The organism is Aquimarina macrocephali (assembly GCF_051627225.1).
GTDB lineage: Bacteria > Bacteroidota > Bacteroidia > Flavobacteriales > Flavobacteriaceae > Aquimarina > Aquimarina macrocephali.
This window is the reverse complement of sequence record NZ_CP151795.1, coordinates 3057027-3172369: the sequence shown is the minus strand read 5'-3', so window position 1 is coordinate 3172369 and position 115343 is coordinate 3057027. Positions and strand designations below refer to the sequence as shown.

The following is a 115343-nucleotide window of genomic DNA, read 5'->3' as shown; positions in this document are numbered from 1 at the left end:
TACATTTTACTAATCAATTGTAATTGATTATTTATCTACAAAAATAGTTCTCGCCGCAATCTATAGAATAGGATAAAATTATAATTTAACAGTACTTACATAAAGTTATATCTAAGATGAATAACCTGATATGCTTTTTCTAAAATCTGTTGTCACTTACTCAATTTTTGTTTAGATAGATACTCCCAAAGTATTATACAAGCCAGCTGTCGCCATAAGTCGTTTAATGAGCAAAGTATTTTCTTTTAATTGTACATCAATTAATTTTTGTTCTCGCGAGTTTATAATAAACAATGAGCTTTCTCCTAAAAAGAATTTACGTTCTTCTGCATTAACCAATGCTTTATAATCTGTGACTATGTTTCTTACTAATTGATTTTGTTTAGTAAGCGAATTAATCTCGGCATATACAGCATCAATTTTATTTTGAAGAGTAATCGTTGTCGATACACGTTCAAGATTGGCATCTTGTAATTTCAAATTAGCCAACCGTAAATCTCCTCTTGCTTTGCGCAAAAATAATGGAAAACTAAAATTAACAAATGCTTTATAATTCTCTGTATTAAAAGTACGTGCCTGATCTATTTTTGATGTTAAGAAATTGTACTGAACACTTATTTTAGGCAATAATTTATTTAGTTTTAAGGAACGCTCTACTGTGAGCCCATTAATTTTGGCATCAAGGCTTAATAATTTAGGATGATTACGAAGTAATCTCGAAGTATCTGTGATGCCTTCTAATAAAAGTGAAGCTTCTAAAGTATTTAGTTTTGGCAATACGGGAACCACTTCTTCCCGAATCTCCATTGGTATATCATTTAACCACAAATAATTGCTAACTATTAGAGCAGCTTTTCTTCTTTTTAAAGAAGCTGCTTCTAGATTAAGTTGCCTGTTTTGTGATGCAATTCTGGCTTCAGTAATGTCAATAGCTGCTTTTTCACCTATTTCAACACTACGTTCTATGGCAATAAGACGCACATTTGCATTTTTAAGAAAAGTTGTATAAATAAGCTCTTCATTAGTAGCTTTTAACCACTCTAAATATGCTACACTAGCTTCGAACAATAGCGTATTAACAAGTAAATCTCTATCTGCTTTGGCCTGCTCTCTAAAAAAACGCGCTTTTTTAAGTGAGGCCATACGTTCGTTGATCAAAAAACCTTGGGCTAGTGAAAATGAGACACCTGCACTATACAATCCACCATCAGGAACAGTGTGATCAGGATTCAGAAATTCACCCGTATTCTCTTCAAAATTTGCTTTGAACTCAACGCCATACCAAGTAGGTATTTTAAAGGTAGCATTTAGTTGATCGTAATATTCTGTGTTTTTAAATTTCTTTCGATCATAATCTACTTCAATTTTCGGATCAAATCCACCACGTGCTTTTAACAAATTTGCTTCGCCTACACTCAATGCAAGTTCGGCTTGTTTCATTAATGGGTGGTACTTTTTTACATAACCCAAATACTCTTCAAAAGAAAGTGCATTCTCTAATGAAACGGGCATGGTTTGGGCTGTTACTATTTCAGAATAAACAAAAACAAAAAGCAGCAATGTATATTTTAAAAGTGTCTTCATTTACTTCTTATCTTTTTTAACTTGTCCATCTTCTGGAGTGTAATAATTAGGAGGAAAACCATTAAGTTGTCGCCATAATTCGTACCAAATAGAGACATCTTCTAATAAAGCAATGGTGTATGCTCCTGAGCCTACACGAACATTTTCGGGCCATGAATTTTCCGTATCATCCGGGGCTATGAGGATTCTAAATTTTCCATTAACGCTTATAAAGGTTTCTATCGCAACAATTTTTCCTGCATAGGTTCCATAAGATGCATTGGGCCAACCGCTAAAAAAAATAGCAGGCCATCCATCAAACTGGACACGAACACTTTCACCTATATGCATTAACGGTAAATCGATAGGGTTTACAAAAGTTTCTACGGCAAGGTCATAGTTTGCCGGCATTATACCTACCAATTTTTCTCCTTCTTTAAACGTTTCACCTATACCTCCTTTTATAGCTTTATTTATATAACCATTCTGTGGAGCAGTGATATAATACATCTCATTACGTATTTTATAACTAGAGGATTGGTTGTCTAGTTTTGATACCTGCGCTTCTGCTTCGAATTGATTTGACTCGGCTGTAAAACGTTCACTTCTTGACTTTGCAATTTTGTTAGAATACTCTGCCGTTATACGGCTTATTTCTAGTTGTGCATTCATAACTGAATTCTGACTCGCAAGTAGTTTATTTTCTTGTGATATGAGTTTTGCTTGGGTTTCTTGTAATTTCAAGTGCTTTTTTTCTACATCCGTTACAGCCTTAAGGCCTTCGTTTTGAAGCGTTACTGTACGATCATACTGTTTTTGAGCAATATCAAGATTAGTCTTTGCTGCCTGAAAATCAATACTATCACTCTTTACTTTAAAGTGCGTTTGTTTTAATTTATTTCTAGCTTGAGAAAGTTTTAATGTGCGTTCGTTCATTAAGGCCCTCACCTGCCCTTTTAGTGTTTTAACTTTCTCTTGGTATGAAACGACCGAACGGCTTTTTGCTTCGCGTTGCTGATTAGTGCGCTCTACTAAACGAGGATCTTGATACTCAGTTTTAATTTCAGAAATAAAGAGAATGGTATCACCTTTGGTAACATAATCACCTTCTTTTACGTGCCATTTTTCAATACGACCAGGAATAGGTGATTGTATGGTTTGAGGCCGCTGATCAGGTGTAAGTGTTGTAACATAACCATTACCACTCACGTTTTGAGTCCAGGGTAGAAAAAGCACAATGATTAGTATAAGTGCAAATGCCCCTAAAAAGCGATTAAAGTACTTATTATGTCTTGGGGCAAAAGCTTTCGCAAAAGCGGTATATCCTTTTAATGACACTTTCTTATTTAATTGATTATAAGAGATATTAAGCATTGTTCTTATTTTTTGAGGTTATTTTTCCTTCTGAAATTTTAATCGTCTGATTACAATGAGTTTTCCAGTAATCATTTCGACTAGAAACAACTAATATCCAAGGTCTTTCTGGCCCGGTCAAATATTTGATTATTTGTTCTGTTTCTTCCTTTTCAAAATGCTCTAAAGGATCTTTAAGTAATAGTAATTTGGGGTTATGTATAATGGCTCTGGCCAAAACAATGCGCTTAGAAACTGTAAATGGTATTTGTTGCCCTTCAGGATATAGTATTGTGTTTATCCCATTTGGTTGTTGCTTAATGAACGTAAGTAAACCAAGTTCTTTAAGCACTGTATGTAAATGTTCTTGAGATACATCTTTTCTCCCAAATGTTATGTTTTCGAGTATAGTACCTTCAAATGGTAACTGTGAAGGAATTACCTGTCCTACATGTGAACGATATTTATTAGGCCAAACTCCTTTTATAGAGACATCATTCACATATAAAGAACCCTTGGATGGTGTTAAAAGTCCAGATAATATTTTTAATAACGTTGTTTTACCAGAACCAGAAGCACCTTCAAAAAGTATTCTATCCTTGTGCTCTATATTAAAATTAATATTGCTTAAAACTTCTTGACCTCCTGGTGTGATATATTTTAAATCATCGAGTTCTATATGTAATTCATGATTATTTATAAATGGGTCTTCACCGTCTTGAACTTCTAATTTTTTATCTACCACCTGCCCTATTTTTTCGAGTGATGTCAATACATCATAGAAAGGTTCTAACCCTTTTATCAATTTTTCTACAGAACTGAGCACTAGTAATATGATGATTTCGGCAGCTACAAACTGTCCTATATTCATTTGCTGGTTAAGTACTAATAAACCACCTATACTTAAAAGTCCTGCGGTCACTAATACCTTAAAACTTATAAGCTGAATAAACTGGGTTATCAAGACTTTAAAGTGATTTTCTCTTGCTTCTAGGTAGTTTGTTGTGAGATCATCGTTTCGTTTCATAGCCAGACTGGTTGTACCAGATAGTTTAAAACTAATAAGGGAACGTGATATTTCTTGTATCCAATGTGCTACCTTGTATTTACTTTTAGATTCGACAAGACTGGTTTCTAGACCTTTCTTTGCAGTGAACTTAAATACAATGTAAATGAGCAATACTAGCAAGAAACCATAAATGATAAAGAATGGATGATAGAACGAGAGCAACATTAAACCAAATATGATTTGTAAGACTGCAGCTGGAAAATCAATCAATATTTTGGATAACCCTTTTTGAATGGTTAGTACATCAAAAAAACGATTTGCTAACTCTGGTGGATAATAATTACTCAATTCTTCTATTTTGATTTTAGGGAATCTGTATGCAAATTCAAAAGAGGCTCTGGTAAAAATCTTTTGTTGCATATTTTCTAGAATGCGTATTTGCATCAATTGTAAAATTCCTTGAAATGCTACTCCCATTGTTACGAGAACCACAAGTACAATCCAGGAGGTAGACACCTGCGCTCCCTGAATAAGATTTATGATGGCTTGTATTCCTAATGGTAAGGTTAGAGCTACTAGACCAGCAAAAATAGCATAGTAAAAAATCTGACGAATATCTTTTTTGTCGAGTTCAAGAAGGCTTAAAAACCTCTTCCAGGGTGATATTATATTTTCCATTTAACTTATAATTTGGGTGTTAATGGTTTGGGATCAATATGTATTAATCCTTACTTTTTTATGTAATTTGAATGAAATGTTTCCTTAAGAATTAGGAAAGACATATGAAATAACTGAGGTCTTTTTTATGCCACATCAGGTGGTGGAATAAGGATTTCTATATAAAAACTACCATACATGTTTTGAGATGAATAGGTAGAAAGTCCTATGTCATATTTCAAAGAATGATTATGTACACTTAAAATCTGTAATTCGTTTTTCCCATCTTCCTGTTGCTCTTCTTTTTCTACATTTTCTTCGTCATCTACTTGAACTAATCCATAAGAAGAATCTGTAAAAAAACTTATGGTTTGAGCTAGAGGTTGAATAACTATAGCAAACAATACTACCAATATTGGGAGGCTTTTAAAAAACATTAGTATGTTCTTCCTATACAAATTCATTTTATAATTTTTAGTATGAGATCTTGGTAAAACGAACAATGATATTTTAATTATTTTAAAACAAAGATATAATAGTAATACTATTAAATAAAAAAGTTTAACTATAATTTATAATAGTTAAACTATTATTTATTGAATTATTCTCCTAGTTGATCATCAAAAAATATCTTCACAATTTTCTTGCTAAAATTCATCTTTTAAGCTCATAGCCATATACTTATAAATTGGAGAATAAAACAATCTAATTGGGAACGTATAGAAATTTGGCAGTATCAAAAGCTCTCTTTTTACGTGTTAAGAACCTAATTCTTAAAGAGTTTACAACATTTGATTGATCAAATAAAGCAGTTTATGGTTTTGATGATTTACACTAAAACTTTGTAGGCCCTGTAGAACAGAAGAAAGTCATTTTTTAACATTATTTTAAATGCAACAACATTGCATCTGACATGTGTATCCTATATATTGCAACAATGTTGCAACAAAGGGCGAGCCGAAAACCTTAAAAAACAGAGTAGGTATAATCTTAATTTATTGTAATCATGCAAATTAAAAAAGAAGCGCTAATCTCTCAGATTCTAGCCGAAAAATCAGCTAATCCAGTTGGAGGTACACATTGTAGTAACTGTGGACATTGTTCATCTACATTGTAGATATCTATTGCGGTAGTATGATAAATCGTACTACCGTTTTTCAATAAGATTTAAGCATGAAAAGGTTAGACAAAAAACAATTAGAAAATATTCTTCAGTTTAAAAATGAAGACATTATTTCGAGGTTTAATGATATGTATCAGATAGAAACCGAAGAAGTAAATGATATTTTTAACGAAACACTCAAGTTTTTATTCATAAGTCAGATTCCAGGAGTTTTTATACCAGATGATCTTTTAATTATCGACGAAATGTGGCATAATATGATTCTTTTTACTCCTCAATATCACGAGTTTAGTAAGGAATACTTTAACACAACTTACTTTCATCATGTTCCTGCTTCAAAAAAGGAAAAAGAAGATCGTACAAGAAATATGATGAAAGACCCAGAAAAAGCTAAAAAAGAGTATTTGCAAAAGTTAGAGTTTTTACTATCTGTAACCTATGATTATTTAGGAGAAAAAACGGTTGAAAAATGGTTTAGGAAGTATGCAAACCAATATAGTAAAGAACAACTTAAAGTGTTAAGAAAATAGCCATGAGTATTTTTCCAAAAAGAGCTATCCCTGGTAAGACTGTTACTATTCACTGGAACTTTAATATCTCTGCCTTAAAAAATGTACATGTGTTTCCTTGGGTTAGAATAGGTATCAAAGACCCTAACGGAAATGTTACTATGCTTTTTGAAGAACATGTTTTGGGATTACCAAACCCCATAAACGATGTAACACAAGAGAAAGAACAATCACTTAAATACTTAAATAAAAATGTTCCATTACTGTTATTAGCAGATTATTTGAGTGGAGCTTGTAAAAGAGAACAATTAATACAAATACTCAAGAATATTCAATCCGGAAGACACTATTATTTTACATATACCATTCCTAAAAATGCACCTTTAGGCAAATACACACTTATTTCAGAAGTACACAGTTCTGGAGAAATAAAGTATTCTAAAACGGCAGTTGATGATTTCTTTTTTGTTGAAAGAATAACACTGAACAATATTGTAGAAGGAGAAAAAAAGAACGCTGTAGTTATAAATCATTCACCAGAGAAAACTCCTATAAAAATCGTTGAATGTTACCAAAACAAGCAAGGAGAATTAAAAACTAAAGTACGTGTTTTTGAAATTGAGCCTCTTCAGAAAACAACAATAAAACTTTCTTCAAATAAAGAATTCTTATTATACAATGAAGAAAGAGAAGTACTCCCTCTAACTACCTCATCATCCTATTTATTAAGAAATCAGCAGGTACTCGAAATTCATAAAAAAGATGAAAAAACCTATTTGCTAAAGAAAGATAAAGATGAAGCCTATCAATTAACTACTGAAACAAAACAACTGTGGGAAAAATCAAATGGTTTATTTCATAAAGATGAAATGTCAGAGATAGAAAAAGCAATTTTTAAAGAAATGAGTTCAGAAGAGTTGATTCAGGAAATCAATTTATAGCAAATCATGCTCTATCCTTATTGAAAAATCGAAAATATAATCAAATACAAAAAATAGTTTACTCCTTATATATGCAATATATCTCATATTTTATATTTGTTTTTTTATTAATCCCGCAAGTTTCTTTAAGTCAAGAAGGAGTAATTTCTGGTACCGTAACCAACGAAAAAGGAACCCCTTTATCTGGTGCCCATATATATATTTCTGAAACAAACAAAAGTACGGTAACCGATAATTCTGGGGTTTTTAGAATAGAGCACTTAACATTCTCAGACCATCAAATTGTAATTTCACATATAGGATATCAAACACAGCAAAAAACGATAACACTACTTAAAAATCAACCCGAAATAAAAATAACAATTCGCCTTGATAAACAACTTGATGAATTAAGTGAAGTAACAGTATTGAGTACATCTGAAGCAACAAAAATTAGAAATAGTACAACAACAGTATCTGTTATAGAAGCCAAAAAACTTAATAACAGATCTGTCACTACATCTGATCTTTTAAGTACAGTCCCCGGAGTACAAATAAGACAAAGCGGAGGAGTTGGAAATGCTACAGAAATCTCTATTCAAGGATTAAGTGGCAGGCAAATAAAACTATTTGTAAATGGGGTTCCCATGGATTTTTTACTACCCGTAGAAGAGTTAGGAATAGGTCCTTCTCTGGCTATGCTTCCTGTTAATCTTATTAAACGAATGGAAGTATATAAAGGAGCCGTTCCTGTGAGTATGGGAGCAGATGCACTAGGAGGTGCTATTAACATAGTGACAAGAAAAGAAAAGTTTGATTTTCTTGAAGTATCAGCAGCATACAGCTCATTTAATACATATAAGACTACAGTAAATGCAAGAAAAGTAATGCCCTCTGGGCTAACAGCTGGATTGACAGGCTTTTACACCTATTCAGACAATAATTACACATTACATGATGTAAACCTTATTAATGAACAAGGTAATCCAGAATCAATTTCTGCAAAGAAGTTTCATGATGCCTTTAGAAGTTATATGATTAAGGGAGATATAGGGTTAATAGATAAACCTTGGGCGGATCAAATAACTCTTAATTTTTCTTATGCAAATCTATATGATGAGATTCAACATAATTTCGAAATGAGGCAACCGTATGGGGAAGCACTTAACAAAGTATCTGCACATAATACTGCATTACAATATGAAAAAAAAGACCTCTTAAGGAACCTTGATGCCAATTTATACATAGGATATAATAGAATCATTACCGATTTTAACGACACAACACTTAATATCTATAATTGGAGAGGAGAAGTTATTGGACAGAGAACATCTGGAGGTGAGATTACACCTTCTCAAAATAAATTAAAACTTAACGGAGATAATATTTCAGGAAGAATTAACCTTAACTATAACGCTAATACTACCACCCGATTTCTCTTTAACGGTGTGACTTCTTTCTTTAAAAGATCAGGAGAAGATCCGGTTGCAGCCGCATTTTATGGGCAAGACTACTATAAAAACCCTGTACATATCTATAAAGCTACTAGCGGTATAGGTGTAGAAAAAAACTTTCTCGATAAAAAAATAACAAGCCATAGCGCTATAAAATTATATCACTATACCGCAAAAGGTTTTGAAATTAACAATAATGAAGTCGATGAGATAGAACAGCAAAAGACAGAATTTGGAGCAAGCCAATCTTTTTCCTGGAAATTTGGTCACAACGTATTAAGTAAATTATCATATGAATATGCCACAAGATTACCCGACAGAATTGAAACTTTAGGAGATTTTAGTATTGCTGTAGCAGCCAATCCCAATTTAAAACCCGAAAGAAGTCATAATATTAATCTTGGTGGGAATCTTAAAAAAGAAACATGGAGCATAGAAGCCAATGGCTTTTTTAGGGAAATAGAAAATATTATTATACTTCAAGCGGTTCCTCCTCCCGTTTTGAGTACTTACCAAAATTTACTAAAAACGAGAATTCTAGGAATCGAAGGTGAAGTTAGTATACAACCATTATCCTGGATAAACATTACACTAAATGGTACTTATCAGGATTTGAGAAACAGATCCAAAAAAGAAAATTCGGGAGTATCTAATGATCGCTATTTTGGAGCTCGCCTACCTAACAAACCATATCTATTCGGAAACGGAGAAATTCAAATCACTAAAAACAGTTTTATTAAGAATAATGACCGCTTACAATTCTGGTGGTCCACCCGATATGTAGAAGAATTTTTTCGATACTGGGAGGTCGATGGACGAAAAGAAGACAAACTGGTCATCCCAACTCAATGGCTTCATAATATAGGAATTGCATATACAGGAAGGCATAAGCAATATACTATAACTCTCGAAACTCACAACATATTTGATCAACAGGCCTATGATAATTTTGGAGTTCAAAAACCAGGAAGATCATGGCATCTTAAATTAAAAACCTCACTATTTAAATCATAATACAAAAACTAGAGTAATGAAAACGAACACATTAAAAAAAGCAGCACACATACTTTTTACAGGATTTATTTTTACAACAATAAGTATACTATCAGGATGTAAAAGCGACGATAATTCTATTCCTCCAGAAGAGACGACAGTAAAAATAAATCATGGATTGGCTATAGTATCAGGTGCAGGAGATGTAAAGACCACATTCATACAAGGTCTTACAAACCTAAATAACTCTTCTATAGACAATAGCAGTAGTACAGAAGTAGGCCAATTCTCTTCTATATACTCTGATGGAAAATCAATGTTTACGGCAGGTTTTGGTGCTCCAGCAACTATGAAAAAATTTGTGTTTGATAAAACGGGGAAAGCTATTTTAGATCAAGAAATAATAATTCCAGGATCTAATTCTTTTTCTTCTCTCGAGATTCTTAATGAAACTACTGGCTATGCAACAGTTGGAGGCGGAATATCCAAGGTTATTCAATTTAACCCAACTACTATGAGAATTACGGGAGAAATAAATCTAAAAGATGCTGGCGATGGTCTTTTTTACTCTGATATGATTATAAGAGACACCTATCTATTTATCACTCTTAATGATTTTGGAGGATCAGGTATTGCCAAGATTGCCGTAGTAGATTTAAACACAAACTCCTTAAGCAAAATTATAACAGATGATCGTACAGCCACACTTTTCAATACGCTTACTTCTGAAATTATGACAGCAGACGCTCAAGGAGATATTTACATCCAAGCTTCAGGGTTGTTTAGTGATAAACCAAGCGGTGTTCTTAGAATCAAAGCAGGAGAAACAGAATTTGATAAAGATTACTTTTTTGATCTGAAAGCTGCCACTGGTAAAACATGTTTTGGGTTATATCATTTTGGTAACGGAGTGGCATGTACTACTATTTCTGAAAATGATGACAATTTTTTTGGTACAGACGGAGCCAATCCAGCTTTTAGGTATCGTAAAATTAATCTTTCCAACACTACCGATTTAGGAGATTTAGAAGCCTCTTTGCCTAATACTTTTGCAGCATCTCGTACATCATTTATGAAACAAGTTTCCGAAGAAGAAGTTCTTTTTGCCATTGCGGGTACAGAAGAAGATGCTTTATACAGTTTTGAAATTAGCTCTGGTACCGTTTCGAGAAAAATGAAAAGTAATAGTGGCTATATAACGGGATTGATCTCATTAAAATAATATAAAAATGCTTGAAGCAGTTGATTTAACAAAAAAATTTGGAGATTTCATCGCTCTAAAATCTTTAAATCTTACCATAAAAGAAGGTGAAATTTTTTGCCTGTTGGGAGCAAATGGAGCAGGAAAATCTACTACCATTAATTTATTTTTAAATTTTATAGATGCCACTCATGGCAAAGCAATGATCAATAATATGGATGTCTCCAAGCATAAGGAAACCAAACAACTACTATCCTATATTCCTGAAAACCTAATGCTATACAAAAACCTTAGCGGGCTAGAAAATTTGCGCTTTTTTTGTGGATTAGGAGGAGGAAATCAAAGCAAAGGTGAGCTGGAAGAACTATTAGAACAATCAGGTTTACAAATAGATTTTATACACAAAAGGGTAAGTAGTTATTCGAAAGGAATGCGTCAAAAGGTAGGTATTGCTTTGGCAAGAGCACGAGGAGCAAAAGTATTATTGCTGGATGAACCTACGTCTGGACTTGATCCCAAAGCCAGTAACGAGTTTTCTGAATTGCTATTGAACATGAAAGAAAAAGGAGTTACTACATTAATGGCAACACATGACCTTTTTAGAGCAAAAGACACTGGTACACATATTGGCATTATGAAAGAAGGTATGTTATTAGAAAAATTTGAATCTAAAGATGTTAGTTTCCAGGATCTTGAAAAATTGTACTTAAAACATATGCACAATTAAAATGAAGAATCCAGTATTCCTGATTGCTAAAAAAGAAATACAAATTGCATTACGGCAGAAATTGATCGCAGCTCTGGCAATTGTCATCATGGGATTGCTTAGTGTAGCCTTATATGCAGGATATATAGCATACACACAACAACAAACCGTAGTAGAAAATGCACAAGAAAAAAGCAGAAAAGAATGGTTAGAACAAGGGGACAAACATCCGCACATAGCCGCACACTATGGGACTTTTGTATTTAAACCAAAAACCATTTTAAGCCTATTTGATTTTGGGCTGGATACTTTTACAGGGACTTCGGTATATCTGGAGGCGCATTATCAGCATGAGTTTATGTTTCGTCCGGCACAAGATCACAGCAGTATGATTCGGTTTGGAGAACTTAGTGCTTCATTGGTATTACAAGTACTAATTCCTTTGCTCATTATATTTTTGGCATTTCCTGCATTTACAGAAGAAAGAGAAAACGGAACTCTTAAGTTATTGGTAAGTCAGGGAGTTTCTTACACTCCAATTATTTGGGGGAAAATACTAGCATATTTAAGTATTCTTTTTGCTATAGTATTCCCATTTTTTGCCTTAGCGATTATTCTATCTACGGGAATAACAACTTCGGACAGTATTCCCGATCCCTGGCTACGTGTACTGTTTTTGATACTTATATATGCATTGTACTTGCTGATTTTTGTTTCTTTTTCAGTATGGGTTTCTATTCAATCATCAACGGGGAGAAATGCATTACTTACTTTACTAACCTGCTGGATTCTTTTTACCATTATTATCCCAAAAACAACGGCTAATTTAGGAGAAAGTCTCTACCCTCTACCCTCTATGAAAATTTATAGAGAAGCTATCCAAAAAGATATTAGAAATGGTTTAGACGGTAAAACTCCAAAAACTACTCGAGAGGAGCAATTAAAAAAGAAATATCTCCAGGAGTATAAAGTAGATTCAATTCACAAATTACCATTAAATTTTGAAGGAATACGTATGCAAGTGGGAGAGGATTATGGAAACAAGGTATATGATATACATTGGAAAAGATTAATAAAAATTTTCGATAAACAAAACCGTATCAGCAGTCTATCAAGTTTTATCACTCCATATTTGTCTATACGTAATGTATCTATGGGGCTTACAGCCACAGATCTCCATACTTCTATTCATTTTCAGAAAACAACAGAAAAGTACCGCAGAGAATTAATCCGGAAAATGAATCATGATATGGCTCAAAACTCCAGGTATGGAGAGTTTTATGAATATAAAGCAAGTAAAAATTTATGGAAAACAGTCAACGGTTTTCGTTATAAAACAATGCCAGTGTATAAGATACTACTACTATATCGAATAGAACTACTGTCATTATGTTGTTGGGCAATTCTCATTTTTTTCCTTCTAGGATATTCATCCCGTAAAATCAAACCAGTATTATGAATAGAGTAACCATAACATTATTACGTTTTGAGTGGGTTTCTTTTACTCGAAATATTTTCCAAATAGTAATGCTGGGGTGCACTTTTTTATTAGGGCTTTATGCAATCTATTATGGGCAATCAGAGATTAAGGTACAGCGAGAAACTATTAAAGATGTTATAGAAATTGAAAAAACAGAATTTCATCAATATCAGGCAAGTTTTAAAGAAGAGTTGGCTTCTGTAACACAAAAAAAGAAACTAACAATTGCATCCGATCCAGCTTACGCATGGCATAGACATGGATACCATGCCATTTTACATCCGCATGATTATGCTGCTTTAGCAATTGGACAATGTGATTTACATCCATTTTATTATCGTCTTACAGGAATGAGTTTACACTATCAGCTCTTTGAAAATGAGATAGCAAATCCCGTAAAGCTATATGTTGGTAATTTTGATTTGTCATTTGTTCTAATTTACCTCTTTCCGCTATTAATTATAGCCTTTTCTTATGACTTATATTCAGGAGAAAAAGAAAGTGGAGTATTACCTTTATTACATATTCAAACAGTAAGTATTAGAAAAATCATTATAATACGATTAGTTTTTTATTTCTGTCTCATCACGGGATTAGCGCTACTCATTTCTTTTATTGGACTTACTACTTCGGGTAATATTATGATTTCAGAAAATAGATTGGCAACTCTTTTTTGGTTACTGGGAGTCATTGTCTATTCTGCATTCTGGTTTGCGATATTGTTTTGTATCGTAAGTTTTAAAATGAATTCATCCTTTACTGCTATAAGTGCGGCTGGAGTATGGCTACTATTCCTTATCATAATACCTGCGGTACTCAATGTTTGGATAACTGCTAAATACCCTACAAACAGTACATCACTTGCAGAAATCACCCGTAGAACAAGCCTGGAAAATGAGGAAGATGAAAATGAAGCAAAAGAAGTCATCACCGAATTTTTGGCACATAACCCACATCTTAAGGATTCTGATAGTCTAATGCATAATAATACACTGGCAAAAGCATATGCCGCATTAACATCACTAAAAGATATGCATAGCAAAGAGGATGTAGATCACTATAACAATCAAATATATCAAAGAAATCAATGGACCTCGGATTTACATTGGATAAATCCCGCGGTAAATATGCAAGGAGTATTTATTCACATTGCCAAAACAGATCTTAATACCTTTCACCAGTTTCATACTTCTATTGAGTTATTTCATCGCAATATTTCAGATTTCTATTTCCAGAAACTATTTTGGGATAAACCTATACAACCTGAAGATTATTCTCGATTACCATCTTTTACCATACAAAGAGATGAGGTAAAATGGAGCACTCTTATTTTATTAGGAATAGCAAAGGTTAGTATCGCAATGATTTTGTTTTTTGTGATAGGCTTTATAATAATGAAAAAAAAGAGAATATGAGAAATTCACTTTGTGTCATAGTAATTATTATGCAACATATGATCGGTATTGCACAACATACAAATCAAAATTTTCCACCCCCTAGTGACCCTCCCGAAGTTTTTGCAAAACGTGTTAAGGGTTCCATAAAAATCGATGGGAAACTAAATGAGTCTGATTGGCAGGAAGCTCCTGTTACTAAAGATTTTTTTAGAATGGAACCCCGACAGGGAGGAGCTTATACTTATAAAACCGAAGTACGTGTTTTATTTGATGAGAAACAGTTATACGTAGGAGTGTTTTGTGAAGATTCATTAGGAAAAAAAGGAGTTCGTGTACAAGATTTAAGAAGAGATTTTAGTGATGGTGAAAATGATATTTTTAGCATACAATTAGATCCTCAAAATCTCAAACAATACTGTGTTTCTTTTCAGACAACTCCGTATGGTAATCAACGAGATTTACAGAATTTTAATGATAATAGTACCGATAATGACTGGAATGCACTTTGGTCTGTACGTACTCATAGAACCGATATAGGGTATTATGCAGAGTTTGCGATACCTTTTACTTCTATTCGATATGATACACAAAAAAAAGAAGAAGATATTACCTGGGGAATTACGTTTAGCAGATTAGCAAGAAGAGACTATGAACGAACCGTTTTCCCTGCTATTCCTCAATCTTTTTCTCCCTACAGAATGACATATGCCGCACAATTAAAAGGATTAGAACTTCCCAATTCGGGTGTTAATCTTCGCGTAGAACCTTATTCGTTATATCAATATACTACTACCAATAACAAAGGAGAGAAAAACTCTGAAGGTAAAATAAAATTTGGAGGTGATGCAAAATGGGCTATAAGTTCACGATCTGTTTTGGATGTAACTGTTAATACCGATTTTGCTCAAGCAGATGTAGATAGAGCTGTTAATAATCTTGGTCGGTTTAATATTTTTTTCCCAGAGCGAAGGCAATTTTTTTTAGAAAATTCGGGAATCTGGGCTGGAGCTTCCAGTAATTTAATTCGTCCTTTTTTTAGTAGAAAAATAGGGCTCGAAGGGAAATTTAATGCCATTCCCGCTCCAATCGATGTTGGAACACGTTTTACAGATAGAAATGATAAGCGCACTCTGGCTGGATTATATATTCATCAAAGAAAAACGGATAATACCCCCAACGCAAATTTCGGGGTATTTCGGTATCTACAGAATTATGGAAAAGAAAATAATGTGGGCGTTATGATCAATCATCGTTTAGATGAAAATAGCAAAGCATTAGGTACAGATGAGAATAACAATACAACTGCAACGGTTGATGGTCTGATACGAATAAAAAACAAATGGACAATTTCTTATCTCGTTTCGTCTTCATATGATGATAAAGCAAGTAAATGGGGACAAGCAGGAAGCGTTTTTTCAGGATATCGAAGCAATAAGATGTACTGGGGGTGGTCTACAGATTTTGTTAGCAAAGATTATAATCCCGGAACAGGTTTTGTTTTTCAGAATGATGTGATAAAGCATAATCCAGGTGGGTATTTTATTGTTAGGCCAAAAAAACTTCCTTGGATTCGTCGTTGGGACCCTGGTTTTTTTGCCAGTTATTATCATGATTTTCAAAATCCTGAAAAGTTTCAACAGGCAAGCTTGTATCTTTTTCCTGTATACATCTTTTTTAAAGATAACAGTTTTGTAGAATACTCTGTTACACCTTCCTGGCAAAATATAAATTTTGATTTTAATCCTTTAGGAATATCAATTGAAGAAAAAAGATATTTCTATACTCGACAGTTTGTACGATACAACTCTGATAGATCAAGAAAATTATCTGCTTCTTTCAAATACGAATGGGGAGGTTTCTATAATGGCCATAGAAATACAATTACGGCTGGTATGCGATATGCTCCTTTACCACATATTGCCTTAACCGCAGATTATGAGCATAATAATCTTAGGAAGATAGGTCTACAAAAAGAAAGTTTAGAAACCGATTTATATTCTGCCAGCCTTCGTCTTGCACTCTCCCCCCGAATGCAATTATCTACCTTTTATCAGTATAATTCATTTAATAAGCAAGGAAGATGGAATGCAAGATTTAGCTGGGAATACATGCCTTTATCTTTTATTTATCTGGTGTTTAACGATTCTCAAATAAAATCATCTCTAGACCCCATACAGAGAAATCAACAGTTCATTAGTAAAATTACTTTTTTGAAACAATTTTAAATGTGAAAAAACAGCCGGATATATTAAAAGATAATCTCTGGAAATTAATGATTAAACTTTCTTTACCAGGTATATTAGGAATGATGGTTATCTCTATCAATTCTCTGGTAGATGCTGTATATGTGAGTCATTTCATAGGAACAGAAGCATTTGCAGGGATTTCTTTATTATTTCCTCTCACCTTGGTTATTACCAGTGTTACTGTTTTTATTGCCGCTGGGTCGTCTTCAGTTTTGAGCAGAGCTATTGGTGCCAGTGATACAGAAAAACAACAAAAAGTAATTCCAAATATGATTGCGCTTTCTCTTATTAGTTCGCTGATATTAATGATTGTAGGGATACTTTTTTCTGAAGAATTGGTAACTTTTATGGGAGCTACCGGCGCTATGCTAGAGTATGGTATCTCATATTTTAAAATATCTATTCTTGGGGCTTTTTTTAGTATTTATGGTCTTTCTGCCAATGGACTGATTAGATCCGAAGGTAAGATTAAACAAGCAATGACATTTACTGTACTATCTGTACTACTAAACATCGCATTAACCCCTCTATTTATTCACACTTTTTCTATGGATATTGCTGGTGCCGCCTGGAGTAGTATCATATCCATGTTCATATATGCGATAGCAACTTCGCTTTATTTTGTTAATGGAAAAGCATCTTTTAGTACAGGGAAATTTAGTATCAAAATTGAAAAAAATATCATAAAAGATGTGATTAACGTAGGTACATCTGCTTTTGTTATGCAATTGTCTAATGTTATAAAACAGTTTTTTTTATTTAGAACTTTAGCATGGTATGGTACTCCTCATGATATTGCTTTTTTTAGTGCTGCATTTAGATTATTTTCATTTTTGGCAATACCTGTATTAGGTTTATTACAACCAATGCAACCCATAATAGGAATCAACTATGGAGCATCTAATATATCAAGATGTATAGAAGCGATAAAGATATTTAGAATAGGAGGTGTTTCCTTTATACTTATGTTTATGATTCCTGTATTGATTTTTCCTGAATATTGTATTCGATTGATGCTTCCGGATATGGTTTTAGATACACAAGAAATTTTTAATCTAAGAAGTATTTTGGCCGTATTATTTCTATTACCTATTGCCTCAAGTAGTATTATTTTTTTTCAAGCCATAGGAAAAGGAAAACTTGCCAGTATATTTCCGATAAGCCGACAAATCGTTCTGTTTCTACCACTAATCTGGTTTTTTCCTAAAATTTTTGGTATTAATGGAATATATTATACTCTTATTATAGAAAATATAATCTATGCATTACTATTATGGGTAGTATCTTCGATTGAACTTAAAAAACTGTTGAGTTCAACTTCTGAAAAAATTGTGTTTCAGAAATAGTGAATTCAAATGGTAAATGGTATAGCTTACTTTTTTTGAGCTACTATATGGAATACATGCCAATATTTTTCTTTTCCAGATATTGTTTTGCCTTGCTTTTCTATTTCATTATAATATTCAATATCAAAACGGTTAAACAATTCTGTTATCTGTTTTTGAGTATGAAAGGTCATTTCGAGATTAGAATTCCAAGAATCATTAATGCCAAAAAAATGCCCACTGAAAATTCCTTTTTTAGTTATTGAAGAAGTAATGATATTCCACAATTTGTCAAAATGATCAGGGTGACAAAATGGTAAACTAAAAGTAGCATTAATGAGTTGACAATTAGGAAGCTCTTCTATATTTTCAAAAGAATTTAAACTAAGTTGAAGTTGTTCCTGATATGTATCCGGAGTATTTTCTTTAATTCTCGACAAAGCTTCATTTTGTTTATCAACTGCAAGTACGTTCCACTTATCTTGAAGAAGAGCAAAAGTATCTACACCATTCCCACAACCCAAATCAATGGCTAGTTTATCTTGTTGACTAATTTGTACTTTTCGAGAAAGAGCTATCGCATTACACAAAGTAGCCGCAGGAGGGTGTTTTTTCTGATCAAAATAATGGTAATGAGTGTTCCAAGAATTATTCATTCATTATTTTTTAGTTGGAGAGACATGCATTACAAATACCATTAATCGTATAGTTTATTTTTTGTGCTAAGAATTTTTCCAAAACTTCAATTTTTGGAATTTTAATATCTTCCAGACAATATGTATGTGAACATTTCTCACAGATAAGATGAACATGTTCATCTGTATGTACTTCTTCGGGGCATTCATGACTACATAACGCATATCTAATACCATGACTATCTTCTGAAGCTTTATGTAATATTCCATGCTCTTCAAAAGAATTTAAAGTTCGATATATTGTTACCCGATCATGACTTATCTTCATATGAGAAATTATTTCTTTTGCAGATAATGCATAATTATAATTCAGAAATATTTTGAGCATTTCTATTCGAACAGAAGTCTTTTTTAAAGTATGTGACTTAAGTAACTCTTCTATATATTTTTGTGTATTCATGAATAATTAAAATTCCAATAGACTAAAAAAATAAAGAATATAATATTCTATTATTCCTTAGTCCTTTTTTTGTTTTTATCCCTATTTCAAATATACTTATTTTATAAAAAACAGTATACTAAAACCTTGATATTAACAAATTTATTGCAGTTTGAATTTGCTACAAAATAGCCCCCCAATACAAATATAATAGCCAATACTATTGCGACACACAGACTAGGGTTTACATTAGGTTCTACTAATTTTATTGTAGCTAGACACACCTGCACAGCTAGAACAGCAAATATTTGGTGAGTAAGGATTAAAAATTGTTAAAAATAAAGATCCTGCTTTTATGTTATTTTTCTATGCTTTAGAAGAAAACATCAATCTAATCATAAGATTATCAGCTACAGTAAAAAACTCCTCCTTTTACATAATCTCAAAATTCAATTCATAAGTAATGATAATTCATGAATTTCGATTTTATTAAAGAAAGCTGTCTCATTGAGGAGTGGACAGCTTTCTTAATAACTATTTGAGATGAGTATTTGATGGGATTATTTGATCAAATAGTTATAAATGGACTTACCTTTATCTAGTTGCATTCTATATATATAAATACCACTACTTAACGAAGTACCATCATATTTAACAATGTGATTTCCTGCTGGTAGAACTTTGTCAATTACTACATCGATCTCTGCTCCCTTTAAGGAAAATAATTTCAAAGTTACATGAGTTCTTTCTTCTAGATCAAATGCATAATCTATATTATTTGTAAAAGGATTTGGATATGCTTTTACATCAATACCGCTTAATGGTTCTATAGTATTAAGTGCTCTATTTGCAAAAATTCCATAAACTTCAAATTCATATAATGAATATCCATAGGTAGTTCCTCTAGCTGTTCCATACATCCTAATATATCTTCCTGTTCCTGAGATATTTAAGTCATCTACTACTCCATCACCACTCGATGTAGAATATATAGACGTCCATGCTGAGGCGTCATTTGAAACTTCAATGCGATAAACTTTAGCATAGGCTGCTTCCCAATGTAGAACTACACGCTCAATATTGGCAATTGCCCCCAAATCAATAGAAACCCACTGTGGATCAACCTTTTCTAATGAAGCCCAACGTGTAGTATTGCTACCATCAACTGCAAAAGAAGCTGGAAAACTTGATGTTTCTAAAGATGAGGCACTAGTTGTTTTATTAAGAGCTATATTCTCTAAAGGTGGGATTCCACTAGGTGGAGTAGCTGCATTAACAGTATTTGAATACGAGGAATTACCAGTCTTATTCTCGGCTCTTACTCTATAATAGTAAGTTGTATTAGCCATAAGGCCTACATTTGAGTATGAAGTTGCATTTATAGTAGTCGTAGCAACAGATGCCCAACCGCTAGTGCCATTTGCAGAGCGTTCAATTCTAAATGAATCTTCATTGTTAGCATTATCAGTCCAACTTAAATCAATCTGGTTTTTTGAAGCTGCGGTAGCTGATAAAGAACTTGGTGCTTCAGGACCAGTTCCTTCCCCAATAGTACCATAAACTTCAAATTCATATAATGAATACCCATAGGCAGTTCCTCTTGCTGTGCCGTACATTCTGATATATCGTCCTGTTCCAGAAATATTCAAACCGTCTATCTTACCATTCCCAGTCGATGTAGAATATATAGATGTCCATGCTATACCATCGTTTGAAACTTCAATACGATAGGCTTTTGCATAGGCGGTTTCCCAATTTAGAACTACCCGATCAATATTGACTGCTCCTCCTAGGTCAATAGAAATCCATTGAGGATCAACCTTTTCTTTAGAAGCCCAACGTGTCGTATCTTTGCCATCAACTGCAAAAGAAGCTGGAAAACTTGATGTTTCTAAAGATGACGCAGTGGCTGTTTTACCAAGAGCTATATTTCCTGCTGTGGTCGTTACATTAACTGTATTAGAATAGGCAGAGTTTCCTATAGTATTTTCGGCTCTTACTCTATAGTAATAGGTAGTATTAGATGTGAGGCCTGTATCAGCATATGAACTTGTATTTATAGTAGTGGTCCCAACAGATGTCCAACCACTAGTGCCATTTGCAGAACGTTCTATTCTAAATAAGTCTTCATTATTAGCATTATCAGTCCAACCCAAATCAATCTGAGTACTTATAGTAGTAGTAGTTATAACTAGACTGGTTGGTGCTTCAGGAGCAGTACCATCGCTAAGAGTAGTTGCATTAGCGATATTAGAATATTCAGAACTTCCTCCAGTATTCTTGGCCTTTACCCTGTAATAATAGGTGGTGTTTGCAGTTAAACCAGCATCTAAATAGTTGGTCATATTTGCTGAAACATTTGCTATCGAAACCCAACCACTAGTACTATCTGCAGAGCGCTCCACCTCAAATTCATCTTCATTGCTGGAATTATCTGCCCATGTGATATTAATCTGATTATTAGAATTAGACGTTGCTGATAAACTACCTGGTGCTACAGGTGCATCAATAGTCTCTATTTGGCTATTATTAGGTGGGTCATAATTGTTTGACACATCAGTTAATGCTACCGGGTCGCGCACCCAATCAAGGATTTGCTTGGTACTAACAATTCTAACTTCTGGAAAGGTTAAGGCATAGTTCAAAAAGTCTTCAATAACTTTTCTTCTTTCTGCTGGTGTTATTTGATTGGCCGCAACAAAAGTAGAATTATCTGCATAGATTTCGGTATGCCCTCCAAATATCATTGGAGACCTGTTTCCTTTCATTCGCAAATCAAGTGTATGCTTTAAAGCTCGCAAAAACTGGTCAGCCTTCCAGCCATTTTTCAATAATGTATAGTCCGTGGATGAATATCTCACACCATCAGTATCTATAAGGCCATGTTTGGGCATTCTCCATATCCCAGGATGACTATTAATAGAGCTTTTTCCTGGTAGACCATTATCCAAGGTATAAGGCCAGTAATAATCCTTCCCATCACCTACTGTATGTTCTGTACTGCCACTGTAACCACTGCAGTCATACATTATCCCAAGCTTTTTTATTACTTTATAAGTATTGTTATTAAATTCATAACGTGGCGCTCTAAATCCAAATAATCGGGTAAGACCAACACCTTGTTCTGGGTAAGGTTTCTTAAAATCTTCAGTACAATTATTGATTTCCTCAAACCACTGAGTTTCTGTCATGGTCTTACCATTTAAATTCTTCAAATGTGTACGAGTGTGATTTCCTACTTCATGTTTTTCCATCATCGCTCTTCTCAAAGCTTTACGTGACAAACTGGGGTCTTCTCCCCATGATCCATTGACAATAGGGTTTGAGGTGCTTAGAAAAGTATTCCAGGCAGGTTCACCATCATAGGTTCTTTTATTACCAACTCCTTCAGGGTTCTTTTTTGTTTTAAGAAAATCAAGTATCCATTTCATCCCTCCTGGTTTGTAGAAATCACCATATCCTGAAATTGCGTTATCATCCCAACCTATAGATACAAACATAGGAACATCTGATACAGCTAAGTTATCTGGGGGATTAACTGATGGCGCAACATTATCGGTATAATCGTATGGTGGCGGTATAGATGTTTCGCTTTTAGTTGTGGCATTAGCGGTATTAGAATATGAAGAATTTCCTCCAGAATTTTCAGCTCTTGTCCTGTAATAATATGTTGTATTTGGTGTAAGACCTGTATCAAAATATGAAGTTACATTTGCAGTAGTTGTAGCAATAGAGACCCAGCCACTAGCGCCATCTGCAGAACGTTCTATACTAAATAAACTCTCATTATCCGAATTGTCTAACCAGCTTAAGTTAATCTTACTATTAGAGTTGGTCGTTGCAGATAGACTACTAGGAGAAGCAGGAGGACTTACTGGGTCAATGATAAAATCATCGGCAGGATTTAATATTTTGTCTTTTATCCATGCTCCGGCTTCTTTTAGATTAGCATCTGTCCAATTTCCGCTTGCGCATGTTCCTTGGTTCCATACTGCACCAGTGCGAAAATCATCAGAATAATTCCAATTTGTCCAACTGATCTTTTTTCTACGTAATAAATCCAGATATTTCTGGGTCATAACAAAATCATTTGGGCCTTCACCAGCATAATTTTGTGTACCAAATTCTGTCACAAATATTGGTAACCTGTCTGATGCCCAATCAAGTTCATTATAATATAGATCTTGATGTGATGCAGCATAAAAATGGAAGGTGTACATGATATTTGGGAAATTTAAAGGATTATCTACAATATCCTTAGCACTTTTCCCGTCTGATATACCAAGGGAAGCCCAACCATGTGTTCCTATTAATATTGGTGCATCTGCATCAATGGCACGAATTACAGGAATAATGGTATCCCCATAATTTTTAATCTTTGACCACGGAACTCCTCCATTTTGTTCACTTCCCGATTTGTTTGGTTCATTACATATATCATAAATGATATTATTGTAGTCTTTGAATTGAGTAGCAATGTCTGTAAAAAAAGTCTTTGCTTTTTCGGTGTTGAAATTTGGATCACCTGGAGTTAACTGGTGCCAATCTACCAGAGCATACATCCCTCGATCAGTCGCCATATTAATCATCTTTGCAACTTTGGCAGTAAAACCAGCAGGATCTGTTTCATACCCTCCCTCTTGAACATAAAGAGAAATACGAAGAATATCAGCATCCCAATCATTTGCTAAAACATCTAAAGAAGAGTCGGTAACACATTTTCCATACCATTGGATACCATGTGTACTCATTCCTCTTAATTGAATTGGGTGGCCATACTGGTTACATAATTTCAAGCCTTTAACTTGTAGTTGGCCGTTAGTTGATACTGCATCATTTGTTATCGTTTGTGTATACCCATTCCCAAAAAAGAATAATAGCAACACCATTGACAAAAAAACTTTTGAAAATAATTTTTTCATGGTTAAAAATTTTGGTTAAAAGATTAATTTTTATCTACAAGCAAACTGTTCGCGAATTTTATTTTTATAAACCAGTTCGTCTTATAGTAAAACCAAAGCAACCAAATTTTAGTTTTTACCATGTTCAATACTATCCAAATAATGTTTGATTTTGTCCAATATGCTTTTAAACCAATAGTATGTGATCAAGTGGAGAAGTTGTTGAAGCTATTTTACATCGAATCTTTTATTCAGATTTGCCATTAATTTATCACCAACACTTAAAACCCTTAACATCGGTTAGGGAAAAACTTTGCTTTCTTTAATTATTGCACTATTTATTAGCAACAAATGATTAAAAATCTAAGTTATTCTTTAAAATTATTACCTTTCAATTTCACGATATTGAGTAGGTGTACAGTTTTTCATTTCCTTAAAAACTGTGCTAAAATATCGTTGGTTATCAAAACCAACCTTAGTGGCTATCTCGTTTACAGGGAGGCTTGTGTTTTTTAATAGTTCGGCAGCAAAATCAACTCTGATGAGTTTAATAAATTCATTAACACCCAAATCAGATATAGTTTTCATTTTTGCATAAAATGCAGATCTACTCATTGCAAACTCAGCATTTAACATATTTACATTAAAATTAGAATCATCGAGATTGTTTTCTATTATAGTAATAACCCTTTTAAGAAAAATCTCATCGGTATTGTTATAGGTTATCAATGCTGGAACAATTTTTTGTTTTACTCTTACTAATTCTTTTTGATGGCTTCGATTTTCGATAATATTCACTAATCGAACGCACAATAAATCCAAACTAAAAGGTTTTGACAAATAAGCATCTGCTCCTCCTTTGTATCCTAATAATCGACTCTCCTCATCACTCTTGGCCGTTAGTAATATAACTACTAAGTGACTCACACGAACATCATTTTTGATTTTTTCACATAATTGAAAACCATTCATTTTTGGCATCATTATATCAGAAATAATAATATCAGGAAAATGAGACAAAATCAAATGCCATGCTTCTTCTCCATTAGTAGCTTCAACAATCTTACAATGCTGCCCAAGTCCTTTAACAATAAAGGTTCTCAAGTCAATATCATCTTCAACAACCAAAACAACTTTATCTTTCAACAATTCAAAATCATTATTCTGCACAAATTCATTTTTATCAAAATATGCCTCGTCATATACTAATGTATTATTCTTTTCTGGTTCCAAATTATTTGTACAAGGCAAGTAAAAACTAAACTCGGCTCCACCTTCAGGTCTATTATTCACCCAAATTTCACCGTGTTGGAACTCCACTAGTTTACGAACAAATGTTAATCCAATTCCCGAACCTCCTAAATGATTACTTCCTTGAAAAAAACGATCAAAGATTATTTCCTTTTCTTCTTCTAAAACCCCCGGCCCTTCATCTGCTATGACAAATTCAATTTTATCAACTTTTTTTGTATAGCTTAAAAACACTTGTCCATTCTGAGGAGAATACTTAATGGCATTGATTAATAAATTGCTAAGAATTTTATCCAATTTATCTTCATCGAATGCTACAACTTCTTCTTTTTCTGATAATTCGACAACAAGGGTTATTCCTTTAGTTTCAAATTCCAATTCAAACTGTTTTAAATATTGATTTAACCAATTATTTAAATGCAAAACATCCAATTGAATCTCTCCTGTTCCTACTTCAAACTTTCGAATATCCACAACCTGCTCTACTAAACGTATCATTTTAAGAGTTGCTCCATGCATTACTTTTATATTCCGAAACACCTCTTCTCTTGTAAAAAAATCTTGACCTAACAAACGATTTAACGGACCATATACCAGACTTAGAGGAGTTCTTAATTCATGTGAAATATTAGTAAAAAATTCTTGTTTTCTTTTGTAAAGCAATTTCTCTTGTTCTTTTCGTTCTCTTTCAATAAATAATTCTGCTTTTAGTTTTTCTTGCTTTTTAAAATCTAATGACATCTGAATAAAAATAAATAATGTAAGAGAAATGACACCTCCAATAAACCACCAACGTTTCCACCAAGGTAATGGGACAAAAAGTGATATTGATGTATATTCTTTAGGCCAACTTCCATCTGTAAGATTGCACCATATTTTTATTTCATAAGTTCCATTCGGGATATGAGTAAAATAAACTTGTGGATTAGTGGTTTCTATGACATTATTTAAATATCCATCAAATTGGATTCTATATATTCTGTTACGAAAAATATCCTTTTCGTTTACTACCAAATTGAAACGTAAACTTGAATTATTCCAAACTAATTTAATTTCATTGTTTAGTAGATTTCCCTCTTGATTTTCTGTTTTTCGAGCACCATCAGTAATTATATCAACAATAGAAACTACAGGAGCAGTTAATGATTGATTAGTATCTTGATTAGCATTAATTTTCACTAATCCATCTGCAGCACCAAAATATACATCTCCATTCCTACATTTTAATACTGAACCATTCATATATTCATGGATACGAACTCCCTTAAATCTTCCGTAAAGTTGATAGCTTCCATCAGAAAGATAATAACGATAAAGTCCATTATTGGTTCCCAGCCATAAACTGTTGTCTACTCCTTCTGTGACACTATGTACAGCGGAGAAAAATTTGTTTTTATTATAATGAATTTGTTTTTTTTTCTTGTCATAACAGAAGAGTCCTATTGAAGAAGCCATCCATATGCTATCCCTTATCTTAATCATCGAGTAAATAGAATTATTATACCTTTCACAATTCCATTTCTCATTAGATAATGAAAAAACATTACTAACCGATTTTTTTGAAGTATTTATTAGATATGCTCCACCCACTCCACCCGCAATAAACTCTTCATTATTGATTTCTTGTAGAATGTTCATCGTTATGGGCTGTTCTATGTTCCACCCATTACTCTTCGCTAATATATCTATTGTACCATCATTAGTTCTTAGTTCGACTTTTTCCCTACCAAAATTCCAGATATTACCATATTTGTCATCAAAAAGATATGTAGGAACATAAGAATCTGACTCACTCCATTTTTTTAACCAGGAGTTGTTCTCTTCCTTTTCAAATGTATTTCGTTTTATATCAAATATTCTAATTTTATCATGATAAAAGCTCACTAAAAGTTTATTCTCTCCATACCCACAGATCGAAACAATTTTTCCTTCTCGAAATTCTTGTATATGTTCAAATGTATTAGACTTTGGATCAAACATATTTAGTCCTCCCCCATCGGTTCCTATCCATATTTTATCATCATTACCTTCGAATAATGTCAAGACAGTTGGGTTAGACAATCCAAAATGATTACCAAAAGGGACTTCAGCAAAAGATTGAGCAGCTACTTCATTGATCCAGATCAAACCAGTACGAACTGTTCCTACAAAAAGATTTCCAAAATGATCAAAATATAAATCGGTAATGGAATTACTGGGTAAAGAGAGTGATGAATTTTCAACTCTTTTTTGATGCTGTAATTTCTGAATCTTCCTTGTTATTTGATCAAATATTATTATCCCTCCTCCATCGGTTGCGATGTATACTTCACTTCCTTTTTCAACAAGATCCGTTACAAAACGGTACTGAGAGTTTATCAACTGATTTATGGTCTCATCAAAAACCTCTTCTCCATTTTTTTTAAAAAGTTTTATCCCGTTTTTATTAGTAACAACCCACAATATTCCTTTTTTGTCGACCAAAACATCATAAACACCATCAATTTCTTTATCACCAATTTGAGTTATATCGGTCGATGTCTTATTATATATCCATAGCCCATTCCTAGTTGAGCCAATAACAAAGTTTTCATTATCGAAACTAGCCAGTTTAAGAATAGAATTATCCGGGCCTTTTCCGTTAAAAAGTCTTACATCAAACTCATTAGTTTTATAGTTAAAGAATGCTAACCCTGTAGAAAACCCAAAGACAAGCTGATTATTCTCCTTACTAAAAGAATGTACTCCCGCAGAATTTTCATCAAATACAATAGTTGAAAATGAATCTTCTTCTCTATTATAACGCGCTAATCCTCGTCGTGTGCCGATCCAGAGATTTAAGGAATCATCCTCAATGATGAAATTAATATGATTGTTTGGTATGGATTTATCACTTTCGTCATCGTATAAGAACTTTTGCATATAAAAACCATCATACTTATGCAGTCCTCCAACGGTTCCAATCCATAAATGACCTAAACGATCACGACAGATAGAACGTATATTGTTACTAGCCAGGCCATCTTTAACTGTAATTTGCTCAATACTATACTTCTTATTAGCTAGAGCATTATCTATACAGCAAAGCAGTATTAGAACAATAACTATTTTGGTATACAATTTTCCCATAGATTTTAATTTCAGATTCAACTTTAAATCTAGATTGGAATTCCTATCATTTTTAAGGTAACCTTAAAAAGTCTTTAAGTCTCTTGTTTTAATTGATTAAACTTTAACTACTAGCCTTCCCAAAGCAAAATGTATTCTACTCTTTGTTACACCAAACTTCAATATATTAAAATACAGCTAATTCTATTTGATTTTTGTTTGTAAATTGATTTATTCTCTTTTAGGGAGAACTTCGTCTTTTGACAATACCATAAATAGTTTTTGAGAGCTTATCTTTTTAAAGGCATTGGCCAAGGTGCTTTTAACACCTGCCGTTTGCTTGTCGGAATCCATTCCACCAATAAAAGTACTTGCCATACTCTTAGATGTTATATTGGAATTCAAAAAAGAAATCAACCTTTTGGTAGTTAAAGATTGAAAAATAGCAATCAAAAGTTTCAACAAGATTTGCTGTAAAACTTGATTATTTGTTTAAATTTATCAGTTATTAGTTATTTGATTATCAAATAATTATGTTAAAAAAAACAATCATTAACACCGCTTTATCGTGTTAGCCTCTTGCTTTTTCTATTACATTTGCAAAAGCAAATTCTATAGGAAAACTATTTCAAAATCTACCTTTAATAATATTTTTGTAATATAGGGGCTTAGGAAATGAAACAAACAAAATCTATATTTAGCGCTACGAAAGGAAGATATTTTCTTTATATCTTTTTTGTACTATTTTTATTTACCTTTTTTAGTGCATTTTCTCAGAAAAAAAAGAATTCTAACCTAAAATTTACACCAAAAGAAATTTGGGAAGCTGGGGTACCCTATATTGAAAACTACACTTCTGCCGATTATAAAAACAGTCCTTGGAACTTTAAAATTATTGAAGGAAACAATGGGTTTATGTACATAGGAAATGGCGAAGGAATTCTTGAATATGACGGTAATTCTTGGGATTTCATACCTACAGAGCATAAAAATTGGATTATGACTTTCTCAAAAACAGATAATGAAAAAATATTTGTAGGTGGAAATCAAGAATTAGGATACTTAGAACCAGACAAGTTGGGCGAAATGAAATTTCATTCTCTTAGAGATTCTTTAGAGACTAACTATAAAGATTTTGGAAATATTTGGTCAACTGTTACTATTGGGGATAATGCCTATTTTTCATCCCCTAAATATCTTTTTAAATGGGATGGCAAAAAGTTCACAACATGGAAAGCAAAGAAAGAATTTGGTGAAATTTTTAAGGTGAATGGTTCATTATATTTAAATGACCAAAGTGTAGGATTACAAAAACTTATTGATGATTCGCTAAAGGTAGTTTCGGGATCAGAAATTTTAATAAGCAATGATGATAAACAACCAGAAAGAATCCGGGAAATGCTCCCCTATAAAAGTAATCAAATATTAATTATTCATTCCCATCAAGGATTACTATTATACAATGGAGAAAGGTTTGAGAAATTCAACCAAAAAAGCAATGCTATTTTATTAAAAAGTAATGTGTACGCAGGGGTAGCTTTATCTAACGGAGATTACGCTCTTGCAACACTTATCTTTGGAGTATATATAATCGATGGAAAAACAGGTGAGATAAAAAAAAGGCTTGGAAAAAAACATGGTTTGACCAGTAATGAACTCTATGCGATTTATGAAGATAGTAATGGGGCCATTTGGGTGTGTGGTGGTGAAGGTATTTCTAAAATAGAATGGGCATCTCCTTTTAGAATATTTAATGATTTAAGCGGATTAAATGAAATTGTGACATCAGTATGTTATCAATCAGGGAAGTTATTGGTTGAAAGTAATGGTATATACTATCTAACAAAGAGTGATTTATACACAGAAGAAAAGGGCCTTGTTTTTAAAAAAACAGAAGGTCTCAGAGCTGGCAGGCTTGTAGATATTATTTCTACCAAAAAAGGGATATTTGCCCGCAATGAAAGTCAAGTTTATGAAATTAGTGATATTTATGCTACACAACTGATAGCAGAAAAGGGTTCTAATTTTTCTTCCTTTATAAGATCAGATATATATGATTCCAAATTTTATTTTGCTACTAATGAGAAAGAGCTATTTGATTTTACTCTTGTAGATAATAAATGGATTACAAGACATCTTCTTCAAGCAGATGGTGTTATAACTAGTATAGTAGAGGGGTCTATGGGAAATCTATGGCTTGCTGTCCAGGAAAAAGGGTTGTATTTTGGAAAATATATATCTGAGAATTCTGGTGGACAAACCAAATTCCTGATTAAAAAATATGATACCTTATCTGGACTTCCTTCAATGTCAAACAATTCTATTACCCAATTCCAAAATAAACTTGTCGTATCAACTGAGGATGGATATTATAAATTTAATCAAATTGACCAAACTTTTGAAAAGTACAGCTTATGGTCAGGTCAGTACAACAAATCTAATAAAGATTTTGGTTATGAATTTATAGATAGTAAAGGCGGCTTATGGCATACAACTATAACAGATGATGAGAATAAAGTATTTAAGGTTTCTAAAAATAAACTATCAGAAATTTCAGAATACAAACTATTTTCCGATTTTAGACTAGATTACCTTGAAGTAATGGATGAGATAGCTCTTTTTGTTACAACGAATGGTATTCTTATGTATAATGAAAATGAGGCTAGATCTTTAAATAGAAACCTATCTACTAAACTAAGAAAAGTTTGGGTTAATAACGATTCATTAATCTATTCAGGTGCTAGTAAACATAAACAAACAAAAGATCGTTTTGAAATTCCCTTTAAAAATAACACATTAAAATTTGAATATACACTTCCCTTTTATACCAAATCAGAAAAAAACGTATATCAATATTTTTTAGAAGGTTTTGAAGATGGTTGGTCTTCTTGGTCTACTGAGACTAAAAAAGACTATACTAACATGCCTGAGGGTAATTATACTTTTAAAGTACGCTCAAAAAACATTTACGATGAAATTGGCAGTGAAGACCTATATTCTTTTACCATTTTACCACCTTGGCAAAGAACGTGGTGGGCATATTTAATTTATGGTATGGCAGCTATTACTTTTATGGTTTTGTTTTCTAAATGGAGATCTCAGGAATTAAAGAGAAAAAATGTAGCTTTAGAAGGAGTGGTTAAAGAACGAACTCTGGAAATAAGTTACAAAAATGAGTTACTAGGTGCGCAAACCGAGAAACTTATAGAAATGGGTAAAGCCAAAACAAAGTTATACTCTAATATTACGCATGAATTTAGAACACCACTTACCGTAATACTTGGTATGGCAGATTCGCTAGAATTAAATGTTGAAAACAAAAGTTTTGAAGGTGCAGGAAAATCCTTAGAAATGATTCATCGTAATGGTAAAAATTTGTTGCATTTGATTAATGAGATGTTAGATCTAGCTAAGTCTGAAAGTGGAAATATGGAGTTACAATTAATCCAAACCGATGTGGTTCCCTTAGTAAAATATCTCGGTGAAAGTTTTCATTCGCTAGCAGAAGAAAATCAAATAAATCTAACAATTTATTCAGAAATAGATGAATTAATAATGGATTTAGATCTTACTAAATTAACGTCTATTCTATCCAATGTTTTATCCAATGCAATAAAATTTACAGCTCCTTTTGGTAAAATAATTGTGCACATTAATCAGGTAGTACAAGAAGAAGGGGAATATTTATTGATAAAAGTAAAGGATAATGGTAAAGGTATTGCAGAAGAAGAACTACCTAATGTTTTTAATAGATTCTATCAAACAGATGTACCTGTCTCTACACAAAATAGAGGGACTGGTATTGGTTTAGCTTTAGCCAAAGAACTCATTGAATTAATGAATGGAACCATAAGTGTTAAAAGCAAGCTTGAAAAAGGGAGCGAATTTAGTATTGAGATTCCTGTTACAAGAAACGCTCCTACTTCGAAAGATGTCCCAACTCCTATTAAACCATATATTTCTGATTCAGATCCTATGTTTGAAGACATAGATCAAGTACAGATTGATGATCCTGAATTACCTATAGTACTCATTATAGAGGATAATGTAGATGTTGCGCATTATTTAAAAATATGTCTTAAAGAAACGTATACAACCATACATGCCATAGATGGTATTCAAGGTATAGAATTGGCATTAGAAAGAGTACCCGATGTCATTATTTGCGATGTAATGATGCCCGGTAAAGATGGATTTGAAGTATGTGCCACCTTGAAATCTGATGAACGCACAGATCATATCCCCATTATAATTCTAACTGCCAAAGTAACCGAAGAAGATAGAATTACAGGCTTGTCTCATGGAGCAGATGCCTACTTGCCAAAACCTTTTAATAAAAAAGAACTATTTGTGAGATTAGATCAACTTGTTTTATTGAGAAAAAAACTAATAGAGAAAATCCAAAATAATGGTTTTTATCAATTTTTGAACAAAAGCCCTGAAAAGCCGGAAGCAAAGTTTCTTCAAAAAACGATGGCAATAATTCATAAGGAAATGGATAATTCTAATTTTGGTTCGGGTGAACTTGCAAAAAAAATGTATTTAAGCGAATCTCAGGTCTATAGAAAATTAAAAGCCATTACAGACAAGTCTACTGCAGTTTTCATCAGGTCAATACGTCTTCAAAAAGCTAAAGAATTAATAACAACTACAGATAAAACGATATCCGAAATTGCATATGAAGTAGGATTTAATGATCCTTCATGGTTTAGTCGTGCATTTAAAGAAGAGTTTGGCCTCTCTCCTAGCGACATTAGCAAATAATTGATTATCAACTCTTAGTATCCAATTTTATAATATTCTTGCAATAATAGTACTAGCGTTTTTTTTGTTATGCATGAATACTTCAAGGAAACGAAATAATAGTACAAGCCATGTAGAGAGTTAGGCTGTTATTTTGACCCTAAATAAAAATGGGGTCATGAAAACTATAAATTCATCTAAAAAAAACGTTTCTAAAATAAGTTCAATTATTCTTTTGTTAACCATCTTCTTTATCACCGGATGTAGTAAAGATGATGAGCCAGCACCTGTCGAAATTGTAAAAAGCAATGCTAAACAAATTACAAGTTTTAAGTTTTTGTCTGCTAACAATTCGGTATTGTCGATAGATGTAACAGCAAATATAGATGCAACAGCCAAAACCATTGTTGCTACATTACCTGTTGATACTCCTTTAACAGGATTAATACCCACAATTGATGTATCTGCAAAGGCTAGTTTTAATCCTACGGGATCGCAAGATTTCACCAATCCTTTAATTTTTACTGTTGTTGCAGAGGATAGATCAACAACGAACTACTCGGTAACCATCACTCGAGAATTGAGTGAAAAGGGAGTCTTACAGCTCATCCTAGATGTCAATCCTGATAACACTTTAGGCTGGGATCTGCAAAACACTACCGACTTAGATAGTTTAAACGGGGTAACTCTGAACACTCAAGGTAACATTAGTGAATTAAACCTGCCGAATAAAAACCTGAACGAATTACCCGCAGAAATTGGGCAATTAACGAGTTTAGAAATTTTGTTACTAGGGGAGAACAACCTTAGTACCCTTCCAAAAGAAATTGGTTTATTATCTAGTTTGAAAATATTGCGTCTATCAGTAAATCAATTGACTACTCTACCTAATGAAATATCACAGTTAACAGATTTAGAAGAATTATACTTAAATAGTAACCAATTTACAATCCTACCATCAGAAATAGAAGCATTGACAAAGCTTATCATTTTGTCAATAAACAGCAACCAGCTTAGTTCAATACCAAAAGGAATTGGAGCGCTGAGTAGTCTAATTGATTTGAATTTAAATAGAAACCAGCTTGAGGATATTCCATCAGAGATTGGTCAATTGACCAATCTTGAGCATTTGATTCTAAAAAATAATCGACTAACGACTTTACCTCAAGAGATAGGTTTATTAACGAACTTAAGTGTTCTTAATTTAAGTGATAATCAACTTAATTCTATTCCGATTGAATTAGGTTTTCTTATCAATCTAAACTTCTTAGACATTACAAACAACAATTTAACAGCCATTCCTCGATGTCTTCGTTTTTTGGAGTTATTTACCGCACCAAGCATGGATTTCTTGCATGATCTTGTTACGTTTCAATCTACTTCTCAAAAAGATGCACTTATTAGTATCTATAGTGCCAATCCCGGTAATGCTTTAGAATGGGGGGTTGATAATTTTCCTGATGTTGATTTTAATGCAAATGGTAACCCAACAGGTTTGCGTTTAAATAACAAAAACCTTGCCCGATTACCTGATTTTATAGGTGTACTCACTTCATTGGATATTATAATAGTAAATAATAATAGTATAGAAGATATTCCAACATCTTTGGGAGATGTAAATACGTTAGTGGCTCTAGAATTTGGGAATAATAAATTGGCGACAGTGCCATCAGAGCTAGGTCAATTAAGCAATCTGCAACTATTAAATTTAACCAACAACCCGTTAATAAACATACCTACAGAAGTCTGTGATCTGCAAACGTCGAACGGGGGAATGCTTACTATACTCACTGATCCTGGAGAAGAATGTAACTAGTGAAAAAACGAGGTCATTCACTCTTTAATGTAAAAATCATGAAAACATATATACATAATAATCTATACATAATCGTTTATCTCTTAATCATTTTTTGTGTTATAAGTTGTAGTAAAGATGACGAGCCAGTACCTGCTGAAATTGTAAAAAGCAATACTAAACAAATTACAAATTTTAAGTTTTTGTCTACCAACAATACGGTATTATCGACAGATGTAACAGCAAGCATAGATACCATAACCAAAACTATTACTGCTACGTTACCAAGTGATATTCCTTTATCGGCATTAACACCTACAATTGATGTATCTGCAAAAGCTAGTGTTAGTCCCACAGGAGTGCAAGATTTTACGAATCCTGTGACCTATACCGTTAGTGCAGAAGATGGGAGTACAAATAGTTTTGAGGTAACTCTCATTAGTAATAGTAGTGCTAAACAAATTACAAGTTTTGTATTTCTGCTTACCAATAATCCCATCAATGTAAATGTTGTAGCGACTATAGATGAAGATAACAAAACCATAACAGCAGCTATGCCTATAGGCACAGATATTACCGGATTATTACCAGAAATTAAAACATCGGCTCTAACCACTATAACCCCTGATACAGCAAAGAATTTTACAAATCCTGTAGAATACAAAGTAACTGCCGAAGATGGTAGTGAAGTAATATATACAGTAACTATTAACGTATTATTAAGTCAACGACAAATTTTACAAGCCATTTTGGATGCCAATCCCCAAAATTATTTGGGTTGGGATCTAGAAAATACACCAAACTTAAATGATCTAAGTAGAGTCACAACAAATTCCAGTGGTAGTATCACTGATTTACTTCTTGGTTTTGGCAACATCACCATAATCCCATCTGTAATAGGGCAGCTCACAAGTATAAGAAGATTGATTTTAGTTCAAAATCGTATTGCAGAATTACCGCCAGAAATTGGGCTTCTGAAACAATTAACGACCCTAAACCTTAGTAAGAATCCTATACGTGTTCTTCCCTCAGAAATAGGACAACTGATTAAACTAGAAGAAGTGGAATGTGAGCAAACTGGTTTAAACAGTATACCAGTAGAAATTGGTTTGTTGACGAATTTGAAAAAGCTAAGCTTAAATTCCAACAGATTAACTTCTATACCAGCAGAGATAGGACAATTAAGTAGTTTAGAAGTTTTATCTTTCAATGATAATAAACTTACTTCTATACCTTTAGAAATAGGGCAGCTAAACAAGCTAAGTTCTTTAAAATTATATGGTAACCAACTTACCGCTATCCCTTCTGAAATAGGAGCATTAACGAATTTAGGGGAGTTATTTTTGCAGAACAACCAACTAACCTCTGTACCAGCTGAAATAGGGTTTCTGAATGTCCTATCTTTTTTAGATATCCAAAATAATAATTTAACAACTATTCCCCAGTCTATTTATAATCGTATTTCTGTTATGGATTTATACCTAGATGTGGGTGTTGTACCAGAAACTGCTTCCCAAAAAGATGCACTCATTAGTATCTATAGTGCTAACCCAGGTAACACCTTGGGATGGGGTGTAGATAATTTTCCAGAGGTTGGTTTTGATGCCAATGGTAATCCAAAAACTATTACAATCAACAACAAAAACATCACCAGAATCCCTGATAATATAGATCAACTAACAGGATTAGAAAGCTTAAATGTAAACAGTAATAATCTGGAGACCATTCCTTCATCAATAGGTAATATGAACACTTTGGTTGTTTTAACACTAGCTAATAATCAATTAAGCACCGTACCATCAGAGTTAGGTCAGTTAACAGGTCTAGGACTATTAAGCTTAATGAATAATCCAATATCTAGTATACCTACAGAAGTCTGTGATCTACAAACATCAAACGGAGGTATACTTACCATAATCTCTGATGCCGGGGAAGGTTGTAATTAATAAAAAAGTTGTCATTCACTCTTAATATAAAAATCATGAAAACATATATCCATAATAATCTATACATAATCGTTTATCTCTTAATCATTTTTTGTGTTATAAGTTGTAGTAAAGATGACGAGCCAGCATCTGTCGAAATTGTAAAAAGCAATTCTAAACAAATTACAAATTTTAAGTTTTTGTCTGCCAACAACACGATATTATCAACAGATGTAACAGCAAATATAGATACCATAGCCAAAACTATTACTGCTACATTACCTGTTGATACTCCTTTAACAACATTAACACCTACAATTGATGTATCTGCAAAGGCTAGTTTTAATCCTACAGGAGAGCAAGATTTTACTAATCCCGTGACCTATACCGTTAGTGCAGAAGATGGGAGTACAAACAGTTTTGAGGTAACTCTTGTTAGTAATAGCAGTGCTAAACAAATTACAAGTTTTGTATTTCTAGTGGCAGATAATACTATTGTCGTCGATGTTACGGCTATTATAGATGAAGAAAACAAAACCATAAAGGCTACAGTGCCTATGGGAACTACAGTTATAGATTTATCCCCAACAATTGAAATATCTGACAAGGCAACAATAAATCCAATTATTTCTCAGGATTTTACTACTCCAGTAGTCTATACAGTAACCGCAGAAGACGGTAGTGAAGTTGTGTATACTGTTTCTGTTAAAGTCCCATCAACTCAAAAAGATGCATTGCAAGCTATTTTGGATGACAATCCAGAAAACACCTTGGATTGGGATTTAGCAATTACACCAGATTCAGATTTAGGAAGCCTGAACGGGGTTGATACAGATGTAAATGGCAATATAACTGGTTTGTTCATTGGCTTCAAAAACATTAGTGAATTACCCTCAGAAATTGTTTTGCTATCGCATTTAGAACTGTTTGTATTAGACGGTAACCCAATTATAATACTACCTTCAGAAATTGGGCAACTCACTACTTTAATAGGAATATCTTTAAAAGGTAACCAGCTTACTTCGTTACCCAAAGAAATAGGATTTCTATCTAATTTAGAAAGTTTACAAATTATAGATAACCCACTTACTACCATACCTCCCGAGATAGGGTTGCTTCTTAACTTATCACGGTTAGATTTGATAAATAACCAAATAACTTCTTTACCACCCGAAATAGGATTCTTAATAAACCTAAGTGCTTTATTTATTAATGAAAGTAACTTGACCACAATACCTTCATCTTTCTCTTTTTTATTGACATTAAATAATGCATTAGTTGTAGGTCCTTTGCCTCCTTCTAGCACGATCTCCCCAAAAGACGCACTTATTAGTATCTATAGTGCCAACCCTGGTAATACCTTGGGATGGAGTGTAGATAATTATCCAGAGGTTGGTTTTGATACCAATGGTAATCCAAAAACTATTACAATCAACAACAAAAACATCACCAAAATCCCTGATAATATAGATCAACAACTAACAGGATTAGAAACCTTAAATGTAAACAATAATAATCTGGAGGCTATTCCTTCATCAATAGGTAACATTAACACTTTGGTAGTTTTAACACTAGCTAATAATCAATTAAGCACCGTACCATCAGAGTTAGGTCAGTTAACAAGTCTAGGACTATTAAGTTTAACGAATAATCCAATATCTAGTATACCTGCAGAAGTCTGTGATCTGCAAACGTCAAACGGAGGCATACTTACCATACTCTCTGATCCTGGAGAAGGATGTAACTAGCTTTTAGGATATGAACTTATAATTCATAAATACTGCTAATAATCGCACAAATAGTACAAGTCATTTTTAAGGTATTAGACTAAACTTGTTATGCAATTATAATTAGATAGGATAAACAAAACCGTATAGCGTATTCCTCGGTATTGATAAGGGTATTCAAAATGAATTCACGTGCTAACTAAATTAATTTTATGGACATACTCAATCAGATATTAAACATTAATCCCAACTATATTGTTATTGGATTACTTGTGATTTTCTTTTCACTAGAACAAATCCTGAAATCTCCGTTTCGATTTAAAAATCGAATAGAACATCTTTTTCAAAACATTCTGTTTCAAATTACCCTTATCATCCTAAATATATTCTTTGTTACTTTTCAGGTCTATTGTATCGATTGGTTAAACAATAATGAAATAGGCCTTTTATATTTAATAGAGTTACCATTTTGGGGTAAACTTTTTATTGCAGTTGCGTTATATGACGTAACAGCCTATTGGATACATAGGGCAACACATAGCATCCCTTTGTTATGGAGATTTCATAGGGTACATCATAGTGATACATCTATGGACTCCTCAACAGTATTTAGATTTCATCCGATCGAATTAATACTTGTTTTTGGAGTTGGTAATATGATTACTGCTGCAATTTTTGGTACAGATGTATTCGCTATGGCACTATACTATTTAATTCTCTACATATTTTTCTTTTTTGAACATTCAAATCTTAATTACCCTGATTGGTTAAACACTACAGTAGGGTTCGTTTTTGTAACCCCCGATCAACACAGAGTTCATCATCAGCAAGATCAATATTATACAGACTCTAATTATGCAGATATTTTTATCATCTGGGACCGGTTATTTGGAACCTTTAAAAAATTATCATTAAAAGAAATGAAATATGGACTGAAAGAATTCGAAGAAGAAAGAAAGCAACAATTTTTATTCTTAATGAAAAGCCCCTTTGTAAAAATTAAAAGAAGCGTATCTAGTCAAAAAAAAACGTAACGGAACAATCAAACTTTAATTAATCTTTAAAATGAAAAAATTACTTATCATCTTATATGGGGGTGCATCCTACCTGGTTTTTTTAATTGCCTTTATATACGCAATTGGTTTTGTAGGCAATTTAGTTGTTCCCAAATCAATTGATTCTGGTATTGAAGCACCCACGACAATATCAGTTCTCATAAATCTGGGACTATTAAGTTTATTTGCTGTTCAACATAGTATAATGGCTCGCCCCGTCTTTAAAAAGTGGTTTGCCAATTATATTAATCCAGCTATAGAACGAAGTACATATGTTTTACTTTCTAGTCTTTTACTGCTGTTAATATATTGGAAATGGCAACCGATAACCACTGTCGTTTGGGAAGCAGAAAATATGATATCCACTATATTAACCGTTATTTTCTTTTTGGGTTGGTCAATTGTATTTCTTTCTACTTTCATGATCAGTCATTTTGAACTTTTTGGACTCACCCAGATTTATGAAAACTTTAAAGACAAAGAATTGAGTTATCCTAAATTTCAAGTAAACCTGTTTTATAAAATTGTTAGGCATCCCATAATGCTTGGATTTGTTATCGCTTTTTGGGCTTCCCCAACAATGACCCTAGGTCATCTATTATTTACTGTGGTTACAACGGTTTACATTTTTGTAGCTGTAAAATTTTTGGAAGAAAGAGATTTGAAAAAAATAATAGGAAAAGATTATGAAGAATATCAAAAAAAGGTTCCGATGATTATACCTTTTACACAAAAAAAAAAGAAGTTAAAAACAGAAAACTAATTATCTACTTCATCAGTAGCTATTTTTTTTTTATAAATCAGGCAGTTGTTCTATTTATTAGAAGAACTATAAAATAGATAAATAGCTATAGTGTTTTATCAATAATTCAAACAAACTAACATCAAAATATGAAAACGCTAAAAATCTTTTTGCTCACTTTAAGTTTTACCGCTCTTATATGCAGTTTAGGATGTAAAAATAAAATCAAGAAATTAAATCCAGCATTAGCTTCTATTGATCTTAAAAGAGGAGAACTTTTATTATGTAATACAGAGCAGTTTGGAGAGTTAAAATTCTCACTGTCTTGCAACTATGAAACCAGAGTTACTTTTGACTTGGCTGTTGCTCTGTTACATTCTTTTCAATACGCTGAAGCAGAAAAAGCATTTGTAAAGGTGCTTGATGAGGATCCAAACTGTCCTATGGCCTATTGGGGTGTTGCTATGAGCATATATCATGCTGCCTGGTTTCCACCTACAAAAGAAGATTTAATTAAAGGTTCAAAAATATTGAAAATAGCAAATGACTTATCAATGGATGATAAGCAAAGAGATTACATAAATGCCATTGGTGCTTTTTATGCCGACTGGGAAATTTCAGACCATAAAATAAGAGCAAAAAGATTTGAGAAAAAAATGGAACAGATATATACAAAGTACCCTAATGATATAGAAGCTGCTATTTTTTATACTTTGGCTTTATATTCTACCAGAGACAGAGTTGCAAAAGGTTATGAAAATGAGCGTAAAGCAGGAGAAATTCTTGAATCCCTTTTTACTACCAACCCAAATCACCCGGGTATCGCTCACTATATTATTCACAATTATGACAATCCTGTTTTAGCTTCTAAAGGGTTAGAAACGGCAAGACGCTATGCCAAAATAGCTCCTTCTTCTTCTCACGCCCAACATATGCCATCACATATCTTTACAAGATTAGGTATCTGGGAGGAGTCTATCGAATCTAACTTATTATCAGCAAGTAGTTCAAGATGTTACACCGAGGCCGCGGCATTAGATGGTGCCTATTTTGAAGAATTACATGCTACAGATTATTTGGTTTATGCTTATCTTCAAAAGGGAGATAATGAAAATGCAAAAAAACAATACAATCTAATTAAAGAGTTAACATCTTTTTATCCTACTAATATTACGGCAGCTATCTATCCTATAACTGCCATACCAGCACGACTAGCTCTTGAAAACAGAAATTGGGAACAGGCTGCCAATTTAGAATTACGAGAAATAGACTTGAAATGGGAACAATTTCCATGGCAAAAAGCAATACACCATTTTGCGAAAGGTCTGGGAGCATCACATACAAAGGATTTTGCTTCTGCTGAATACGAAATTGAAATCCTAAAAGAGCTACACCAAGATTTAATAGCACTAAACGACCGTACAAAGTCTATTCAAATTAAACAAGTAGAAATTCAAATCAAGACTTTACAGGCATGGCTGAATTTTATAAAAAATGACATAAAAAAAGGGCTTCAATTAATGCAAGAAGCAGTTGATATAGAAAGAAATACAAGTAAACACCCAGTTACCCCTGGTGATGTGCTTCCTGCTATAGAATTATTAGGAGATATGTACTTAGAAATAGGTAAAAACGAAGAAGCATTACTCGCTTATGAACTTAATTTAAAAGAACACCCAAATCGATTAAATGGTATTTATGGAGCCGCTATTGCTGCTAAAAAAATCGGTAATCATGAAAAAGCCTTCAAGTATTTTGAAAATGTACTAAAACTTACCGAGAACTCTAATAGTGACAGGCCAGAAGTAAAGGAAGCAAAAGTCTTTGTAAGAGAGAATAATCAATCTATACAATGATAAAACAGAATATTTTAAATAGAAAAACATTCGTGTTTTTCGTGATCGTAACGGCATTTACATATGGATGTAAGCAAGCATCAAAAAAGGAACTACCGATATATAACCCAGCAGACTTTAACCCTAAACTGGTAGATAAAGGTCTACAGGCTAAAGATCGTGATCATAAAGTGATCAATTTCTCCTTGATAAATCAAAATGGAGATACGATAACCCAAAAAGATTACAAAAGTAAAATATATGTAGTAGATTTTTTCTTTACCAAATGCCCAAGTATCTGTCCTATTATGACCAACAATATGGCAAAACTACAACACGTATTTAAAGACGACCCCCAAATAAAATTGTTGTCAATTTCTGTTACCCCAGAAATTGACAGTATCTCTATATTAAAAACGTATGCCACTAAAAATAAAGTTATTGATTCTAAATGGAATATTACCACCGGTAACAAAAAACACATTTATAATTTGGCACGTAAAAGCTACTTTGCGGTGGTAAATGAAGGTGATGGGGGACTACAAGACTTTATTCATACTCCAAATTTTGTATTAATAGATAAGAAAAAACAAATAAGAGGGATCTATGACGGAACCAATGATAAAGAGATAGAACGTCTTATGGATGATATAGGAGTTTTGAAAAATGACTAACGATATTATCAAATATGTTTCTACGTTTGGATAATATTTAAAGCCTAATAGACCATAAATAAAGTATTATATTAAAAATAAAAAACCGTCCAAAATCAAATTTTTAGACGGTTTTATTGTGACCTCAGAGGGATTAACTATCGTTGATCCCGTTAAGCTCTCCTTTGCAAATAGAAAACCACGAGCTATCGCTCTAGTTCTTTATTTTCTTCCGAAACCTCAAAGTTTTTAGATTTGTGTTTCTCCAAAAAACAAAGAACCACGCCATTGGCGTGGTTTTCTGCTTGTAGTGACCCCGGAGGGATTCAAACCCCCAACCCTCAGAGCCGAAATCTGATGCGCTATTCAGTTGCGCCACGAGGCCATTTTCTTATATTAAGATAATTTACTTTTTACTATTGTAGAAATCGTTTTTCCATCTGCTTTTCCTGTTAATGCAGCATTTGCCATCCCCATTACTTTACCCATATCTTTCATTCCCTCTGCACCAGTCTTAGCAATAATATCTACTACTATTTTTTCAATCTCTGCTTCACCTAATTGTTCTGGTAAAAATTTCTCAATCACTTTTGCTTGCGCCAGTTCGGGTTCTGCCAGATCATTACGTCCTTGTTCTGTAAAAATTGCAGCACTATCTTTACGTTGCTTAACCTGTTTTTGCAATAATTTTAATTCCTGATCTTCGGTGAGTTCTTCTTTTGCTCCACTCTCTGTCTGAGCTAATAAAATAGCTGATTTCACAGCACGCAATGATGTCAATGCATTAGTATCTTTAGCTTTCATAGCCTCTTTCATTGCAGTCATTACTTTTTGCTCTAAACTCATGATAATTGATTTTTTATCTTTGGATTGCGAAGATAAAAAATAAACCGATAATCTACTCCTAGATTATCGGTTTAGTTTAAATACTATTTCTATTTATAAATTCTGGCCAATTCTATACTGAACTCTTTGACATGCTCAGAGCAAGTGTAGACGAAATGCTAGAATTACATGTTTATATTCTATACAATACTATTGTTTTAATTATTATAGAAATTAGTCAACATTATCATGTAAAAAAGAATTGTTTTTGCGCAATTGTATATCATCATTACTATCGGTTCCTAAAGAAGTTCTTGATAATCCAGAATCATCTGGTTTAGTATCTACATCTATTCCTGCTCTTTTATAGGCTGGTTCTTTTTCTATATCATCAATTTTAGAAGAGCTATTTCTAAACTTATAATTAAATTCTTTCATCTTAGCTCTACGTTCTGCTGCTCTGGCTTTTAAGGTCTCAGAAATAGGTTGATTAACAGGATCTACATCTTCTGCTTTTTCTGTTTCTGGAGATGGATCTACAATTTTCTTTTCTAAAATGATCTCTTCATCTTCTTCTTCCATAACTTCTGCTGGTTGTGCTTCAGTTAATCGCTTTTCTTCTTCCATATAATCCTCTAAGCTATACTTACGTACTCCTTCAGATGCAGTTTCTCCAACAGGAACCACTTCTATTGCGTCATTAACTTCTAAATCGAGAATATCATCACTTAGGTCAAAAACAATAGGTTGTTCTTCTTCCTCTTCTATTTTTTGTTCATTAGAAATAGCATTTGGCGTCGGTACAGATTCTTCTTCGTTTCCTCCTACAGGCATATCAAATGCTAATGCAAATTGATCTTCTTTCTCTTCTTCAGCATTTACTTCTTTTTCATCATTAACTTCTATTTGTTTAATAATATCCTGCGCATTAATAATCACAAAATCATTATCTGAAGAAAACGCATCTACTACTTCGTAGGATACATCAATATTTTTTAGCAGATCTGTTGTAGGTATCAATATGGAATCTTCATCTACTTCTTCATCTTCAATTAATTCGTGCTTTATAATTGATGGTTCTTCTACTTCCTTTTTCTTTGGTAAAGGAGAACGCATAGGAGTAACATTACCTGTAGACTTAGGAGATAAGTCTTGTATTGCCGAACGTTGTTCGTCCTCTAGAGTATGAATTATTTTCTTAGTTTCAGTATTAACAATTTCGTCTTGTTGCTCTACATCAAATCCAGTAGCAATAACTGTTACAGAGATTGCATCTTCTAGAGATTCATCTTCACCAACTCCCATAATGATATTAGCTCCATGACCGGCTTCTTGTTGTATATGATCATTAATTTCACCAATCTCATCAATAGTAATCTCTTCTTTACCAGATACAATTAGTAGGAGTACATTTTTAGCACCGGTAATTTTATTATCATTAAGCAAAGGAGAATCTAATGCTTTAACAATAGCATCATGAGCACGTTTATTACCTGAGGCATTAGCAGACCCCATAATAGCTGTACCACTATTGCTTAGTACTGTTTTTGCATCTCGTAAATCTATATTTTGCGTATAGTGATGTGTAATAACTTCTGCTATACCTCGAGATGCGGTGGCAAGAACTTCATCTGCCTTAGAAAAGCCAGCTTTAAATCCTAAATTACCATAAACTTCTCTTAGCTTATTATTATTAATAACAACTAAAGAATCTACATGAGCGCGAAGTTTTTCTACTCCCAATTGCGCTTGTTCATTACGCATACGACCTTCGAACTGAAAAGGAATTGTAACAATCCCAACAGTTAAAATATCCAACTCTTTTGCCATTTTGGCAATAATAGGAGCAGCTCCAGTACCGGTTCCTCCACCCATACCAGCCGTGATAAAGATCATTTTGGTATTGGTATCCAACATTGTTTTTATCTCCTCATAGCTTTCTACCGCAGATTGCTCACCCACTTCTGGGTTTGCTCCTGCACCCAACCCTTCGGTTAGTGAAACTCCTAACTGTATTTTATTAGGAATTGGGCTGTTTTCTAATGCTTGAGCATCTGTATTACAAATGACAAAATCAACTCCTTTAATTCCTTGCTGGAACATGTGATTAATGGCATTGCTACCTCCTCCTCCTACTCCAATAACTTTAATTACATTAGATTGATTTTTTGGTAAATCAAACGAAATGTTTTCGAACTCCTCATTTTTACTCATAATTGCTAATTTTCTGGTTCTCCTACTGTATCTTTATATGTTTTGACTGTTCAAAAAAAGTGAACATTACTTAATCTTCTAACTATTCTGCATTGTCTAAGAATTCTTTGAATTTCTCTGTCCACTTCTCTAGAATATTCTTCCTCGGTTTTAGATCAACTCTTGGATCTTCTTCTTCAATAGTGATATCATCATCTATAGCTGCTGTTTCAGGTTGTCGTTTTGATTGAACGCTCGCAACAGGTTCTTTTTTACTTATTTTCTTTTGTTTCTTAATATGTATTAATCCATCCATTACTAATCCTACAGCAGTAGCATACATAGGACTCGTAGTTTCTGAATCGCTATTCCCTGCGAGGTGTTCATTAGGATATCCTATTCGTGTATCCATACCTGTAATATATTCTACAAGCTGCTTAAGGTGATTAAGCTGTGATCCTCCTCCTGTTAATACAATTCCCGCAATTAATTTCTTCTTAGGGGATTCATGTCCATAATTTTTGATCTCTAAAAAGACCTGTTCTACAATTTCGACTACTCGTGCATGAATAATCTTAGAAAGATTTTTTAAAGTGATCTCTTTGGGCTCTCTTCCTCTTAGTCCGGGAATTGAAACAATCTCATTATCCTTATTTTCTCCAGGCCAAGCAGATCCAAATTTTATTTTTAGTAATTCTGCTTGTTTTTCGATGATTGAGCATCCTTCTTTGATATCTTCTGTTATCACATTACCTCCAAAAGGTATTACTGCTGTATGACGAATAATCCCATCTTTAAAAATGGCTAAATCTGTTGTACCTCCTCCTATATCGATTAGTGCAACTCCTGCTTCTTTTTCTTCCTGACTTAGCACCGCATTAGCCGACGCTAATGGTTCTAAAGTCACATCTGATAATTCTAATCCTGCACTTTTTACACATCGCCCTATATTACGAATAGAAGTCACTTGCCCTACTACTACATGAAAATTAGCCTCTAATCTTCCTCCATACATTCCCACCGGTTCTTTTATTTCGGCTTGACCATCTACTTTATATTCTTGAGGCAGTACATGTAAAATCTCCTCACCAGGTAACATCACTAATTTATGCACCTGATTGCATAATTTGTCTATATCATCTTCATCTATTACAGCATCTGCATTAGGTCTAGTGATATAATCGCTATGTTGTAAACTACGAATGTGCTGACCTGCAATACCAACCGTTACATCATTAATTTTTAATCCTGAAACACTTTCTGCTTCCTGAATTGCTTGTTGTATTGATTGAATTGTTTGTGTTATGTTATTAACCACACCACGGTGTACGCCCAAACTTTTGGATTTGCCAATTCCCAATACCTCCATCTTTCCGTACTCATTATATTTCCCTACCATGGCAACAATCTTAGTTGTTCCTATGTCTAGTCCTACCGCTATTTCATTTACTTCTCTTTCCATATTGGTATTATTTTATTGTACACACCACTTGATTACTAAATTGCAAACTGACTTTTTTATATTTTTCAAGACTTTTATCTCTTAGTGCTTTTTGATAAAATGCCTTAAAGTTCCTTATCTTATTATCTAAATTTTCTATTTTCCCAAAAACCAATTTAAAAGAGTACACTCGTAACTCTAGTTCATAATTCCCTTCGACATTAAGGTAAATCCCTACAACATGTTTTTTCAAAAATTCATCTTCCTGAATTTTTTTTAATAAAGGAAAAATCTGAATAACTTCTCGCTCTGATACATTATGTACTATTGGCACATGAGCCGAATAACTATCAGACAAAGGCATCGTATTTCCCGTAACATCAACATAAAAAGGAGTAACCGCATTAACCCTAGCAATTGGGGTGCGTTGCTTGATTCTCGCCCTAAGTTCTCCATTTACAGTAAGATACACATCAGAATGTTCAATCATTTTATGCGCATCGAGCTTTTGTTCTACAGTATTCAAAACTAAAATTTCTTTACCCACGTTCGTAACTCTGTCCTGATTTTGTATTAACAATTTATTAACCGTTATTTCATTTACATAAGGATCTTGTTCTTCAACAAATTCTATAAGCACTTCATTAATCTTTCGTTGCTCATTACGTTTACTGGCAAAAGCAAAAAGAACTACCATTAAAATAAGCAGACCACTAAATTTTAAATATGTCAAAATCCTTCTTTTCATACTAACAAAGCTTCCTTTATACGATATACTTCTTCTCCAATATCTCCTGCTCCAATAGTTAATACTACCTCGGCATTACTACCTACTATTGCTTCAATTAAATTATCTTTTTGTATTAGTTTTTTATCTTTTGTATCTATCATATTTAATAACCAATCCGAGGTCACACCTTCTATAGGTAATTCTCTTGCCGGATAGATATCCAAAAGCAGTAATTGATCAAACTGGCTAAGACTCTGCGCAAAATCTGAAGCAAAATCTCTGGTTCTACTATATAAATGTGGTTGAAAAACAGCTAGTATTTTCTTATTAGGGTGCATCTCTCTTACTGCTTGATGCAGCGCATTAATCTCTGTGGGATGATGTGCATAATCATCTACATACACCAAGTCATCTGTTTTAATCTGGTAACTAAATCTTCTTTGTACACCTTTAAAAGAAAATAAAGCCTTTGCCAAAGGTCCGGTCGGGGAGCCGTAAAGCATCGCTATAGCAAAGGCTGTAATAGCATTTAACAAGTTGTGTCTACCTGGCAGGTTTAAATGCAAATCTTTAATACGTTTATATGGTGTTTTTAAATCAAAAACATATGTTCCATTATCTATTTTTATATTTTGAACACAATAATCTGAATCATCTTCGATTCCAAAAGTAATACCCGAAAGGGGCAATCCATTACGAACCAAAAGATGATCCTTTGCTCTTGAAGAAAATTCGATAAAAGATTCTTCTAATGCATTGGCCTTTTCATAAATATCCAAATGATCTGCATCCATCGAAGTAATCGCAGCTATATTCGGATATAGTTGCAAAAATGATCTATCAAATTCATCAGCCTCTACTACAACTACTTCATTTCCTTCTAATACTAAGTTAGAATTATAATTTTCGCTTATCCCTCCTAAAAAAGCGGTCACCTTTGCTCCACTTTCTTTAAGTAAATGTGCAAGAATTGCAGTCGTCGTCGTCTTGCCGTGCGTTCCTGCCACTGCAAGTGTATATGTATCTTTTGTAATAATACCTAAAACTTCTGCCCTCTTCTTGATCAAAAATCCATTGTTCTGTACATACACATACTCCTTATGATTTTTTGGGATAGCAGGAGTATATACGATTAGCGTATTCTCAATATTCAAAAATGCCTTAGGGATATGATCAACGCTATCTTCAAAATGAATCGGAATTTCTAATGCTATTAGATCAGAAGTAATTTGACTAGGAGTCTTATCATACCCAGCTACATTTTTACCTAGGAATTTAAAATATCGGGCAAGAGCACTCATACCGATACCACCGATACCGATAAAATATATATTCTGTATGTTCTCTAAACCTTTGTTCATTATATACTTCTAATTTCTTACTGCTCTATTTTGTATTAATTTTTCAATCTCATCTACTATATCCGAAGTAGCATTGGGTAATGCCATTTTTTTTATTCCTTCGGAAAGTTTAATTTGCACATCTTCAGAATCCAATAATTCTGAAATTGTATCCTGAAACTTGTTATCTAATTCACTTTCCTTTAACATTACAGCCCCATCTTTATCTACAATTGCCTTTGCATTTTTGGTTTGATGGTCTTCGGCTACATTTGGCGAAGGGATAAACAATGTTGGTTTAGCAGCAATACATAGTTCTGAAACTGAACTTGCACCTGCTCTTGATATAATAATATCTGCAGCCGCATATGCCAAATCCATGGTATCCAAAAACTCATGTACTTGCACATCCTTTTGATCCGTATATCCTTTATAATCTGAATAATATAACTTACCACATTGCCAGAGTAACTGCACCTCTTTTCCTGCAAAAAAACCAAGTTCTTTTTCGATTAATTGATTAACTCTTCTTGCCCCAAGACTCCCGCCAATAATCAAAACCGTTTTCTTTTCTGGATCAAGGGCATATTTTGTAATTGCCTGATCTCTTTTTTCTTCAGTTTTTAGTAAATCCTGACGAACAGGATTTCCTGTTTTTATGATTTTACTTTTCGGAAAAAACTTTTCCATATTATCATAAGCAACACAAATCTTATGCGCTCCTTTTGACAACCATTTATTGGTAATTCCCGGAAAAGAATTTTGTTCCTGAAGCACCGTTGGAATCTTTCTCGAATTTGCCATTTTTAATAATGGCCCACTTGCAAATCCTCCAGTTCCTATAACCACATCAGGATTAAACCTTTTTATAATTTTTCTGGATTTCCATAGACTACTTAACAGCTTTATTGGAAACAATAAATTACTCAATGTTAGCTTTCTTTGAATACCACTAATCCACAATCCTACAATTTCATATCCAGCTTGTGGCACTTTTTGCATCTCCATACGATCCTTTGCTCCTACAAACAAAATAGAAGCATCTGGATATCTATCACTTATTTCATTAGCAATAGCTATTGCAGGATAGATATGTCCTCCTGTGCCGCCTCCTGATAATATGACTCTCAGCTTTTTGCTCATAAAACTTCACTCAAAACCTCTAAAGGGTTCTCTTCTTTTTCTTTTATTCGTTCTTCTTCTATACTAGTTTCTCTTTTACTACTTACACTTAACACAATACCAATTGCCAGGCAGGTCATCCAAATTGATGTTCCACCACTACTAATAAGCGGAAGTGTTTGCCCTGTTACCGGAAATAATTCTACAGCAACCGCCATATTTATCAATGCCTGAAAAACAATAGGCAACCCAACACCCATAACTAAAAGCTTACCAAAAATATCTGCACTTTTATGTGCTACAATCACTAACCTTAGCAATAACAATATGTACAATAACATTAGAAAAACTCCTCCAACAAAACCCCATTCTTCAATAATAATTGCATAAATAAAATCTGATGATGACTGTGGTAAAAAGTTTCTCTGTACACTTTTGCCGGGACCTGTACCAATAACTCCTCCTCTGGCAATTGCAATTTTTGCGCGTTCTATCTGATAATCTTCCTGAGTATCCTTATTATCTGTAAAGTTTTCTATTCTACTCACCCAAGTATCTACCCTATTTGGGAAAACTCCTGGAAATGCTTTTGCGAACAAAATGAAAAAGGTAAGTATCAAAAGTCCGGATCCTAAGATCACTGTGATATATTTTAATGGATATCCACCTAAAAACACCAAAACAATAACCATAGAAAATATAATCGCCGCAGTAGAAAAATTAGCAGGTAAAATCAACATTAATACCAAAAACACAGGTAACCATAATGGCAACAATGTTTCTTTAAAAGTAACAGCTTTATCTTTAATTTTTGAAAGGTATCTAGCAACATAAGCCATTAAAACAACTGCCGCCAGAGTAGAAGGTTGAAAACCTACACCAACAAATGGCAAACGAATCCATCTACTTGCGTTCGTCCCTCCACCTGTTGTATTCTGTGCCAATGTGATTAATAATAATACAATCACCATTGGTATCATAATAATAGAAAGTCCCTTAAAATAATGGTGAGGTATCTTATGCACACCATACATTATCAAAAAGCCTAAAACGAGATGTGCAAAATGTTTAACCAAAAAACTAAAAGTATCTCCATCACCCCCATACAAATATGCTAAATTACTACTAGCACTATATACAGGTAGGAACGAAAACAATGCCAACAAAGCTGCTACCGCCCAGATCGCCTTATCCCCTTTTATATTTGCTAATACTTTAGTCATTCTTACTATTAATTTTTTGTGTTTTTTTATTACAATTCTCTTACTGCTTCTTTAAATTGTCTTCCTCTTTCTTCGTAGTTTTTAAATAAATCAAAGCTTGCACATGCTGGAGATAACAACACATTTTCATTTCTCTCCGCTATTTTATACGCCATATTTACAGCTTCTTTCATTGACTGTGTTTCTATAATATTATCAACACAATTTCCAAATGCATTAATAATCTTAGAGTTGTCTACTCCTAAGCAAACAATAGCTTTTACTTTTTCATTAACCAGTGAATACAATTCTGTATAGTCATTTCCTTTGTCTACCCCACCAACAATCCAAACAGTTGCAGATTTCATAGCATCCAAAGCATAAAATGTAGCATTTACATTTGTCGCCTTAGAATCATTGATATATTGTACATTATTAATTTTTAATACATTTTCTAGCCTATGCTCTACTCCATGAAAGTTTTCCAGGCATTCTCTAATGGTAGCTTTCCTAATTTTTAACAATTGCGACACTGTAGCGGCGGCCATAGCGTTTTTTACATTGTGATTTCCTTTTAATGCTAAATTTGTTGTTGGCATGATTACTTTGTTGTTATCTATTATTATTGTTATGTTTTCTTCTTCTAAATACGCTCCATTCTCTACCTTTTTGGTTAATGAAAAAGGCAACAATCTTGAACGAACGGGGTGTTGTTTTAAATATTCTGTTATTACTGTATCGTCTGCATCATAAATGAAATAATCATTTTCATTTTGATTCATTGCAATTCTGAATTTTGACGCTATATAGTTCTCAAACTGGTATTCATATCGATCCAAATGATCCGGAGTAATATTAGTAAGAACAGCAATATGGGGAGCAAAATCCTTTATCCCATCTAACTGAAAACTACTTAGTTCAAGCACATAAAAAGGAGCATCCTTTTCTGCTACTTGTTTTGCAAAACTATCTCCTATATTACCAGCCATATTAACTTCTAAACCACCATGCTGAAGCACATAATGTGTAAGCATTGTAGTTGTAGTTTTTCCATTACTCCCGGTAATACCAACAATCTGAGCGGCTGTGTATTTTGCAGCGAATTCTATCTCAGACACCACAGGAATTCCTTTTTTGAGCAGCTTCACTATTAATGCTACTTTATCAGGGATCCCCGGGCTTTTCATAACGACATCTGCATTCAGAATTTTAATTTCTGTATGCTGTTGTTCTTCCCATTCGATTTCAAAATTTCTAAGAACTTCTTTATATTGATCTGTAATTATTCCTTTATCTGAAACAAAAACATCGAATCCTTCTTTTTTACCCAGAATAGCTGTTCCTACTCCACTCTCTCCTCCTCCTAACACTACTAGCCTTTTCATGTTATCGCACTTTAAGCGTAATCACTGCTATGATTGCCATAAAAATGCCGACAATCCAGAATCTTGTAACAATCTTACTTTCATGTATTCCTTTTTTTTGATAGTGATGATGTAATGGAGACATTAGAAATATTCTTCTTCCTTCTCCATGTCTCTTTTTGGTATATTTAAACCAACTTACCTGCATCATTACTGATACGGTTTCAATAAAAAATATGCCACATAAAATTGGTATCAAAAATTCTTTACGTATTGCGATTGCAATTACTGCTATTATTCCTCCTATAGTAAGGCTACCTGTATCTCCCATAAACACTTGAGCCGGATACGTGTTATACCACAAAAACCCTACTAGTGCTCCTGCAAATGCAGTAATATAGATGGTCATTTCTCCAGAATTTGGGATATACATCACATTGAGATAATCCGAAAAAATGATATTACCCGACACCCATGCAAAAAGAGCTAATGTTAGTACCATTATTGCAGATGAACCTGCTGCAAGGCCATCAATCCCATCTGTGAGATTAGCTCCATTTGATACTGCTGTAACAATAAAAATGACAATGGGTATAAAAATTAACCAAGCATATTTTTCCATTTCGGGACTAATCCAGGTTATCAAATCTGAATAGTCAAACTCATTGTTCTTAAAAAAAGGTATCGTAGTTTTTGTAGATTTTATAGCTGGATTAAAATCTGACACCTCTTCTCCTGTATTTACAATTTGCTCTGTTTCTGATTTTACTTTTTCTTCTTTAATGGTAATATCATTATGAAAATACATTGTACATCCCACAATAAGCCCAAGCCCAACTTGCCCTATTATCTTAAATTTTCCTGCCAGACCTTCTTTATCTTTTCTTTTTATTTTTAAGTAATCATCTGTAAAACCTATAACTCCCATCCATAATGTAGTAATGATCAATAAGATTACATAGATGTTATCAAGTTTAGCAAACAATAGTACAGGAATCAGAGTTGCCAGAATAATAATAATTCCTCCCATGGTTGGAGTACCAGCTTTTTCGGCTTGACCATCCAGACCAAGCTCCCGAATACTTTCTCCCATCTGTTTCTTTCTAAGAAAATTTATGATTCGTTTACCATAAATTGTAGAGATCAATAGCGATAAAATAATTGCCATTGCTGCCCTAAAAGTGATAAACTGAAACAACGTCGCCCCGGGGAACTGGTATTCGCTTTCCAAATATTCGAATAGATAGTATAGCATAGGTTATTACCTTTTACTCTTTTTTTAAGAGAGTGAAGGATTTATTTATTTAGTTTCTTTAGTTCTTGTTTGACAATTTCAAAATCATTAAAATCTGTGCGTTCTCCATTAATTTCCTGATAGGTTTCATGTCCTTTACCAGCAATAAGGATGATATCATCTTTATTAGCTAATTGGCATGCAGTTTTAATAGCTTGTTTTCTATCTGTAATCGACAGTGTTTTTTTATAATCCTGTGGTTCTACTCCTTTCTCAATATCTTCTATAATCTGATCTGGATTTTCTGTTCTGGGATTATCACTGGTAAAAATTGTTTTATTACTAAGTCTTGCCGCAATGCTTCCCATCACAGGGCGTTTCATTTTATCTCTGTCTCCACCACATCCCACAACTGTAATTAGCGTTTCATTATTGGTTCTAATATCATTAATGGTCTCTAACACATTTTTTAATGCATCTGGTGTATGTGCATAATCAACTATTGCTGTAATTTTCTCATCAGAGATCAGATATTGAAATCTACCGCTTACACTTTGTAAGTCACTTAGTAACTGAAGAGTTTCTAAGGTTTCGAGTCCTAATAATTCGGCAGTACCAAAAATTGCCAGTAGATTGTATGCATTAAAGCTCCCTATTAATTTTGCCCAAACTTCATGATCGTTTAACTTTAGTAATAATCCTTCGAGGCTACTTTCCAAAATTTGACCTCTATAATTTGCATAGGATTTTAAAGCATAGCTATGTTTTTTTGCTTTAGTGTTTTGAATCATAAAACTTCCGTTCTTATCATCTTTATTAACTAATGCAAAAGCTTTTGCCGGTAGTTCGTCAAAAAATATTTTCTTTACATCACGATATTCTTTGAATGTGTTGTGATAATCTAAATGATCATGAGATAAATTTGTAAAAATTCCTCCGGCAAAATCTAATCCTTCTGTACGTTTTTGATGTATCCCATGAGAACTAACTTCCATAAAACAGTATTCTACTCCTGCAATATTCATTTCTTTGAGGTAGTAGTTAATAGTTAAAGAATCCGGAGTAGTATGTGTCGCATCATAAACTTTGGCATCTACCACAACTTTTACTGTAGACAACAATCCTACTTTAAACCCAGCTTTCTTAAAAAGCTGATATAATAAAGTTGCTATCGTTGTTTTACCATTGGTACCGGTCACTCCAACTAGTTTTAGATTCCCCGAAGGAGAATCATAATAATTAGATGCCATGATCGCCAATGCAGATTGGGTATCTTCAACTTCTACATAGGTTACACCACTAACTGCAATATTTGGCACCTTTTCGCAGATCACAACCAAAGCTCCCTGATTAATAGCTTTTTCTATATAATCATGACCATCTGAAACGGAACCTCTAATAGCAACAAACACATCGTCCTGTTCAACTTTTCTTGAGTCGAATTCAATCTTATTAACGCTCATTGTTGTATTACCAACTACGGCATTAATCGCTACCTTATATAGAATGTCTTTTAACTCTGTCACGATAATTCTAATCTCACTGTTTGGTTTATCTTTACTTTAGTTCCTGGTTCTATAGATTGTTTTTTCACCCTTCCTGATCCTTTTAGTTCGACTTTCAGTCCCATATTTTCAAGAAGAGAGATCACATCCATTGCTGGCATACCTGTTACATTAGGCATTATAGTCTTGTATTTTTGAGCATTCTGATAATACTTCTCATAACTATTAACAACCGAGTTACTCTCTACAACGGCATAAGAAACCTCATCAATTACTGGTATATCATTATATATTTTTGTGGCAATAGTTTTAAAGACCGGAGCAGCAACCTCGCTACCATAATATCCTTTTTTCTTATTTGGTTTATGAACCACTACAATGCAAGAGTAGATTGGTTTATCAGCAGGAAAATAACCAGCAAAAGATGATATATATTCGCGTTCTTTATCTTTCCCATAGTTCCCCCAACATGTACCTGTCTTACCAGCAATACCAAAATTATCAGTACGAATATTATCTGCTGTTCCTCTCTTAACAACATTCTTCATCATCTCCTGAACGATTTTTGCAGTTTTTTTAGAGCATATTGTTGGATTAAGAATTTCTTTATCAAATCTCTCTCTGGTTTTATCCCAAGTTTTTACTTCTTTAATGAATCTGGGTTTTACCATTTCGCCATCATTAGCGATTGCATTATAAAAAACCAATGTTTGTAATGGGGTAATTGCAACTCCATAACCGTGAGCCATCCATGGCAATGTGGTTCCGTACCAATCTTTATCTCCTGGATACGGGATTTTAGGTTTCCCTTCTCCTTTAATTGCTAATCCAAGTGTTTCTCCAAGGCCCATATTAATTAACCGATCTACAAACTTCCTAGGATTATCCTTATAGTTTTCATTAATCATCTTAGCAAAAGCAGTATTCGAGGATAACTCAAATGCTTTTGCAGCAGATATTTTTCCGTATCCTCCCCATTTAGAATCTTTTACAATTCTATCATAAAACTTTACACGACCATTTTCGGTATCTACGACATAACTTGAATCTATAACTCTATCCTCTAAAGCTGCAACCATTGTCATCAATTTAAATGTAGACCCTGGTTCATGAGATTCTCCAACAGCATAATTTAGTTTCTCATAATATTTTCCTGCATTCGTACGTCCCAGATTGGAGATCGCTTTTATCTCTCCTGTTTTAGTTTCCATAACTACTACAGTACCATGCTCTGCTTCAAATGTTTCAAGCTGAGCCAGTAATGCGTGATGTGCTATATCTTGTATGTTTACATCAATGGTAGAAACAACATCATACCCATCTTGTGGTTCTACTTCGTTAGCATCTCCTATAGGTTTCCATTGGTTTTTTGCTATCTTTTGTTTTTTTCGTTTTCCTTCTTTCCCTCTTAAAAATGGTCCATAAGCCCCTTCCAAACCTACTCTGGTATAATATCCTTGTTCATCCCTTCTTTCATACCCAACAGTACGTTCAGCTATTTTCCCTATAGGATGTTCTCTTACTGTGCGCTGTTCTACTATTAACCCTCCTCGATTAGCTCCAAATTCAAACAAAGGGAATTTTTTGACCCTCATATATTGAGAATATCCCAAATTTCTTCGTAGTAACAAGTATCTATTTTTATTTGCTCTAGCTGTTCTTATAATCTTATCATAATACGAAACCGGTTTTCCAAATTCTTTGGATAATGCTTTACAAAGTGGTTTAATGTGTGCTCTAAAGTCTTTATCGTTTACTGCCAGTGCATCAAATCGTATATCATACTTAGGAACAGATGTTGCTAAAAGATTTCCTTTACTATCATACAGATTACCTCGATTTGCAGGTATATCAAAGGTTTTAAAAACTCGTTCCTGAGCTTTCTTGCGATACATATCTCCTTCTACAAACTGTATATTCACTAACTTGGCCAATACTGCTATTGCAAAGATGAACATACACGCTGCTATGAAATACAATCGGTTTAATATGTTTTTTTCTTTTATTGCCAACAGCTTAGTTTTTTACTATTATTTTCCTTGGGGGGCTTTCAGGACGTTTTAATCCTTTTTGTGTCATCTTTTTTATTATTGACGACTCCATCTTCAATCTCATTAATTCGGTCTTCCCATCTACAAAATGTGTTCTTAATTCCCTAACTTCATTATTCAATCTAGCAATCTCATGCACTTTACTTTCTGCATTGTGCGAACTTGCGATCATTATTATTGCCAAAAAGGAGAGAAACAATAGCATTCTCCAATTCTTCATTGCATCATCTGCAATAAGAAATTTACCTTTTAATATGTCGTAAATTGTTTGCTTCAAATTTTTTCAGCTATTCTAAGTTTTGCACTTCGTGCTCTATTATTTTCTTTAATCTCTTCTTCTCCAGGAACTATCAACCCACCTACTTTTTTAAAAGGTACCGATACGTTACCGTATAGATCTTTTTCTGGCTCTCCTTCAAACATTCCGCTACGTATAAATCTCTTTACCAACCTATCTTCAAGAGAATGATAAGAGATTAAACTAATCCTTCCTTTAGTGTCCAAAAGTCCTGTTGTTTGTATTAAAAATTCCTTAAGAGCTTCAATCTCCTGATTTACTTCAATTCTAATCGCTTGATATATCTGAGCCAGTATTTTATGTTCTTTATGCTTTGGCAAAAATGGTTTTAGAACTTCTTTTAATTCCACACTGGTTTTTAAACTTTCTTCTTTTCTGGCTCCAACTATTGCTCTCGCTAACTTAGGAGCATTTCGTAATTCTCCATATTGCAAAAACATTACTCTTAGATCAGACTCATCATATTCATTAATTACATGATAAGCTGATATTTCTCCACTTTGATTCATCCTCATATCCAGATCTGCTTCAAACCTAGTAGAAAAGCCCCTATCTGCTACATCAAATTGATGTGAAGAAACCCCAAAATCCCCCAAAATTCCATCTACTTTTCTAACCCCATAGAATCGAAGGAATCGTTTAATGAATCTAAAGTTTTCATTTATTAGAGTAAATCGATCATCATCAATTGCATTCTCCAAAGCATCCTTATCCTGATCAAAAGCAAATAACTTCCCTTCTGGTCCCAATCGTTTGAGAATTTCACTAGAATGGCCTCCTCCTCCAAATGTCACATCGACATAGGTTCCATCAGGTTTTATTGCCAACCCATCTACAGTCTCTTTGAGTAAAACCGGGTTATGATATTCCATCTCTTCCATCTCTTCTTTTCTAGTTTTCAACAGTCTAAACAAAAGTTAAGCTTCTACTAATCTTTATCAAAACAAGCCTCTTAACCTCTATCAATTCTATTAATCATGCTCTATTTCATCATCAAACCCCATTACCTCTTCTGCCAAATCTGCAAAATCAACAGCTGCATCATCAATTGCCTTTTCATACTGATCTTTGTCCCAAATCTCTAAGATATTTACAGCAGATGACAACACTAAGTCTTTAGTAATTCCTGCAAAACCAACTAGATCTTTTGGAATCAAAAGGCGGCCAGCAGCATCAATTTCTACTACTTTTACACCAGCTGTAAACTTTCTGATAAAATCATTATTTTTCTTTTTAAAGCGGTTGAGTTTATTGATTTTTTGCATTAAAAGATTCCATTCTGCCATTGGATACAACTCCAAACAAGATTGAAAAACAGCTCTTTTTAACACAAATCCATCTTGTAGCACTGGCGAGAGTTGCTTCTTAAAAGCCACAGGCATCATTAGACGTCCCTTAGCGTCTGCCTTACACTCATATGTGCCGATTAGATTTACCACTTTTATTTCCCTAAACGTTTAATTAGTCAAATATATTGAAAAAATTACCACTTTTTACCACAATTTACCACATTGTTAATAAATTGTCTTCTAAACAGTAAAGTCAAGGCAACTAAAAACTTTAAGATTTTGTTTATCAGCATACTACGGCAACACTTGTAGATTCTTGGTTTCACTCATTTTGAGATAGAAATAATCGATCACAAAAAAAAATATAAAAATTCATTCTGTAGTATTAATAAAAAATCCCAAAACTAATTATGAAAATGCTATATTTGCTTTTAATTCTTGTAAGAAGTATTAATGAAGCACGAATTAAAAAAAGACGGAAAATTTAGTTATCTAGATTTAGGGGAAGGCACACCAATCATCATTTTACACGGACTGATGGGTGGATTGAGTAATTTTGAAGGTGTTGGTTCTTACTTTCCTGAACACGGATATAAGGTACTAATTCCTGAGCTACCTGTATACACTTTACCTTTACTAAAAACCAAAGTTAGTACCTATGCCAAGTACCTTAAGGATTTTATAGATCACTTAGGATATGGTGATAAAGAAGTTATACTTCTAGGCAACTCTCTAGGAGGACACATTGCACTTTTATGCACCAAAATGTTTCCTGAAAAAGTAAAAGGTCTGGTTATAACAGGAAGTTCTGGCCTTTATGAAAGTGCCATGGGAGAAAGCTATCCAAAGCGAGGTGATTATGAATACATTAAAGTTAAAGCAGAAAATGTATTTTATGATCCCGAAATTGCTACCAAAGAAATTGTAGATGAAGTATACGCTACTGTTAATGATCGCAATAAGTTAATCAGAACTCTTGCAATTGCTAAAAGTGCTATTCGGCATAACATGGCAAAAGACTTACCCAAAATGAATACCCCAACTTGTGTTATCTGGGGAAAAAATGATAATGTTACTCCTCCAGAAGTTGCAGATGATTTTAATCGTTTATTACCTGATTCTGACTTGTATTGGATTGACAAATGTGGTCATGCTGCTATGATGGAGCATCCAGAAGAATTTAACCGTTTACTATACAATTGGTTACAAGAACGTAACTTCTAATCATAATTGATACTATGAAGATTAGTAGCGCTGAATTTGTAATGAGTAATAGCGATGTTGACAAATGTCCTAAAGACAAACTCCCTGAATATGCATTCATAGGCAGATCTAATGTTGGCAAATCCTCATTGATCAATATGCTTACTAGCCGTAAGAGTCTTGCTAAAACATCTGGAAGACCAGGAAAAACACAGCTGATTAATCATTTCATTATCAATAAAACCTGGTTTTTAGTTGATTTACCAGGGTATGGGTATGCAAGAGTATCTAAATCTTCAAAAAAAGTATTTCAGAAATTTATTACGGCATACTTCTCTAAACGAGTACAATTAGTTAGTGCCTTCGTACTAGTGGATTGTCGTCATGAACCACAAAAAATAGACCTTGAATTTATGCAATGGTTGGGTGAAAATCAAATACCATTTTCTATTATTTTCACAAAATCTGACAAGCTTTCAAAAAATAAGCTGCCCGCTCAAATAGCTGCCTATACCGAAGAAATGCTCAAGTACTGGGAAGAAATGCCTAATTATTTCATCACTTCTTCTTCTTCTGGCTTAGGCAAAGAGGACGTTCTTAACTACATAACAGAAATTAATTCGAAGCTAAAAAAATCTTAGCTTATTTTCTTTTTCAAAAAATCTATTAATTCTTCTGCAGAGTTTAAGGACGATAATCCTTCTGAATCAAATAGTAAATCAATTTTTTCTTCTTGTTTTTGAAAGATAATAGGAAGATTAAAGCTCTTATCTTCTAGATACGAATATGCATCTAAAAACTCATCTTTATACATAAACACAAATTCATAATCTGAATTTTCCCTAAAATCCTTCCATACCTTTTTTTCAGAAAAGTTACCATGAGTAAGACTGCAAAGATCACATGAATATGTAGTCGGACTTATAATTTTATGAAGGTTATCAAGATATTTATTCCAAATATCTGACTGTGCATTATATACAAAAAACAAGGTTTTTTTCAACGTTTGGATTTTGACATTTAGTCAACAAAGTTGGCAAAACATTTCAAAAAAAATAAACTATTATTTTTGTTTAAGTTCCAATTTTTCGGCGAAGTAATCACAAAAATCTTTCATGGTTGCCGACATTTTTTCGTCTTGCGTAGCTCGATAAAAAGTATCACTCATAGCGACTAATGTTTGATGAAAAAAGATCTTCATTTCATCCACGGGCATATCTTTGGTCCATAAATCAATACGAAGACTTTCTTTATTTTTGCTATTCCATACAGATAGCAGCATTGCTTTGGTTTCTTCGTTCTCTACACCACCATCTTTTGCTGTCCATCTTAATTTTTCTGGAATCCTGTTTTCATCTAACTCTATATCTATTTTTATTTCTGATTTATGATTATTCGCCATTATCTTTCGGGTTTATATTTTGATCTATTAAAAATCGTTTCGGCATCTGCCACTATTAATTGCCGCAAAGATACATTGTTATTTTTCATATACGAAGCTACAATTCTCCATCCTATAAATTGTCCTATTCTATCTGGTGCTTCCTTATCAATTTCTTCCAAATAAAATTTTGAAAAAGGCCCAGGATACAAAAATCTAGACATAAGAGTACTATCTGTACTGTATAACAATTGGCGATCTATGAAATATCTCCAGATTTGTTCTTCATTAGCTTTTGCCCAGGCATACTGTTCTTCGGTATACCCTATTTTTCTGGCATCGCTAAAATCAGGTAAAAGCAAATTTTTTAGATATAGCTCTTTTCCAAAGGACACAAGATTTCCTAAAAACGTTCTATCTCTAATCGGCCCTATCTGGTTTTTGGCGTACATAGAAGCTACATCTGGTACTATATTTTGTCTATCAAAATGCTGCCTTAAGTATTTTTGTATCCCTTCATAAAAGTGATGATCTTTACCTAGATATGTATCCAAGGAAATAATAAGTAATCCTTTTGAAAGCACGACCTTATTATGATAATCTACATCATTGGTAATTGCAACCACTCTAGGTTCTTTAATTTCTGGGAAATAATATTTTATATGTTGAAAAAGTGAATGCAGTTCATTTTCTTCAGAAGAAAAATCAGAAAAAGTTTTTTCTACTTCTTTGTTTACTTCTTGCTGTATTGTATCTCGAGATCTTTTAATCCATACGCTATCTGCATACTTTTCTGAAAATAAAAAAGGGTACTCTTTTTTAAGATTAGGTAAGTTTTCTTGTGTTACTTCTGCAAATAATCGATCAAAACGTTCAACTTTAATTTCTACCGGGATTTCAGCAACTTCTTTATCTACTTTATCTTTGTTTGAACAAGAAAATAAAACGCAAAAAACAATGGCTAATTTTATATACTTAATACTATTCATTCCTAAATTATAATATCTCTCTAAATAATTTCTACTATTCCAGAACGCCATCTTTTTTTATTAATTTTATATTCGCAAAGGTAATATATCAAATTACCACAGACAAAGATCGAAATACGAAGTATAAAATTGAAATACTCATAGTATTTAGATTTAAATTAACACTAACAAATAACGAAGAATGCAAACAGAAAAAGTAATTGATCATATTGTAAACTGGTTAAAGGAATACGCTACTAATGCAAACATAGAAGGTTTTGTTATTGGTGTAAGCGGGGGGATTGATAGCGCTGTTACTTCTTCTTTATGTGCAAAAACAGGATTAAAAACGCTTTGCGTAGAAATGCCAATTCATCAAGCTCAGAGTCAAGTAACAAGAGCCCAAGAGCATATTAATCATTTAAAAGGAAGGTTTCCTAATGTTTCTGATACAAGAGTTGATTTAACTCCTGTTTTTGAAGAACTAAAATCTGCCGTTCCAGAAACGGCTCCAAGTGCACAACTTGATCTATCATTAGCAAACACCAGAGCGCGATTAAGAATGTCTACATTATATTACTTTGCTGGTTTATATAAATACCTAGTTGCCGGAACAGGCAATAAGGTTGAAGACTTTGGAGTTGGTTTTTACACCAAATATGGGGATGGTGGTGTAGATTTGAGTCCTATTGCAAACTTATTAAAAAGTGAAGTCTACACAATAGGAGAAGCTCTAGGGGTACCAAATTCTATACAAATTGCTTCTCCAACCGATGGGTTATTTGGAGATAGCAGGAGTGATGAAGATCAAATTGGTGCAAGTTATGATGAATTAGAATGGGCTATGAAAATGAAAGATGAAGGTAAAAATATTGATGATTTTAAAGGAAGAGAGCAAGAGGTTTTTGAAATTTTCGTCCGTCTAAATACCGTAAACCAACATAAAATGACCCCTATTCCGGTGTGTAAAATACCCGTTAATCTATTATAAGCAACATTTTGTCGATAAATACATAAAAAAAAGTTTACGAGGACTAGTTCTTAGTAATTTTGCACAAAGATTTAAAAATTACCCCTAGCCTAAGATGTTACACTCTTAAAATTAAACTAACATTAACAATCGTAAACAAGAATGACAACCGTATTAATCGCAGATCATCATCCAATTACAAGGAAGGGGATCGTTTCTTTATTTCGCAACTCAGAAGATTATGAGATCATTGGCAAAGTAAGTAACGGAAACGAGATGTATGATGTTTTGAAAGCTAATACTCCAGATGTACTCATCATGGAGTTAGATTTACCTCAAATCAATGGAATTATGGCATTGAGAACAATTAAAAAAGAATTTCCTAGAATCAAAGTAATTATTTTTAGTTCTCATCCTGAAGAAATGTACGCTTTAAGTGCTATTAAAGCAGGAGCTTCGGCATACTTATCCAAAACAGTACCAACAAAAACACTTAAAAAAGCAATCGAACGCGTTGCAAGGGGTGGTATATATTTAAATGATAACCTTACACAGCAATTAGCAAATGGAAATGCTAATGAAAATAATATGGTTGTAAAATATAAAAAACTATCCTCCAGAGAAATAGAGGTACTCAATCTATTATCTTCCGGAAAACGTAATAAAGATATAGCTTCTACATTATCTATTAATGAGAAAACAGTAAGTACGTATAAGACGCGACTGCTCAAAAAACTAAAAGTAGATAATCTTGCAGACCTAATTCATCAATCCAGATTATTGCATATTAGCTAGACCACTCGGTTTAGCTTTTCAGACAATATTCTTTTTAATGATAGATAATCCATGATATCCTGTATGGTTTCTTGATTATCATTGGCATCAGTATTTGGAGCTTTCACTTCTTGTGAGAGCTCTTCTACTTTTTGACTAATCAGGAATCTTCGTAGGTTTAAGATAATATCACTTACATACTGAGCTATCGTAAAGTTTTTTTGTTTTACATGGATCTCCATATCTATCCACCTATGTAATGTATATCGCTCTTCATTCATCATGATAGCCGTAATCTCTGAGGCTATTTCTGGAGCTATATGATTAATAAAGGTTTCGATTTTAAATTCCTCATTTTGTTGTAATTGCTCAATCAAAACGGCGTATATCTCTTTAAAACTATTATTAGTAAATTCTATTTCATCATCCTGAAGATCAAGATATATTTTCTCAAATACTTTTGTGGTGTGTACTTCTGGCTCTAAAACGAGATTCCCTTCATCATTTTCTTTTAAGACAAGATCTTCAAACTCTTCTTCATGGCTTCCATAAAGTAGCAATATCTCTATTATCTTTCGTTCTAGTTCATACTGTTCGTTAACCTTTGGAGATTGTGAAGTTTCTGTTTTTACAACTTCTAATGACTTCTGATGTTGTTTTTGCTGTTTACGGTCTCCTTTTACATCAACATTACGAATTTGCGCCAAAGTATCGAACAATACATCTTCAGAAATGTCCATTATTCTAGAACATTCTTTGACATAAATTTCTCGTTTGATCACATCAGGAATTTTAGAAATACTAGTTACCATATCTCTAACTAATTCTGCCCTCTTAATAGGATCATTCTTAGATTCTTGCTGTAATAGTGACGCTTTAAAACTAATAAAATCCTGAACATTTTCTTCGAGATACCCTCTTAGTTCTTCTAGCGTATTTTGCTTGGCAAAGCTATCTGGATCTTCCCCATCAGGAAAACTACAGACTTTTACATTCATTCCTTGTTCAAGAATCAAATCAATCCCTCTTAAAGATGCTCGCATCCCAGCGGCATCACTATCAAACAATACCGTGACATTCTTGGTTAGTCTGCTAATTAGACGAATTTGATCTGACGTTAATGCCGTACCAGACGAAGAAACTACGTTGGTGACACCTGTTTGATTAAACTGAATAACATCTGTGTATCCTTCTACAAGATAACAGTTATCTTCTTTGGCAATAGTTTGTTTTGCATGATAAATCCCATAAAGCACCTTACTCTTATGGTAGATATCACTCTCTGGAGAGTTAAGATATTTTGCCGCTTTTTTCTCATTGGTTAAGATTCTCCCTCCAAAACCCAGGACACGGCCAGACATTGATTGAATGGGAAACATCACTCTACCTTTGAAACGATCAAATTGTTTTTCTTCTTTTACTATGGTAAGACCTGTTTTCTCCAGGTAGTTTAATTGATATCCTTTTTTAATTGCTTCTGCCGTCAATGCATCCCAAACATCAGGAGAATATCCTAGTCCAAACTTTTTTATAGTTTCTTCGGTAAATCCTCTTTCTTTAAAATAAGTTAGCCCTATGGCTTTACCTTGTTCTGTTTTAAGTAAAGAATTCTGAAAAAAAGTATTAGCAAACTCACTAACCAGATACATACTTTCTCTTTCATCTGCTTGCTGCTTTTGTTCATCGGTTTGCTCGGTTTCTTCAAATTCAATATTATATTTTTTAGCCAAATATTTTATGGCTTCAGGATATGTAAAATGCTCATGTTCCATCAAAAAAGCAACTACATTACCTCCTTTTCCGCTAGAAAAATCTTTCCAAATCTGTTTTACGGGCGACACCATAAAAGAAGGTGTTCTTTCATCACTAAATGGACTTAATCCTTTAAAATTACTCCCTGCTTTTTTTAATTGCACAAAGTCACCTATTACTTCTTCTAACCGAGCAGTTTCGAATACAGCATCTATAGTGGACTTATTGATCATTATCTGGTATTATATAATTAATATTGAGCAGTAAGTACTTTATTGAGAATCCTACTACAAAAGTTTGTCTTTGTTTATATCGACAAGCTCAACGCAAAAATAATATAATTCCTGAAACACCATCCTCTTCTTGATTTAATAAAAAAAGAGGCTGTCTAAAAAAGACAGCCTCTTAACATTAATTTTTTATTTGTTCAGAAATTATTTTGCTACAATAAAACTTCTTGTAACAATAGTTTCTTTAGCAGTAATTCTTGCAAAATAAGTTCCTGCTGTAAGATTACTTACATCAATTTGCTTAATTCCCTGACCATCAATGCTACGAACTTTTTGACCAAACATAGAGAAGATCTCTAATTTTTGGATTGGTGTTTTACCAACTGTTATATTTAAAACATCTTTAGTTGGGTTCGGATACAACATAAATCGCTTGTCATTTGAGTTAACATCTGTTAATTCATAAGTATCTAACCTTACACTTGATCCCTGCACACAGAACTCTGTAGCGTCAGAATTCGTAAACTCTCCTCCTGATGCAATAGTACCTGCACTACTTGATAACGTATAAGAACCATTACCATATGAACAGCAAATCCCGTCTCCAAAAGAATCAGAAATTGTAAATGTATAGCTTCCTGAAGCTGGTGCGCTAATAGTTTCTGTAACAGTAGATCCATCTGGGTTTGCCGTAGAATAGCTTTTTGAAGCCACTGTTGCACCTCCTGCATCAGTTAATGTCCAAGAAGTCTCTTCCGGATAGTTATCAAATGTTATACTTAAGGATAAATCACCTGTAGCGCAATTTCCTGTAGTATCACTAGTAAGTGATATTTTGTCTATTGCTGCATCAGCTTGCCAAGTATTCCCAGTTACACGATTAAATCGTAATTGTAGTCCAACTCCAAGATAAGCTGCCAAATCTATTGTAGCCGCTTGCCAAGAGTTCCCCTGGTTTCCGCTTTTGTTCCAAATACTGGTCCAGGTTGCACCATCATCATTACTTGCTTCAACATCCAGTGATCCAAAATCAGCACCACCATACATATGGTAACTAAATGAAAACACAGCCGCTGTAGCACCGCTAAGGTCAACACAAGGAGAATTAAGAATTGCTCTTTTGTTTGGATACCCAGTACCATTTCCAGATGCTTCAACATAGATATAAGTTGATCCATCATCTGCGCTTGAAGGTCCTGTATTATTAGAAGGTGTACCTCCAGAATCTCTTGACCAGTCTAGATCATCTCCTGATGCTTGCGTCCATCCTCCAAAATCACTTTCAAAACTTTCACTATATGGAACAGCAACTCCATTTAAACACCCTGTTGCGGCTAGAGTAGTTACACTTATTGGTGTACTCGTAGCTGATTCATTTCCGGCAGCATCTTTTGCTAACACCTTAAACTCATATGTAGTCTCAGGAGAAAGTCCAGTTACTATATTAGTTGTAGCGTTTACAGTAGCAACTACAGCTCCGTCTTGTAATACATCATATCCTGCAACACCTACATTATCAGTAGATGCGTCCCAGTTTAAGGTAGTCTGACCTGCTGAAGTATTAGATGCTGTTAAATTTGCAGGTACAGTTGGTGCCTGAGTATCTGGTGCAACTGTAGTAACAGTAAGTGTTGCACTTGCAGCAGATTCATTTCCTGCTGCATCTTTTGCCTTTATAGAGAAATCATAAGATGTACTTGCTGTTAACCCAGTGATATCAGCTGTAGTTGTAGCTACAGTTGCCACTACCGCACCACCTTGATATACATCATATGCAGTAACTCCTACATTATCAGTAGATGCGTCCCAGCTCAATGAAGTAGAAACATCAGTAGTATTAGATGCAGTTAGATTAGCAGGAGCTGTAGGAGCTTCTGTATCCGGAGTATCTGGTTCAATTCTAAAAGCTACAACATGACTCTTTCTCACATTAGGAGCTGGTCCTTTCATATACTCACTAATATGCCAGAAAGTTTTATCATCTAATGGATCTATAGTCATTTGACCATAATCTCCGTAACGACCATCACCTCTATTATTCTGGCTATCTCCATCTGCAGAAACCTGTTCTGCAACAGTCATTGTTCCTACCGGATCACTAGCTAATCGACCAGTGTATCGTAGTGAAGTATATACACTAGTACTTACTACTGTATATGCTAATCCGATATTACCTTGTGAATCCTGAGCAATACTTCCACAGAAAGCACTAAGTCCATCTGGTTGTGTATATGTACCTTCTTGATGAATAGTCCATGGTTGCCCATCTGCAGTTTGGCGAAGTTCATACCAACGAATACCAGCTAAGCTATCATTACCATCTAAGTCTACCACAAAATTCATTACCACAGAGTTATGAGTACCAAAACGTCTATAGTTTGTCATATACATCATAGTTGCTTGTAATGCATCTATGTCTGGTCCACTACCTGGTTCATCAAGGTTTTGAAAAGATCCATTATCAAACACACTATCAAAAGGTGCTGTATTGATCGATTGCGGTTGTGAAATTGTAGAATTCGCTGGAGTCGTCCAATTTACACTAGTTGTCCATACTTTTAAGTGATCTGTTGAAATCCCAGACCAGCTATCATCTTGCATGTACACGATAGAACAACCTACGCCTGCCGGAGGAAGTGTTGTACCTGTAGCATTAAATCCTCCTGGACTGTAAAACCCATTGGTTTCTGCTCCTGGTAAAGGAAAACTTACCATTTGAGCCGTTGTTTCTCCTGCAATCATCTTATCTCGTTCTACCACAAATACAACATCATTAGTATCTGGAGCATTTTGATCTTTATTTGCAGTAATGTAGTATCCATCACTCCAGATAGATAATTTTTCATAATCAGGAAATGTTCCCGTGTTAAATCTATAGGTAGACCATCCATCATTTACTGGATCTGGTCCTTTACAGACTGCTATTAAAAATCCATTTGGTGAGTTACTAAACTCCATGATAATAAATCTATCGGCGAAGTTATCATATACCACCACTGGATCTCCTAATGTTTCTCCAGGAAACAAGGTTCCTAAAGAGGCTTCAGCTAATAGAACGTTACCCGTTCTATCGAGGATACCAAAACCAGAGTTAAATGCATACACGTAATGATTAGGGCCAATAGCCCCTGTTGCATCATTTAACACAGTTCCAACATGAGCATCAAAAGATGCTACTGGAGCTCGAACTGCCATTTTACGAGCACTTTTTTGTCGCTCGATAAGCGGATCATTTCCCTGAGGGAAGCCTTTTCCCGGAACGAAAGTATTACTTCCTTTACGTTTAGGAGGAGCAACATGTTGAAACCCTTTGGCAGAAATAATATTTTTCATTTTAGAAAATGCTGGGATATCCCTTTTGTAAGCTGATTCACTTACAGAGTTAGCTTTTACGGGAGTTCCCTTTTGAGCAAGCAGCCCGAAGCTGCAAAACACAAATAATGTTAGATAAAAAAATTTAGTTTTCATATGAGTGAAATTTGGTTAATTGTTCGGTTTTATACCAATTTCAGCATAAGTAGTAACGACTAACATTTTGAGGCAAAAAATGTAGAATCGTTATTAAAATTTTGGAAAGAATTATTTCAACTATGACTTGGATAAATATAGAATATTTCATCTAGAAACAAAAAAATAAATTGTCATAAAATACTTACATTCAAATAGTTACGTTAAAACCATAATTAATTTAAGGGGAATACTTTTATTTATATATTTAACAAATATTCATTATTAGTAAATTATTTAACAAAAAAATATAAATGTTTAGCATATCGATTTGATAGGGTAGCCGTTAAATAAAGGTCTGAGAATCATAACACAAATAGCTTATGAGGTGAAAAAAATAAAAGAGCGATATAGTCATATCGCTCTTTTAAAATAATCATTACTTGCTCCTACTTTATTAACAAAAAACTATTTCATCTATTATAGTCCACTAATTTCATAAAATATACGGGTAATCGCATCAATTTATTTATCGATTAAAAGTCAAAACGTAATCCTAACGACACATTATTTTGTTCAATCTCTGCATTTTTAAAAATTGGAGACAGATCGTACTTAGCATATATAGACATATCTCCAAAGCCAATATATCCGCTTAATCCATATATTAGATCACTGGTGTTATAATCTCTTTTAATTTTATCTTTAACGCGATCGCCATTTTCTTTATATTTTAATTTTTGGCGAGTACTTATATTTACTCCGGCATACCCCCCCAGGCCTATTCTAAATCTATTTCTAGTAGAATATCGTATACTCTTTTCTGTCTCTGTTACTTTTGACGGACCAAATTCAAAGTGTACAGGAACCACAAGGTTATCCATTCTAAATTTTGATTTATCCAATTCTACTCTAAATTCTTCTAATGTCGTTTGATTACCATTTTCTACAAAATATCTATTATCTGTAGGTTTTAAACCATTAGAAGTATATGAAATCCCATATTTAATTCTTAAGAAATTGGTATTTTTAAACACTCTTGTTTTCCAGGCCCATCCAATTTCAAAAAACCTACTTCCAGAAATTTTATAATCAGAATCATCCAATGATTGCCCATCTACAATTGCATTGTTAAGCCCAAAGGCAATTACTAAATTTGATGTTGTGCGTCTATCATATCGTATTTCTCTGTCTTTATTAGATCCAAAATTAAACCCTAAGAAAGTAAGACTATATTCCATATCTTTTTCTAAAAGTTCAATTGTACTCCCCCCATTTCGTTCTAAAAATGCTATTTTATTTTCTATAATAGCTATCCTGTTTTCAATATTAAGAGCGTGTTTTTTAGCAACTTCTTCCTTAAGTCTTTGAGCGTCTTCTTTAGTTATTTCGCCATTTACCAACTTTTCATTAATCTCCTCTACTTCTTTTTTTAATGCTTCTTTTTCTACATTGATAACACGTTCTTTCTGCTGTTTCAATTGCTCTATTGCATTATTATCACTTACTTCCTGCGCACTTGACAATTGGGCAAAAAGTGCCATGGCCACAAATGTAGCTATTGTAACTATCGTCTTCATTTTTTTGAATTTTATTTGTAATCTCCCTAGTATACCAGGGAGATTACTGATTATTTGATTGATGAATGATTTTAATTATCTCTTTCTACTACCGCTGTTTTAACTTTTTGGAAACCTGTTTTAAGCGCTTCAAAAACACGTTGTTTAAAAGTCTCATCAAGTTCTGCTTCTACATCTTGCAGAAGGGTTGATGCACTCACTGTACTAGATTTTAATATTTTTGCTGTTGAAATTTCTCGTTGAGCTTTTAGCAATAACCGATTGATTTCATCATCGGTCACTTGAGCATTGTTTTTTTGAAGCTCTTGAATTTGCGCCACTACTCCTGCCACTTTATCTTCAATTATTAAAGAATCTACAGGTGAAATTTTGTTTTTAATCGTATTGGCATTTTTATCATTTTCTGCTAACTCAGTATCATAATCCCTATTTCCTAACATTTTTTTTGCAGTCATACCCTCATGCATTATTATTTCTGAGGTAACATTTTTCTTTTTAAGATTCTCTTTTTCTTTTTTAAGAGAGGATGTCACAGTATTATTCGATATTGGATTTTCTTCAAAAACTTTAGAATTATTTTTTTCAATAACTTTCTGTTTTGTATCCTTATTTTTAACTACCTCAGTATTTTCTTTTTTTATAATCTCATTACTATTATCAACAAATTGGATGTTATTTTGTTTAGAGGCTGGATTTTGATTCATTAATATTGAAGTCAAAATCAATACTCCAACAAAGATTGCTGCTATACTATACCACTGGATTTTTTTACTTTCTTTTTTTTGTTTTTTTACACTATCTAACTGCGTTGTTAATTGTTCCCAAGAATCACTTGAAGGCTGTATAGCGCGCTGCTCTAGCTTTTCTTTCATCTTTTCTTCAAATTTCAATGGCGCCATTACTTATCTTATTTTGTTGGTTTAACTTTTGTTGTAACGTTTTCCTAGCTTTAAATAGTTGAGATTTTGAAGTACTTACAGAAATTTCTAACATCTTAGCTATCTCGTTATGCTTATATCCTTCTATAGCATATAACACAAATACCATTCTATATCCTTCTGGTAAACTATCTATTAATTCCTGAATCTGGTCTACTTCTAATTCTGTATTAATATTGTTCCAGGATTCTTCGGTATAGCTTGTTATTTCTTCGGTAAAAAGAACCTGTTTTTCTTTTCTTAAAAAAGAGATAGATTCATTAACCATAATTCTTCGCACCCATCCTTCAAAACTTCCTTCGAATTTAAATTTATTCAGATTCATAAAAACTTTTAAAAACCCGCCAAGCATAACTTCTTCTGCAAAATGAATATCCTTAATATATCGCCTGCACACACTAAGCATTTTGGGCGCATACTGATTGTATAGCTGATGCTGTGCATCGCGATATTGCTTCGCTGCCCTTTTAATGAGTTGGGTTTCACTTTTATAAAATTGAATAACTTTCAATATAAAGTCAATTAATTAGGTCTTCTATTTACATAGACGAGAATAAGAATAAAAAGGTTGCCTCGTATTTTAAATAATTAATGTTGAATTATAAATATTTAGAGATAATCGATATATATTTTTCTTAAAAAACTTATCGTATACACAATGGGTATCTCTTTTTTAGCACCAAAAAGGTTTTAATTATTTTTTTCGGTCGATAACATAATCAACCATAAGTTCTAAAGAAGATTTATAATCAGAATCTGGATATTCTGATAAGATGGAAAGTGCTTCATTTTTAAATTGATGCATTATTTTAATGGCATACTCCAATCCTCCACTTATTTTCACAAAGTCTATAACTTCTTTAACTCTTTTTTTATCTTTATTATGATTTTTTACCGAGTTAATGAGCCACTTCTTTTTTTCTTTAGTGCAGTGATTTAATGTGTAGATAAGAGGGAGTGTCATTTTTTGCTCTTTAATATCAATCCCAGTGGGCTTTCCTATGGCTGTATCACCATAATCAAATAAATCATCCTTAATTTGAAAAGCCATCCCGATGAGTTCTCCAAATTTTCTCATTTTTTCAACATCATCAGAATCAGGGGATACAGAACATGCTCCCAAGCTACAACAAGCCGCTATTAATGTTGCCGTTTTCTGGCGAATGATCTCATAATATATCTCTTCTGTGATATCAAGATTTCTAGCTTTTTCGATTTGTAACAGTTCTCCTTCACTCATTTCTCTTACTGCTACCGAAATAATCTTTAAAAGGTCAAAATCTCCATAATCAATAGAGAGTAACAATCCTTTTGACAATAGATAATCCCCTACCAAAACTGCTATTTTGTTTTTCCATAGGGCATTAATAGAAAAGAAGCCTCGCCTTTGATTAGAATCATCAACGACATCATCATGGACCAAAGTTGCAGTATGAATCAATTCAATTACCGAAGCTCCTCGGTATGTTCGTTCGTTTACTTCTCCTCCAGATACCATTTTAGAGACCAGAAAAACAAACATAGGCCGCATTTGCTTACCTTTTCTATTTACAATATAATGTGTAATTCTATTGAGTAAGGCTACCTTAGAGATCATTGAATCTGAAAACTTTTGTTCAAAAAGCTCCATTTCATCAATGATCGGTAATTTTATTTGTTCTACAACTTTCAATATGCTGTACTTGATTCTGTTTTCTATAGTAACGCGAAGATAGCGTAAATAGTTTTTCTTTGAAACCGATACTGTTATATATCAAGAATATTACTTATAATTTAAAAAATATAAGAAGTATCTCTAAGATTTGTTAGCTAATTGACCACAGGCTGCATCTATATCTTTTCCACGGCTACGGCGAACATTTATAACAATCCCATGAGATTCTAGTCCATTAATGTAGTTATCAATTGCTTTGTTTGATGCTTGTTGAAATGCTCCATCATCAATTGGGTTATATTCTATCAAATTTACTTTACATGGTACATAAGAACAGAATCGTATCAAAGCTTCAATATCTTCTTTTCTATCATTTATACCTTCCCAAACAACATACTCATAAGTGATCTTACTTTTTGTTTTTGCATACCAATATTCTAATGCCTCTCTAAGATCATTAAGTGGAAATGTTTCATTAAAAGGCATTATTGATGTTCTTATTTCATCTATTGCAGAATGTAATGAAACTGCTAATTTAAATTTCACCTCATCATCTGCCATTTTCTTAATCATTTTTGGGACACCAGAAGTAGATACAGTGATTCTTTTTGGAGACATTGCCAATCCTTCAGGGGAAGTAATTTTATCAATGGCTTTCAATACATTATTATAGTTCATTAAAGGCTCTCCCATACCCATGAACACAATATTTGATAAAGGACGATTGTGATATAATCGGCTTTCTTTATCTATAGCCATTACCTGATCATAAATTTCATCAGGATTAAGGTTTCTCATTCTTTTTAATCGAGCTGTTGCACAAAACTTACAATCCAAGCTACACCCTACTTGAGAAGACACACAAGCTGTAGTTCTGGTTGGCGTAGGAATTAGTACTGATTCTACTATTAATCCATCATGCAATTTTACTGCATTTTTAATAGTACCGTCTGTACTTCGTTGCATTTGGTCAACCCGAATATGATTGATCACAAAGTTTTCTTCAAGTATTTTTCGAGTAGCTATGGAAATATTGGTCATATCATTAAAACTATGAGCGCCTTTACTCCATAGCCATTCATAAACCTGATTTCCTCTAAAAGATTTATCTCCATTTTCTTCAAAAAAAAGCCGTAACTGATCTTTAGTTAAGGTTCTTATGTCTTTTTTCTTCACATTCATAACTTCTGCAAAAGTATAAAGATAAATGGTACTGTAACATACATCTTCGTTCTTTATTGTAGTGATCAAAAAACCCTGGAAAAAATATCCAGGGGTTTTTTGATCATTATCTTATAATAGGCATCTTACTTTTTCATTCTTTTCCATTCATGAACTCCACCTCCGCCTTTATACTTAACCTTAAGCATATTTGGTTCATCCTCATCAATCCATATTTGGCATTCTGAAATTCTACCATTTTTTATATCTGTAAATTTTCCATTTACATATTTATCTCCTTTTAATCTTAATCCTTTCAAAATGACCAATCCCTCTACATTTTGATTTTTATCAGCACCTTCACATTCATAACAGATCGCATCTCTTTCTGATATACGCATCATCCTTTGTACTGAGCCATACACTTTATTATCTATAATATATAATTGAACGATACTAATAGCGACCCCTGTTTTTTTATCATATGTTTTCCATCTTCCTAGTATAGGGTTAGGTTCATAAGAAGCAAGTAAATCTTCCTTTAATTGTGAATCTATAGGGTTTTCTCCTAACCAAATTTTAAATAAGGCCTTTTTAAACTCTTTACTATTTATTGTTCCCAGTAATTCTTTGTTCTTATAAAGAGTTAATTTTCCTCCTTTAACGTATAAAATTTTATAAATATCAAATTTATCTATTTCATTAGGAAGAAGGTTAAGAAAATCTCTTATTTGGTTTTCTAATAAATAGCTATTACCATCTGTAGCTCTTTCTAAACCATTTCTTATAATATCCTTAAATTCACTATCAGTAATTGAAGAAATAATCTTAATTGTAATAGCCATAGTAACATCTTTTTCTGCTACCATAACTCCATCCTCTACTCCATCTACTTCAAAGTCCAAATATAATGCCATCGCATATAACTTTTCGGTAGATCCTGCACCATTAAGCATTAACTCTGATTCATTAAAAACATCAACATCGTTAAAGCTAATACTACCAACTTTGGTTTGAGCATAAGAAAAAACAGTACTGAAAAATGCTATGTAATAAATTACTTTTCTCATTCTATAATTAGGTTTAGTTCTTTTTTCATAATTGGAACATACAAAAAAAACAGTACAAATTTATAAAAAGTACGTTTATAAGCCTCATCTAGCATGTTTTTCGACAAAAACCGATATTAATCGTTTTCTGACATTTTAACAAATTACGGTTTTACCATAATTTTTTAAGGCCTCGAAAATAGCATTTTTTTTGCGAATAATGCAATTTAATAAGCTAATTTCTAGAAACATACAAAAAAACCCTACCAAATTCAGGGTTTAGCAGGGCTTTTAATATTATTCATTTTTTACTTTTAGATGATTAACATAGCATCACCATAAGAATAAAATTTATATTTTTCTTTCACAGCTTCTTCATATGCTTCTTTAATGAAATCATGTCCTGCAAATGCAGATACCATCATTAATAAAGTAGATTTAGGCGTATGAAAATTCGTAATCATACAATTTGCAATACTAAAATCATAAGGGGGGAAAATAAACTTATTAGTCCATCCTCTAAATTCATTTAACGTTCTTTCTGATGATACCGAGCTTTCGAGAGCTCTCATTACTGTAGTTCCGACAGCACAAATTCTTCTTTTATTTGTTATCCCGTTATTAATGGTATGAGCAGCATTAGCAGTAACATAAGCTTCTTCACTATCCATCTTATGTTTAGATAAATCTTCAACCTCAACAGGGTTAAATGTTCCTAAACCTACATGTAATGTAATTTCTGCAAAATCAACTCCTTTGATTTCTAGTCTTTTCATTAAATGTTTAGAAAAATGAAGTCCTGCAGTTGGAGCAGCAACAGCGCCTTCATTTTTAGCATATATAGTTTGATATCTTTCTTCATCTTCGGGTTCTGCATCTCTTTTAATATATTTAGGCAAAGGTGTTTCTCCCAGATCATTAAGTTTTTGTCTAAATTCATCATAAGAACCATCATACAAAAAACGTAATGTACGTCCTCTAGATGTCGTATTATCTATTACTTCTGCCACCAAACTCTCATCATCTCCAAAATACAGCTTATTTCCGATACGTATTTTTCTAGCTGGGTCAACGAGCACATCCCAAAGTCTTGTTTCTGGGTTTAGTTCACGTAATAAGAATACTTCAATTCTAGCTCCTGTTTTCTCTTTATTACCGTACAGTCTAGCAGGAAAAACTTTAGTATTATTAACAACCATCACATCATTTGGCTCAAAATAATCTATAAGATCTTTAAACTGTTTATGCTCTATGGTTTGATCCTTTCTATTAAGAACCATTAGTCGAGATTCATCTCTGTTTTCAGCTGGATACTCAGCCAATAAATCTTGTGGAAGATCAAAATTGAAATGTGATAGCTTCATTCGTGTTTATTTTTTGAAGGTGCAAATATACAATCTTGGGATAGGGGTTGTCAAGTAAATTATAATATATTTACATATCCAGAGGTACTGTTGCTTAAATATCCCATAAGAAAACCACCTTCAAAGCACTACTTACCTGCTTTAACTCTCTTTACACTTCTGAAATTTTAAATCCTAATTTTTTTAAATCTAACCAAAAATCGGGGTAGGATTTAGAAACAACATTAGCATCTTGAACTTGTAATGATGTTTTAAGCGCAAGAGGTGCAAATGCCATAGCCATACGATGATCATTATATGTTGCTACAGTTACATCTTTTTTTATTGATGTAGAAGACTCTAAACGAAGAGAATTCTCAGTAATATGAACTTGGCCTCCTAGTTTTTCAATTTCATTTTTTAAAGCCTCAAGACGATCTGTTTCTTTTATTTTTAGCGTATGTAAACCAGTAAGATAGCAACCAATACCTAATCCAAAACAGGTTACAACAATTGTTTGAGCGATATCGGGAGAATTGGATAAATCTAACCCATCCTGAAGCATCTGTTGTTTATCTGATACCTTTTTCAAGGTGATTGTATTTTGATCAAAAGTTGTTTCTACTCCCAGGTTTTTGTAAATTTTTGCAAGTTCAGCATCTCCTTGATAGCTCTGTTTTTTATAACTTCCAATAGTGACAGATTTATTATCAGATAGAGCAACAATACTGTAAAAATAGGAAGCAGAACTCCAATCTGACTCTACTACAATATTTTTTGGAGAAATTTCTTTACAAGGTTTAATGGTGATTTTATTGTCTTTAAAATCCCCTTTAATACCTGCATCGTTTAACAAACTTAATGTCATATTAATATATGGCACAGAGGTTACTTTTCCTTCTAATAAAATTTCTAAGCCATTGGGTAAAGAAGAGGCAATTAACATTAATGCCGAAATATACTGACTACTCACATTTGCTTGTAAAGAAACAGAGTTGGTTTCGGGCTGTTTTCCTTGAATACGTATCGGAGGATACCCATGTTCATTTTCATAACTAATTTCACATCCTAATTGCTGCAATGCTTCGACCAATATTTTAATTGGTCGTTCTTTCATTCTTTTACTTCCCGTGAGTACAGTCTCTCTACCATTTTTAACAGCAAAATATGCCGTAAGAAAACGCATTGCTGTACCTGCGTGATGAATATCTACAATAATTTCATCACTATGTAATGCTTTTTGCATTAACTCAGAATCATCACTATTGGATACATTTTTGATACCTATATTAGGGTATAATGCCTGGAGTATTAGTAATCTGTTTGTTTCACTTTTTGATCCCGTAATTTGCAATGTATTGCCTTCTATATTAGGAATGTGTTCTAGTTTCAAATTCATTTTATCGATTTGATTTCCGTTTTCTTAATTCAAAATAATATCCCATGATCATCCCATATATTAATCCTCCTACGATTCGGGATATCATATACCTAATCCATTGTTGATGATTGATTCTTTCTTCTATAAAAGTATCCCAGGTAGAATTACTGTATTGCATAAAATACTCAATACCACTAAAAATAATTATAAAGCTGAATCCTACAAAAAACACAGAGAGCCAGTACCTTTTTGACAAAAGAATTGAAGTGAACATTATTTTAATTTTTCGTTATTATGATGGCGATCATGGTCTCTTTTTGTTTTAACATCCAGCTTTTTATCAAAAGCTTCCTGAAGGTTAATTCCTGTTTGATTAGCCAGGCATAACACTACAAATAAAACATCCGCCAACTCTTCTCCAAGATCTTTATTTTTATCACTTTCTTTTTCACTTTGCTCACCATAGCGTCGTGCTATAATTCTGGCAACTTCTCCTACTTCTTCTGTAAGCTGTGCCATGTTGGTTAACTCATTAAAATACCGTACTCCGTGATTTTTGATCCAATCATCTACAGCACGTTGGGCATCCTGGATATTCATAATTATATTTTTTTAAGAACTACCTGTTCATTTTCTTTTTCAATAACTTGACTATAAAACTCCTTTAATGTTAAATAATATTCAGAAGGGAGAAATGCTACATTAACGGTTTCATTAACAACAACCTGTATCATCCCATTGGCTATATTTGATCTAAATGAAAAAGCACCTATGTTTTCTGGCATTTTAAAACCTCCAGATTTTGGAAGTTCGACTACTTCATACCCTTCGGGAATTTTGATATTTACCATATAGGTATTGGTAAATCCATAACCAAAATCTATCGGGTATTCTCTATCACTAGATTTAAATATATTTTCTTTATCTCTTAAAAATAACAACGGAGAAAAATACATTTCATTTTCGATGGATTCTACCTGGTCGTAAGATATAAAATTAAAGCTTTCGCTAACTCCTTTCCCGGTTTCATTTATACCTTTAACCGTATATTCCTCAATCTCATCCAGGCCAAATCTTTTCTTGAAACGTTTTACTTTACTTTCATCATCCTTTGCTCCATTCTCTACCCTAAAATCATGTGCAAAATAGTCCATATGACGAACATTAAATTTACCTTTTACAACTCCTTCTTTATCAACCTGGCACTGCGCGCTATATCTTTTTAAAGAAGATTTTTTTGGTCTAAGATCTACTCTTTGTGAAGTCCCATTTTTAGAAATTACTCTCCCAGATCCACGAATTACTCTATCTGGTAAAACATTAGGTAAGGCATATCTATCTGTAGCATCTAAATAAACATGACTACCGTCGGCTAATTTTACTCTGGATATCACATAATTAAACCCATCTACAGTAGGAAACATAGCAATAACTCTGTTACTTGCACTTACTAATACAGGGTTAGCATCCAGACCTACAGAAGACAACATTGAAGTGAGCATCAAGTTTATTTCTGCAGAATTACCTGTCTTTTCTTTATACGCTTTTTTAACTCCAACACTTGTACCCACAGCATATGTATCATTCCATCGCATCCTGTTTTTCACATAATTAAATACTTTCATCATCTTGGTTGTCTGATTCTCTGAACGTGATACTACGGCTTTCAAATCTTCTTCATAATAACTTTCCTTTTTTAATTCTTCACCGAAATTACCACTCTTATAAATTGTTTTTGTAACATCTTCCCAGGTTGTAGAGTAGTATTTAATAGGTTCACTTGGCCAATTAACACTAGACAACTCATAGCTTATACTCGAAATATAATTTTTAATATTTCCAGAAAAAGGCTCTATTTTGAAAGCAGGTACATTGGTAGAATTAATCGTATTTTTATTAACCTTATAATCAAGACTCCTCATTGAAGTTGTTGAACTTAATGCTCCTCTAGACCCTCCTCCTGTTCTCGTTCTGGACATTAACGTAACTTTATCATTATGATTAGATTCTTTAACATCTATTGGAAGATATCCTGATGTAAACTTTTTAAATATAAAATATTCTGGAGATTCAACTACTACATCGAGCTTTTTAATTGGTATTTCATATTGCAGATAGATTCTATCCATGTTGTATACAAATGGTGAAATGATTTTATATTTATACTCAATTATCGAGCCTTCTTGTAAAGCTGGCATTGTAAATTTTATTTGATCATAATATTTAGAGTGTTCATTTTTAAAAATTCCATCCTTTTTAAGTTTGGTTTCTACAATTTTATTATCCACCAAACTGTATGTAATTCCTTTTAAACCTACTATTTTTTCATCTTCACTATTTTTATGATACAAAAACACCTCATCTGTCGCATAATCAAACCCATCTTTTTTGTATAATTTTATTCTTTTATACACCTCGGTAATTAGTTGAAAACCCTGAGATTGATTATAACTCATGTGTATATGTTTCTTTTCATAAAGAACGGCTGCATGTGCTGTACTATCGATTGGATATGATTGCTCTGTTAATTCTTCTTTAGAAACTTTTCCATATTTATATTCCTGCGCAAAAACACTTGTAGAAACTATAAGAACAAAGCCCAATAGTAATTTATTTATATTTTTCATTGAGATGGTTATTTATTGTTGTTTTAATGCTATTCTAGATTTATCTATTTTCTTAATTTCGGATCTAAACCTCCTATATTCCTCATATTTTTCTTTCGGAAATGTGCCATCAACTATTTTCAAAAATCGCTTGAATTTAAGTTGCTTATCATCAATTTTTTCGAGTTCATAGGTATATCTACCAAATGCAGTTTCGATAGATTTTTTTTCAGGTAAATTTCCAGCCATATATCCATCGGGTAAATTAATGATGTATTCATCTGTATTTACATACCCTCGTGATATTACCAAAGGTGTTTGTCTGGTATCATATTTAGGCAAATTAATCTGATCTCGACTAAAAAGATTAGGAGATATCAATAAACGACTTCCTACTTTTTTGGCATAAGAGATACAAGAAATTTCTACATCCTCTGTAAATTTGATATCATCTTTATTATCATTAAGTTTTATTTTGCCTATTTCCAGATTATTAATATGCCCCAAAAACTCTTTATAATATAATCTTTGATCTTTTGGCGTTTTAAACTGAATGCTATAGTTCCAATCATATTCAAGCCCTTGCGATTCTCTTTTAATTGTTGCAGACATGGACCTATCGACTTCAAGTTTAACCGTCGCTTTCGTGTGAAGTATATTTTCTTCAGACTGATACTTCTTGGTTCTTTTAATTTCTCCACCTTCAGGCTTTACAACCAATACATTTCTATTATCCGTAAAATCTCCAATAAAATTAAATGGAAGTGTCTGGCTTGTACACTCTAACCACAGGTCTTTATCTTCATCAGGAATATTCAATATCACATGATTCCCTTGCATTGAAGCAAATTCTGAATCAACATCCCTTCTTTCATCTGCATACACTATAGTATAATAAGAAGTTATATTCTGGCTATCTAATAAAGATTTAGTATAGTTTGTTAGTGCCTTACAATCCCCATACCCTAATCTATCAACATCACTTGCCAAAAATGGCTCCCAACCTCCGATACCTAATTGCACACTTATGTACCTAGTTTTATCCTGTACATATTCATAAATCAACTTGGCTTTCTCTTTTTTAGTTTTTGCATCTGCAACCAATTTGTTTATCTTTTCGGTAGTCTCTGGAGGTAATTTATCTCTACCAGATATGAGTTTATCATATTGCCATTTTCCAAAAGATTTCCAGTCTGTTGCTGTACCCTTAACTCCTTCTAATGAGAATTCGTTTAATGCCACCTTTACCATTGGTGCCATATCATTGAGAGAAGGACTATATACTTCGGGTAATCGTGCAGGGATATTAGAAATTGAATACAAAGTTTCCAGATTCGTCTTATTCGTTTCAACTGGATAATCACCAAAATTTGTTTCTCTGTATCTAATTGATATTTTTGATGAATTTAAAATCTTATATTTAGATTTTTCAATACTTAATCTATAAGCCAGAATAGGTCTCCAATGTTTTATAAATGCTGTACTTGAACTTTCTACTTCACTTTCAAATGCAAGTGTATAAGGATAATTCAATGGTGTGTATTCAAAATATTTTATTCTATTATCATTCATCAATGATATCCCATCAGAAACACTTCTATCTTTAAAATCCTTCTTTTTATATTTTTTAATCTCTTTCCCAAAAGAATCATAAACTATGGCTTCTAATTTTCTAATTTTTGTAGATGGGCTATACCCTTCATAAGAATCAGCGTATCCATCTCCATATTTATTAAGTACGGTAACAATTCTTTTGGTTTTTACAACAACAGAATTTACCGATTTTATCTCAATAGTAACCTCTTCAGACCTTACAATAGCATTAGCATTTTTGGTAAGTGTAGAATCCAAGAGTACAGTCTGTAATTTTACATTATCCTGAGCTGAGATTTGCTCAATACAGGATAATGTAAGCACAACCGAAACCAGTAGTATTTTTTGTAACATAAAAATTATTTTAGGGGGTAGTTTATTCTTTGTTTTTTGTGTCTACTGTAATCGTAACAGGCCCATCGTTAAGTAATGATATTTTCATATCAGCTCCAAAAACACCTGTGCCTATTTTCTTTTCTAAATCCAACTCTAATCGCTGTACAAAGTTCTCGTAGAGCGGAATAGCTATTTCTGGCTTTGCAGCTTTAATATAACTGGGTCTATTACCTTTTTTGATACTTGCATGCAATGTAAATTGACTCACAACTATTGCATCTCCATTTATATCCAATATACTTTTATTCATTACACCGGCTTCATCTTCAAATATCCTAAGACGAGATATTTTTCCTGATAACCAATCTATATCCTCTTGTGAATCCTTTTCTTCTATTCCTATTAGAATAAGTAATCCTTGATTCATATTTGATATAACCTTGCCGTCGACACTTACCGATGCCTCAGCAACTCTCTGAATTACTGCCCTCATTTATTCATTATTGTTTTTAAAAAACAAAAGTTATTCTACTTTTTAGATTCAAGTAATTTTTCAATTTCTACTAATCGATCAGATAAAGATTTTAATTCTGTATTCTCTTTTTTAAGTTTTTCAATCTCTTTCTGTTGCTGTATAGTATAAAGGGTCAATTCTTCAATTTTTTTAAGAAGATTCATATCCATTTCGGCTTGCATCACTCCGTTTTCTTCAAATTCTTCTGCTGATGGGATTTCGGGAAGATGACTATTTTTTTTAATGAATTTTTCTACTTCTTCAATAGTTATAAGATTATAATCTTTTTTAAACACATAATCAGGAGCCGGAACATTAAGATCAATTTTCACTTCTTTAGCGTGAATATTTCCATTAACAGTTAATTTCATGTCTGGACTAATTGTTCCTATCCCGATATTTCCATTATTTAAAATTGTCATTTTTTTACTACCCAGATCGGATTGATCTCCAGCCGTTCTAGTTAAAAATGAAATGCCTCCATATGTAGGGTTATTAATATTATATGTATCAAAATCTATATATGAAGAAGGTTTTGTTTTGTCTGGAACATCCCAAGCCCCAAATTTTGTTCTTATATTGGTTCCAATAATATTGTTTGCTGAGTTGGAGGTTATATAATAAAATGGAGAGATTCCTTGAGAAGGATCTATTCGTATATTATAATCACCCTTTATATGTAATTTGGCATCTAGAGGACTAATTATGCCTATTCCAAGCTCTCCATTTTTATAGATTAAATTATTTGCGTTAGTATTGTCTTCAAGTTTTACTTTTTTTTGAGCATTGACTCCAATTATAATTCCAAGTGCTCCAATTAATACTATTATTTTTCTCATTTCTTTTTTTATTTTATAGTCTGCGTATAAGTTGATATGAGACAACGTGTTTTGTTTGCATGTTTTTTCATTCAATTATTACATTAAATAATTCTAAAAATTATTTTAATTAACAACTTTACGGCACAAGTATACAATGTTTGAGTTTCATTTTTCGGAACTGAGAATTTTTTTTTATTTTCTTATCGACTGATTTTGTACAACTTAGAATTTTAATCTATTTTGCTTCTGTGGATTACAAAAATTATTCGTCGTCGTAATTATTTTTTCTGTAGTGTTCTTCTTCTCCTTCAAGAATTTGCAAATAGCTCTTATATCTCGACCAGGCAATTTCTTCGTTATCTAAAGCTTCTTTAACGGCACATTTTGGCTCATTAATATGTAAACAGTTATTAAATTTACAATCTGATTTTAACTCAAAAAATTCAGGAAAATAATCTCCTAATTCTTCTTTATCCATATCAACAACTCCAAAACCTTTAATCCCAGGTGTATCAATAATCTTAGCATCAAAATTAAGATCAAACATTTCTGCAAAAGTAGTAGTATGCAAACCTTGTTGATGTTGATCGCTTATTTCTGCTGTTTTTAATGACAAATCTGGAGCAATCGTATTAACCAAAGTAGATTTTCCTACTCCACTATGACCAGAAAACATACTTACTTTACTTTTCATTATTGCTTTTACTTTGTCTACATTTTTACCTTTTTTAGCAGATATCCCTATACATTCATATCCTATTTTTCTATATATCGCTGCCAGATATTTAATCTCCAAAAGTTCCTCTTCATCATAGGTATCTATTTTATTAAAAAGCAATACCGCTTTAATACCATATGCTTCTGCTGTAACTAAAAAACGATCTATAAAAGTTGTAAATGTTGTAGGATTATTTAAGGTTATTAACAAAAAAACCACATCTACATTTGAAGCAATGATATGTGTCTGTTTCGACAGATTCACTGATTTTCTAATGATGTAATTATGCCTCTCATGAATATATTCGATAACTCCCGTTTCCTGATCGTTATTAGTTTCTAATTTAAAATCTACAAGATCTCCTACAGCCACAGGATTAGTACTTTTGATGCCTTTAATTCTAAATTTTCCTTTTATACGGCATTCGTATACTTTTCCGTTATTAGTTTTTACGGTATACCAACTTCCTGTAGATTTATAAACGGTACCTGTCATAAACACAAAGATGCAAATATTAATATTTGTAGAGGCCTTATTTCTTTTCTTAATTAAAAAGTTTGTACGAAAATTAGTAGAATCTACTATAGAAATATCATTATACTGAAATAGAATTTTTTGACGGTAACGTATAATAAAAAATTATATCATTCAATATCTACTCAAAATAAAACATAAAAACCACTCGTTAGTTTCATAGCGAGTGGCTCTCCTAATATTAATTATCCTTTTACTATTTTTTTCTGATGATTAATAGATTCTTGGTGAATTGCTTTGTAAATACGAAGTATAAATTCTTCACTCAATCCATTTTCTTCTCCTTCAAGAATCATTCTTCCTAGTATTTCGTTCCATCTCTTAGATTGTAAAATAGCAACGTTTTGCTTGGCTTTTGCTTTTCCTATATCATCAGAAATTTTCATTCTTTTTGATAAAATTTCTAGCAATTGATTATCTGCTATATCAATCTTAGCACGTAATTCATCAAGTACTTTTTGATACGCTTCATCTTCTCCTATTTCTTTACGAATCTTTAAATCTTTCATGTACTGAACCAATGTTTCTGGTGTAATTTGTTGTTTAGCATCACTCCATGCATTATCAGGATCGTAGTGTGTTTCTACAATAAGTCCGTCAAAGTTAAGATCCAACGCTGTTTGAGACAGGTCAAAAATCAAATCTCTTCTTCCTGCAATGTGAGAAGGGTCTAAGATCAATGGTAAATCCGGGAAACGGTTTTGTAAATCAATCGGAATCTGCCACTCTGGGATGTTACGGTATTTTGTCTTCTCATATGTTGAAAATCCTCTATGAATTACTCCCAGATTTTTAACGTCTGCAGTATAAAAACGTTCTACAGCGCCTAACCAAAGGGATAAATCAGGATTAATCGGATTTTTTATTAAGACCGGATTATCAATTCCTTTACAGGCATCTGCAATATCCTGAACAATAAAAGGAGACACCGTACTTCTTGCTCCTATCCATAAAACATCAACTCCATGTTCTAAAGCTAATTCTACATGATGTGGATTTGCTACCTCTGTAGCAATCTTCATCCCTGTTTCTTCTTTAGCTCTTTGCAACCACTTTAATCCTAAAGCACCTACTCCTTCAAAATTCCCAGGTCTTGTTCTTGGTTTCCAGATTCCTGCCCGTAATACTGTAGCATCAGAATCTTTAAGTTGATGCGCTATTTTTACCACCTGGTCTTCTGTTTCGGCACTACAAGGCCCCCCGATCACCAATGGGTGATCCAGATTGTAATCATCTAGCCAGTTTCTAAGTTCTTTTTTATTCTCCATTTTTATTTTTTATTCTTAATTTATTAAAGTTTGTATTGGTTTTATAGTTTAACCCGGATTATGCATTAGAAAATCTATTACGCCTTAAAAACTACTTCAAAATATACCGTTGAACTACATTTTTCAGTTTAACCGTAGCGATGCTATGCTAAAACAAAGAAAATGTCATATTTTATAGTATTTTCAAGTCTCATAACGAAGTTCTAATGCATAGCCCAAGTTTAAGCAATTCCTTTTAAAATTGTCTTTATATGATTTGTATCTTCCATTTCTCTATATACTGCTAAAAAATCATCGTTTTCAATCAACTCCTTAAATTGAGTAAGATTAGCAATATATTCTTCTAGTGTTTCTATTATATTTTCTTTATTATGCTTAAAAATCGGCGCCCACATAGCGGGTGAACTCTTTGCCAATCGAACAGTAGATGCAAAACCACTACCAGCCATATCAAAAATATCTCTTTCATTTTTCTCTTTTTCGATCACAGTTTTACCTAACATAAAAGAACTAATGTGCGATAAGTGTGAAACGTAGGCAATATGCTTATCATGTGATGAAGGGTCCATATAACGAATTCGCATACCTAATCTTGAAAAAATCTCCATTCCTTTTTCTTGTAATTTAAATGCCGTTTTTTCTACCTCACAGATAATATTCGTTTTTCCTCTATATAAGTTTGCAATTGCTGCTTGTGGTCCAGAAAATTCTGTACCAGCAATTGGATGTATTGCCAGGTAATTCCTTCTTTTGTTATGGTTTTCAACCGCATTACATAACTTCTTCTTGGTCGAACCAGCATCAAAAACTAAACAATTATCATCTATTTTATCCAAAATAGAAGGTAATATCTCAACGGTCGCATCTACAGGTATAGCAACTATAACCACATCTGCTTTATCCAACGTATCCAAACTAGATTTATGATCAATAAGGCCTAATGATAGTGCTTCGTTTAGATTATCATCACTTCTATCAATCCCATAAATCTTAGCTTCATTAAAAGCTGCTTTAATATCTATGGCAAAAGAACCTCCGATTAGCCCTATCCCTACTACAAATACATTCATCTAGTTACAGTTTTGATTTACGGCATCTTTCATCAATGGTAATTCTGTTTTATTAAATCTTCCTATAGCCTCTTTGATATTCTCTTTGGTTACACAAAGTGAAAAACGTATATATCCTTTTCCATTACTTCCGAAAATATCACCAGGAGCGATGAAGATATCATTCTCATATAAGATAGTGTCTATGAATTCTACAGCATCCACTCCTTTTGGTAACTTAGCCCAAACAAACATCCCTTTTGCAGTTTTATCATAACTACAACCCAAAAGATCTACTAATTCCCATATCAAGGTTCTTCTTTCTTTATAGATTGCATTCATTTTATCATACCAACCATTAGAAATGCGTAATGCTGCGATAGCTCCTCTTTGAATTCCCTGAAACATACCGCTATCCATATTGCTTTTTACTTTTAAGATTGCTTCAATTTTATCAGAGCTACCACTAACCATCCCTACACGCCATCCAGCCATATTAAAAGTTTTGCTTAAAGAGTTTAACTCCAGTGTGACTTCTTTTGCTCCTTCTATTGATAAAATACTTGTTGGACTATCGTTTAAGATAAAACTGTATGGATTATCTTTTACCAATAGAATGCTATGTTTTTTAGCAAAATCAATCATTTTTTTAAATAGCTCCACATCCCCTGAAGCTCCTGTTGGCATATTTGGATAGTTTATCCACATAATTTTCACCTTACTTAAATCTTTTTTTGAAAGGCTATGAAAATCTGGCTCCCATCCATTATCTTCAATTAAATCATAAAAAATTGGTTTTGCACCTACCAAATTAGTTACCGCACTATAAGTTGGATACCCAGGATTAGGAACCAACACTTCATCTCCTTCATTAAGATACGCCAGAGAAATATGCATGATTCCTTCTTTGGATCCCATTAAGGGTAAAATTTCGTTTTTAGGGTTTAGGGAAACTTGATATTTTGCACTATAAAAATCTGCAATAGCTTCTCGTAACTCTGGCAACCCTTGATAGCTTTGATATTTATGAGCCCCATCTACAAGTACTGCTTCTTGGATAGCTTGTACTACTTCTTTTGGCGGATCCAGGTCGGGACTCCCAATAGCCATATTTAAAACTGGTTTTCCTGAAGCAACAAGCTCTCTAACCTCTCTCAATTTTTTAGAGAAATAATACTCCTCTACCGTTTCTAATCTTTTTGCTGTTTGAATGCTCATCCATTTTGGTTTTTATATTCACCCAATACTTTTAGTTCTAATGCCATAATTTTTAAGATAGACATTGCTTTAGCATAATCATCATAATCTGTAAAAGTTACATCTACAAAAAAGGAATATTTCCAAGGCATACTAATAATAGGTAATGATTGGATTTTAGTTAAATTCAATCCACAATCACTCATTACATTAAGCACTGTTGCTAAACTTCCTTTTTTATGATCTGTTAGAAATTTTAAAGATGCTTTATTGATATCTTTCTTTTCTGAGTTAGATTCTTCTTCTGTATTTAAAATAAAAAACCGGGTACTATTTGATTTTATAGTTTGAATCTCTTTAGCTAAAATATTTAGTTGATAAATATTTGCAGCAGTTTCTCCTGCTACAGCAGCAACTCCTTCTAATTGTTGTTTATGAATTCTTCTTGCAACATCAGCTGTATCTGCATCCTCAATCAATTTTATATGTGGTTGTCCTCTAAAAAACTCTTTACATTGTAGTAAAGCCATTGGATGAGAATATACCTCTTTGACATCTGAAATTTCTTGCCCATCTAAAGCCATTAAACAGTGATGAATTGGTAAAAAATATTCTCCCCTAATCGTAAGGTCATGCTCGTCTATATAAGCATAGTTAGGAATAATAGAGCCTGCTATAGAGTTTTCGATCGCCATTACGGCATCTGTACTCTTATTATGTTCTAAACTATGGACCAATTCCTGAAAAGACATACATTCATTTACGTCTATATCTTCTCCGAAATATGCCTGAGCAACGCCGTGATGATATGAACCTTTTATTCCTTGTATTGCAACCTTTTGTTTCATATGTTAATTTTATTGCAAAAAAAAATCCCGATTTTTCATCGGGATTCTAGTTTTATAAATTTTGCTGATTTATTTACATAGCGATCCCGATCTTGCTTTTAAAATAAAAGAAGAAAAAATAGAATCCGTTCCAAGTAAATAAATTGCTCATTATTGTATCATTATTACGTTGCTAAATTAGCTAAAACTATTACGATTCAAAATAATTTTTGATTTTTTTCATAATCACCAGAGTATTATCATCAAATCCTGATGTTTTAATGGATATTACTGAAATATTTTAAATAAAACCCTAAGTATTCTATGAATCCTCTACTTTTTAAAACACTAACAAACGTTTGTATTTATATCACATTCAGTTCTTTACCCACTTTAGCGAAAGCTTTTACTGCTTTTTCTAAGTGATTACGATCATGAGCAGCTGATAATTGCACTCTAATTCTTGCTTTCCCTTTAGGTACAACCGGATAGAAAAATCCTATAACATAAATTCCTTCTTCAAGTAATTTAGCTGCAAATTCTTGTGCAAGTTTTGCTTCATACAACATTACCGGGACTATAGGGTGATCTCCTGGAATAATATCAAATCCTGCTGCAGTCATTTCTGATCTGAAATATTTCGTATTTTCTTCTAGTTTATCTCGTAGTACTGTAGAAGAACTTAACAGATCTAATACTTTAATCGACGCCCCTACAATTGATGGTGCTACTGTATTAGAGAACAAATAAGGTCTGGATCGTTGTCTTAACATTTCTACAATTTCTTTTCTGGCAGCAGTAAATCCACCTGAAGCACCACCCAAAGCTTTACCGTAGGTTCCCGTAATAATATCTATACGTCCCATTACATCACGATACTCATGTGTCCCACGACCTGTTTTTCCTAAAAAACCTGTAGAATGACATTCATCTATCATAACCATAGCTTCATATTGATCAGCCAGATCACAGATTTTATCTAATTGGGCAATTGTGCCATCCATAGAAAAGGAACCATCTGTCACAATAAGTACACGTCTGCATCCTTCTGCCGATTTTAATTGCTTTTCTAGATCTACCATATTATTATGTTCGTACCTAAAACGTTTTGCTTTACATAGCCTAACTCCATCAATAATTGAAGCATGGTTTAACGCATCAGAGATGATAGCATCTTCTGGCCCAAGAATAGGCTCAAACACTCCTCCATTAGCATCAAAAGCAGCTGCATATAAAATACAGTCTTCCATTCCCAAAAATTCAGCAGTTTTATGCTCTAATTCTTTATGAATATCTTGAGTTCCACAAATAAATCTCACAGATGACAATCCATACCCATGAGAATCTATGGCTTTTTTACCTGCATCAATTACATCAGGATGTGATGAAAGGCCTAAATAATTATTTGCACAAAAATTTAGCACATTTTTAGTATTTGTCGTATCAATACTGGCTCCTTGTGGGGTGGTAATTATTCTTTCGGATTTATATAATCCTGCTGATATAATCTCATCCAGCTCTTTTTGTAAGTCGTCTTTTATATTTGAAAACATGTTACTTGGTATTTATTCTTTATTGTTATATTTCATTTCATGAAAAGATACATCGCATCAAAGCACTATCGTTTTCTGATTTTTTGATCCTGTTTTATATTTTTCTTTTAGCTTTTGAATCATTGTACTTGTGATTGATTTAAGGTCAAATTCTGGTTTCCATCCCCAATCTTTAATCGCAGCAGAATCGTTTATAGATTTAGGCCAACGTGCAGCAATTTCCTGTCTAAAATCAGGATCATATTTGATTTTAAAATCAGGATATAATTTACGAATTTCTGCCACTACTTCTGCAGGAGAAAAGCTAATTCCTGCAATATTATACGAAGTCCTCATATTGATATCTTCTTTAGGCGCATCCATTAATTCTAAAGTTGCCCGTATGGCATCTTCCATAAAGATCATGGGCAAGGTAGCATCTTCTTTCAAAAAACAACTAAATTCTTCTCCTAGAACTGCTTTGTGATAGATATCTACTGCATAATCTGTAGTACCTCCTCCTGGTAATGATTGGTATCCAATTACACCAGGGTAACGAATTGATCTAACATCAAGCCCATATCTTAAAAAGTAATATTGGGCCCAATTTTCTCCTGCTGCTTTACTGATCCCATATACAGTAGCGGGATCCAAATAAGCATCGTTTGGTGTATTCTCTATAGGTGCTCCTTCACCAAAAACAGCTATAGAGCTCGGAAAAAACACTCTATCAATATTGTGTTGTCTAGAAACTTCGAGTACATTAAATAAAGTTTTCATGTTAATATCCCAAGTTCTTAAGGGTGTTTCTTCTCCTTTGGCAGAAAGAATTGCCGCAAGATGGTATATCTGAGTAACTTTATATTGAACAACTACCTCTTCTATTCTATTTATATCTGTTGCATCGATTATTTCAAAAGAGCCTTCATACCCTTCTCTAGATCTTAAATCAGAAGCAATTACATTAGAGCTTCCAAATTTTTGTTTAAGAGATTCTGTTAATACAGATCCTAATTGACCATTCGCTCCTATTACCAAAATAATCGTTTCCATATGTTCTATTTTCACTTTAAAATTCAAGTACTTAACAGTGTTATTTACTTCGCAAAGTACAAAATGTAACTTTTCCTGCCATGATTACTAAATAATTAAGCAATAATTACTAATTATTATAATAATTTCAGCTATATTTACTTCAACATAAGCTTAAATTCTACTTTTGAAGTAATTTTTTTTTGAATTAAAATGGAACAATTAGATCATACAGACATTACTATACTTAGAATCTTACAGGAAGACTCTAAAAAAACAGCGAAAGAAATTGCCAAAATCCTTAACATTACTGCTTCTCCTGTATATGAGCGAATACGGCGACTAGAAAAACAAGGATTCATCAAAAAATATGTTGCCATTTTAGATAAGAAATTAATTGATCGTGCTATTACCACAATTTGTCAGGTTTCTATGCGCTATCACAATGAAGCTTTTATAGAAAAATTCGAAAAGCAAATTCAAAATCTACAAGAAGTACAAGAATGTTACCATATGGCAGGGCAGGTAGATTTTGTTTTAAAAATTCACACCAAAAGTTTGGAAGAATATCATGATTTTGTAAAAACAAAGCTTTCAAAAATCGAAAATATTGGTGTCCTAAATAGCACTTTTGTTCTTAAGGAAATTAAGCACACATCAGAGTTTTATATTTGATAAATATTTTTTTAGCCAGAGTGCAGATTTTTTCATTCGGCGTTGCATAGTTTTTCTATCTAAACTTATTATCCCAAACTTAGGAATATATCCTTCTGCCCATTCAAAATTATCCACCAATGTCCAAAGTAAAATTCCTTTGAGATTTATGTTTTTATCCAACATAGTTTCCATCCCTTTAATCACTCTTTGGTAATACTCGATTCTTATCTGGTCATCTTCATTTTCAGATAGTGCCATTCCACATTCAGAAAGCCAAAGTGTTTTTTTAGGATTATATTGAGCAAACCTTTCTAAAAAATACTGCACTCCTTCTGGATATGTTTCCCATCCCATCACCGAAGTTTTTACATTTCTTTTTTCAGGTTTTACCTGGATTGCTCCAAGATATGGAACATACCAAGCTGCTTTTACCACTTCTCTTGCATAGGTTTGAATTCCCCAAAAATCAAAATCCGTTTTTAATGCTTCCATATCTCCTTTTTTATAATATTTGGACATACGTTTTAGAACCGGAAAATCATCATCGGGATATCCTAATCCTAAATGAGGCTCTATAAACAGGCGGTTCATCAATGTATCAATCCTAATAGCTGCATTATGATCAGCAATCTTATTTCTATAGGGTTCTATTTTAGTACAACTTATTGCAGTACCCACCTGAAGTTCTTTTTTTTCCTTCAAAATTTTAAATCCTTCGGCTTGCGCCAATAAAAGATGATGTGTACTCGAAATAAAATTGCGAATTCCTTTCTTACCAGGAGCATGTACACCAAGAAAATAACCTCCTCCTATACATACTATCCCCTCGTTAATCAACACCCAATGCTTTACCCGGTCTGCAAAGTGATCTCTTAGTACAGTTATATATGCTGCATACCAACTAATAATATTCCGATTTGTCCAACCGCCTTTATCTTGTAATTTTTGTGGCAAATCCCAATGATATGTTGTAATCCAAGGTTCTATACCTACTTTTAAACAGTAGTTAACTACCTTATCATAATATTCGATTCCTTTTGGATTTACTACTCCTGTACCTTCTGGAAATATTCTTGACCAGGAAATAGAAAAACGAAATATCTGTAGCCCAATATCAACTGCAAGATCAATATCTTCTTCGAATTTATGATAAAAATCTGTTGCTATTCTGGCATTAGAACGATCTTTGACCCTATACGGTTTTTGAGTAAATGTATCCCAAATAGAAAGACCTTTTCCATCTTTATTATAAGCTCCTTCGGTTTGATGAGCGGCAATTGCAACTCCCCATTTAAGGCTCTTAATTTTGTTCATTACGCCTTAAAATTCTAAAAAATAAAAACATAACATGTCAATGCTTAAACAATCCTTTTTTAAGAAAAAGGGAGACTATAAAAAAAATAATTTGCTGACTTAGACAAACCAGTTTATGAAGAAAATTATGGGCTATTTGTTTTAAATTGATTAGTGACATATTAAAAATCTTATCCTATATAAAGATAACACATCCTTTATCTTCTCATTTTACCCCAACATTATCTTAATGTTAATATCATTTTTTTAAGTTTCTCATACAATAGATATTGAATTATGTACTTTTGAACATTAACTTTTAATGATGAGAAAGCACTTGAAACTATATTTCTATTAAACAAATCGTAGAAGAATTATAGAAATAAAGGCTATCTATACTATAATCTAACCAAAAAACGAATGGAGCAGAAGATAATTCTGCCAAGTATTAAAGTATTAGGCAAGGACTTATTATATTTAACCAAGACGCAAAAGGTCTGGACTATTACCAAGCCATTTCTGTGTTGTTTTGGATATTTTTATTTTGCAGTTAATGAATTATGGATCTTGGCAATCCTATCTGTTATTATATTGATGTTTGTTACTTATGTTTCGACTTCTCACGATCTTGTACATGGGACTTTAAAATTACCTCCTGGTATGAATAGATTTTTCTTATCAATTATTGAAATGCTAACATTAAGAAGCGGTCATGCTTTTAAAGTATCTCATATCAACCACCATCGCAATTTTCCTAAAGAAAACGACATAGAAGGTGCGTCTATACATATGAAACCATACGAATTAGTTCTAGAAAGTGCTATTTATGTATTCAAACTATTTTTCTGGGCACGTAAACACTCAAAGACTAAGGATAAAATTTGGATCAATGTTGAAGGATCTATATTCCTGATATATATAATAATAGCAATACTACTATATCAACACTACCCATTTTTATTATACTATTTTTTATTAGTTCAAATGGGAAGTTGGTTTTACCCATTGTTTACAGTATATATTCCCCATAAAGTAAATTATACGCATCCAATATTTCAAACAAAACTATTTAGAGGTCCAATCATAAGCTTCTTCTTTGCCCATCATAATTATCATTTAGAACACCACTTATATCCCATGGTTCCTCATCAAAACTGGAGAAAACTTGGAAAAAGATTACTACCACATCTTAAAAATTACGATCTCGAAACTATCAAATTATAAAATAAAAATTAATGAAATTATATCGCCTATTTATTAAAAATGGAATTCTTCCTTTTGTTGTTTTGGGCATTATATTATTATTTATTGGTGTGTTTTTAATAGGTCAGTCAATTTCAGGAAGCTTTTTACCACATGATATTGATATTATAGGAATGACAGCAAAACAGCTTTCTAATTATAAAAATGGGAAAATTGTGAAGTTCATGTTTCATGATCGTGTTTCCTATGGAGGTGCTTTAATTACAGTTGGCATCCTATATCTTTGGTTAGCATTAGTTCCATTACAAAAAAAAGAACCTTGGGCATGGTGGGTTCTTTTTATTTCGGGCATCTATGGTTTTGCAAGTTTTTTCTCTTATTTGGGATATAATTATTTTGACTCATGGCATGCACTAGGAACAATAGCAATAACCCCATTATTTATATTAGGATTATATCATTCTTATCAGAAAGAACGAAAATATCAATTTAATTCTCTTTTAAAAAAACAGAAAAGATTTCATCTAAATTCAAAACTAGGTAGAGGAAACTGTTTAATGTTACTTAGTGCTTTATCGCTTTTTCTGGGAGGTGTAATTATAATGACAGTAGGCATGACTTCTGTTTTTGTTCCTCAAGATCTTGCCTTTATGGATATCAAGGTATGTGGGCTTCAGGATATAAACCCTAACCTTATTCCTGTAATAGCACATGACAGAGCTTCATTTGGCGGTAGTTTGGCTACTATAGGTATTATGTTATATTTTATAATTTGGTATGCTAACCCTTCGAAAATCTTATGGGAAACATTGGCAATTGCAATAACAATAGGATATTCTTCTGCTATTTTAGTTCATTTTGCTATCGGGTATTTAAATTTCTCACATCTATTTCCTGCTTTTTTAGGAGTATTCATTTTTATTACCGGGCTCTTCTGGATAGAAAATGATTGGTCAAAAAAATAATAAATAATCTTTTTACTCACATTAATTAATTTAATGTGAATACTGAATAAAGAAAATTTACGTTAAATTATTTTTTCTAAGTTTCTCATACAATACATATATGAATTATGTATTTTTGGGTATAAACAGATTTCATACTTGCTCTATATGTCAATTTCGGTATCTAATATTTCTAAACTTTATAATGATCAAAAAGCACTTAATGCTATTTCTTTTGCAATAAAACAAGGTGAGATTGTTGGTTTTCTTGGTCCTAACGGGGCGGGTAAATCGACTATGATGAAAATTCTAACGACCTATCTTGATCCCTCTGAGGGCTCTGCCGCTGTTAATAATTTTGATATATACTCTCAAGCTATTGATGTACAAAAAAGTATAGGGTACCTTCCTGAACACAATCCTTTGTATCTGGAAATGTATGTACGAGAGTATTTAGCATTTAATGCTCGAGTATATAAGATTTCAAAATCCAGAATTGAAGAAGTAATCAAACTAACAGGATTAACTCCAGAGGCCAATAAAAAAATCAGTCAACTTTCTAAAGGATATCGCCAGCGAGTTGGTTTGGCATGTGCATTACTTCATGATCCTCAAGTTTTAATACTGGATGAACCTACAACAGGTTTAGACCCCAATCAACTAGTAGAGATTAGAGAATTAATAAAAACAATTGGTAAAGAAAAAACAGTTTTTTTATCTACCCACATAATGCAAGAGGTTGAAGCAATGTGTGATCGGGTCATTATTATTAATAAAGGAGAAATTGTTGCAGACAAATATTTACATGAAATAGCAGACGAGACTGAGCAGATTATCGAAGTCGAGTTTGATTATCGTATAGAAGAAGCCTTTTTACAAAAATTGTCTAATGTAAGTGATGTAAAAAACATTCATGGGTTTGTTTATCAAATTACTTTTGATACTAAAACAGATATGCGTCCAGTAGTTTTTGACTTTGCTCATGACAATAAACTAAAGATACTACAACTATCTCGAAAAAATAAAAACCTGGAAGGTTTGTTTAGAGAACTCACTAATCCTTCTTAAATATAATTCTTACACCTATATTTTAATCCTTTTATTGACAATGGCTTGTCTTTTCTATATCATTTAAAATATCTTTGAGTTTTTCTACAGAAATAGGCTTAACGATGTAATCGCTTACATACTCAAAAGATTTAGCTCTTAGGATATCTTCTGGATCAACAGATGAAGAAACTACATAAATAATTATTTTCTTTGTGCATGGCACTTTTATGAATTCTTCCAAAAACTGTATCCCATCAAGCACTGGCATATTTAAATCCAACAAAATAACGTCTGGTAATTTTTCATTTGCCGAAATAATTGCTTTTAGATTATTTAATGCTTCTTCTCCATTTCGGAAAACCATAAAACCATTGCAAAAATCAACAAGTTCCATTATTTTTTTAATACCAAATACAAAAATTGGGTCATCATCAATAATACAAGCTATATCAATTTTTTTCATGTTTCATATAAATTTTAAAAGTTGTTCCTTTATTTACTGTGCTTTCTACTTCTATTTTACCGCCCATGGCTTCTACCTGGTTCTTGGTAATAAATAGCCCTATACCTCTGGCTTCTTTATTATTATGAAAAGTCTTATACATCCCAAATAGTTTGGCCTGATGTTTTTTCAAATCAATCCCTAATCCATTATCTTTGATATCCAAGATCGCAAATTCACCTTCTATTCTAGTACTTAAATCAATATAACTTTCTCTTTCTTCAGAACTATATTTTATCCCATTAGTTATAAAATTCAATAAAATACTATCCAAGTATGCCGGGATTCCTAAAATATTTATATCTGGTTGTGTATTATTATTTATAGTCACTATAGTCTCTTTTGCAATAGCAGAAACACTTTCTGTCACTTTATTAATTGCCTCATATAAATTCAATCCGACTAAATTCTCATCAACAGAAGAATTCATTAAGACTACTTCATTTAAATGCACTATGGTTTCGGTAAGGTTCTCGGATGCTGTTTTAAAAAGTTGAATAATTTCATTATCCTCAATCTCTGGATTTTCCTGAATAAACAAATCCAGTAACATTTGAAAATTTCCAGAATGTGATTTTAGATTATGTGAAACTATATGTGCAAAATTACGTAGCCTTTTATTTTGATCTTCTGCAACAGTTAACCATAATTTTAAATCTTTTTCTGCTTTTTTGATTTCGCTAATATCTACCGCAACCCCCAAGTATCCAGTAATTTCATTATTCTCTTTTATTGGCGACACTGTTATCTGAACAGGAAAACAAGTCCCGTCTTTTCTTACATGTGTCCATTCTCTGGCATCATATTCTTCTTTCTCCAACAATGCTATAAAATACTCAAAACCTGTTATTTCTCTACCAAGCAACAATGATAGTTCTTTTCCTCTTTTTTCCAATTCTTCCTTTTGAAGAAACCGTGAAGGGAATTCTTTTAATAGTACTTCATCTTTAGTATACCCTAATAAATTTTCTGCTCCTTTATTAAATGTAGTGATCAAACCATTCTTATCTGTACCTATTATAATTACTTGACTTATATCGTCTATTATACTTTTTAGTTCACCAACTGTATTTTGCAGCTTTTGCCTAGCAAGGATTTCATGGCTTATATCTGCGATTTGCGCAATAAAATACGTTGGCTTATCACTTTCTCCTTTAATAACCGAAACCGAAAGATTGATATATACAATATGGCCATCCTTATGAAAGCATCTTTCTTCCATATTGCTATATAATGTTTCTCCTCTAAAAAGTCTTTGAAACAATTTATCACTGATTGCCAAATCATCTGGATGAAGAATATCTTTAAAAGCCAGTTTTGTCAATTCTTTATTAGAATACCCAAGAATCTCACACAATTTATAATTTACTTTTGTAAAATGACCTTTTTGATCCAACATGACCATTCCTATTGCGGCATTTTCAAAATTTCTTCTGAACATTTCTTCGCTAATACGTAAACCAATTTCTGCTTTTTTGGTCCTAGTGATATCTGCAGTATGCATTAAGATACCTCCTATTTTATTTTCATCGGTATACCATGGTCGCAACTCCCACGTAAGCCATTGTACAGATCCATCTAATCTTTCAAAACGATCTTCTTCACTTTTTAAGACTTCTCCATTAAGACATCTTTTATGATCATCTTTCCATTTTTCTCCTATTTCTGGGAAAACCTCATAATGTGACTTACCAATAATATTATTATCACTAATACTATAATCTTCATACCATTTTTGAGAAACTGCCAAGTAGCACATATTAGTATCGAACATTGCTATTGCACTTGGAGCCTGTTCTATAAATAATTTGCTTTTTTCTAAATCTTTCTTACTCTCAGTGATTTCCTGATGTGAACCAATCATCCATTCTGGGTTTCCTTCTGAGTCCCAGCTCACCACTTTTCCCCGGTCCAGAACCCATATCCACTCTCCATTTTTATGCTTCATTCGGGCTTCACATTCATAAAAAGGTGTTTTTCCTGCAAAATGATCTTGTAACAATTTATTAGATTTTTTTAAATCATCTGGATGTGAGGCTTCTGCCCATGTATTGATAGAAACTGGCTCTAATTCTAGAAGTGTATAGCCCGCTATATTAGCCCACCTCTCATTAAATATGGTTTCTCCTGTTTTTACATTCCACTCCCAAGTCCCTAGGTGCGTACCTTCAATAATATGTTGATAGCGATCTACCTGTCTTTGCAGCTGTACTTCTACTTCTTTTAATTTAGTAATATCGGTATGAGCACCCAGCATTCGTACTGGTTTCCCTTTACTATCACGTATCGCTAATCCTCTACAGTGAATCCATACAGTATGCCCAAATTTATGTTTATATCTTACGATCTGATCATATGGATGTGATGGATCTTTGCAATGTTTTGTAAAATTAAGAAACACCACTTCTAAGTCTTCCTTATTTATAATATCCTGCCATGCAGAAGCATTATGTGGCATCTTTTCTGGATCATACCCCAAAGTCGTCCAAAACTTAGAATTCATCCACTCATTTTCGGGATTATCTAAATCCCAAAACCAAAGCCCATCAAGGCTCGATTTTTGTATAAAATCAAAAATATAATCGTCTTTCTTAATAAGAGCATACAGTTCTTCTTTAAGATAATTTTCTTCTACATTCTCAACATCTTGAGCCTTATCAAACTGATTTTGAATCATTTTTAAATATAAAATTTGGAATAAAACCTTGGTGTCTTATAAAGTTAGACATTAATTTCAATTAAAAAGATTTAAATTCCGCAAACTTTTTATGGTGTTACCTCACATCTCTTTTCGTTAAGTTTTTCCTGAAATCAACTAGGAATTGAAGTGATACTTTGAATCAAAATGAAATACCAAAACAGGTATAAAAAGAGATAAGTACTCTATTCATCAATACTAAGGAAGGGTATTGACATCTTTATTGAAATATAAGTTTCCCTATAAAAAACGCCTCTACTTCAACAATTGAAGGTCTGTTAACCGAAATTACATCTCCCGTACTTCGTATCTCTCCTGTAATTGATTGTTGAGGGTTTACTATGATTTTATTGGTTCCTCTATGAAAAACCTGAACATTCTCTGCCACTAAATTAGCTCCTTCAAATCTTCCGGTTCCTGAAGCAAAATTAACATTTAATGCCTGTACTGTTCCGTTTATAAAAAATGAAGCAATGTTATTTCCTACTACATCAATATTTTCACAATCTACGCTCAAATTAAATGTTCCCGTTGTAGTTTCGGTATTTTCACCAAAATCTTCGGAAAGTAATGTTAATGAAGTATAGGCTAATATTCCATCAGAAGAAATATCAAATTGTGTCCCACTCCTTATTTCTGTGATATTAGGGGCAGTAACAAAAACCTTAGTTTGATTAAGATCTCTAAAAAAGGCACAATCATTAGTATTGCTAAGCACTAGACGACTATCTTCGACTATTGCCGAAACTTCGTTTAGCAAGTTATCTCCTGTTTCAATAACTACTGAAGTAGTTGTTCCTTCTTTTATGATAAGTTCTACATTTGGATTCACCAAAATACGTGTAAAATCAGAAACTTCAATTTCTTTTCTAACTATTGTTCCTGTTCTTTGAAAACAATCTGAAGCATTTTCAGAATCACAACCAATTAAAAATAACACAACCCATATCCCTATACATCTTACCGCTATATATTTTAAAAAAGACTTCAATGAATTAAGTCCGGTATTTTGTTTTATTAAATTTATACTAAGATCCATAGCAGTGCTTTTATAATCTATATCCTATCGAAAACTCCATAGCCTCAGCCTTGGCAGCATGAGATCTAACAGTTAGTGAACTAAATATATTTTTAGTAAAATAATATTGAACTCCTGCTCTAAGATACGTTTGTCCTTCAAAATCATAAGGATAATACACATAATACCCTATTTGTGTGAGTACCGAAATTCTATTTACTCTTAATTCATGTCCCAGGAACATTCCTACTCGTTTAGCATCTTCATCCCCTGTAGTTCCATCATTAAACCCTCCTGCTGCTCTAAAATCTATATAACGCTCCAAGGTTTTAGAAAAAAACACTTCTGCTCCTAACTGAATGGCACTTTTTTTATTTAATCTCTTATCTACAAAACCTCCAAACGTATAAAAAGGAAATCTTCCTGATCCTACTACATCACTTTCATTAACTCCACTTCTAAAAATAAAACCATAACCTATTGGCTCTCTTCCTTTAAGAGCCCCTTCTTCCTTCTCTATGTATTCTGGAGTTTCCTGATCTAATGCGTAGGTTATTCCTGCATTTAAAAATAATGTATTAGTACTTTTATTTGGTGCCTTAGAATTTCCATTAGAATAATGAACAACCCCTAAGCCTGCTTGCAACCCAAAACCCTTAATAAGGTTCTCCTTTTTTGCTTGTAATAAAAAATAAGTTCCGCTGGATAAATGTGTACCATGGGCTACATTTCTATAATTATCATCTTCATCATATGGATTTGTGCTATATCCAATTCCTTGGCCTATCCTAAGATTTAGATACCGTTTTAAGAAATAAAAATTATAATGGACAAACAGACCTAAATGCTTTCCCAAAAACTCATTATCCATATCCTGATATAAAAAGGAAACGCCATAATCAGGATAATTATATAATCGTTGCCATTTTTCATCTCCAAATGTCTTACGCTGAAAGGAAAGAATCACACCAGATGGATGACCTGTGATTAAATGCGAGATATCAGGATTATGTTTTAGGATGGCACCATAAAAGTTATTAACATCCAACGTATAATTAACTTTAGATTCTATCTGAGCATACGTACCAAAATGAACGATAAAGATGAGTAAATAAATCCTTTTTATCATCCGGCAAAAGTATGATAGACCTTCGAGGTTTCCAAACACTGATGGATCTGGTTTTACCCTTGCATTGTTTTCATTATTTAAACCGCTGTAAATCAAATATTTCACCAATCACATAAGCTTAGTAATATTGCTTCAAAAAAGGTTATGAATTTAAGACACTCTTGTAAAGGGTCCAAAAACCTATCTTGGATCCCGACTTAAATATATATTTAAGTCTGTAACAAAAAAATCCTAGTAACAGTGAGTTTAAACTCACTGTTACTAGGATTTTTGTATTAGAGGGCAATATAATTTTAATAATTATGGTGTACAATCACTAGAATAGTTAGCCATAGCATCTTTTTTCCACTTACTTAAATATGGTGCAGTAGGGTCATCTACTTCTATACAAGTAAGAGAAGGGTTATTTTGTAACTCTGATCTTACTAGCCTTGCATTGGATCCATTTTTTACTTTCAAAGTAGTAAGTTGATTGTTATAACAAGATAGATAGCGTAAAACATTATTTTTTTGTATATCCAGTGTTATCAGTTTGTTCTTATAGCAATATAACCCGTACAAGGCTGTATTTTTACTAACATCCAGAGTAGTTAATTGATTGCCATCACAATGAAAGCTACTTAAGGCTGTATTTTCCGTTATGTCCAAAGTAGTAAGGCGATTGTTGGAACAAGATAGCACACTCAATGCTCTATTTTTACTTACATCCAACGTATTTAATGGGTTATTTGAACAAATCAGATAATTTAATCTCCTATTTTTAATTACATTTAGATTAGTGAGTTTATTTCTCCCACAATTCAAGGTTCTCATCATTACATGATTACTTACATCTAGCTTAGTTAGTTTATTCTCTTGGCAAAAAAGCGAATTCAAATCATTTTCACTTATATCCAAGACAGCAAGTTGGTTATAACCACAATCCAGATCTTTCAACATAACATTTTTACTTATGTCCAGTGCAGTAATTTGGTTATTACTACAATCTAACTTAGTTAACTTCGCGTTTTTGCTTACATCCAAGGCAGTAAGTTGGTTATTACTGCATTCCAAGGTTTTCAACACCGTGTTTTTACTTACATCCAGAGTAGCAATAAACCAATTATCACTGCAATCCAGAGTTTTCAATACTGCATTTTTGCTTACATCTAATGTAGTGAGTTGATTACTTCTACAACTCAGAGAGTTCAATTTAGTATTTTCACATACATGTAATGTAGTAAGTTGATTGTAATTACAACTCAGATTGATCAAGTTAACAAAATATTTGATCCCTGAAAGATTGGAGATGTTTTTAAAATCTAAGTAAAGTGATCTTACATTTTTCGCTTCTTCTACAGAGATTTCTTTGTCATTATCTGTGTCTACATAATCTTCTAGCAATGCCTTTTTAAAATTAGGATCAGGAAATATAATATTGCCACCAATAACTTCTGCTTTTGCTGTTTTATTTAGATTTACCGATGCCTTATCCTGCATGATATTTGTATCATCATTAGAGCATGAGATAACCATTGCGCTGATAAACAGCACAACAAAGAATTTCAGATTTTTCATGAGTTTTATTTTAAGTTTTTAGAATAATTTTATTACTGCAGTAGTTCGAATACAAAAATCCGTTTTGCATAGAATGATAACACCCCTGTAAACAGTGAATCTGATAAAAAAGTAAAAACTTTGTTTAGTTTTTACTTCACAAAAAAACCTGTTAGATTAACATCTAACAGGTTTTTGCTAAAATTATACATTTAAAACCGGCGGTTATTACCGCTCTTTTCTTTTAGGAAAGAAAGTGTCAAAACTTTGAAGTTTTTTAAAACACCCCTTCAGCAATCTTTCTAATATTATCCGACTTACCCATCGAATAATAATGCAATACAGGAACTCCATACTCCATCAGTTCTTTAGATTGTTGTATTGCGAATTCTACTCCTACCTCTCTGACTTCCTTATTGGTTTTGCATTTTTCTACTGCTCGCACCAATTCATCTGGCATATCCAGTTTAAAAACCTGAGGTAATAATTGCAAATGTCTTTTTACTGCTACGGGTTTAATCCCGGGAATTATAGGTACATTAATTCCTGCTTCTCTAGCTTTTTTGACAAAATCAAAATATCTTTTATTATCAAAAAACATTTGGGTTACTACATAATCTGCTCCTGCATCTACCTTATCTTTTAATCTTCTGATATCAGAATCTACAGAAGGGGCTTCCATATGTTTTTCTGGGTAACCAGCAACTCCTATGCAAAAATCGGATTTGTTATCCGTTTCAATCACTTCATGAAGAAATTGCCCTTTATTCATATTCAATACCTGCTCTACCAACTCACTAGCATAACTATGCCCTCCTTTGGTAGGAGTGAAATATTTTTCCTCCTTCATTGCATCACCACGCAAAGCCATTACATTTTCAATTCCCAAATAGTGACAATCTACCAATAAATATTCTGTTTCTTCTTTAGTAAACCCACCACATAGTACATGAGGGATTGTATCTACATTGTATTTATGAGTAATCGAAGCACAAATACCTACGGTACCTGGACGCATACGGGTTAGTTTCTTATCTAATAATCCTTCTCTATCAATATAAATAAATTCTTCTCGAGAAGTAGTTACATCAATAAAAGGAGGATTAAATTCCATTAATGGATCAATATTATCATATAACTCTTGTATACTTCTTCCTTTCTGTGGAGGTATTAACTCAAAAGAAAACAATGTTTTTTCTTTTGCTTTTTTTATGTGATCTGTTACTTTCATCTAATCTATAATTCCTTATTCTTCGTTTATCTTTTTCGGTGTTAGGATAACTTTCATTATCTACATTTTAATATCTATTCTTTAATATCTGCATCGTATTAAAAAAATCTAACATAAAATCTTTCATTTTAACAAAGTTCCTATTCTTAATATTCCTTATTTTAATTGACTATATACCATATTGATTTGTCCTAAGTGATAGATATCATGTTGTATCACACCATTTATCATGTACTCATTTCTATATCTACGTCCAGCTACTTGTTCATTTAACCATGAATCCGGTTTTGTTAATAGTAATTCGCATATTATATTTTGAGTCTCAATTAATTCTTCAATGATTTTTTTCTTTTCTTTTTCATTTTGTATTGAAACATTTTTTCTCCAATCCTTCTCAGAATTTAGTTCAATATCAAAAGTTTCATTTCCTTTTAGTTTTTCGATGACAAACCCTCTCCAATCTACCAGATGGTAAAGTAACTCTGATATTGAGTGCGATACTTTCTTTGGTTTTTTATCCCAAAAAAGTACAGGAATATGTTCTAATGATTTTAATATAGAATTTCCAAACCATGGTTCTCCTTCAAAAACCTCATCATACTTTTTAATACTATCTTTTATATTCATCCGGGTTTGTATTTAGTCAACTATATTAGGACTCAACCATTTCTTTGCATACTCAATATCTACATCTTTACGTTCTGCAAAATCTTTTACCTGATCTTCTTTCATTTTTCCTAATCCAAAATATCGAGCTTCGGGATTAGCAAAATAATATCCAGATACAGATGCTGCAGGCCACATAGCAAGGCTTTCTGTTAATTCTACTCCGATTCGTTCTTTAACCCTAAGCAATTCCCAAATCGTTATCTTTTCGAGATGATCCGGGCAAGCAGGATATCCTGGTGCAGGTCGAATACCTTTATATGCTTCTTTTATTAATTCTTCATTGGTTAATGATTCATTATTAGCATATCCCCAATCTTCTTTACGTACTTTTTTATGCAAATATTCTGCAAAAGCTTCGGCTAATCGATCTGCCAATGCTTTAATCATAATCGAATTATAATCATCGTGATCTGCTTCAAAAGCTTCTGCTAGTTCCTTGGTTCCAAAACCTGTTGTTACACAAAAACACCCCATATAATCTTGAATTTCGCTTTCTTTTGGAGCTACAAAATCAGATAATGCAAAATTTGGTTTACCAGCATGTTTTTTTAATTGTTGACGTAGTGTTCTGAATTTAAAAGCTCCTTGTTCTGAAGACACCTCAATATCATCATCATCTACCGTATTAGCCTTGAAAAGTCCATACACAGCTTTTGCTCCTAATAATTTTTCATCAAATACTCTCTGTAATAATTCTCGTGCATCTTTAAACAAAGATGTGGCTTGTTCTCCAACGACAGTATCAGTTAAAATAGCAGGATATTTACCATGTAAGTCCCAGGATCTAAAAAACGGTGACCAATCGATATAAGGTTCTAATTTTTTCAAATCAAAATCTTCTATAACCTTAACTCCAAGTTTGTTTGGTGTTACAATTTTAGAAGTTTGCCAATCAATTACATATTTATTTTTTCTGGCCTCTTCAATACTCAAATATTCTTTTTGTTTTGTTCTCTTTAGAAACCCATCTCTAAATTTTTCATAATCTTCTTTAAGATCACCTACATATTTTTGATTGTTTCTTTTATTTAATAAATCACCAACAACTGTTACTGCTCTTGATGCGTCATTAACATGCACTACTGCATTTTTATATTGTGGATCAATCTTAACTGCGGTATGAGCTTTTGATGTGGTTGCCCCACCAATCAATAATGGAATATTGAAATTCTTGCGTTCCATTTCTTTAGCCAGGTGAACCATTTCATCTAGTGATGGAGTTATTAATCCACTTAATCCTATGATATCTACTTGTTCATCAATTGCTGTCTGAATAATTTTATCGGGAGGAACCATTACTCCAAGGTCTACAATCTCATAATTATTACATCCTAATACTACCGAAACAATATTTTTGCCAATATCATGTACATCACCTTTTACTGTTGCCATTAAAATACGGCCATTAGAATCATTTTCTCTTACTTTTTCTCCAGAGAGCGCACTCTTTTTCTTTTCTTCTTCAATAAATGGAAGTAGATATGCTACTGCTTTTTTCATTACCCTAGCAGATTTTACTACTTGGGGTAAGAACATTTTACCAGACCCAAAAAGGTCGCCAACAACATTCATTCCTGTCATCAGGTTTCCTTCTATCACTTCTATAGGTTTATCTGCTACTTGCCTTGCTTCTTCTACATCTTCAACGATATATTGATCAATCCCTTTTACAAGTGCTCTTGTAATCCTATTCTGTAGTGATTCTTCTCGCCACGAAAGATCTACAGTTCTTTCTTTACTCGTTCCTACTACAGTTTCTGCAAAATCTAATAATCGTTCGGTAGCGTCATCTCTTCGATCCAGAATTACATCTTCTACATGTTCTAAAAGATCTTTGGGAATATCATCATATACTTCTAGCATTGCAGGGTTTACGATTCCCATATTCATTCCGGCCTTAATTGCATGATACAAGAAAACGGAATGCATTGCTTCGCGAACTGTATTATTTCCTCTAAATGAGAAAGACACATTACTTACACCTCCACTTACACTACAATGTGGTAAATTTTCTCTTACCCATCGTGTGGCTTCAATAAAATCGATCGCATTTTTACGATGTTCTTCCATTCCGGTTGCCACCGGAAATATATTTAGATCAAATATGATATCTTCTGGTGGAAACTTTAATTTATGAACCAATATATCATAGGATCGTTTTGAAATTTCTATACGACGTTCATAATTATCTGCTTGTCCAACCTCATCAAATGCCATTACAATTACAGCTGCACCATATCTTTTTATAGCTTTTGCATGTGATATAAACTCTTCTTCTCCTTCTTTAAGGCTTATAGAATTTACCACACATTTTCCTTGTACCACTTGCAATCCAGCTTCGATGATTTCCCATTTAGAGCTATCTATCATAATGGGTACTCGAGCAATATCTGGTTCTGCCATGATAAGGTTAAGAAACCTCACCATTGCATCCTTACCATCGATCAAACCATCATCCATATTGATATCAATGACCTGCGCTCCTCCTTCTACCTGATGTCTTGCTATATCTAAAGCTTCATCAAATTTTTCTTCTTTGACCAACCGCAAAAACTTACGTGATCCTGCTACATTAGTTCGCTCCCCAACATTAATAAAATTCGTTTCAGCAGAAACGATCATTGGTTCCAGACCAGAGAGCTTAAGATATTTTCTTTCTTCCTTAGTACTCATATGCTATACTTCTACTCCTACTACTCTTGGTTTATAATCTTTTGCTAAATCTGCTATTGCTTTAATATGTTCTGGAGTAGTACCACAACAACCGCCAATAATATTTACTAAGTTTTTTTCCATGTATTCTTTAATCTGTTCTGCCATTTGCTCTGGTGTTTCGTCATACTCTCCAAATGCATTTGGTAATCCGGCATTAGGATGTGCAGATATTCCAAAACTTGCTTTCTGAGCTAAAACTTCTAAATAGGGAGTCAGTTGATTTGCTCCCAATGCACAATTAAATCCAACCGACAACATCGGAATATGAGATAAAGAAATTAAAAATGCTTCTGCAGTTTGGCCTGATAATGTTCTTCCACTTGCATCCGTTATTGTACCACTTACCATGATGGGTACATCAATATTTCTTTCGTCTTTTACTTCTTCAATTGCAAAAAGTGCTGCTTTAGCGTTTAATGTATCGAAAATAGTTTCTACCAATAAAATATCCGCACCTCCGTCTAATAGTGCTTCAACCTGTTGTTTATAAGCGATTCTTAATTCATCAAAAGTTACTGCTCTATATCCAGGATCATTTACATCGGGGGACATACTTGCTGTTCTGTTCGTGGGACCAATAGATCCTGCTACAAAGCGAGGTTTATGAGGTTCTTTTTCGGTCAACTCATCTGCTACTTCTTTGGCTATTTTTGCTGACTGATAATTTAGCTCATATACCAAATCTTCCATTTCATAATCTGCCATAGCAATGGTTGTTCCCGAAAAGGTATTAGTTTCTACGATATCTGCTCCCGCTTCAAAATAAAGTCGATGTACTTCTTTTATTGCTTCGGGCTGGGTAATACTCAATAAATCATTATTACCTTGCACAGGAGTAGGCCAATCCTTGAATCGTTCTCCTCTAAAATCTTCTTCTGTAAACTTATGTCTTTGCAGCATGGTCCCCATGGCTCCATCAAGCACAAGGATTCTTTCTTCTAGTATTTTGTATATCTCTTTCATTACTTATCAAGTATTATTGTGGATTCCAGTTCTAGTCTGTACTATGTGCAGACAAAATACTGGAATAACAAAAAATAGTATTAATTCTCTATTAAAATAAAGAATTAGTGTATCAAGAAAAATAAATGGAAAAACATAGCAGAGCTATGAATCTTCGTTATCTATACCGCTATAACGGATAGAATGTAGCACCTTCTTTACAAGATAAAGGGTTGCTAAGGTTTCATAGGGTCTATTCCCTCCACCTTTCTCGATAACAATTAGTATATATATGAACTAAACAGCACCTGCTGTTAATCTAACTACAAATAAAAGGCATAGCCTTTTGTTATGCAAGTTTATTTATCAATTTCATCTCGTATTAACAAAAAAAGATTACCCAAAAGGGTAATCTCTATTCTACATACATATATTTTTTTATTACCTTCGAAGTTCTGAACCTCCAAAACCTCCTGTATTATGCCCCAGAGAGATATAATTTGGTCCTTCGACAAACCCTCTTAGAATTCCGCCATTATTTGTATTCCCTTTAGGAACATCTACCCAATCCAACCATAACTGGCTATAGAAACGACTTCCCCAGGCAACATTAGACCATGTAGGGCGACCATTTACAAAATTGCGTTCTCCAAACCAAACAACCATATTACCTATCTGCCTGATATAGTAAATACCACCATCATCTCCTACCCATCGACCAGTAATATTATTGCTATCATTTACAACTCCAAATCCTGCCTGACGTGGACGAGGAAGGTATGAAGGCCGGGCAGTTTTTGTCCAAGCTGAACCTCCAAAATTACTTCCCGACACCTTAGTAAAACCGCTTCCAAAACAACCTATAGACAATGTTAAACTTCCACTTCCTGCTATTCTACCTTTAGGTACATCATAAAAACTTCCGGTAATTATTTTACCACTAATAGTACCTTTAAAAACATTGGCCCAAATACCTGATGGATGTTCTCCAAACCAGTAAACCTTGTTCCCAATATGTCTAACATAATAATGCCCTCCATCATTAGCATAATAGTACCCAGATAAATTTGGTATAATAGAACACCAATCGATATCTATGATATCAATATTGATTCCATTTTCCTTCAAATAATCTTTTTTTGCTTTAGTGAGGAATTCTTCTTGCTCTACATTTATTGTATTTAATTCTTGGTCTACAATTGATTCTTTTTCACAATTTGCAAATAATAATAATAATATGCTTGCTAATAAAAGAATCGAAATACTTAAATTAAATCGAGTTTTTTTTGTTCTCATGCCTCTTTATTTTTTTGTGTTTTCTATACTCTAGTTATGTTAATTCTCATTAAACAAATATTCCTAACAATATTTTTAAGTCTATTTTTTTCAATTCAAAAATACAGCCAAAACAGATAAAAAAACGGGGTCAAAAACCCCATTTAACATAAGTGTAATACATCTATTATAAGAGGAAAACACCTTTTTCTTCTTGTGATTATTGCAACATACATATTCGATAAGAGGTCTTTACAAAAAAGAGCTTAACAACAATACTATTCCCTTTTATGAACGAATTAATTTCTAAAAATAATTGGTGGAGTCGAAACTGGAAATGGGTACTTCCTACAACAGGGTTCGTTGTTTGTGTATTTGTGTTTTTTATAATGACAGGTAATGCTGCTTTTAGATACGGATCTGTTTATGTTCAACCAAATATTACAGGAAATGCTGTTGAAATAGCCAAAAAAAATGATCTTGTTATTGAAAAATTAGGTGAACTATCTCCTGTAGATTTCTTTCGATTACTAGAGGGAGAAGTTCAATATTCAAATCACAATACTTCAATTGCAATAACAGTTGGGATTAGAGGCACCAAAGGAAAAGCTAAATTAGATATTGTAGCTTATAAAAAAGGGACAAACTGGGAATATCAAAAAATTACGGTTAGAATTAAAAAGCCAAAAAAAGAATCTATTAAAATCCTGGGAGAATAATATAATTAAGACTCCGGGGCCAATTCTATTTCTAACCCATCCAACTCAGGAGTAATTGGGATTTGACATCCTAATCTACTATTATCTTCTACATAAAAGGCTTCTGCCAACATCAAATCTTCATCCTGCCCCATTTCTGGTAATTCGTGATCAGATAAAATATAGCATTGACAAGAAGCACACATAGCCATTCCTCCGCAAGTTCCTTCTACTGGCAACTCATAAGCTTTACAAATTTCCATTAAATTCATAGCCATATCTGTAGGTGCTTGTATCTCATGTACTACACCTTCTCTATCTTTTATTTTTATGGTAACATCTGACATATCTTTTTATTTCTGTCTGCAAATATAATCAAAGACCACACAGGTCTCATGCAAGGTCTTTATATTTTATTTTAAATTATTTAGAGCATCTATATAGGAGCTATATCTTGTTTCTTTAAACTGGTAATTATGAAGATTTTTTAAAAGACCAAATATACTGAATCTTATAAAAAATGCCTATATAATAATCAACGTATAAGTATACAATTTTGTAAAAATTAAACCAACAAAAAACATACCATATAATGAGAAATAACAGGACAAGAAAACATCGATTACACTAAAAACCTATAACTATCCCACAACTACTATAGTATAGAGGCTTCTGTAATGAAAATTAATAAAAAGAAATTACCAAAATTAGATACAACTAAGATTTATTATAGTTTTAGTTTGTATTTTTTTTGTTCTAACCAGCCCGTAAAAATGACTACCAATAAAGAAAAAACAAAAGACATAAATAGTCCTATAATAGAAGAGTTTAATATATCAGGAAACTTAATATTGGTAATTACATAAATTGGATATATGAGATAGGGGATCATGTAGCATGTTAACGTTGCTGTACCTGCCGGAGCGATTATTTTTGCCCAACTTGTTTGTTTTTTCACATCTGTGATATAATACAACATTGTAAATATAAGAAAACCTATTCCTGTGCAGATAGCTAACCAAGATGGTGTTCCCTGTATTTTAGAAATACCCCAATAAGTCCGGGTTACCATTCCAAAAACAATATGTAGTACTCCTAATCCTATTAAACTTATATAACACCATTTTATATTTGTCCCCGATAACTTTTTAAATACTAATGTTGCTACAATACCAGCGGTAGTAAATGCAGGAATAGTACCTGTATATAATGTAGAAAACAAAGTAATAATATCGTTTTCAAAAATTAGTTTATCAGTCTGATTCAATATAGAAAGCACATTAAAAATTCCCCATAAAATAACCATTGTAGTAATGTTTCTCTTGCTATATAGATAAACCAACCCGTTTATAAGATAAGCCCAACCAATAAGTCCCAAAATTCCCCACCAATGTGTTTTCATCCAACTTTCTCCCTTAGAACCTCCATTGTATATAACTGCTAAAAAAACAAGTATAATAAACCCTAAGACTTGAAAATAAATATGCCATTTTTTTTGAATTGGACTTTTTTTCCAATTCATCCAAATTAATAGTATTGCAAAGGCCATAAGTAAACCCCAAAAATATTTCCCGATAAGAATACTTTCATGGTGTGCATTTTCATAATTCACCATAAAAACTCCAATTAATAACAACGATAGAGACCTTATCAGTATATGCTTAGCAATCAAAGATTTACTTTCTTTTTTCGCAAGTCTATTTTCGATTGCATAAGGAATACTAAGACCAACAATAAATAAAAACAAAGGAAAAATAATATCAGAAAATCCCATGTAATCTTCACTCGCATTGGCATGTTGAAGCCACTTAGGAATATCTGTAAGTGTCCAGAAGTCATTTACCCAGATCATTAAAACCATTGTCAAAGCTCTAAAAATATCTATTGAAGCAATCCTCATATTTAAAAATCTGCATTAATTGTTTTTTGCAAAACTTCCCAATGTTCATCTGTCATTCTATTTGGTGTAAAAAGACAAATACCAGTTGCTCCATTTTGAATTGATTCAATAATTGCAGCTTCTAATTCTTCTGGTAATAAACCATGATTTTCGGGATCGGCTTCATTTGCTTTATTTTTAGGTTTCGGGCAAATGAATAAACCACTATAAACAGGTTTCTTGCCATTAACAGCGGTTACTTCTTCTTTTGTAAGTTCACCAATCCATTTTGTATCTCCCAGATAGAAGTCGTTATAATTCATTGGAAAAAATGCATCCAAATTCCATTTATCCCATTCTTGTCTGACTAGTTTTTTTGCAATAGAATTCGGTCCTGGAAACACTGCTGCGTTAATCACTTTATTTTTACCATGTACTACATCCGCCAATCTATTCACTGTTTTAGTTATCAAATCATAACGAAATTGTTTCCATTCTTCAACTTGGGAAGGGTCCTCAACATCTTTAATATCAATACCCGATAATGATTTAAAATCATGAACACATTTATCACAATAGCAATAGTCAAATTGAGGGTATTCTTTATCCATTACTAAATCATATTTTTCCCATAATCCTTTTGCCAAAATTACATCTGGAAAACGTATATAATCTAAATGAATTCCGTCTACCTCCTTTACATCAGCAACACTACTGTATAGGTTTTT

88 protein-coding genes, 1 tRNA gene, 1 pseudogene and 1 riboswitch (1 of these 91 only partly in view) are annotated in these 115343 nt (G+C 33.0%); of the genes and pseudogenes, 26 read left to right on the top strand and 64 right to left on the bottom strand.

The features are described 5' to 3' along the window. Positions 1-171: 171 nt before the first annotated feature. The 4 genes from AAFU52_RS13670 to AAFU52_RS13655 form a co-directional block, all read right to left on the bottom strand. Positions 172-1584, bottom strand: coding sequence for a TolC family protein (locus AAFU52_RS13670; protein WP_438422307.1), 1413 nt, complete (start codon positions 1582-1584; stop codon positions 172-174). Then, entirely contained in the window at positions 1585-2937 is a 1353-nt protein-coding gene (locus AAFU52_RS13665) for an HlyD family secretion protein (protein ID WP_438422306.1), read from the bottom strand. It abuts the gene before it with no gap. Then, positions 2930-4603, bottom strand: coding sequence for a peptidase domain-containing ABC transporter (locus tag AAFU52_RS13660; protein WP_024772541.1), 1674 nt, complete (start codon positions 4601-4603; stop codon positions 2930-2932). The genes AAFU52_RS13665 and AAFU52_RS13660 overlap by 8 nt, the downstream gene beginning before the upstream one ends. A gap of 125 nt (positions 4604-4728) precedes the next feature. Beyond that, positions 4729-5046, bottom strand: coding sequence for a hypothetical protein (locus AAFU52_RS13655; protein WP_438422305.1), 318 nt, complete (start codon positions 5044-5046; stop codon positions 4729-4731). A gap of 709 nt (positions 5047-5755) precedes the next feature. Here AAFU52_RS13655 and AAFU52_RS13650 point away from each other — a divergent pair. From AAFU52_RS13650 to AAFU52_RS13610, 9 genes are all read left to right on the top strand, one after another. After that, positions 5756-6235, top strand: coding sequence for a hypothetical protein (locus tag AAFU52_RS13650; RefSeq protein WP_438422304.1), 480 nt, complete (start codon positions 5756-5758; stop codon positions 6233-6235). A gap of 2 nt (positions 6236-6237) precedes the next feature. After that, the gene (locus AAFU52_RS13645) at positions 6238-7155 is read left to right on the top strand and encodes a hypothetical protein (RefSeq protein ID WP_438422303.1); all 918 of its coding nucleotides are present in this window, start codon (positions 6238-6240) and stop codon (positions 7153-7155) included. A gap of 71 nt (positions 7156-7226) precedes the next feature. Then, positions 7227-9602, top strand: coding sequence for a TonB-dependent receptor domain-containing protein (locus tag AAFU52_RS13640; RefSeq protein WP_438422302.1), 2376 nt, complete (start codon positions 7227-7229; stop codon positions 9600-9602). A gap of 16 nt (positions 9603-9618) precedes the next feature. Further along, positions 9619-10803 (top strand): hypothetical protein, encoded by a 1185-nt coding sequence (locus AAFU52_RS13635; RefSeq protein ID WP_438422301.1) that lies wholly within the window; start codon positions 9619-9621, stop codon positions 10801-10803. Between the two features lie 7 nt (positions 10804-10810). Then, positions 10811-11509 (top strand): ABC transporter ATP-binding protein, encoded by a 699-nt coding sequence (locus AAFU52_RS13630; RefSeq protein ID WP_438422300.1) that lies wholly within the window; start codon positions 10811-10813, stop codon positions 11507-11509. Position 11510: 1 nt separating this feature from the next. Beyond that, positions 11511-12947: an ABC transporter permease gene (locus AAFU52_RS13625; protein WP_024772534.1), complete on the top strand. Its 1437-nt coding sequence runs from the start codon at positions 11511-11513 to the stop codon at positions 12945-12947. Further along, entirely contained in the window at positions 12944-14383 is a 1440-nt protein-coding gene (locus AAFU52_RS13620) for a DUF3526 domain-containing protein (RefSeq protein WP_024772533.1), read from the top strand. The genes AAFU52_RS13625 and AAFU52_RS13620 overlap by 4 nt, the downstream gene beginning before the upstream one ends. Continuing rightward, positions 14380-16590, top strand: a complete 2211-nt coding sequence (locus tag AAFU52_RS13615; protein ID WP_438422299.1) for a DUF5916 domain-containing protein — start codon at positions 14380-14382, stop codon at positions 16588-16590. Before AAFU52_RS13620 ends, AAFU52_RS13615 begins: the two co-directional genes overlap by 4 nt. A 2-nt stretch (positions 16591-16592) precedes the next feature. Then, positions 16593-17957: an MATE family efflux transporter gene (locus AAFU52_RS13610; protein WP_438422298.1), complete on the top strand. Its 1365-nt coding sequence runs from the start codon at positions 16593-16595 to the stop codon at positions 17955-17957. A 26-nt stretch (positions 17958-17983) separates the two neighbouring features. On the opposite strand, the gene AAFU52_RS13605 is transcribed toward AAFU52_RS13610, so the two are convergent. From AAFU52_RS13605 to AAFU52_RS13585, 5 genes and pseudogenes are all read right to left on the bottom strand, one after another. After that, complete coding sequence (locus tag AAFU52_RS13605; RefSeq protein WP_024772530.1) at positions 17984-18592, bottom strand: methyltransferase domain-containing protein; 609 nt, start codon at positions 18590-18592, stop codon at positions 17984-17986. 10 nt (positions 18593-18602) lie between these two features. Next, complete coding sequence (locus AAFU52_RS13600; protein ID WP_024772529.1) at positions 18603-19031, bottom strand: Fur family transcriptional regulator; 429 nt, start codon at positions 19029-19031, stop codon at positions 18603-18605. 539 nt (positions 19032-19570) lie between these two features. Further along, the gene (locus AAFU52_RS13595; RefSeq protein ID WP_438422297.1) at positions 19571-23932 is read right to left on the bottom strand and encodes a cellulase family glycosylhydrolase; all 4362 of its coding nucleotides are present in this window, start codon (positions 23930-23932) and stop codon (positions 19571-19573) included. A gap of 363 nt (positions 23933-24295) precedes the next feature. Beyond that, entirely contained in the window at positions 24296-28270 is a 3975-nt protein-coding gene (locus AAFU52_RS13590; RefSeq protein ID WP_438422296.1) for an ATP-binding protein, read from the bottom strand. Between the two features lie 228 nt (positions 28271-28498). Further along, positions 28499-28702: pseudogene (locus AAFU52_RS13585) on the bottom strand (type IV secretory system conjugative DNA transfer family protein); the annotation flags it as partial. Between the two features lie 222 nt (positions 28703-28924). Between AAFU52_RS13585 and AAFU52_RS13580 the strand changes: the two are divergent. From AAFU52_RS13580 to AAFU52_RS13545, 8 genes are all read left to right on the top strand, one after another. Continuing rightward, positions 28925-33013, top strand: a complete 4089-nt coding sequence (locus tag AAFU52_RS13580; protein WP_438422295.1) for an ATP-binding protein — start codon at positions 28925-28927, stop codon at positions 33011-33013. A 157-nt stretch (positions 33014-33170) separates the two neighbouring features. Then, positions 33171-34808, top strand: coding sequence for a leucine-rich repeat domain-containing protein (locus tag AAFU52_RS13575; protein ID WP_438422294.1), 1638 nt, complete (start codon positions 33171-33173; stop codon positions 34806-34808). A 38-nt stretch (positions 34809-34846) separates the two neighbouring features. Continuing rightward, entirely contained in the window at positions 34847-36733 is a 1887-nt protein-coding gene (locus tag AAFU52_RS13570; RefSeq protein ID WP_438422293.1) for a leucine-rich repeat domain-containing protein, read from the top strand. A 35-nt stretch (positions 36734-36768) separates the two neighbouring features. Next, positions 36769-38460 carry a hypothetical protein gene (locus AAFU52_RS13565; RefSeq protein WP_438422292.1) on the top strand — a complete coding sequence of 564 codons (1692 nt, stop codon included), beginning with the start codon at positions 36769-36771 and terminating at the stop codon, positions 38458-38460. Positions 38461-38651: 191 nt separating this feature from the next. After that, positions 38652-39473: a sterol desaturase family protein gene (locus AAFU52_RS13560; RefSeq protein WP_024770718.1), complete on the top strand. Its 822-nt coding sequence runs from the start codon at positions 38652-38654 to the stop codon at positions 39471-39473. 31 nt (positions 39474-39504) lie between these two features. Continuing rightward, on the top strand, positions 39505-40257 hold the full coding sequence (mddA, locus tag AAFU52_RS13555; RefSeq protein WP_438422291.1) for a methanethiol S-methyltransferase: 753 nt from the start codon (positions 39505-39507) through the stop codon (positions 40255-40257). A 128-nt stretch (positions 40258-40385) separates the two neighbouring features. Next, positions 40386-42092: a tetratricopeptide repeat protein gene (locus AAFU52_RS13550; protein ID WP_024770716.1), complete on the top strand. Its 1707-nt coding sequence runs from the start codon at positions 40386-40388 to the stop codon at positions 42090-42092. Then, complete coding sequence (locus AAFU52_RS13545) at positions 42089-42745, top strand: SCO family protein (protein WP_024770715.1); 657 nt, start codon at positions 42089-42091, stop codon at positions 42743-42745. The genes AAFU52_RS13550 and AAFU52_RS13545 overlap by 4 nt, the downstream gene beginning before the upstream one ends. Positions 42746-43035: 290 nt before the next feature. Here the strand turns inward: AAFU52_RS13545 and AAFU52_RS13540 are convergent. The 15 genes from AAFU52_RS13540 to mraZ all read right to left on the bottom strand — a co-directional run bounded on the left by AAFU52_RS13540 (position 43036) and on the right by mraZ (position 59468). Further along, positions 43036-43109 (bottom strand) — tRNA-Arg (locus AAFU52_RS13540). Between the two features lie 11 nt (positions 43110-43120). Next, on the bottom strand, positions 43121-43570 hold the full coding sequence (locus AAFU52_RS13535; RefSeq protein WP_024770714.1) for a GatB/YqeY domain-containing protein: 450 nt from the start codon (positions 43568-43570) through the stop codon (positions 43121-43123). Positions 43571-43783: 213 nt separating this feature from the next. Beyond that, entirely contained in the window at positions 43784-45763 is a 1980-nt protein-coding gene (gene ftsZ, locus AAFU52_RS13530) for a cell division protein FtsZ (protein WP_024770713.1), read from the bottom strand. Between the two features lie 82 nt (positions 45764-45845). Continuing rightward, entirely contained in the window at positions 45846-47204 is a 1359-nt protein-coding gene (ftsA, locus tag AAFU52_RS13525; protein ID WP_109851627.1) for a cell division protein FtsA, read from the bottom strand. A gap of 7 nt (positions 47205-47211) precedes the next feature. Next, on the bottom strand, positions 47212-47931 hold the full coding sequence (locus AAFU52_RS13520) for a cell division protein FtsQ/DivIB (protein WP_438422290.1): 720 nt from the start codon (positions 47929-47931) through the stop codon (positions 47212-47214). Beyond that, positions 47928-49274 carry a UDP-N-acetylmuramate--L-alanine ligase gene (gene murC, locus AAFU52_RS13515; RefSeq protein WP_438422289.1) on the bottom strand — a complete coding sequence of 449 codons (1347 nt, stop codon included), beginning with the start codon at positions 49272-49274 and terminating at the stop codon, positions 47928-47930. The genes AAFU52_RS13520 and murC overlap by 4 nt, the downstream gene beginning before the upstream one ends. A gap of 9 nt (positions 49275-49283) precedes the next feature. Beyond that, entirely contained in the window at positions 49284-50396 is a 1113-nt protein-coding gene (gene murG / locus AAFU52_RS13510) for an undecaprenyldiphospho-muramoylpentapeptide beta-N-acetylglucosaminyltransferase (RefSeq protein WP_438422288.1), read from the bottom strand. Further along, the gene (locus AAFU52_RS13505) at positions 50393-51598 is read right to left on the bottom strand and encodes an FtsW/RodA/SpoVE family cell cycle protein (RefSeq protein ID WP_024770708.1); all 1206 of its coding nucleotides are present in this window, start codon (positions 51596-51598) and stop codon (positions 50393-50395) included. Before AAFU52_RS13505 ends, murG begins: the two co-directional genes overlap by 4 nt. Positions 51599-51627: 29 nt before the next feature. Next, a complete protein-coding gene (gene murD, locus AAFU52_RS13500) occupies positions 51628-52962 on the bottom strand; it encodes a UDP-N-acetylmuramoyl-L-alanine--D-glutamate ligase (protein WP_024770707.1) in 1335 nt (444 codons plus the stop codon). A gap of 1 nt (position 52963) precedes the next feature. Further along, on the bottom strand, positions 52964-54196 hold the full coding sequence (gene mraY / locus AAFU52_RS13495) for a phospho-N-acetylmuramoyl-pentapeptide-transferase (RefSeq protein ID WP_024770706.1): 1233 nt from the start codon (positions 54194-54196) through the stop codon (positions 52964-52966). Positions 54197-54237: 41 nt separating this feature from the next. Then, a complete protein-coding gene (locus tag AAFU52_RS13490) occupies positions 54238-55701 on the bottom strand; it encodes a UDP-N-acetylmuramoyl-L-alanyl-D-glutamate--2,6-diaminopimelate ligase (protein WP_024770705.1) in 1464 nt (487 codons plus the stop codon). Further along, a complete protein-coding gene (locus AAFU52_RS13485; RefSeq protein WP_024770704.1) occupies positions 55698-57692 on the bottom strand; it encodes a penicillin-binding protein in 1995 nt (664 codons plus the stop codon). Before AAFU52_RS13485 ends, AAFU52_RS13490 begins: the two co-directional genes overlap by 4 nt. Before the next feature lie 4 nt (positions 57693-57696). After that, positions 57697-58008 (bottom strand): FtsL-like putative cell division protein, encoded by a 312-nt coding sequence (locus AAFU52_RS13480; protein WP_024770703.1) that lies wholly within the window; start codon positions 58006-58008, stop codon positions 57697-57699. Continuing rightward, positions 58005-58901, bottom strand: a complete 897-nt coding sequence (gene rsmH / locus AAFU52_RS13475) for a 16S rRNA (cytosine(1402)-N(4))-methyltransferase RsmH (RefSeq protein WP_024770702.1) — start codon at positions 58899-58901, stop codon at positions 58005-58007. The genes AAFU52_RS13480 and rsmH overlap by 4 nt, the downstream gene beginning before the upstream one ends. A 99-nt stretch (positions 58902-59000) precedes the next feature. After that, positions 59001-59468 (bottom strand): division/cell wall cluster transcriptional repressor MraZ, encoded by a 468-nt coding sequence (mraZ, locus tag AAFU52_RS13470; protein WP_024770701.1) that lies wholly within the window; start codon positions 59466-59468, stop codon positions 59001-59003. A 303-nt stretch (positions 59469-59771) separates the two neighbouring features. Between mraZ and AAFU52_RS13465 the strand changes: the two genes are divergently transcribed. Together AAFU52_RS13465 and yihA are read left to right on the top strand one after the other, a co-directional pair. Then, positions 59772-60542, top strand: coding sequence for an alpha/beta fold hydrolase (locus AAFU52_RS13465; RefSeq protein ID WP_024770700.1), 771 nt, complete (start codon positions 59772-59774; stop codon positions 60540-60542). 14 nt (positions 60543-60556) lie between these two features. Further along, positions 60557-61162 (top strand): ribosome biogenesis GTP-binding protein YihA/YsxC, encoded by a 606-nt coding sequence (gene yihA, locus AAFU52_RS13460; protein WP_024770699.1) that lies wholly within the window; start codon positions 60557-60559, stop codon positions 61160-61162. Here the strand turns inward: yihA and AAFU52_RS13455 are convergent. The 3 genes from AAFU52_RS13455 to gldB are packed head-to-tail and all read right to left on the bottom strand — an operon-like array spanning position 61159 to position 62942. Next, a complete protein-coding gene (locus tag AAFU52_RS13455; RefSeq protein ID WP_024770698.1) occupies positions 61159-61524 on the bottom strand; it encodes a hypothetical protein in 366 nt (121 codons plus the stop codon). The two genes, yihA and AAFU52_RS13455, sit on opposite strands and share 4 nt — an antisense overlap. A gap of 60 nt (positions 61525-61584) precedes the next feature. Then, the gene (gene gldC, locus AAFU52_RS13450) at positions 61585-61923 is read right to left on the bottom strand and encodes a gliding motility protein GldC (RefSeq protein WP_024770697.1); all 339 of its coding nucleotides are present in this window, start codon (positions 61921-61923) and stop codon (positions 61585-61587) included. After that, a complete protein-coding gene (gldB, locus tag AAFU52_RS13445) occupies positions 61923-62942 on the bottom strand; it encodes a gliding motility lipoprotein GldB (protein ID WP_438422287.1) in 1020 nt (339 codons plus the stop codon). The genes gldC and gldB overlap by 1 nt, the downstream gene beginning before the upstream one ends. A 130-nt stretch (positions 62943-63072) precedes the next feature. On the opposite strand from gldB, the gene nadE reads away from it, so the two are divergent. Both nadE and AAFU52_RS13435 read left to right on the top strand, forming a co-directional pair. Then, positions 63073-63861 (top strand): NAD(+) synthase, encoded by a 789-nt coding sequence (gene nadE / locus AAFU52_RS13440; RefSeq protein ID WP_438422286.1) that lies wholly within the window; start codon positions 63073-63075, stop codon positions 63859-63861. 141 nt (positions 63862-64002) lie between these two features. Beyond that, positions 64003-64635, top strand: coding sequence for a response regulator (locus tag AAFU52_RS13435; RefSeq protein WP_024770694.1), 633 nt, complete (start codon positions 64003-64005; stop codon positions 64633-64635). Here AAFU52_RS13435 and dnaG read toward each other — a convergent pair. The 23 genes from dnaG to AAFU52_RS13320 all read right to left on the bottom strand — a co-directional run bounded on the left by dnaG (position 64632) and on the right by AAFU52_RS13320 (position 93197). Continuing rightward, positions 64632-66599 carry a DNA primase gene (gene dnaG, locus AAFU52_RS13430; protein ID WP_438422285.1) on the bottom strand — a complete coding sequence of 656 codons (1968 nt, stop codon included), beginning with the start codon at positions 66597-66599 and terminating at the stop codon, positions 64632-64634. The two genes, AAFU52_RS13435 and dnaG, sit on opposite strands and share 4 nt — an antisense overlap. 201 nt (positions 66600-66800) lie before the next feature. Continuing rightward, on the bottom strand, positions 66801-70064 hold the full coding sequence (locus tag AAFU52_RS13425; protein ID WP_438422284.1) for a fibronectin type III domain-containing protein: 3264 nt from the start codon (positions 70062-70064) through the stop codon (positions 66801-66803). Between the two features lie 515 nt (positions 70065-70579). Continuing rightward, complete coding sequence (locus tag AAFU52_RS13420; RefSeq protein ID WP_438422283.1) at positions 70580-71623, bottom strand: coiled-coil domain-containing protein; 1044 nt, start codon at positions 71621-71623, stop codon at positions 70580-70582. Between the two features lie 71 nt (positions 71624-71694). Continuing rightward, positions 71695-72522 carry a hypothetical protein gene (locus AAFU52_RS13415; RefSeq protein ID WP_438422282.1) on the bottom strand — a complete coding sequence of 276 codons (828 nt, stop codon included), beginning with the start codon at positions 72520-72522 and terminating at the stop codon, positions 71695-71697. Further along, positions 72503-73072, bottom strand: coding sequence for an RNA polymerase sigma factor (locus AAFU52_RS13410; RefSeq protein ID WP_024770689.1), 570 nt, complete (start codon positions 73070-73072; stop codon positions 72503-72505). Before AAFU52_RS13410 ends, AAFU52_RS13415 begins: the two co-directional genes overlap by 20 nt. A 183-nt stretch (positions 73073-73255) precedes the next feature. Then, positions 73256-74233 (bottom strand): polyprenyl synthetase family protein, encoded by a 978-nt coding sequence (locus tag AAFU52_RS13405; RefSeq protein WP_106791464.1) that lies wholly within the window; start codon positions 74231-74233, stop codon positions 73256-73258. Positions 74234-74356: 123 nt separating this feature from the next. After that, positions 74357-75397: a 23S rRNA (adenine(2503)-C(2))-methyltransferase RlmN gene (gene rlmN / locus AAFU52_RS13400; RefSeq protein ID WP_024770687.1), complete on the bottom strand. Its 1041-nt coding sequence runs from the start codon at positions 75395-75397 to the stop codon at positions 74357-74359. 125 nt (positions 75398-75522) lie between these two features. Beyond that, the gene (locus AAFU52_RS13395; RefSeq protein WP_024770686.1) at positions 75523-76446 is read right to left on the bottom strand and encodes a chalcone isomerase family protein; all 924 of its coding nucleotides are present in this window, start codon (positions 76444-76446) and stop codon (positions 75523-75525) included. A 293-nt stretch (positions 76447-76739) separates the two neighbouring features. Continuing rightward, the gene (gene queA, locus AAFU52_RS13390) at positions 76740-77789 is read right to left on the bottom strand and encodes a tRNA preQ1(34) S-adenosylmethionine ribosyltransferase-isomerase QueA (protein WP_024770685.1); all 1050 of its coding nucleotides are present in this window, start codon (positions 77787-77789) and stop codon (positions 76740-76742) included. Positions 77790-77940: 151 nt separating this feature from the next. Then, positions 77941-79167: a 3-phosphoshikimate 1-carboxyvinyltransferase gene (locus AAFU52_RS13385; protein ID WP_438422281.1), complete on the bottom strand. Its 1227-nt coding sequence runs from the start codon at positions 79165-79167 to the stop codon at positions 77941-77943. Position 79168: 1 nt separating this feature from the next. Beyond that, on the bottom strand, positions 79169-79423 hold the full coding sequence (locus tag AAFU52_RS13380; RefSeq protein ID WP_438422280.1) for a hypothetical protein: 255 nt from the start codon (positions 79421-79423) through the stop codon (positions 79169-79171). After that, a complete protein-coding gene (locus tag AAFU52_RS13375) occupies positions 79423-79749 on the bottom strand; it encodes a nucleotide pyrophosphohydrolase (protein WP_024770682.1) in 327 nt (108 codons plus the stop codon). Before AAFU52_RS13375 ends, AAFU52_RS13380 begins: the two co-directional genes overlap by 1 nt. 2 nt (positions 79750-79751) lie before the next feature. After that, positions 79752-81776 (bottom strand): transglutaminase, encoded by a 2025-nt coding sequence (locus AAFU52_RS13370; protein ID WP_438422279.1) that lies wholly within the window; start codon positions 81774-81776, stop codon positions 79752-79754. A gap of 12 nt (positions 81777-81788) precedes the next feature. Then, positions 81789-83702, bottom strand: coding sequence for a DUF3857 domain-containing protein (locus AAFU52_RS13365; protein WP_438422278.1), 1914 nt, complete (start codon positions 83700-83702; stop codon positions 81789-81791). Positions 83703-83724: 22 nt separating this feature from the next. Then, the gene (dtd, locus tag AAFU52_RS13360; protein WP_438422277.1) at positions 83725-84177 is read right to left on the bottom strand and encodes a D-aminoacyl-tRNA deacylase; all 453 of its coding nucleotides are present in this window, start codon (positions 84175-84177) and stop codon (positions 83725-83727) included. A 35-nt stretch (positions 84178-84212) separates the two neighbouring features. Then, positions 84213-85037: a hypothetical protein gene (locus AAFU52_RS13355; RefSeq protein ID WP_438422276.1), complete on the bottom strand. Its 825-nt coding sequence runs from the start codon at positions 85035-85037 to the stop codon at positions 84213-84215. 244 nt (positions 85038-85281) lie between these two features. Continuing rightward, positions 85282-86232: a ribosome small subunit-dependent GTPase A gene (rsgA, locus tag AAFU52_RS13350; RefSeq protein WP_024770677.1), complete on the bottom strand. Its 951-nt coding sequence runs from the start codon at positions 86230-86232 to the stop codon at positions 85282-85284. A 224-nt stretch (positions 86233-86456) separates the two neighbouring features. Then, entirely contained in the window at positions 86457-87539 is a 1083-nt protein-coding gene (locus AAFU52_RS13345) for a chorismate mutase (RefSeq protein WP_438422275.1), read from the bottom strand. 221 nt (positions 87540-87760) lie between these two features. Then, entirely contained in the window at positions 87761-88609 is an 849-nt protein-coding gene (locus AAFU52_RS13340) for a prephenate dehydrogenase (protein WP_438422274.1), read from the bottom strand. After that, positions 88610-89806, bottom strand: coding sequence for a pyridoxal phosphate-dependent aminotransferase (locus tag AAFU52_RS13335; RefSeq protein WP_438422273.1), 1197 nt, complete (start codon positions 89804-89806; stop codon positions 88610-88612). It lies immediately after the preceding gene. After that, a complete protein-coding gene (locus AAFU52_RS13330) occupies positions 89803-90633 on the bottom strand; it encodes a prephenate dehydratase (RefSeq protein ID WP_438422272.1) in 831 nt (276 codons plus the stop codon). The genes AAFU52_RS13335 and AAFU52_RS13330 overlap by 4 nt, the downstream gene beginning before the upstream one ends. A gap of 344 nt (positions 90634-90977) precedes the next feature. Then, positions 90978-92165, bottom strand: a complete 1188-nt coding sequence (gene kbl, locus AAFU52_RS13325) for a glycine C-acetyltransferase (RefSeq protein ID WP_438422271.1) — start codon at positions 92163-92165, stop codon at positions 90978-90980. Positions 92166-92222: 57 nt separating this feature from the next. Continuing rightward, positions 92223-93197, bottom strand: a complete 975-nt coding sequence (locus AAFU52_RS13320; protein ID WP_438422270.1) for an NAD-dependent epimerase/dehydratase family protein — start codon at positions 93195-93197, stop codon at positions 92223-92225. 192 nt (positions 93198-93389) lie between these two features. Between AAFU52_RS13320 and AAFU52_RS13315 the strand changes: the two genes are divergently transcribed. Then, a complete protein-coding gene (locus AAFU52_RS13315) occupies positions 93390-93851 on the top strand; it encodes an Lrp/AsnC family transcriptional regulator (RefSeq protein ID WP_024770670.1) in 462 nt (153 codons plus the stop codon). Here AAFU52_RS13315 and AAFU52_RS13310 read toward each other — a convergent pair. Next, positions 93834-95147 carry a glycoside hydrolase family 1 protein gene (locus AAFU52_RS13310; RefSeq protein ID WP_438422269.1) on the bottom strand — a complete coding sequence of 438 codons (1314 nt, stop codon included), beginning with the start codon at positions 95145-95147 and terminating at the stop codon, positions 93834-93836. The genes AAFU52_RS13315 and AAFU52_RS13310 overlap by 18 nt on opposite strands. A 399-nt stretch (positions 95148-95546) precedes the next feature. Here AAFU52_RS13310 and AAFU52_RS13305 point away from each other — a divergent pair, with 399 nt between their 5' ends. The 3 genes from AAFU52_RS13305 to gldA all read left to right on the top strand — a co-directional run bounded on the left by AAFU52_RS13305 (position 95547) and on the right by gldA (position 98341). Then, positions 95547-96350: a fatty acid desaturase family protein gene (locus tag AAFU52_RS13305; RefSeq protein ID WP_024770668.1), complete on the top strand. Its 804-nt coding sequence runs from the start codon at positions 95547-95549 to the stop codon at positions 96348-96350. Between the two features lie 11 nt (positions 96351-96361). Continuing rightward, positions 96362-97294, top strand: coding sequence for a hypothetical protein (locus AAFU52_RS13300; protein ID WP_024770667.1), 933 nt, complete (start codon positions 96362-96364; stop codon positions 97292-97294). 147 nt (positions 97295-97441) lie between these two features. Continuing rightward, the gene (gene gldA, locus AAFU52_RS13295) at positions 97442-98341 is read left to right on the top strand and encodes a gliding motility-associated ABC transporter ATP-binding subunit GldA (RefSeq protein WP_438422268.1); all 900 of its coding nucleotides are present in this window, start codon (positions 97442-97444) and stop codon (positions 98339-98341) included. Between the two features lie 31 nt (positions 98342-98372). On the opposite strand, the gene AAFU52_RS13290 is transcribed toward gldA, so the two are convergent. From AAFU52_RS13290 to AAFU52_RS13245, 10 genes are all read right to left on the bottom strand, one after another. After that, a complete protein-coding gene (locus tag AAFU52_RS13290) occupies positions 98373-98786 on the bottom strand; it encodes a response regulator (protein WP_024770665.1) in 414 nt (137 codons plus the stop codon). Then, positions 98773-101502 (bottom strand): PAS domain S-box protein, encoded by a 2730-nt coding sequence (locus AAFU52_RS13285; protein WP_438422267.1) that lies wholly within the window; start codon positions 101500-101502, stop codon positions 98773-98775. The genes AAFU52_RS13290 and AAFU52_RS13285 overlap by 14 nt, the downstream gene beginning before the upstream one ends. 241 nt (positions 101503-101743) lie before the next feature. Continuing rightward, positions 101744-102562, bottom strand: a complete 819-nt coding sequence (locus AAFU52_RS13280; protein WP_438422266.1) for a head GIN domain-containing protein — start codon at positions 102560-102562, stop codon at positions 101744-101746. Between the two features lie 10 nt (positions 102563-102572). Further along, positions 102573-103670, bottom strand: a complete 1098-nt coding sequence (locus AAFU52_RS13275) for an acyloxyacyl hydrolase (protein ID WP_438422265.1) — start codon at positions 103668-103670, stop codon at positions 102573-102575. A gap of 300 nt (positions 103671-103970) precedes the next feature. Beyond that, on the bottom strand, positions 103971-105227 hold the full coding sequence (locus AAFU52_RS13270; RefSeq protein WP_438422264.1) for a leucine-rich repeat domain-containing protein: 1257 nt from the start codon (positions 105225-105227) through the stop codon (positions 103971-103973). A gap of 256 nt (positions 105228-105483) precedes the next feature. Next, entirely contained in the window at positions 105484-106437 is a 954-nt protein-coding gene (gene metF / locus AAFU52_RS13265) for a methylenetetrahydrofolate reductase [NAD(P)H] (protein ID WP_024770660.1), read from the bottom strand. A 156-nt stretch (positions 106438-106593) separates the two neighbouring features. Continuing rightward, positions 106594-107064: a DinB family protein gene (locus AAFU52_RS13260; RefSeq protein WP_024770659.1), complete on the bottom strand. Its 471-nt coding sequence runs from the start codon at positions 107062-107064 to the stop codon at positions 106594-106596. 12 nt (positions 107065-107076) lie between these two features. Then, positions 107077-109779 (bottom strand): methionine synthase, encoded by a 2703-nt coding sequence (gene metH, locus AAFU52_RS13255; RefSeq protein WP_438422263.1) that lies wholly within the window; start codon positions 109777-109779, stop codon positions 107077-107079. 3 nt (positions 109780-109782) lie between these two features. Then, entirely contained in the window at positions 109783-110784 is a 1002-nt protein-coding gene (locus AAFU52_RS13250) for a homocysteine S-methyltransferase family protein (protein WP_024770657.1), read from the bottom strand. 154 nt (positions 110785-110938) lie between these two features. Next, positions 110939-111044, bottom strand: a riboswitch (SAM riboswitch). Positions 111045-111204: 160 nt separating this feature from the next. Next, on the bottom strand, positions 111205-112059 hold the full coding sequence (locus AAFU52_RS13245; protein ID WP_438422262.1) for a hypothetical protein: 855 nt from the start codon (positions 112057-112059) through the stop codon (positions 111205-111207). 269 nt (positions 112060-112328) lie between these two features. Here AAFU52_RS13245 and AAFU52_RS13240 point away from each other — a divergent pair, with 269 nt between their 5' ends. Beyond that, positions 112329-112757, top strand: coding sequence for a cytochrome c oxidase assembly factor Coa1 family protein (locus tag AAFU52_RS13240; RefSeq protein WP_438422261.1), 429 nt, complete (start codon positions 112329-112331; stop codon positions 112755-112757). Positions 112758-112762: 5 nt separating this feature from the next. Here AAFU52_RS13240 and AAFU52_RS13235 read toward each other — a convergent pair whose 3' ends face one another. From AAFU52_RS13235 to AAFU52_RS13225, 3 genes are all read right to left on the bottom strand, one after another. Then, positions 112763-113083, bottom strand: coding sequence for a 2Fe-2S iron-sulfur cluster-binding protein (locus tag AAFU52_RS13235; protein ID WP_024770655.1), 321 nt, complete (start codon positions 113081-113083; stop codon positions 112763-112765). Between the two features lie 380 nt (positions 113084-113463). Further along, entirely contained in the window at positions 113464-114636 is a 1173-nt protein-coding gene (locus AAFU52_RS13230) for a heparan-alpha-glucosaminide N-acetyltransferase domain-containing protein (protein WP_438422260.1), read from the bottom strand. 2 nt (positions 114637-114638) lie between these two features. After that, a protein-coding gene (locus tag AAFU52_RS13225) for a hypothetical protein (RefSeq protein ID WP_438422259.1) crosses the window boundary here: on the bottom strand, positions 114639-115343 show its 3' portion. Its footprint extends 423 nt past the window's final position; only the last 705 of its 1128 coding nucleotides appear in the window; its start codon lies beyond the right edge, outside the window; it ends in the stop codon at positions 114639-114641.

Excerpts from the sequence above, each read along its gene's own strand:
- rsgA (WP_024770677.1), bottom strand. The coding sequence starts at position 86,232 with ATGACAGGTACCGTTTATAAATCTACAGGAAGTTGGTATACCGTAAAA.
- AAFU52_RS13345 (WP_438422275.1), bottom strand. The coding sequence starts at position 87,539 with ATGGAGAATAAAAAAGAACTTAGAAACTGGCTAGATGATTACAATCTG.
- gldB (WP_438422287.1), bottom strand. The coding sequence starts at position 62,942 with ATGGCGTTCTGGAATAGTAGAAATTATTTAGAGAGATATTATAATTTA.
- AAFU52_RS13310 (WP_438422269.1), bottom strand. The coding sequence starts at position 95,147 with ATGAACAAAATTAAGAGCCTTAAATGGGGAGTTGCAATTGCCGCTCAT.
- AAFU52_RS13365 (WP_438422278.1), bottom strand. The coding sequence starts at position 83,702 with ATGTTACAAAAAATACTACTGGTTTCGGTTGTGCTTACATTATCCTGT.
- AAFU52_RS13640 (WP_438422302.1), top strand. The coding sequence starts at position 7,227 with ATGCAATATATCTCATATTTTATATTTGTTTTTTTATTAATCCCGCAA.
- gldA (WP_438422268.1), top strand. The coding sequence starts at position 97,442 with ATGTCAATTTCGGTATCTAATATTTCTAAACTTTATAATGATCAAAAA.
- mraY (WP_024770706.1), bottom strand. The coding sequence starts at position 54,196 with ATGCTATACTATCTATTCGAATATTTGGAAAGCGAATACCAGTTCCCC.
- murD (WP_024770707.1), bottom strand. The coding sequence starts at position 52,962 with ATGAAAAGGCTAGTAGTGTTAGGAGGAGGAGAGAGTGGAGTAGGAACA.
- AAFU52_RS13655 (WP_438422305.1), bottom strand. The coding sequence starts at position 5,046 with ATGAATTTGTATAGGAAGAACATACTAATGTTTTTTAAAAGCCTCCCA.
- AAFU52_RS13395 (WP_024770686.1), bottom strand. The coding sequence starts at position 76,446 with ATGAGAAAAGTAATTTATTACATAGCATTTTTCAGTACTGTTTTTTCT.
- AAFU52_RS13355 (WP_438422276.1), bottom strand. The coding sequence starts at position 85,037 with ATGAGAAAAATAATAGTATTAATTGGAGCACTTGGAATTATAATTGGA.
- yihA (WP_024770699.1), top strand. The coding sequence starts at position 60,557 with ATGAAGATTAGTAGCGCTGAATTTGTAATGAGTAATAGCGATGTTGAC.
- AAFU52_RS13580 (WP_438422295.1), top strand. The coding sequence starts at position 28,925 with ATGAAACAAACAAAATCTATATTTAGCGCTACGAAAGGAAGATATTTT.
- AAFU52_RS13375 (WP_024770682.1), bottom strand. The coding sequence starts at position 79,749 with ATGAATATCCAGGATGCCCAACGTGCTGTAGATGATTGGATCAAAAAT.
- AAFU52_RS13315 (WP_024770670.1), top strand. The coding sequence starts at position 93,390 with ATGGAACAATTAGATCATACAGACATTACTATACTTAGAATCTTACAG.
- AAFU52_RS13250 (WP_024770657.1), bottom strand. The coding sequence starts at position 110,784 with ATGAAAGAGATATACAAAATACTAGAAGAAAGAATCCTTGTGCTTGAT.
- AAFU52_RS13305 (WP_024770668.1), top strand. The coding sequence starts at position 95,547 with ATGGAGCAGAAGATAATTCTGCCAAGTATTAAAGTATTAGGCAAGGAC.
- AAFU52_RS13290 (WP_024770665.1), bottom strand. The coding sequence starts at position 98,786 with ATGAAAAAAATTGATATAGCTTGTATTATTGATGATGACCCAATTTTT.
- AAFU52_RS13300 (WP_024770667.1), top strand. The coding sequence starts at position 96,362 with ATGAAATTATATCGCCTATTTATTAAAAATGGAATTCTTCCTTTTGTT.
- AAFU52_RS13320 (WP_438422270.1), bottom strand. The coding sequence starts at position 93,197 with ATGGAAACGATTATTTTGGTAATAGGAGCGAATGGTCAATTAGGATCT.
- AAFU52_RS13570 (WP_438422293.1), top strand. The coding sequence starts at position 34,847 with ATGAAAACATATATACATAATAATCTATACATAATCGTTTATCTCTTA.
- AAFU52_RS13370 (WP_438422279.1), bottom strand. The coding sequence starts at position 81,776 with ATGAAAAATATAAATAAATTACTATTGGGCTTTGTTCTTATAGTTTCT.
- mddA (WP_438422291.1), top strand. The coding sequence starts at position 39,505 with ATGAAAAAATTACTTATCATCTTATATGGGGGTGCATCCTACCTGGTT.
- kbl (WP_438422271.1), bottom strand. The coding sequence starts at position 92,165 with ATGTTTTCAAATATAAAAGACGACTTACAAAAAGAGCTGGATGAGATT.
- AAFU52_RS13535 (WP_024770714.1), bottom strand. The coding sequence starts at position 43,570 with ATGAGTTTAGAGCAAAAAGTAATGACTGCAATGAAAGAGGCTATGAAA.
- rsmH (WP_024770702.1), bottom strand. The coding sequence starts at position 58,901 with ATGGAATATCATAACCCGGTTTTACTCAAAGAGACTGTAGATGGGTTG.
- AAFU52_RS13545 (WP_024770715.1), top strand. The coding sequence starts at position 42,089 with ATGATAAAACAGAATATTTTAAATAGAAAAACATTCGTGTTTTTCGTG.
- AAFU52_RS13280 (WP_438422266.1), bottom strand. The coding sequence starts at position 102,562 with ATGGATCTTAGTATAAATTTAATAAAACAAAATACCGGACTTAATTCA.
- AAFU52_RS13645 (WP_438422303.1), top strand. The coding sequence starts at position 6,238 with ATGAGTATTTTTCCAAAAAGAGCTATCCCTGGTAAGACTGTTACTATT.
- ftsZ (WP_024770713.1), bottom strand. The coding sequence starts at position 45,763 with ATGAGTAAAAATGAGGAGTTCGAAAACATTTCGTTTGATTTACCAAAA.
- AAFU52_RS13420 (WP_438422283.1), bottom strand. The coding sequence starts at position 71,623 with ATGAAGACGATAGTTACAATAGCTACATTTGTGGCCATGGCACTTTTT.
- AAFU52_RS13630 (WP_438422300.1), top strand. The coding sequence starts at position 10,811 with ATGCTTGAAGCAGTTGATTTAACAAAAAAATTTGGAGATTTCATCGCT.
- AAFU52_RS13670 (WP_438422307.1), bottom strand. The coding sequence starts at position 1,584 with ATGAAGACACTTTTAAAATATACATTGCTGCTTTTTGTTTTTGTTTAT.
- AAFU52_RS13385 (WP_438422281.1), bottom strand. The coding sequence starts at position 79,167 with ATGAATTTGAAACTAGAACACATTCCTAATATAGAAGGCAATACATTG.
- AAFU52_RS13270 (WP_438422264.1), bottom strand. The coding sequence starts at position 105,227 with ATGAAAAATCTGAAATTCTTTGTTGTGCTGTTTATCAGCGCAATGGTT.
- rlmN (WP_024770687.1), bottom strand. The coding sequence starts at position 75,397 with ATGAATGTGAAGAAAAAAGACATAAGAACCTTAACTAAAGATCAGTTA.
- AAFU52_RS13560 (WP_024770718.1), top strand. The coding sequence starts at position 38,652 with ATGGACATACTCAATCAGATATTAAACATTAATCCCAACTATATTGTT.
- AAFU52_RS13615 (WP_438422299.1), top strand. The coding sequence starts at position 14,380 with ATGAGAAATTCACTTTGTGTCATAGTAATTATTATGCAACATATGATC.
- metH (WP_438422263.1), bottom strand. The coding sequence starts at position 109,779 with ATGAGTACTAAGGAAGAAAGAAAATATCTTAAGCTCTCTGGTCTGGAA.
- AAFU52_RS13605 (WP_024772530.1), bottom strand. The coding sequence starts at position 18,592 with ATGAATAATTCTTGGAACACTCATTACCATTATTTTGATCAGAAAAAA.
- dtd (WP_438422277.1), bottom strand. The coding sequence starts at position 84,177 with ATGAGGGCAGTAATTCAGAGAGTTGCTGAGGCATCGGTAAGTGTCGAC.
- AAFU52_RS13415 (WP_438422282.1), bottom strand. The coding sequence starts at position 72,522 with ATGGCGCCATTGAAATTTGAAGAAAAGATGAAAGAAAAGCTAGAGCAG.
- AAFU52_RS13550 (WP_024770716.1), top strand. The coding sequence starts at position 40,386 with ATGAAAACGCTAAAAATCTTTTTGCTCACTTTAAGTTTTACCGCTCTT.
- dnaG (WP_438422285.1), bottom strand. The coding sequence starts at position 66,599 with ATGATCAATAAGTCCACTATAGATGCTGTATTCGAAACTGCTCGGTTA.
- murG (WP_438422288.1), bottom strand. The coding sequence starts at position 50,396 with ATGAGCAAAAAGCTGAGAGTCATATTATCAGGAGGCGGCACAGGAGGA.
- AAFU52_RS13595 (WP_438422297.1), bottom strand. The coding sequence starts at position 23,932 with ATGAAAAAATTATTTTCAAAAGTTTTTTTGTCAATGGTGTTGCTATTA.
- AAFU52_RS13505 (WP_024770708.1), bottom strand. The coding sequence starts at position 51,598 with ATGACTAAAGTATTAGCAAATATAAAAGGGGATAAGGCGATCTGGGCG.
- AAFU52_RS13600 (WP_024772529.1), bottom strand. The coding sequence starts at position 19,031 with ATGAATACACAAAAATATATAGAAGAGTTACTTAAGTCACATACTTTA.
- AAFU52_RS13335 (WP_438422273.1), bottom strand. The coding sequence starts at position 89,806 with ATGAGCATTCAAACAGCAAAAAGATTAGAAACGGTAGAGGAGTATTAT.
- AAFU52_RS13620 (WP_024772533.1), top strand. The coding sequence starts at position 12,944 with ATGAATAGAGTAACCATAACATTATTACGTTTTGAGTGGGTTTCTTTT.
- AAFU52_RS13340 (WP_438422274.1), bottom strand. The coding sequence starts at position 88,609 with ATGAATGTATTTGTAGTAGGGATAGGGCTAATCGGAGGTTCTTTTGCC.
- AAFU52_RS13330 (WP_438422272.1), bottom strand. The coding sequence starts at position 90,633 with ATGAAACAAAAGGTTGCAATACAAGGAATAAAAGGTTCATATCATCAC.
- AAFU52_RS13285 (WP_438422267.1), bottom strand. The coding sequence starts at position 101,502 with ATGATTCAAAATCAGTTTGATAAGGCTCAAGATGTTGAGAATGTAGAA.
- AAFU52_RS13590 (WP_438422296.1), bottom strand. The coding sequence starts at position 28,270 with ATGGGAAAATTGTATACCAAAATAGTTATTGTTCTAATACTGCTTTGC.
- AAFU52_RS13380 (WP_438422280.1), bottom strand. The coding sequence starts at position 79,423 with ATGTTCACTTCAATTCTTTTGTCAAAAAGGTACTGGCTCTCTGTGTTT.
- AAFU52_RS13245 (WP_438422262.1), bottom strand. The coding sequence starts at position 112,059 with ATGAGAACAAAAAAAACTCGATTTAATTTAAGTATTTCGATTCTTTTA.
- AAFU52_RS13425 (WP_438422284.1), bottom strand. The coding sequence starts at position 70,064 with ATGAAAACTAAATTTTTTTATCTAACATTATTTGTGTTTTGCAGCTTC.
- AAFU52_RS13520 (WP_438422290.1), bottom strand. The coding sequence starts at position 47,931 with ATGAAAAGAAGGATTTTGACATATTTAAAATTTAGTGGTCTGCTTATT.
- nadE (WP_438422286.1), top strand. The coding sequence starts at position 63,073 with ATGCAAACAGAAAAAGTAATTGATCATATTGTAAACTGGTTAAAGGAA.
- AAFU52_RS13435 (WP_024770694.1), top strand. The coding sequence starts at position 64,003 with ATGACAACCGTATTAATCGCAGATCATCATCCAATTACAAGGAAGGGG.
- murC (WP_438422289.1), bottom strand. The coding sequence starts at position 49,274 with ATGAACAAAGGTTTAGAGAACATACAGAATATATATTTTATCGGTATC.
- AAFU52_RS13230 (WP_438422260.1), bottom strand. The coding sequence starts at position 114,636 with ATGAGGATTGCTTCAATAGATATTTTTAGAGCTTTGACAATGGTTTTA.
- gldC (WP_024770697.1), bottom strand. The coding sequence starts at position 61,923 with ATGGCGAATAATCATAAATCAGAAATAAAAATAGATATAGAGTTAGAT.
- queA (WP_024770685.1), bottom strand. The coding sequence starts at position 77,789 with ATGAAGCTATCACATTTCAATTTTGATCTTCCACAAGATTTATTGGCT.
- AAFU52_RS13240 (WP_438422261.1), top strand. The coding sequence starts at position 112,329 with ATGAACGAATTAATTTCTAAAAATAATTGGTGGAGTCGAAACTGGAAA.
- AAFU52_RS13650 (WP_438422304.1), top strand. The coding sequence starts at position 5,756 with ATGAAAAGGTTAGACAAAAAACAATTAGAAAATATTCTTCAGTTTAAA.
- AAFU52_RS13275 (WP_438422265.1), bottom strand. The coding sequence starts at position 103,670 with ATGATAAAAAGGATTTATTTACTCATCTTTATCGTTCATTTTGGTACG.
- metF (WP_024770660.1), bottom strand. The coding sequence starts at position 106,437 with ATGAAAGTAACAGATCACATAAAAAAAGCAAAAGAAAAAACATTGTTT.
- AAFU52_RS13635 (WP_438422301.1), top strand. The coding sequence starts at position 9,619 with ATGAAAACGAACACATTAAAAAAAGCAGCACACATACTTTTTACAGGA.
- AAFU52_RS13660 (WP_024772541.1), bottom strand. The coding sequence starts at position 4,603 with ATGGAAAATATAATATCACCCTGGAAGAGGTTTTTAAGCCTTCTTGAA.
- AAFU52_RS13260 (WP_024770659.1), bottom strand. The coding sequence starts at position 107,064 with ATGAATATAAAAGATAGTATTAAAAAGTATGATGAGGTTTTTGAAGGA.
- AAFU52_RS13575 (WP_438422294.1), top strand. The coding sequence starts at position 33,171 with ATGAAAACTATAAATTCATCTAAAAAAAACGTTTCTAAAATAAGTTCA.
- ftsA (WP_109851627.1), bottom strand. The coding sequence starts at position 47,204 with ATGGAAAGAGAAGTAAATGAAATAGCGGTAGGACTAGACATAGGAACA.
- AAFU52_RS13665 (WP_438422306.1), bottom strand. The coding sequence starts at position 2,937 with ATGCTTAATATCTCTTATAATCAATTAAATAAGAAAGTGTCATTAAAA.
- AAFU52_RS13465 (WP_024770700.1), top strand. The coding sequence starts at position 59,772 with ATGAAGCACGAATTAAAAAAAGACGGAAAATTTAGTTATCTAGATTTA.
- AAFU52_RS13625 (WP_024772534.1), top strand. The coding sequence starts at position 11,511 with ATGAAGAATCCAGTATTCCTGATTGCTAAAAAAGAAATACAAATTGCA.
- AAFU52_RS13565 (WP_438422292.1), top strand. The coding sequence starts at position 36,769 with ATGAAAACATATATCCATAATAATCTATACATAATCGTTTATCTCTTA.
- AAFU52_RS13235 (WP_024770655.1), bottom strand. The coding sequence starts at position 113,083 with ATGTCAGATGTTACCATAAAAATAAAAGATAGAGAAGGTGTAGTACAT.